The organism is Streptomyces sp. RPA4-2, assembly GCF_012273515.2.
Taxonomy (GTDB): Bacteria; Actinomycetota; Actinomycetes; order Streptomycetales; family Streptomycetaceae; genus Streptomyces; species Streptomyces kaempferi.
This window is the reverse complement of the sequence record NZ_CP050975.2, coordinates 1552855-1663472: the sequence shown is the minus strand read 5'-3', so window position 1 is coordinate 1663472 and position 110618 is coordinate 1552855. Positions and strand designations below refer to the sequence as shown.

The 110618-nt window shown below is 71.8% G+C and carries 115 protein-coding genes, 1 pseudogene and 1 riboswitch (2 of these 117 only partly in view); of the genes and pseudogenes, 51 read left to right on the top strand and 65 right to left on the bottom strand.

Annotated elements, in window-relative coordinates; genetic code table 11:
* Positions 1-648, bottom strand: the 5' portion of a protein-coding gene (locus HEP85_RS06915; RefSeq protein ID WP_168527008.1) for a sensor histidine kinase. It extends 501 nt beyond the left edge of the window; the window shows 648 of its 1149 coding nt (coding positions 1-648); the start codon lies at positions 646-648; the stop codon falls past the left edge of the window.
* Between the two features lie 108 nt (positions 649-756).
* On the opposite strand from HEP85_RS06915, the gene HEP85_RS06910 reads away from it, so the two are divergent.
* Both HEP85_RS06910 and HEP85_RS06905 read left to right on the top strand, forming a co-directional pair.
* On the top strand, positions 757-1692 hold the full coding sequence (locus tag HEP85_RS06910; protein ID WP_168527007.1) for an ABC transporter ATP-binding protein: 936 nt from the start codon (positions 757-759) through the stop codon (positions 1690-1692).
* Between the two features lie 2 nt (positions 1693-1694).
* Positions 1695-2420, top strand: a complete 726-nt coding sequence (locus HEP85_RS06905) for an ABC transporter permease subunit (protein ID WP_168527006.1) — start codon at positions 1695-1697, stop codon at positions 2418-2420.
* 55 nt (positions 2421-2475) lie between these two features.
* On the opposite strand, the gene mug is transcribed toward HEP85_RS06905, so the two are convergent.
* The 9 genes from mug to HEP85_RS06860 all read right to left on the bottom strand — a co-directional run bounded on the left by mug (position 2476) and on the right by HEP85_RS06860 (position 13282).
* Entirely contained in the window at positions 2476-3033 is a 558-nt protein-coding gene (gene mug, locus HEP85_RS06900) for a G/U mismatch-specific DNA glycosylase (RefSeq protein ID WP_168533397.1), read from the bottom strand.
* Entirely contained in the window at positions 3030-4472 is a 1443-nt protein-coding gene (gene purB, locus HEP85_RS06895; protein ID WP_168527005.1) for an adenylosuccinate lyase, read from the bottom strand. The genes mug and purB overlap by 4 nt, the downstream gene beginning before the upstream one ends.
* Positions 4473-4650: 178 nt before the next feature.
* Positions 4651-5433, bottom strand: coding sequence for an SGNH/GDSL hydrolase family protein (locus tag HEP85_RS06890; RefSeq protein WP_168527004.1), 783 nt, complete (start codon positions 5431-5433; stop codon positions 4651-4653).
* A gap of 165 nt (positions 5434-5598) precedes the next feature.
* The gene (locus HEP85_RS06885; protein WP_168527003.1) at positions 5599-6612 is read right to left on the bottom strand and encodes a hemolysin family protein; all 1014 of its coding nucleotides are present in this window, start codon (positions 6610-6612) and stop codon (positions 5599-5601) included.
* Complete coding sequence (locus HEP85_RS06880) at positions 6609-7937, bottom strand: hemolysin family protein (protein ID WP_168527002.1); 1329 nt, start codon at positions 7935-7937, stop codon at positions 6609-6611. Before HEP85_RS06880 ends, HEP85_RS06885 begins: the two co-directional genes overlap by 4 nt.
* A 205-nt stretch (positions 7938-8142) precedes the next feature.
* The gene (locus tag HEP85_RS06875; RefSeq protein ID WP_168527001.1) at positions 8143-8568 is read right to left on the bottom strand and encodes a GNAT family N-acetyltransferase; all 426 of its coding nucleotides are present in this window, start codon (positions 8566-8568) and stop codon (positions 8143-8145) included.
* A 208-nt stretch (positions 8569-8776) separates the two neighbouring features.
* A complete protein-coding gene (locus HEP85_RS06870; protein ID WP_168527000.1) occupies positions 8777-9667 on the bottom strand; it encodes an LLM class F420-dependent oxidoreductase in 891 nt (296 codons plus the stop codon).
* A 59-nt stretch (positions 9668-9726) separates the two neighbouring features.
* Positions 9727-12294: an ABC transporter permease gene (locus HEP85_RS06865; protein ID WP_168526999.1), complete on the bottom strand. Its 2568-nt coding sequence runs from the start codon at positions 12292-12294 to the stop codon at positions 9727-9729.
* Positions 12295-12301: 7 nt separating this feature from the next.
* Positions 12302-13282 (bottom strand): ABC transporter ATP-binding protein, encoded by a 981-nt coding sequence (locus HEP85_RS06860; RefSeq protein ID WP_248001859.1) that lies wholly within the window; start codon positions 13280-13282, stop codon positions 12302-12304.
* A 148-nt stretch (positions 13283-13430) separates the two neighbouring features.
* Between HEP85_RS06860 and HEP85_RS06855 the strand changes: the two genes are divergently transcribed.
* Both HEP85_RS06855 and HEP85_RS06850 read left to right on the top strand, forming a co-directional pair.
* Positions 13431-13694 (top strand): toxin-antitoxin system HicB family antitoxin, encoded by a 264-nt coding sequence (locus HEP85_RS06855; protein WP_168526998.1) that lies wholly within the window; start codon positions 13431-13433, stop codon positions 13692-13694.
* A gap of 4 nt (positions 13695-13698) precedes the next feature.
* Positions 13699-14073, top strand: a complete 375-nt coding sequence (locus HEP85_RS06850; protein ID WP_168526997.1) for a fic family toxin-antitoxin system, toxin component — start codon at positions 13699-13701, stop codon at positions 14071-14073.
* A gap of 44 nt (positions 14074-14117) precedes the next feature.
* On the opposite strand, the gene HEP85_RS06845 is transcribed toward HEP85_RS06850, so the two are convergent.
* The 4 genes from HEP85_RS06845 to bioB all read right to left on the bottom strand — a co-directional run bounded on the left by HEP85_RS06845 (position 14118) and on the right by bioB (position 18093).
* Positions 14118-14816 (bottom strand): class I SAM-dependent methyltransferase, encoded by a 699-nt coding sequence (locus HEP85_RS06845; protein WP_168526996.1) that lies wholly within the window; start codon positions 14814-14816, stop codon positions 14118-14120.
* A gap of 74 nt (positions 14817-14890) precedes the next feature.
* The gene (gene bioD, locus HEP85_RS06840) at positions 14891-15601 is read right to left on the bottom strand and encodes a dethiobiotin synthase (protein WP_365768233.1); all 711 of its coding nucleotides are present in this window, start codon (positions 15599-15601) and stop codon (positions 14891-14893) included.
* A 1-nt stretch (position 15602) separates the two neighbouring features.
* Positions 15603-16883, bottom strand: coding sequence for an adenosylmethionine--8-amino-7-oxononanoate transaminase (locus HEP85_RS06835; RefSeq protein WP_168526994.1), 1281 nt, complete (start codon positions 16881-16883; stop codon positions 15603-15605).
* Complete coding sequence (gene bioB / locus HEP85_RS06830) at positions 16876-18093, bottom strand: biotin synthase BioB (protein WP_168526993.1); 1218 nt, start codon at positions 18091-18093, stop codon at positions 16876-16878. Before bioB ends, HEP85_RS06835 begins: the two co-directional genes overlap by 8 nt.
* A gap of 163 nt (positions 18094-18256) precedes the next feature.
* On the opposite strand from bioB, the gene HEP85_RS06825 reads away from it, so the two are divergent.
* Positions 18257-19390 (top strand): 8-amino-7-oxononanoate synthase, encoded by a 1134-nt coding sequence (locus HEP85_RS06825; protein ID WP_329286020.1) that lies wholly within the window; start codon positions 18257-18259, stop codon positions 19388-19390.
* 12 nt (positions 19391-19402) lie between these two features.
* Here HEP85_RS06825 and HEP85_RS06820 read toward each other — a convergent pair whose 3' ends face one another.
* Both HEP85_RS06820 and HEP85_RS06815 read right to left on the bottom strand, forming a co-directional pair.
* Positions 19403-19627, bottom strand: coding sequence for a DUF397 domain-containing protein (locus tag HEP85_RS06820; RefSeq protein WP_168526992.1), 225 nt, complete (start codon positions 19625-19627; stop codon positions 19403-19405).
* A gap of 12 nt (positions 19628-19639) precedes the next feature.
* Positions 19640-20497 (bottom strand): helix-turn-helix transcriptional regulator, encoded by an 858-nt coding sequence (locus HEP85_RS06815; RefSeq protein ID WP_168526991.1) that lies wholly within the window; start codon positions 20495-20497, stop codon positions 19640-19642.
* 212 nt (positions 20498-20709) lie between these two features.
* On the opposite strand from HEP85_RS06815, the gene HEP85_RS06810 reads away from it, so the two are divergent.
* Entirely contained in the window at positions 20710-21168 is a 459-nt protein-coding gene (locus HEP85_RS06810; protein WP_329286014.1) for an ATP-binding protein, read from the top strand.
* Positions 21169-21203: 35 nt separating this feature from the next.
* Here HEP85_RS06810 and HEP85_RS06805 read toward each other — a convergent pair whose 3' ends face one another.
* Entirely contained in the window at positions 21204-22115 is a 912-nt protein-coding gene (locus tag HEP85_RS06805) for a LysR family transcriptional regulator (protein WP_168526989.1), read from the bottom strand.
* Positions 22116-22233: 118 nt separating this feature from the next.
* Between HEP85_RS06805 and HEP85_RS06800 the strand changes: the two genes are divergently transcribed.
* Complete coding sequence (locus HEP85_RS06800; protein WP_168526988.1) at positions 22234-22905, top strand: LysE family translocator; 672 nt, start codon at positions 22234-22236, stop codon at positions 22903-22905.
* Between the two features lie 60 nt (positions 22906-22965).
* Here the strand turns inward: HEP85_RS06800 and HEP85_RS06795 are convergent, their stop codons facing one another.
* The 3 genes from HEP85_RS06795 to HEP85_RS06785 form a co-directional block, all read right to left on the bottom strand.
* Entirely contained in the window at positions 22966-23439 is a 474-nt protein-coding gene (locus HEP85_RS06795; protein WP_168526987.1) for a C40 family peptidase, read from the bottom strand.
* Positions 23440-23442: 3 nt separating this feature from the next.
* Positions 23443-23606, bottom strand: a riboswitch (cyclic di-AMP (ydaO/yuaA leader).
* A 367-nt stretch (positions 23607-23973) separates the two neighbouring features.
* The gene (locus tag HEP85_RS06790; RefSeq protein WP_168526986.1) at positions 23974-24279 is read right to left on the bottom strand and encodes a hypothetical protein; all 306 of its coding nucleotides are present in this window, start codon (positions 24277-24279) and stop codon (positions 23974-23976) included.
* 7 nt (positions 24280-24286) lie between these two features.
* Positions 24287-24943: an ATP-dependent Clp protease proteolytic subunit gene (locus HEP85_RS06785; RefSeq protein WP_168526985.1), complete on the bottom strand. Its 657-nt coding sequence runs from the start codon at positions 24941-24943 to the stop codon at positions 24287-24289.
* 295 nt (positions 24944-25238) lie between these two features.
* Here HEP85_RS06785 and HEP85_RS06780 point away from each other — a divergent pair, with 295 nt between their 5' ends.
* The 8 genes from HEP85_RS06780 (at position 25239) to HEP85_RS06745 (ending at position 32360) form a co-directional block, all read left to right on the top strand.
* Positions 25239-25517: a type II toxin-antitoxin system Phd/YefM family antitoxin gene (locus tag HEP85_RS06780; protein WP_168526984.1), complete on the top strand. Its 279-nt coding sequence runs from the start codon at positions 25239-25241 to the stop codon at positions 25515-25517.
* A 451-nt stretch (positions 25518-25968) separates the two neighbouring features.
* On the top strand, positions 25969-26271 hold the full coding sequence (locus HEP85_RS06775; RefSeq protein WP_101408483.1) for an urease subunit gamma: 303 nt from the start codon (positions 25969-25971) through the stop codon (positions 26269-26271).
* Positions 26272-26287: 16 nt separating this feature from the next.
* Positions 26288-26599, top strand: coding sequence for an urease subunit beta (locus HEP85_RS06770; RefSeq protein ID WP_168526983.1), 312 nt, complete (start codon positions 26288-26290; stop codon positions 26597-26599).
* Positions 26592-28313, top strand: a complete 1722-nt coding sequence (locus HEP85_RS06765; RefSeq protein WP_168526982.1) for an urease subunit alpha — start codon at positions 26592-26594, stop codon at positions 28311-28313. The genes HEP85_RS06770 and HEP85_RS06765 overlap by 8 nt, the downstream gene beginning before the upstream one ends.
* The gene (locus HEP85_RS06760) at positions 28313-28987 is read left to right on the top strand and encodes an urease accessory UreF family protein (protein WP_329285998.1); all 675 of its coding nucleotides are present in this window, start codon (positions 28313-28315) and stop codon (positions 28985-28987) included. Before HEP85_RS06765 ends, HEP85_RS06760 begins: the two co-directional genes overlap by 1 nt.
* Positions 28988-29192: 205 nt before the next feature.
* Positions 29193-29876 carry an urease accessory protein UreG gene (gene ureG / locus HEP85_RS06755; RefSeq protein ID WP_168526981.1) on the top strand — a complete coding sequence of 228 codons (684 nt, stop codon included), beginning with the start codon at positions 29193-29195 and terminating at the stop codon, positions 29874-29876.
* A complete protein-coding gene (locus HEP85_RS06750) occupies positions 29873-30631 on the top strand; it encodes an urease accessory protein UreD (RefSeq protein ID WP_168526980.1) in 759 nt (252 codons plus the stop codon). Before ureG ends, HEP85_RS06750 begins: the two co-directional genes overlap by 4 nt.
* Positions 30632-30761: 130 nt before the next feature.
* Complete coding sequence (locus HEP85_RS06745) at positions 30762-32360, top strand: alpha/beta hydrolase (protein ID WP_168526979.1); 1599 nt, start codon at positions 30762-30764, stop codon at positions 32358-32360.
* Positions 32361-32458: 98 nt separating this feature from the next.
* On the opposite strand, the gene HEP85_RS06740 is transcribed toward HEP85_RS06745, so the two are convergent.
* The 4 genes from HEP85_RS06740 to HEP85_RS06725 form a co-directional block, all read right to left on the bottom strand.
* Positions 32459-33184, bottom strand: coding sequence for a 1-acyl-sn-glycerol-3-phosphate acyltransferase (locus tag HEP85_RS06740; protein ID WP_168526978.1), 726 nt, complete (start codon positions 33182-33184; stop codon positions 32459-32461).
* A 112-nt stretch (positions 33185-33296) separates the two neighbouring features.
* Complete coding sequence (rocD, locus tag HEP85_RS06735) at positions 33297-34523, bottom strand: ornithine--oxo-acid transaminase (RefSeq protein WP_168526977.1); 1227 nt, start codon at positions 34521-34523, stop codon at positions 33297-33299.
* Complete coding sequence (ddaH, locus tag HEP85_RS06730; protein ID WP_168526976.1) at positions 34520-35341, bottom strand: dimethylargininase; 822 nt, start codon at positions 35339-35341, stop codon at positions 34520-34522. Before ddaH ends, rocD begins: the two co-directional genes overlap by 4 nt.
* Positions 35342-35463: 122 nt before the next feature.
* Positions 35464-35976, bottom strand: a complete 513-nt coding sequence (locus HEP85_RS06725) for an Lrp/AsnC family transcriptional regulator (protein ID WP_168526975.1) — start codon at positions 35974-35976, stop codon at positions 35464-35466.
* A gap of 77 nt (positions 35977-36053) precedes the next feature.
* Here HEP85_RS06725 and HEP85_RS06720 point away from each other — a divergent pair, with 77 nt between their 5' ends.
* From HEP85_RS06720 to HEP85_RS06705, 4 genes are all read left to right on the top strand, one after another.
* Positions 36054-36809, top strand: coding sequence for a LytTR family DNA-binding domain-containing protein (locus HEP85_RS06720; RefSeq protein WP_168526974.1), 756 nt, complete (start codon positions 36054-36056; stop codon positions 36807-36809).
* An 11-nt stretch (positions 36810-36820) separates the two neighbouring features.
* Positions 36821-37180: a hypothetical protein gene (locus tag HEP85_RS06715; protein ID WP_168526973.1), complete on the top strand. Its 360-nt coding sequence runs from the start codon at positions 36821-36823 to the stop codon at positions 37178-37180.
* A gap of 96 nt (positions 37181-37276) precedes the next feature.
* Positions 37277-39019, top strand: coding sequence for a cation acetate symporter (locus tag HEP85_RS06710; RefSeq protein WP_329285988.1), 1743 nt, complete (start codon positions 37277-37279; stop codon positions 39017-39019).
* Positions 39016-40230, top strand: coding sequence for a sensor histidine kinase (locus HEP85_RS06705; RefSeq protein ID WP_168526971.1), 1215 nt, complete (start codon positions 39016-39018; stop codon positions 40228-40230). Before HEP85_RS06710 ends, HEP85_RS06705 begins: the two co-directional genes overlap by 4 nt.
* Positions 40231-40242: 12 nt before the next feature.
* On the opposite strand, the gene HEP85_RS06700 is transcribed toward HEP85_RS06705, so the two are convergent.
* The 5 genes from HEP85_RS06700 to HEP85_RS06680 form a co-directional block, all read right to left on the bottom strand.
* Positions 40243-40401, bottom strand: a complete 159-nt coding sequence (locus HEP85_RS06700; RefSeq protein WP_153291893.1) for a hypothetical protein — start codon at positions 40399-40401, stop codon at positions 40243-40245.
* A gap of 109 nt (positions 40402-40510) precedes the next feature.
* Entirely contained in the window at positions 40511-41464 is a 954-nt protein-coding gene (locus tag HEP85_RS06695) for a cytochrome c oxidase assembly protein (RefSeq protein WP_168526970.1), read from the bottom strand.
* Between the two features lie 165 nt (positions 41465-41629).
* Entirely contained in the window at positions 41630-42655 is a 1026-nt protein-coding gene (locus HEP85_RS06690) for a 6-phosphofructokinase (protein ID WP_168526969.1), read from the bottom strand.
* Positions 42656-42964: 309 nt separating this feature from the next.
* Entirely contained in the window at positions 42965-43693 is a 729-nt protein-coding gene (locus tag HEP85_RS06685) for a type 1 glutamine amidotransferase (RefSeq protein WP_168526968.1), read from the bottom strand.
* 19 nt (positions 43694-43712) lie between these two features.
* Positions 43713-44951, bottom strand: a complete 1239-nt coding sequence (locus HEP85_RS06680) for a MurT ligase domain-containing protein (RefSeq protein WP_168526967.1) — start codon at positions 44949-44951, stop codon at positions 43713-43715.
* A 154-nt stretch (positions 44952-45105) separates the two neighbouring features.
* Between HEP85_RS06680 and def the strand changes: the two genes are divergently transcribed.
* A complete protein-coding gene (def, locus tag HEP85_RS06675) occupies positions 45106-45645 on the top strand; it encodes a peptide deformylase (RefSeq protein ID WP_168526966.1) in 540 nt (179 codons plus the stop codon).
* A gap of 16 nt (positions 45646-45661) precedes the next feature.
* On the opposite strand, the gene HEP85_RS06670 is transcribed toward def, so the two are convergent.
* The gene (locus HEP85_RS06670; protein WP_148008033.1) at positions 45662-46306 is read right to left on the bottom strand and encodes a TetR family transcriptional regulator; all 645 of its coding nucleotides are present in this window, start codon (positions 46304-46306) and stop codon (positions 45662-45664) included.
* 169 nt (positions 46307-46475) lie between these two features.
* Between HEP85_RS06670 and HEP85_RS06665 the strand changes: the two genes are divergently transcribed.
* Positions 46476-47705 carry an acyl-CoA dehydrogenase family protein gene (locus tag HEP85_RS06665; RefSeq protein WP_168526965.1) on the top strand — a complete coding sequence of 410 codons (1230 nt, stop codon included), beginning with the start codon at positions 46476-46478 and terminating at the stop codon, positions 47703-47705.
* A gap of 15 nt (positions 47706-47720) precedes the next feature.
* Here HEP85_RS06665 and HEP85_RS06660 read toward each other — a convergent pair whose 3' ends face one another.
* The 3 genes from HEP85_RS06660 to HEP85_RS06650 are packed head-to-tail and all read right to left on the bottom strand — an operon-like array spanning position 47721 to position 50591.
* Positions 47721-48242, bottom strand: a complete 522-nt coding sequence (locus HEP85_RS06660) for a cupin domain-containing protein (protein ID WP_168526964.1) — start codon at positions 48240-48242, stop codon at positions 47721-47723.
* A gap of 7 nt (positions 48243-48249) precedes the next feature.
* Positions 48250-49464, bottom strand: coding sequence for a cytochrome P450 (locus HEP85_RS06655; RefSeq protein ID WP_168533395.1), 1215 nt, complete (start codon positions 49462-49464; stop codon positions 48250-48252).
* A gap of 5 nt (positions 49465-49469) precedes the next feature.
* Positions 49470-50591: a type III polyketide synthase gene (locus HEP85_RS06650; protein ID WP_282189906.1), complete on the bottom strand. Its 1122-nt coding sequence runs from the start codon at positions 50589-50591 to the stop codon at positions 49470-49472.
* Between the two features lie 144 nt (positions 50592-50735).
* Between HEP85_RS06650 and HEP85_RS06645 the strand changes: the two genes are divergently transcribed.
* Positions 50736-51410 (top strand): transcriptional regulator, encoded by a 675-nt coding sequence (locus HEP85_RS06645; protein WP_168526962.1) that lies wholly within the window; start codon positions 50736-50738, stop codon positions 51408-51410.
* Positions 51411-51717: 307 nt separating this feature from the next.
* Here HEP85_RS06645 and HEP85_RS06640 read toward each other — a convergent pair whose 3' ends face one another.
* The 5 genes from HEP85_RS06640 to HEP85_RS06620 all read right to left on the bottom strand — a co-directional run bounded on the left by HEP85_RS06640 (position 51718) and on the right by HEP85_RS06620 (position 56433).
* A complete protein-coding gene (locus HEP85_RS06640; protein ID WP_148008039.1) occupies positions 51718-51957 on the bottom strand; it encodes a DUF6213 family protein in 240 nt (79 codons plus the stop codon).
* A 25-nt stretch (positions 51958-51982) separates the two neighbouring features.
* Complete coding sequence (locus HEP85_RS06635; RefSeq protein WP_168526961.1) at positions 51983-53377, bottom strand: NADP-dependent succinic semialdehyde dehydrogenase; 1395 nt, start codon at positions 53375-53377, stop codon at positions 51983-51985.
* A 74-nt stretch (positions 53378-53451) separates the two neighbouring features.
* Entirely contained in the window at positions 53452-53916 is a 465-nt protein-coding gene (locus tag HEP85_RS06630) for an NUDIX domain-containing protein (RefSeq protein WP_168526960.1), read from the bottom strand.
* Positions 53913-55451: an ATP-dependent DNA ligase gene (locus HEP85_RS06625; RefSeq protein ID WP_168526959.1), complete on the bottom strand. Its 1539-nt coding sequence runs from the start codon at positions 55449-55451 to the stop codon at positions 53913-53915. The genes HEP85_RS06630 and HEP85_RS06625 overlap by 4 nt, the downstream gene beginning before the upstream one ends.
* Before the next feature lie 43 nt (positions 55452-55494).
* Positions 55495-56433, bottom strand: a complete 939-nt coding sequence (locus HEP85_RS06620) for an NAD(P)/FAD-dependent oxidoreductase (RefSeq protein WP_369657631.1) — start codon at positions 56431-56433, stop codon at positions 55495-55497.
* A gap of 77 nt (positions 56434-56510) precedes the next feature.
* Between HEP85_RS06620 and HEP85_RS06615 the strand changes: the two genes are divergently transcribed.
* The 6 genes from HEP85_RS06615 (at position 56511) to HEP85_RS06590 (ending at position 61836) form a co-directional block, all read left to right on the top strand.
* A complete protein-coding gene (locus HEP85_RS06615) occupies positions 56511-57083 on the top strand; it encodes a helix-turn-helix domain-containing protein (RefSeq protein WP_168526958.1) in 573 nt (190 codons plus the stop codon).
* Positions 57084-57192: 109 nt separating this feature from the next.
* Positions 57193-58170, top strand: coding sequence for an NADPH:quinone oxidoreductase family protein (locus tag HEP85_RS06610; RefSeq protein WP_168526957.1), 978 nt, complete (start codon positions 57193-57195; stop codon positions 58168-58170).
* Entirely contained in the window at positions 58167-59375 is a 1209-nt protein-coding gene (locus HEP85_RS06605; protein WP_168526956.1) for an acyl-CoA dehydrogenase family protein, read from the top strand. Before HEP85_RS06610 ends, HEP85_RS06605 begins: the two co-directional genes overlap by 4 nt.
* Positions 59372-60475 (top strand): acyl-CoA dehydrogenase family protein, encoded by a 1104-nt coding sequence (locus HEP85_RS06600; RefSeq protein WP_168526955.1) that lies wholly within the window; start codon positions 59372-59374, stop codon positions 60473-60475. Before HEP85_RS06605 ends, HEP85_RS06600 begins: the two co-directional genes overlap by 4 nt.
* A 175-nt stretch (positions 60476-60650) precedes the next feature.
* On the top strand, positions 60651-61538 hold the full coding sequence (locus tag HEP85_RS06595; RefSeq protein ID WP_168526954.1) for a phosphatidylinositol-specific phospholipase C/glycerophosphodiester phosphodiesterase family protein: 888 nt from the start codon (positions 60651-60653) through the stop codon (positions 61536-61538).
* A 103-nt stretch (positions 61539-61641) separates the two neighbouring features.
* A complete protein-coding gene (locus HEP85_RS06590) occupies positions 61642-61836 on the top strand; it encodes a hypothetical protein (RefSeq protein ID WP_148008049.1) in 195 nt (64 codons plus the stop codon).
* 231 nt (positions 61837-62067) lie between these two features.
* On the opposite strand, the gene HEP85_RS06585 is transcribed toward HEP85_RS06590, so the two are convergent.
* Positions 62068-62421, bottom strand: coding sequence for a DUF779 domain-containing protein (locus tag HEP85_RS06585; protein WP_168526953.1), 354 nt, complete (start codon positions 62419-62421; stop codon positions 62068-62070).
* A 389-nt stretch (positions 62422-62810) separates the two neighbouring features.
* Between HEP85_RS06585 and HEP85_RS06580 the strand changes: the two genes are divergently transcribed.
* Together HEP85_RS06580 and HEP85_RS06575 are read left to right on the top strand one after the other, a co-directional pair.
* Positions 62811-65528 (top strand): LuxR C-terminal-related transcriptional regulator, encoded by a 2718-nt coding sequence (locus HEP85_RS06580; RefSeq protein ID WP_369657630.1) that lies wholly within the window; start codon positions 62811-62813, stop codon positions 65526-65528.
* Between the two features lie 201 nt (positions 65529-65729).
* Positions 65730-65927 (top strand): hypothetical protein, encoded by a 198-nt coding sequence (locus tag HEP85_RS06575; RefSeq protein WP_168526951.1) that lies wholly within the window; start codon positions 65730-65732, stop codon positions 65925-65927.
* A gap of 205 nt (positions 65928-66132) precedes the next feature.
* Here HEP85_RS06575 and HEP85_RS06570 read toward each other — a convergent pair.
* Positions 66133-66705 (bottom strand): annotated as a pseudogene (locus tag HEP85_RS06570) (potassium channel family protein); the annotation flags it as partial.
* Between the two features lie 201 nt (positions 66706-66906).
* Here HEP85_RS06570 and HEP85_RS06565 point away from each other — a divergent pair.
* The 4 genes from HEP85_RS06565 (at position 66907) to HEP85_RS06550 (ending at position 69301) form a co-directional block, all read left to right on the top strand.
* On the top strand, positions 66907-67569 hold the full coding sequence (locus HEP85_RS06565) for an HdeD family acid-resistance protein (RefSeq protein ID WP_168526950.1): 663 nt from the start codon (positions 66907-66909) through the stop codon (positions 67567-67569).
* Between the two features lie 256 nt (positions 67570-67825).
* Positions 67826-68263 carry an SHOCT domain-containing protein gene (locus HEP85_RS06560; RefSeq protein ID WP_168526949.1) on the top strand — a complete coding sequence of 146 codons (438 nt, stop codon included), beginning with the start codon at positions 67826-67828 and terminating at the stop codon, positions 68261-68263.
* 88 nt (positions 68264-68351) lie between these two features.
* Positions 68352-68795 (top strand): hypothetical protein, encoded by a 444-nt coding sequence (locus HEP85_RS06555; protein ID WP_168526948.1) that lies wholly within the window; start codon positions 68352-68354, stop codon positions 68793-68795.
* Between the two features lie 41 nt (positions 68796-68836).
* A complete protein-coding gene (locus tag HEP85_RS06550) occupies positions 68837-69301 on the top strand; it encodes an OsmC family protein (RefSeq protein WP_168526947.1) in 465 nt (154 codons plus the stop codon).
* Positions 69302-69342: 41 nt separating this feature from the next.
* Here the strand turns inward: HEP85_RS06550 and HEP85_RS06545 are convergent, their stop codons facing one another.
* Positions 69343-69846 carry a MarR family transcriptional regulator gene (locus HEP85_RS06545; protein ID WP_168526946.1) on the bottom strand — a complete coding sequence of 168 codons (504 nt, stop codon included), beginning with the start codon at positions 69844-69846 and terminating at the stop codon, positions 69343-69345.
* A gap of 104 nt (positions 69847-69950) precedes the next feature.
* Here HEP85_RS06545 and HEP85_RS06540 point away from each other — a divergent pair, with 104 nt between their 5' ends.
* Positions 69951-70328 carry an HGxxPAAW family protein gene (locus HEP85_RS06540; protein ID WP_369657629.1) on the top strand — a complete coding sequence of 126 codons (378 nt, stop codon included), beginning with the start codon at positions 69951-69953 and terminating at the stop codon, positions 70326-70328.
* Between the two features lie 135 nt (positions 70329-70463).
* Here the strand turns inward: HEP85_RS06540 and HEP85_RS06535 are convergent, their stop codons facing one another.
* Positions 70464-71027, bottom strand: coding sequence for a hypothetical protein (locus HEP85_RS06535; protein ID WP_168526944.1), 564 nt, complete (start codon positions 71025-71027; stop codon positions 70464-70466).
* Between the two features lie 572 nt (positions 71028-71599).
* On the opposite strand from HEP85_RS06535, the gene HEP85_RS06530 reads away from it, so the two are divergent.
* Positions 71600-72172, top strand: coding sequence for a TetR/AcrR family transcriptional regulator (locus tag HEP85_RS06530; protein ID WP_168526943.1), 573 nt, complete (start codon positions 71600-71602; stop codon positions 72170-72172).
* Positions 72173-72241: 69 nt separating this feature from the next.
* Here the strand turns inward: HEP85_RS06530 and HEP85_RS06525 are convergent, their stop codons facing one another.
* Positions 72242-72880, bottom strand: coding sequence for a DsbA family protein (locus HEP85_RS06525; protein WP_168526942.1), 639 nt, complete (start codon positions 72878-72880; stop codon positions 72242-72244).
* 157 nt (positions 72881-73037) lie between these two features.
* Positions 73038-74069: a nitronate monooxygenase gene (locus HEP85_RS06520; RefSeq protein ID WP_329285946.1), complete on the bottom strand. Its 1032-nt coding sequence runs from the start codon at positions 74067-74069 to the stop codon at positions 73038-73040.
* 427 nt (positions 74070-74496) lie between these two features.
* On the opposite strand from HEP85_RS06520, the gene HEP85_RS06515 reads away from it, so the two are divergent.
* From HEP85_RS06515 to HEP85_RS06505, 3 genes are all read left to right on the top strand, one after another.
* Positions 74497-75327 (top strand): MBL fold metallo-hydrolase, encoded by an 831-nt coding sequence (locus HEP85_RS06515; protein ID WP_369657628.1) that lies wholly within the window; start codon positions 74497-74499, stop codon positions 75325-75327.
* Between the two features lie 125 nt (positions 75328-75452).
* Positions 75453-75755, top strand: coding sequence for a muconolactone Delta-isomerase family protein (locus HEP85_RS06510; RefSeq protein ID WP_168526937.1), 303 nt, complete (start codon positions 75453-75455; stop codon positions 75753-75755).
* A 50-nt stretch (positions 75756-75805) separates the two neighbouring features.
* Complete coding sequence (locus HEP85_RS06505) at positions 75806-77065, top strand: YbfB/YjiJ family MFS transporter (protein WP_248001858.1); 1260 nt, start codon at positions 75806-75808, stop codon at positions 77063-77065.
* A 76-nt stretch (positions 77066-77141) separates the two neighbouring features.
* Here the strand turns inward: HEP85_RS06505 and HEP85_RS06500 are convergent, their stop codons facing one another.
* The 10 genes from HEP85_RS06500 to HEP85_RS06455 form a co-directional block, all read right to left on the bottom strand.
* Positions 77142-77585 (bottom strand): VOC family protein, encoded by a 444-nt coding sequence (locus HEP85_RS06500; protein ID WP_168526936.1) that lies wholly within the window; start codon positions 77583-77585, stop codon positions 77142-77144.
* A 300-nt stretch (positions 77586-77885) separates the two neighbouring features.
* Positions 77886-78905, bottom strand: a complete 1020-nt coding sequence (locus HEP85_RS06495) for an alcohol dehydrogenase catalytic domain-containing protein (protein ID WP_168526935.1) — start codon at positions 78903-78905, stop codon at positions 77886-77888.
* Between the two features lie 237 nt (positions 78906-79142).
* Complete coding sequence (locus HEP85_RS06490) at positions 79143-80147, bottom strand: D-cysteine desulfhydrase family protein (RefSeq protein ID WP_168526934.1); 1005 nt, start codon at positions 80145-80147, stop codon at positions 79143-79145.
* A 161-nt stretch (positions 80148-80308) separates the two neighbouring features.
* Positions 80309-81664 carry a mycothione reductase gene (locus HEP85_RS06485; RefSeq protein WP_168526933.1) on the bottom strand — a complete coding sequence of 452 codons (1356 nt, stop codon included), beginning with the start codon at positions 81662-81664 and terminating at the stop codon, positions 80309-80311.
* 125 nt (positions 81665-81789) lie between these two features.
* On the bottom strand, positions 81790-83877 hold the full coding sequence (locus tag HEP85_RS06480; RefSeq protein WP_369658111.1) for a SpoIIE family protein phosphatase: 2088 nt from the start codon (positions 83875-83877) through the stop codon (positions 81790-81792).
* A 44-nt stretch (positions 83878-83921) separates the two neighbouring features.
* Entirely contained in the window at positions 83922-84101 is a 180-nt protein-coding gene (locus HEP85_RS06475) for a PAS domain S-box protein (protein WP_369657627.1), read from the bottom strand.
* A 247-nt stretch (positions 84102-84348) separates the two neighbouring features.
* Positions 84349-84537 carry a bleomycin resistance protein gene (locus HEP85_RS06470; RefSeq protein WP_168526931.1) on the bottom strand — a complete coding sequence of 63 codons (189 nt, stop codon included), beginning with the start codon at positions 84535-84537 and terminating at the stop codon, positions 84349-84351.
* Positions 84538-84875: 338 nt separating this feature from the next.
* Positions 84876-86666, bottom strand: coding sequence for a protein kinase (locus tag HEP85_RS06465; RefSeq protein WP_369657626.1), 1791 nt, complete (start codon positions 86664-86666; stop codon positions 84876-84878).
* A 469-nt stretch (positions 86667-87135) separates the two neighbouring features.
* Positions 87136-87828 (bottom strand): FMN-binding negative transcriptional regulator, encoded by a 693-nt coding sequence (locus tag HEP85_RS06460; RefSeq protein WP_168526930.1) that lies wholly within the window; start codon positions 87826-87828, stop codon positions 87136-87138.
* A 325-nt stretch (positions 87829-88153) separates the two neighbouring features.
* Positions 88154-88573: a spore-associated protein A gene (locus HEP85_RS06455; protein ID WP_168526929.1), complete on the bottom strand. Its 420-nt coding sequence runs from the start codon at positions 88571-88573 to the stop codon at positions 88154-88156.
* Positions 88574-88949: 376 nt separating this feature from the next.
* Here HEP85_RS06455 and HEP85_RS06450 point away from each other — a divergent pair, with 376 nt between their 5' ends.
* A complete protein-coding gene (locus HEP85_RS06450; RefSeq protein ID WP_168526928.1) occupies positions 88950-89333 on the top strand; it encodes a BlaI/MecI/CopY family transcriptional regulator in 384 nt (127 codons plus the stop codon).
* Positions 89330-90277, top strand: a complete 948-nt coding sequence (locus HEP85_RS06445; RefSeq protein WP_365768192.1) for a M56 family metallopeptidase — start codon at positions 89330-89332, stop codon at positions 90275-90277. The genes HEP85_RS06450 and HEP85_RS06445 overlap by 4 nt, the downstream gene beginning before the upstream one ends.
* Positions 90278-90503: 226 nt before the next feature.
* Here HEP85_RS06445 and HEP85_RS06440 read toward each other — a convergent pair whose 3' ends face one another.
* Positions 90504-91301 carry a hypothetical protein gene (locus HEP85_RS06440; RefSeq protein WP_168526927.1) on the bottom strand — a complete coding sequence of 266 codons (798 nt, stop codon included), beginning with the start codon at positions 91299-91301 and terminating at the stop codon, positions 90504-90506.
* 174 nt (positions 91302-91475) lie between these two features.
* Here HEP85_RS06440 and HEP85_RS06435 point away from each other — a divergent pair, with 174 nt between their 5' ends.
* Positions 91476-92192: a response regulator transcription factor gene (locus tag HEP85_RS06435; RefSeq protein WP_168526926.1), complete on the top strand. Its 717-nt coding sequence runs from the start codon at positions 91476-91478 to the stop codon at positions 92190-92192.
* Positions 92193-92369: 177 nt separating this feature from the next.
* Here HEP85_RS06435 and HEP85_RS06430 read toward each other — a convergent pair whose 3' ends face one another.
* From HEP85_RS06430 to HEP85_RS06420, 3 genes are read right to left on the bottom strand one after another with little or no spacing between them, the layout of a single operon-like run.
* Positions 92370-92981, bottom strand: a complete 612-nt coding sequence (locus HEP85_RS06430) for a hypothetical protein (RefSeq protein WP_168526925.1) — start codon at positions 92979-92981, stop codon at positions 92370-92372.
* A gap of 52 nt (positions 92982-93033) precedes the next feature.
* Positions 93034-93846 carry a polysaccharide deacetylase family protein gene (locus HEP85_RS06425; RefSeq protein ID WP_168526924.1) on the bottom strand — a complete coding sequence of 271 codons (813 nt, stop codon included), beginning with the start codon at positions 93844-93846 and terminating at the stop codon, positions 93034-93036.
* A complete protein-coding gene (locus HEP85_RS06420) occupies positions 93843-95336 on the bottom strand; it encodes a glycosyltransferase (RefSeq protein ID WP_168526923.1) in 1494 nt (497 codons plus the stop codon). Before HEP85_RS06420 ends, HEP85_RS06425 begins: the two co-directional genes overlap by 4 nt.
* 224 nt (positions 95337-95560) lie before the next feature.
* Here HEP85_RS06420 and HEP85_RS06415 point away from each other — a divergent pair, with 224 nt between their 5' ends.
* Positions 95561-95986 carry a BlaI/MecI/CopY family transcriptional regulator gene (locus HEP85_RS06415; RefSeq protein WP_248001857.1) on the top strand — a complete coding sequence of 142 codons (426 nt, stop codon included), beginning with the start codon at positions 95561-95563 and terminating at the stop codon, positions 95984-95986.
* Between the two features lie 4 nt (positions 95987-95990).
* Complete coding sequence (locus tag HEP85_RS06410; RefSeq protein ID WP_168526921.1) at positions 95991-97013, top strand: M56 family metallopeptidase; 1023 nt, start codon at positions 95991-95993, stop codon at positions 97011-97013.
* Positions 97014-97242: 229 nt separating this feature from the next.
* Here HEP85_RS06410 and HEP85_RS06405 read toward each other — a convergent pair whose 3' ends face one another.
* Both HEP85_RS06405 and HEP85_RS06400 read right to left on the bottom strand, forming a co-directional pair.
* Positions 97243-97902 carry a response regulator transcription factor gene (locus tag HEP85_RS06405; protein WP_168526920.1) on the bottom strand — a complete coding sequence of 220 codons (660 nt, stop codon included), beginning with the start codon at positions 97900-97902 and terminating at the stop codon, positions 97243-97245.
* Entirely contained in the window at positions 97899-99113 is a 1215-nt protein-coding gene (locus HEP85_RS06400) for a sensor histidine kinase (RefSeq protein WP_248001856.1), read from the bottom strand. Before HEP85_RS06400 ends, HEP85_RS06405 begins: the two co-directional genes overlap by 4 nt.
* 131 nt (positions 99114-99244) lie before the next feature.
* Here HEP85_RS06400 and HEP85_RS06395 point away from each other — a divergent pair, with 131 nt between their 5' ends.
* On the top strand, positions 99245-99979 hold the full coding sequence (locus HEP85_RS06395) for a class I SAM-dependent methyltransferase (RefSeq protein ID WP_168526919.1): 735 nt from the start codon (positions 99245-99247) through the stop codon (positions 99977-99979).
* Between the two features lie 79 nt (positions 99980-100058).
* Here HEP85_RS06395 and HEP85_RS06390 read toward each other — a convergent pair whose 3' ends face one another.
* Positions 100059-100328: a hypothetical protein gene (locus tag HEP85_RS06390; RefSeq protein ID WP_168524941.1), complete on the bottom strand. Its 270-nt coding sequence runs from the start codon at positions 100326-100328 to the stop codon at positions 100059-100061.
* 86 nt (positions 100329-100414) lie between these two features.
* Between HEP85_RS06390 and HEP85_RS06385 the strand changes: the two genes are divergently transcribed.
* From HEP85_RS06385 to HEP85_RS06375, 3 genes are all read left to right on the top strand, one after another.
* Positions 100415-100954, top strand: a complete 540-nt coding sequence (locus HEP85_RS06385) for a MarR family winged helix-turn-helix transcriptional regulator (RefSeq protein WP_168526918.1) — start codon at positions 100415-100417, stop codon at positions 100952-100954.
* A 67-nt stretch (positions 100955-101021) separates the two neighbouring features.
* On the top strand, positions 101022-101927 hold the full coding sequence (locus tag HEP85_RS06380) for a sugar phosphate isomerase/epimerase (RefSeq protein ID WP_168526917.1): 906 nt from the start codon (positions 101022-101024) through the stop codon (positions 101925-101927).
* Entirely contained in the window at positions 101924-102694 is a 771-nt protein-coding gene (locus HEP85_RS06375; RefSeq protein ID WP_168526916.1) for an IclR family transcriptional regulator, read from the top strand. Before HEP85_RS06380 ends, HEP85_RS06375 begins: the two co-directional genes overlap by 4 nt.
* Before the next feature lie 191 nt (positions 102695-102885).
* Here HEP85_RS06375 and HEP85_RS06370 read toward each other — a convergent pair whose 3' ends face one another.
* A complete protein-coding gene (locus tag HEP85_RS06370; RefSeq protein ID WP_248001855.1) occupies positions 102886-104424 on the bottom strand; it encodes a carboxylesterase/lipase family protein in 1539 nt (512 codons plus the stop codon).
* A 118-nt stretch (positions 104425-104542) separates the two neighbouring features.
* Between HEP85_RS06370 and HEP85_RS06365 the strand changes: the two genes are divergently transcribed.
* The 3 genes from HEP85_RS06365 to HEP85_RS06355 are packed head-to-tail and all read left to right on the top strand — an operon-like array spanning position 104543 to position 107047.
* Complete coding sequence (locus HEP85_RS06365) at positions 104543-105850, top strand: Rieske 2Fe-2S domain-containing protein (RefSeq protein WP_168526914.1); 1308 nt, start codon at positions 104543-104545, stop codon at positions 105848-105850.
* On the top strand, positions 105847-106800 hold the full coding sequence (locus HEP85_RS06360; protein ID WP_168526913.1) for a PDR/VanB family oxidoreductase: 954 nt from the start codon (positions 105847-105849) through the stop codon (positions 106798-106800). Before HEP85_RS06365 ends, HEP85_RS06360 begins: the two co-directional genes overlap by 4 nt.
* A gap of 13 nt (positions 106801-106813) precedes the next feature.
* On the top strand, positions 106814-107047 hold the full coding sequence (locus HEP85_RS06355) for a hypothetical protein (protein ID WP_168526912.1): 234 nt from the start codon (positions 106814-106816) through the stop codon (positions 107045-107047).
* 141 nt (positions 107048-107188) lie between these two features.
* Here the strand turns inward: HEP85_RS06355 and HEP85_RS06350 are convergent, their stop codons facing one another.
* The 3 genes in view from HEP85_RS06350 to HEP85_RS06340 are tightly spaced (at most 60 nt apart) and all read right to left on the bottom strand, a layout consistent with a single transcriptional unit that may run on beyond the window.
* Positions 107189-108688: a methyltransferase domain-containing protein gene (locus HEP85_RS06350; protein WP_248001854.1), complete on the bottom strand. Its 1500-nt coding sequence runs from the start codon at positions 108686-108688 to the stop codon at positions 107189-107191.
* 60 nt (positions 108689-108748) lie between these two features.
* Positions 108749-109030, bottom strand: coding sequence for a hypothetical protein (locus tag HEP85_RS06345; RefSeq protein WP_168526911.1), 282 nt, complete (start codon positions 109028-109030; stop codon positions 108749-108751).
* Between the two features lie 23 nt (positions 109031-109053).
* Positions 109054-110618, bottom strand: partial view of an ABC transporter ATP-binding protein gene (locus tag HEP85_RS06340; RefSeq protein WP_168526910.1) — the 3' portion only. It continues 424 nt past the right edge of the window; the window shows 1565 of its 1989 coding nt (coding positions 425-1989); its start codon lies beyond the right edge, outside the window; its stop codon occupies positions 109054-109056.

The window sequence follows — 110618 nt, the reverse complement described above, 5'->3', positions numbered from 1 at the left end:
CCGCGCGGCGCCCGCCTGCACCACCGCCACCGTCAGCGCGTGACCGATCGAGTCGTGCAGTTCACGGGCGATGCGCGTGCGCTCCAGAAGCTGCTCGGTGCGCTCCTCCAGGGCGGAGAGCCGCTCGGCGGGGGACGGACCGAGAAGACGGCGCGCGACGGCCGTGGTCAGCTCGCCGAGGCCGACCACCCCTCCGTAGAGGGCGAGCAGCGGGAACGGGACGAGGAGCGCGTAGGCCCAGTGCGGATGGGACACCGACACGACCGGGCCGTCGACCGGGCTCCACGTCGCCCTGAGCGCGTCGACGGCGGTCGCCGGCAGCCAGACGGTGAGCACGCAGGCCGCCGCGCCCAACACCATCCGCGACTCCAGCCAGAGCACGGTCCGCCATCTGTCCCGCCACGTGGCCGAGGGCGTGACCGAGAGCGCCGCGTCCTCGCTGTCGCGCGCCAGCATGTGGCGCGCCTGCACCCCCTCGCCGCGCCGTACGGCCGGGATCAGCCCCAGCGGGATCAGCAGCGCCGCGGGCACCCAGGGCTTCGACATGTCGATGAACAGCCACACGCTGACGAACAGCATGGGCACCCACAGATGCAGCAGGCGTGTGTACGTCGTCCCCCGGCACAGCGGGCGCAGAAGGCGGGCCATCGCGCCATCGTGTCAGGCGGCACCGGCGGTCGGCCTCCCCCGGGCGGGGGAGACGATCTCCACCCGCGGGGGAGGTGACGACCGGTCGGCGACGGCCACGCTGAGCACATGACCAGCATCGACGTCCAAGACCTGACCAAGGAGTACGGCGGCAGGCGCGCCGTGGACCACCTCACCTTCCGTGTTCTCCCGGGCCGCGTCACCGGATTCCTCGGCCCCAACGGCGCCGGGAAGTCGACCACCATGCGGCTCGTCCTGGGCCTGGACCGGCCCACGTCCGGCAGCGCCCGCATCGGGGGCCGCGCCTACGCCGGCCTCCACGAGCCGCTGCGGCGCGTGGGTGCCCTGCTCGACGCGGGGGCCGCGCACGGATCGCGGACCGCCCGCGACCATCTGCGCGCGCTCGCCGCGAGCAACCGCGTACCCGAACGGCGTGTGGACGAGGTCCTCGAGGAGGCGGGACTCGCGTCGGTCGCGCGGCGCCGGGTGAAGACGTACTCACTGGGCATGCGCCAGCGTCTGGGCATCGCCGCCGCGCTCCTCGGCGACCCGCCCGTGGTGCTGCTGGACGAGCCGTCGAACGGGCTCGACCCCGAAGGCATCATCTGGATCCGGGAGTTGATGCGCGGGCTGGCCCGGGAGGGCCGCACGGTCCTCGTCTCCAGCCACCTCATGAACGAGACCGCGTCCTTCGCCGACCACCTCGTCGTCCTCGGCCGGGGCAGACTCCTCGCCGACACGCCCATGCGCGAGTTCATCGACGCGCGCGTACAGCCCCGGGTGCGGGTGCGCACCACGGAAGGGGCCGCGCTGGGCGACCTGCTAGCCCGGCACGGCATCGACGCGGTCCAGGGGGAGGACGGACGCTGGACCGCCCTCGACGCGCGCGTGGACGACATCGGGCGCCTCGCGGCGGCCGCGAACCTGCCCGTCCTCGAACTCGCGGCGGAGGAGGCGACGTTGGAACAGGCCTACCTGGATCTGACGACGAACGAGACCGAGTTCGCCGGCACGCCTGCCCCGACGCGGCCTCAGGAGGCCTGACCATGATGTTCGTCCCCGCACTCCACGCCGAGTGGATCAAGATCCGTACGCTGCGGTCGCTCGTCGGGGGACTGGTCGCCGTCCTCCTGGCCACCACGGCCTTCTCCGCGCTCGCGGGCCTCGACGACTCGGGGGACCAGGACTTCGACCCGCTGTTCTCGGTGTTCTTCGGCGTCAGCTTCGGGCAGATCGCGGCGATCACCTTCGGCGCGCAGGCGGTCTCGGCCGAGTTCCAGAGCGGCGCCCTGCGCGTCTCGCTCACCGCGGTCCCCGACCGTGTGCGATGGTTCCTCGCCAAGGCGGTGGCGATCGCCGGACCGGCGCTGGTGACCGGTCTGGTCACGGGAGGTGCGAGCCTGGCCGTGGGCACCTCGGTGCTGGGAGACAGGGCGAGCGGGCTGAGCGCGGGGGAGGAACTGCGCGGCGTCGTCGGCTGTGCCGTCTATCTGACGCTGATGGCCCTGTTCGCCGCGGGCCTCGCGGCCGTTCTGCGCAGCGGTGTCGCCACCCTGAGCATCCTCGTCCCGTTCCTCCTGATCGTGTCCTTCGTCGTCGGGGGAGCCTCGGGCACCGTGGCCGACTTCCTGCCCGACAAGGCGGGACAGGCGGTACTGCACGAATCGGCGGACGGCGGCCTCGGACCCTGGGCCGGGCTCGGGGTGACCGCGCTGTGGGCCGCCGGCGCACTGCTCGCGGGCGTGTGGAGCGTGCGCCGCCGGGACGCGTGACCCGGGGGCGCGTGACGCGGCGGGCTGACGCCGCCGGGACGCGTGATCCGGCGAGCTAACCGCGCCGGTCCCCGGCGGCGGCCGACCGCAGGCGTCCGAACTCCTCCGCCATCGTCGCGGCCGTCCAGTGCGCGTTGAGCCCACTGGGATTCGGCAGCACCCACACCCGGCTGGACCCGATCACGCGCTCCTGCGGGCCGATCGCCGCCCGGCGTTCGCCGAACGCCGACCTGTACGCGGTCACCCCCACCACCGCGAGCCGGCGCGGCCGCAGCCGCTCCACCTTCGCGACGAGCAGCCGGCCGCCCTCCCGGTACTCGTCCGGGGTCAGCTCGTCGGCCCGCGCCGTCGCCCGCGCCACCACGTTGGTGATGCCGAGCCCGTACGACAGCAGTTCGTCCTGTTCCGAGGGCTTCAACAGGCGGGGTGTGAAGCCCGACAGGTGGAGCACCGGCCAGAACCGGTTGCCGGGTCGCGCGAAATGATGGCCCGTGGCGGCCGTCATCAGACCGGGGTTGATACCGCAGAACAGAACGTCGAGGCCGTCCGCGACGACATCCGGCACGAGCCGGTCGCGGGCGGCCTCCAGGTCCGCGGGGGTCAGCCGCGTCAGAGGATCGCCCTCGGCGTGTAGCCCGCGGCCTCCGGGTGCTGCTTCACGATCTCCTCGACACGGGCGACGACGGCGGCGACCTGGTCGGCGGCGGCGCCCGTGAAGGACAGCTTGTCGGCCATCAGGTCGCCGAGCTGCGCGCGGTCGAGCGGGATGCGTTCGTCCGCGGCGAGTTTGTCCAGCAGCTCGTTGCGTTCGGCGCCCTGCTCGCGCATCGCGAGTGCGGAGGCGACCGCGTTCTCCTTGATCGCCTCGTGTGCGACCTCGCGGCCGACGCCGGCCCGCACCGCCCCCATCAGGACCTTGGTGGTGGCGAGGAACGGCAGGTAGCGGTCGAGCTCGCGGGCGACGACGGCGGGGAACGCGCCGAACTCGTCGAGAACGGTGAGGAAGGTCTCCAGCAGACCGTCGAGCGCGAAGAACGCGTCGGGCAGCGCGACCCGGCGCACCACCGAGCAGGAGACGTCGCCCTCGTTCCACTGGTCGCCCGCCAGCTCGCCGGTCATCGAGGCGTAGCCGCGCAGGATGACCATCAGACCGTTGACGCGCTCGCAGGAGCGGGTGTTCATCTTGTGCGGCATGGCGGACGAGCCGACCTGGCCCGGCTTGAAGCCCTCGGTGACCAGCTCGTGCCCGGCCATCAGCCGGATCGTCTTGGCCAGCGACGACGGGGCGGCCGCCAGTTGCACCAGCGCGGTGACGACCTCGTAGTCCAGCGACCGCGGATAGACCTGGCCGACGGAGGTGAAGGCCTGTGAGAAACCGAGGTGTCCGGCGACGCGCTGCTCCAGGTCCGCGAGCTTCGCCGCGTCCCCGTCCAGCAGGTCCAGCATGTCCTGCGCCGTGCCGACCGGGCCCTTGATGCCGCGCAGCGGGTAGCGGCCGAGCAGCTCCTCGACCCGGCCGTACGCGACGAGCAGCTCGTCGGCGGCGGTCGCGAAACGCTTGCCGAGGGTGGTCGCCTGCGCCGCGACGTTGTGCGAGCGGCCCGCCATGACCAGCTCGGCGTACTCGCCCGCGAGCTTGCCGAGCCGCGCCAGTACGGACACCGTGCGGTCGCGCATCAGCTCGAGCGAGAGCCGGATCTGCAGCTGCTCGACGTTCTCGGTGAGGTCCCGGGACGTCATGCCCTTGTGCACCTGCTCGTGCCCGGCGAGGTCGTTGAACTCCTCGATCCGCGCCTTCACGTCGTGCCGGGTGACCTTCTCGCGCTCGGCGATCGAGGCCAGGTCGACCTGGTCGAGGACCCGCTCGTAGTCGGCGATGGCGGCGTCCGGCACCTCGATCCCGAGGTCCTTCTGCGCCCGCAGCACGGCGAGCCAGAGCTGACGCTCCAGCCTCACCTTCTGCTCGGGGGACCAGAGCGTGGCGAGCTCGGCGGAGGCGTAGCGTCCGGCGAGGACGTTGGGGATACGGGGCTTTGCGGGCGCGGCAGTCACGTGTACGGATTCTACTGGCGATTCCTGCAGGCCAGCGCCGGGGGGTTTGTCGGAGGAAGCTACGAAAGCGCCCCGGGCCGCGCGGACCGCGTGCTGTCGCCGGCGTCGGCCGGCTCCGCGAGGCCGGCACGGGTACCGCTGCGCCGGCGGACCTCCGTACGGCGACGGAACGGAACGCCTACCCCAGCGGACCCTCGTACGGCAGCAGCTCCGGCCGTTTGGCCGGGCGTCCGTCGCCCGACGAGCGGCCCGTGAGCCGTCGGCCTATCCACGGCAGCAGGTGCTGCCTGGCGAAGCGGACGTCGGCGGTGCGGCGGGCCGTCCAGCCGGGCGGCGCCGTGGGCGGCACCGGCGCGTGCCAGTCGGGGTCCTCCGCCGCGAGGCCGAGTGTCTGCCAGACGGCCTCGGCGACCCTGCGGTGCCCGTCGGCCGTCAGGTGCAGCCGGTCCACGTCCCACATCCGGGGATCGGAGAGCGACGGCGCCCCGTACAGGTCGACGACGAGCGCACCGTGCCGCTTCGCCAGGTCGTCGACGAAGCCGAAGAGCTCCTCCATGCGCGGCCGGAACCGTTCGAGCACCGGGCCGTTGCGGCCCGGGCTGCGCATCAGGACGAGCTGCTCGCAGGCGGGGGCGAGCCGCTCCACGGCCTCCTCCAGCAGTCCGCGGACCCGCCCCATGTCGACCTTGGGGCGCAGGGTGTCGTTGAGGCCGCCGACCAGGGTGATCACGTCGGGCCGCATCGCGACCGCCACGTCCACCTGCTCGGCGACGATCTGCCCGATGAGCTTGCCGCGCACCGCGAGGTTGGCATAGCGGAAGCCGGGGGTCAGCGCGGCCATCCGGCCGGCCAGGATGTCCGCCCAGCCGCGGTACGTGCCGTCGGGCAACAGGTCCGACATGCCCTCGGTGAAGGAGTCGCCGACCGCGACAAGACTGGTGTAGGTGGCATTCGTCTGCATGGCGGAAAAGATGTTAACCCGCGCGCATACTCGTCGGTCGGTCGGGCCTCCGCGGTGCGGGGCCCGGCGTGAGAGCCCGCCGTGCAGCGGCCGGCGTCCGTCGCGCGGCGCCCGGCGTACGACGTGCCCCCCGCCTCGGCCGCCCCGCACCGACCGGCCGATGCGTCACACCGCCTGACCGAACAGCTCCCGCAGCACGTCCTCCATCGTCACCAGCCCCGAGAGACGTCCGTCGCCGCCCATGACCGCCGCGAGATGCGTCCGGCTGCGCCGCATCGCGGTGAGCACGTCGTCCAGCGGGGTGCTCTCCCGGACCCGCGCGATGGGCCGCATGTCCCGCACCTGGAACGGCACGTCGCGCGGTACCGCGTCCAGCGCGTCCTTGACGTGCAGATAGCCGACGATGTGGCGCCCCTCGTCCACCACCGGGAAGCGCGAGAACCCGGACTCGGCGGACAGCCGCTCCAGCCCCTCGGGGGTGACGCCCACACTCGCGTACACGACGCCCTCCAGCGGGAGGACGACGTCGCGCACGGGCCGGCGCCCGAGCTCCAGGACGTCGTGCAGCCGCTCCTGGGCACGGTCGTCGATGAGCCCGGCCGCTCCGGAGTCCTTGACCAGCCGGGCCAGTTCGTCGTCGGAGAAGGCCGCCGCGACCTCGTCCCTCGTCTCGACCCGCAGCAGTGCCAGCAGGCCGTTGGCGAAGGCGTTGACGGTGAAGATCACCGGGCGCAGGGCGCGGGAGAGCCCGACCAGGGGCGGCCCGAGCACCAGCGCGGTGCGCACCGGCTCCGCGAGCGCGATGTTCTTCGGGACCATCTCGCCGAACAGCATGTGCAGATACGTCGCCAGGGTGAGCGCGATCACGAACGAGACCGCGTGACCCGCGCCCTGCGACACACCCGCGGCGTGGAACACCGGCTCAAGCAGGTGCGCGATCGCGGGCTCGGCCACGATACCGAGGACCAGCGTGCACAGGGTGATGCCCAGCTGCGCGGCCGCCAGCAGCGCGGACACGTGCTCCAGACCCCACAGCACACTGCTCGCCCTGCGGTCGCCCCGCTCGGCATGGGGCTCGATCTGGCTGCGGCGCACCGAGATCAGCGCGAACTCGGCGCCCACGAAGAAGGCGTTCACGACCAGTGTCGCCAGGCCGATCAGCAGTTGTACGGCGGTCATCGCGTCCCTTCCTCGTGCTGGTCGAGCGGTGCGTGCAGCAGCACCCGTGCGGCCCGCCGCCCCGAGGCGTCCACCACCTGGAGCTGCCACCCGGCGACCTCGACGCTGTCCCCGACGGCCGGGATGCGGCCGAGTTCGGTCGCGAGGAAGCCGGCCAGCGTCTCGTACGGGCCGTCCGGGACACGCAGCCCGAGGCGGGCCAGCTGGTCCGTGCGGGCCGCCCCGTCGGCCGAGTACAGGCTGCGCCCCTCGCTGTCGGCGTCGGCCGGGGCCAGGCCGGGGGTCTCGTGGGGGTCGTGCTCGTCGCGGACCTCGCCGACGACCTCCTCGACGATGTCCTCCAGGGTGGCGACCCCGGCCGTGCCGCCGTACTCGTCGATGACGACGGCCATGGTGCGCTTGCCGGAGAGCCGGTCGAGCAGCCGGTCGACGGTCAGCGACTCCGGTACGAACAGCGGCTCGCGCATGATCTGGGAGACGGGGGTGCGGACCCTGCGCTCGGCGGGCAGTGCCAGGACGTCCTTGATGTGCGCGATGCCGACGACGGCGTCGAGACTGCCGCGGTGCACCGGGAAGCGGGACAGGCCGGTCGCCCGCGTCGCGTTCGCCACGTCCTCGCAGGTCGCCTGGATGTCCAGCGCGATGACCTGGACGCGCGGGGTCATCACGTTCTCCGCGGACAGGTCGGCGAGGTTCAGTGTGCGCACGAACAGCTCCGCGGTGTCCGCCTCCAGGGCGCCCTGCTTGGCGGAGTGCCGGGCGAGGGCCACCAGCTCCTGGGGCCCGCGCGCGGAGGCCAGCTCCTCGGCGGGTTCGAGGCCGAAACGGCGTACGACACGGTTCGCGGTGTTGTTGAGGTGCGTGATGAACGGACGGAACGCGGCGCTGAACCAGCGCTGTGGCGTCGCCACCCGCCTGGCCATGGCGAGCGGCGCGGAGATCGCCCAGTTCTTGGGCACCAGTTCGCCGACGACCATCAGGAAGAGGGTCGACAGCGCCGTACCGATGACCAGGGCCACCGACATCGACGCGGAGGGGGAGATCCCGGCCGACTTCAGAGGCCCGGCGAGGAGCTTGGCGATCGACGACTCGGAGAGCATGCCGACGACCAGATTGGTGACGGTGATGCCGAGCTGGGCGCCGGAGAGCTGGAAGGTGAGGTTCCGCACGGCCTTGAGGGCGCCCGCGGCGCCGCGCTCGCCGCGTTCGACGGCACGCTCCAGCTCGCTGCGCTCGACCGTGGTCAGCGAGAACTCCGCCGCGACGAAGGCGCCGCAGGCCAGCGAGAGCAGTACCGCCACCAGCAGGAGGAGTACTTCGGTCATCGGGTCACCTCCGTCCCATGATCGGCCAGGGTCGGGGGGATCGCGCGATGTCGGGTACCGGGAGGTTCGCCCATGGGCGGACGCTCACACCTTTCACTGAACCGACCGGGTCGGCCGAGCCGACGCAGCCATTGGAGGAAGTGGTGATCTGACGATCCTCCAATGGTAAAGGATGGGCAAAGAGCCGTCTCCGGCGGGGCGGGGCCTAGCCGGTGAGCGGTTTCACCCACCGTCGCCATGCCTCCTCCGGCGCGTACCCGGCCGCCCGCCACGCATGCTGCGCGGTCTCGTTCCGGCGCAGCACCATCGCGTCCCCGCGCCGCCCCCCGAGCCGTACGAACCGTTCCTCGGCCGCGGCGAGCAGCGCCGAGCCGATCCCGAGCCGCCGCCGCCCGGGATGGACCGCCAGCCGGTACAGATGGCAGCGCCAGCCGTCGAAGCCCGCGATCACCGTCCCCACGAGTTCTCCCTCCCGCTCGGCGAGGATCAGCGCCTCGGGGTCACGGGCGACCAGCCGCTCCACGCCGTCCCGGTCGTCACTGATGCTCGTGCCCTCGGCGGCGGCCTTCCAGAAGGCCAGCACGGTGTCGAGGTCCTCGGGCGTCGCGGGCCGGATGATCAGGTCGGTCATGCGCCGATCCCATCACGCGCCCCCAGGGGCGACCCGGAATTCCACGATCTGGGATGCCATGATCCGGACGGCCCCGGGGGCAGGTCGCTGCACACGCCTCGAGGACAGGTCGCGGGACATGCCTGAGGACAGGTCACAGGACACGCCTGAGGGCGGATCGCAGGAACACGGCCGCGGGCACGCCCCGGCCGCGCGCCGATCGCCCGCGTCACGTTCCGCGCAACGCCTCCACGACGGGCGCGAACACCTCCATGTTCGGCTCCAGCACCGTCAGGTAGGAGAACCCGTACCGCTCCCGCAGCCTCCGCACCCGCTCCACCACCTGCCCCGACGTGCCCACCAGGACGATCGGCAGCTCCAGGACCCGGTCCTCGGTCAGCCCCGGTAGGCGGGGGAGCCAGGGCCGGACCGCGGCGCGGGGGTCGTCGGTGACGGCGACGATCTGGATCAGCAGGTTGAACTCGGCGGGTGCCTCGCGTCCCGCGGCGTGTTCCCGGTACACGGCGACGCGTTCGTCGAGTTCCTCGGCGGTGAGCGGTTGCAGCGTTCCGCCCGGTGTGGTGCGCGCTCCGGTGAACGCGACGATGTCCGCGTGCTCGGCGGCCAGCCGCAGCATCCGGTCGCCGTTCGCGCCGATCAGCAGAGGCACGCGGGGCTGCTGCACGGCCCGCGGCTGGTGTTCGTCCGGACCGAGGAGCCGGTCGAGCTCCTCCACCGTGCGCAGGAGACGGTCGACACGCTCTCCCGCCGAGCCCCAGGGGAGGCCCGCCGCGTCGTGTTCCGCCCGGATGTACCCGGTACCGAGCCCGAGTTCGAGACGGCCGCCCGTGAGGGCGTCCGTGCCGGCCACCTCGCGCGCCAGCAGCGTGGGGTTCCAGAAGCCGGAGTTGAGCACGAAGGTGCCCAGGCGCGGGCGTGCGGTGGCCGCCGCCGCGGCCACCAGGGACGGGAACGGGGCGGGCATGCCCAGATGGTCGGGGACCAGGATCACGTCGTAGCCGAGTTCCTCGGCCCGGCGGCACTTCGCGCGCCACGCGTCGGCGGGCGCGGGGGAGAGCAGGTTGACACCGAAACGGAAGGGGCGCGCGGACGACGGCACGAACTCTCCTCACTCACGGGCGACTTGTCCTCAAGGGGGCGCGGAGCGGACCGCGCATCTCACTCGTGCGCGATCGCCGCCAGCACGTTCATGCGCGACGCCCGCAGCGCCGGCAGCAGTGCCGCGACGACGCCCACGACGGCCGAACCCACCACCACCGCGACGACGGTGGCCCAGGGAACGGCGAACGCCGTCAGGCCCTGGAGCGCGAGCACCTGCTGTACACAGACGCCCCAGACCAGCCCCAGCACGAGACCGAGGACCGCGCCGAACACGGCGATCACCACCGACTCCAGGCGGATCATCCGGCGCAACTGGCGGCGGCCGAGGCCGATGGCGCGCAGCAGTCCGATCTCCCGGGTGCGCTCGACGACCGACAGGGCCAGGGTGTTGACCACACCGAGCACCGCGATGACGATCGCGAGTCCGAGCAGCGCGTACACGAGGTAGAGCAGTACCGCGATCTGGTCGTGGACCAGCTTCTTGTAGTCGGCCTGGTCGCGCACCTGTACCTGCGGATACGGCTCGAGCGTCTTCTCCAGCAGGGGGCGCAGCCGGTCGGCGCCCGTGCCCGCAGCCGCGTTCACGTACAGCGTGGAGTCCTGTCCGCCCGGCACGTACTTCTCGATCGTGCCGAAACCGGCGTACAGCCCGCCCTGCATGCCGAACCCCTCGGCGGACTCCTGGTCGGTGAGCGCGGCCACCGTCAGCTCGGCGTGCCGCCCGGCGGGGAACTCGACGGGGACGGTGCTGCCCACCCGAACGCCGTGCTCGCGCGCGAACTTCGCGTCCATGGCGAGATGCCCCGCGCCCAGCGCCGCCGCGGTGTCCCCCTGGGCATAGGTGAGATGGGCGACGTCGTCGAGCTGTGGATCGTAGCCCGCGGCGGTCGTCTCGATCCGCTTGCCGTCCGGCAGCCGCACCGCGACCGGGGTGAACCGCTGGCGGACGACGAGAGCGACGCCGTCCGTGCCCCGCACCCTGTCGGTGACCTCCGGCGAGAACGGCACGAAGTTGCTGTTCTGGATGACGAAGTCGGCGCCCAGCGTCTTGTCGATCTGCTGGTCGAAGGACTTGCTCATGGAGGCGCTCGCCACGGACATCCCGCCGACCAGGGCCAGGCCCACCATCAGGGCGGACGCGGTGGCACCGGTGCGCCGGGGATTGCGCAGCGCGTTGCGCTGGCTCATCCGGCCGACCGACCCGAACAGCGCCGGGAAGGCCCCGCCCAGAACCTTGATCACCGGTCGGACCAGGAGCGGGCCCGCGATCACCGTCGCCACGAGGGTCAGTACGACCCCGAGTCCCAGCAGCGAGCCGGCCGTCGAGGTCTTCGACGCCGCGACGCACCCGCCGAGCGCGGCGACGCCCGCCAGCCCCACGACCGAGCCCGCGACCCCCCGCACGCGCAACGGCCTTCCCAGTCCCGCGACCTCGGCGTCCGCGAGGGCCGCCATCGGGGAGACCCCGGCCGCGCGGCGGGCGGGGAGGTACGCCGCCACGAAGGTGACGCCCACCCCGACGACGTACGACGCGACGGGGGTCCCCCAACCGATCACCATCTCGGTCGACTTCAGGTTCATCCCGAACGCGGTCATCAGTTTGATCAGCCCGAGGGCGAGCCCGATCCCCGCGGCCAGACCGAGCGTCGAGCCGACCAGTCCGAGCAGCAGCGCCTCGGTCAGCACGGACCGCCGCACCTGCCGCCGGTCGGCGCCCAGCGCACGCAACAGGCCCAGCTCGCGCGTGCGTTGGGCGATGAGCATCGAGAAGGTGTTGACGATGAGGAAGACACCGACGAGCACGGCGATCCCGGCGAAGCCGAGCATCACGTACTTGATGACGTCCAGGAAGCCGCCGAGTTGTGCGGCGGCGTCCTTGGCCTGTTCGTCGGCCGTCTTCAAGTCGTACGTCTTCGTGCCGAGTTCGGCCGCGACGTGCTGCTTGAGCACGGCGTCGTCGACGCCGGGCGCCGCGTCCAGCGAGATGCTCGTGGCGGCGGCGGTGCTGCCCAGCAGCCTGGTCTGCGCGGTCGGGGTGTCGAGGAACAGCAGCGCGGCACCGGGGTTGGTGGTGGTGAAGGTGGCGATGCCGACGATCCGCACCTCGAACGTGCCGGGTTGCGCCTGCACCGTCAGGGTGTCGCCCATGCGGACGTGCTTGCGGTCGGCGGTGTCCGCGTCGAGCAGCGCCTCGTCGGCGCCGTGCGGAGCGTGGCCGGAGGTCAGCTTCACCGGACTGCGTTCGCTGGGCTGCCAGTTGGTGGCGATGGTCGGTGCGCCGGAGGTCGGCCCGACCGACTCGTTCCCGCGGTCGACGATGGTGAGGTTCTCGACGGCCGCGTCGACATGGGCGGCCGCGACGCCGTCGACCTTCGCCAGCCGGTCCGCGAGCGAGGCGGGCAGGGTCGGGGTGGCGCCGGTCGGGATCTGTGAGTCGAGGTCGTTCCTGGGCGACACGGTCACATCCGCCGAGGTGGAGGCGAAGAGCCGGTCGAAGGTACGGGTGACCGTGTCCGAGAAGATCAGGCTGCCGGCGACGAACGCCACGGACAGCACGACGGCCAGCGCGGAGAGGAGCAGCCGCCCCTTGTGGGCGAGGAAGCTGCGCAGAGTCGCCTTGAGCACGGCCGCCTCAGTCCTTGTCGTGGGATACGTGGCCGGTGCCGCCGTCGGCCGTCACCCCGCCGGAGTCCGCCGCGGAGTCCGTCCCGGAGTCCGCCCCGGAGTCCGTCTTGGGGGGTGCCGCGCGGTCGGCGCCCGCCTGGGGAGGTACGACCCCCGCGTCCCCCTTCCGGGGGTGGGCGTCCGCGTCGCCGGGTGCGGGGCCCGCGGAGCCCGCCCGGACCGTGTCGAAGCGTTTCATGCGCTCCAGCACCGCTTCCGCCGTCGGCCGCGCCATCTCGTCCACGATCCGTCCGTCCGCGAGGAAGAGCACCAGGTCGGAGTGGGCCGCCGCGCCGGGATCGTGTGTGACCATGACGACGGTCTGGCCGAGATCGTCGACCGCCTCACGCAGGAAGCCGAGGACCTCCAGACCCGCGCGGGAGTCGAGATTGCCGGTCGGCTCGTCCGCGAAGATCAGCTCGGGGCGCGAGGCGAGCGCCCGCGCGCAGGCGACGCGCTGCTGCTGGCCACCGGAGAGCTGTGCGGGACGGTGCTTGAGCCGGTCGCGCAGCCCGAGTGTGTCGATGACCTGGTCGAGCCACTTCCGGTCGGGCCGCTGACCCGCGATGTCCATCGGCAGCGTGATGTTCTCGGCCGCGCTGAGCGTCGGGATCAGGTTGAACGACTGGAACATGAACCCGATCCGGTCCCGGCGCAACCGGGTCAGCTCGCGGTCCTTGAGCCCCGTGATCTCGGTGTCGCCGAGCCACACCTGTCCGGCGGAAACGGTGTCGAGCCCCGCCAGACAGTGCATCAGCGTCGACTTCCCGGAGCCCGAGGGGCCCATGACCGCGGTGAAGCGGCCGCGCGCGATGGCCACGTCGACCGAGTCGAGGGCGAGGACGGTCGTCTCACCCGAGCCGTACGCCTTCGTCAGGCCGCGCGCGCGGGCCGCGATCCCGTCGGCGTCCCCTTGGCCGACGGCGTGCTCCGCAGCTGATGTGGGCAAGGCCGCCTCCTGGGTGGTCGATGTCCCGGCATCCGTGTCCCGGCCGAGCGTAATGTGATCCCGCCCACAGGGGGTGTCCCTCCGGATTATTGGGCCGTCCGTCCTCCGGCCCTTGCGGGTGCTAGCACTTCGGCGCTAGCTTCGAAGTATGGCGAAGACCCAACTGAACGTGCGGGTGGACGAGGGCACGGCCCGGGCCGCCCGCGAGCGGGCCCTGGCGCGCGGCATGAGCGTGAACCGCTACATCGAGGAGCTGGTCAGACAGGACACCGGGGAGGTGGGTCACACCTTCGTCGACGCCGCCTCCGACTTCATGAAGCAGTACGAATCCGTCTTCGCCGAGGAATTCGGCGCGGACCGCGAAGGCGCCCGTGAAGGCACCCGCCAAGGCTCCCGCGAAGGTCGTCGTTGATCCCTTGAGCAGTCTCAGAGTCGACCTTGCCTGGCTTCTCATGATCGCCGAACAGAAGACGCCCGGAGACCCCCAGGTCACCGACTGGGGAGCCCTCGTCGCCGCCGTCAGCCGGCACGAGGCGGAGATATTCGGCATTCCCGTCTACGACAGTCCGCACGCCCGCGCCGCCGCGCTGCTCCAGCTCCTGCTGCACGTCCCGGCGCTCGAACGCTCCAACGCGATGTTCGCCTCCGCCGTCGCGTACGCCTATCTCGTCGCCAGCGGCCTCAAGGTCGTCACCTCCCCCGAGCAGGTGCGCGAACTCGCCCGCCTGGTGAAGGGCGGCGAGGCGACCGTGCACGACATCGCACAGGAACTGCGCCAGTGGAGCCTGTGACGTGCCGGCCGATGTGACACGCCTGCCTCTGTACACGCCGGTCTCTATGACGTCCCGGTCTCCAGGACGTCGGGCCGGCGCGCGGAGCCCAGCACACAGTACGAGGTGGGCAGCCGCGGCCCCTTCTCGGGCATCAGCAGCCGCCGGTACGGGCCGAGTTCGAACCCGGCGGCCCGCAGCGCGGCGACCGGGTCACGGGCCAGATGGCAGCCGCCGTTGAGCCGCGGCCACACCGTACGGTCCAGGCCGCGCTGGGCGGCCGCCATCACGCGTCCGCCACCCGTGCCGTGCTCGAAGAACCGCAGGGTGCCACCGGGCCGCAGCACGCGCCGAAGCTCCGCCAGGGCCCGCGGCACATCGCGCACGCTGCACAGCACCAGCGAGACCACCGCCGCGTCGAAGGCCTCGCTCTTGACCGGCAGCGCCTCCGCCACGCCCGGCGCCACGTCGACCGGGACCTCCGCGCGCAGCGCCGCCTGAACGGCCGACTGCCGCAGCCGCCGCTCCGGTTCGATCGCGACGACCTCCGAGACGGCACCCGGATAGTGCGCGAAGTTCAGACCGTTGCCCGCGCCGATCTCGATGACCCGGCCGGAGAGACCCGAGAGCAGCCGGTCGCGCACGCCGCCCATGCCCATCCGGGTCTCGGCGGCCACGCTGACGCGGGCGTAGTAGCGGGCGAACAGCGGGTGGTGCACCGGATCCCGTGGCACCTTGCCGGAGTCGGCCGACCTGAACGCCATGACGGACCTCCCAGGAGGACGGGACCTACCGTGATTGTCCCCCGAGGAGGTCCGTCACACCCTTCGGCGACCTCTCAACAGGACCCGGCGAAGGTGTCCGCGTCCCAGGTGCCGCCCAGTGCCGGTGCCAGCCAACCCGGCGCCCCGGCGCGGAACTCGGCGGGCGGCCGGGCGCCGGCCCCCGCGGGCAGCGCGCCCAGCAGCGGCGCTTCGGCCACCACCGGCAGGTCCGCGAGGTTGCAACGGGACGCCAGGTCCGCGGAGTCGGGCCAGCTGCCGATGACGAGCCCGGCCAGGTCCAGTCCCCGGCGCCGGATCTCACGCGCGGTCAGCTCGGTCGTGTTGAGTGTGCCGAGCCCCGCCGCCACGACGAGCAGCACCGGCGCGTCCAGCAGCGTCGCCACGTCCGCCAGCGTGCCGCCCTCGTCGTCGAAGCGGACGAGCAGACCGCCCGCCCCCTCGATCAGCACGAGGTCGTGCTCGGTGGCCAGCTTGGCCGCCGCCTCCGCCACCTCCCGGGGCCGCACCGGAGCCAGCCGGGCCCGCCGCGCGGCCGTGGCGGGGGCCAGGGGCTCGGGGTAACGGCCGAGTTCGAGCGTGGTCACGGTCCCGGCGAGCCGGGCCACCTCGTCGGCGTCCCCGCACTCGTGCGGACCCACCCCCGTCTGCGCGGGCTTGAGGACGGCCACGGACCGTCCGGCGGCGACGGCGGCGGCGGCGACGGCGGCCGTCGTGACCGTCTTGCCCACCTCCGTGCCCGTCCCCGTGATCACCAGGATCGTCATGTCATCCTTCCCGCGCCGCCGCGCGGACCGCGCGGGCGATCCGTGTCACGTCCTCGTCACCGGTGACGTACGGCGGCATCGTGTAGACGAGGTCGCGGAACGGCCGCAGCCACACGCCCTCGCGCACGGCGGCGGCCGTCGCCGCCGACATGTCCACCTCGTGGTCGAGCTGGACGACACCGATCGCGCCCAGCACGCGTACGTCCCGGACCCCCGGCATCGAGGAGGCCTCCGCCAGCCCCTCCCGCAGTCCCGCCTCGATCCGCTTGACCTCGGTCTGCCAGTCCTGCCCGAGCAGCAGGTCGATCGAGGCGCAGGCCACCGCGGCGGCGAGCGGATTGCCCATGAACGTCGGGCCGTGCGCGAGCACCGGGACCTCGCCGCGCGAGATGCCCTCGGCCACCCGGGCCGTGCACAGTGTCGCCGCCATGGTCAGGTAACCGCCGGTCAGCGCCTTGCCCACACACATCACGTCCGGCGTCACGCCCGCGTGTTCCGCCGCGAAGAGCGTGCCCGTACGGCCGAAGCCGGTCGCGATCTCGTCGAACACCAGCAACACGTCGTGCGCGTCGCACGCCTCCCGGAGCACCCGCAGATACGCGGGGGAGTGGAAGCGCATGCCGCCCGCTCCCTGCACCACCGGCTCCACGATCACCGCCGCCAGCTCGTCTGCGTGGCGCCCGATCAGCTCGCGCAGGTGCGCGGCGTACGACTCCTCGTATCCGGCCGGCGGGGCGTCGGCGAACACCTGGCGGTGCAGCACGCCCTGCCACAGCTCGTGCATCCCGCCCTCGGGGTCGCACACCGACATCGGCTGCCAGGTGTCCCCGTGGTAGCCACCCCGCCAGGTGAGCAGCCGCCGCTTGGCCGGGCGGCCGAGCGAACGCCAGTGCTGGAGGCACATCTTGACGGCGACCTCGACCGAGACCGAACCGGAGTCGGCGAGGAACACGTGCTCCAGTCCCTCGGGGGTGATGTCGACCAGACGCTTGGCCAGCCGCACGGCGGGCTCGTGCGTGAGCCCGCCGAACATCACATGGCTCATCCGCTCCAACTGGCCGCGCGCCGCGTCGTTCAGCACCGGGTGGTTGTAGCCGTGGATGGCCGACCACCAGGACGACATCCCGTCGACCAGATCGCCGGAGCCGTCCGCCATCCGCAGCCGCACCCCGCTCGCCGACTCCACGACGAGCGGTTCCTGCCGGCCCGGCATCGGCCCGTACGGATGCCAGACGTGGCGCCGGTCCAGATCGAGCAGTTCCCGCAGGGACAGGTCAGGCATTGGGCGCGAGATCCGTTCCGGCACCTCGGCGGCGCACGGCGACCAGATCCGTACGCGCCTCGGCGGGCACCTCGACCGGAGCCGAACCGCACACACCGCCCCCCGCGTGCGACCCGCACCCACCGCCCTCGTGGGACCCACAGCCACCGCCCTCGTGGGACCCGCAGCCGGAGTCCGCGTGCGCGCCGCAGCCCGCGCCCGCCGTCGCCCGGTGCTCCGGCAGCGTCACCTCGCCCGCGCCCTCCACCTCGAACCCGGCGTCCGCGATCATCTCCAGGTCGGCCTTGCCCGCCTGGCCCTCGCTCGTCAGGTAGTCGCCGAGGAAGATCGAGTTGGCCAGGTTGAGGGCGAGCGGCTGCATCGTGCGCAGATGGACCTCACGGCCGCCCGCGATACGGACCTCGGCGTCCGGGCAGACGAAGCGGACCATCGCCAGGATGCGCAGACACCGCTGGGGTGTCAGGTTCCACTCCTTGGCGAGCGGGGTTCCCTCGAAGGGGATCAGGAAGTTCACCGGAACGGAGTCGGGATCGAGCTCGCGCAGCGCGTAGACGACGTCCACGAGGTCCTCGTCGCTCTCGCCCATGCCCGCGATCAGACCGGAACAGGCGGACAGACCGGCCGCGTGCGCCTTCTGCACGGTGTCCACCCGGTCGGCGTACGTGTGCGTGGTCGTGATGTCCCCGTACGTCCCCTCGGACGTGTTGAGGTTGTGGTTGTAGGCGTCCGCGCCCGCCTCGCGCAGCCGCTCGGCCTGACCGTCGGAGAGCAGGCCCAGGCAGGCGCACACCTCGACGTTCTCGTGCTGGTCCTTGATCGCCTTGATGGTGTCGGAGACCCGGTCCACGTCGCGGTCGGACGGACCGCGGCCGCTGGCCACCAGACAGACCCGCTTGGCGCCCCCGGCCAGCCCCGCCGCCGCGGCCTGCGAGGCCTGGTCGGGCTTGAGCCAGCTGTACTTGAGGATCTCGGCCTTGGAGCCGAGCCGCTGCGAGCAGTACGAGCAGTCCTCGGGACACAGCCCGGACTTCAGGTTGACCAGATAATTGAGTTTCACTCGACGGCCGAACCAGTGCCGGCGGACTTTGCCGGCCGCGGCCACCACGTCGAGCACGTCGTCGTCGGACGTGGCCAGCACGGCCAGCGCCTCGTCACGGGTCGGCAGCTCGCGCCGAAGCCCCTTGTCCACCAGCGTGTTCAGCAGGTCCATGAGATCCGATCCTGACGTATCCGAGCGGGTGCGGCCAAGGAGAGATCGCACAACAGAGTCGGTTCGACGTGTGGGTATTGCCACATCCTGGGTGGCGGGCCGTCCCGCTAGGGTCTGTGCACTGCCTACAAAACCACCACCCTCAGGGCCCGGAGGCGCCAGCATGGCCGGATCGCCGTTCGCATGGATCGACGAGCAGGCGCACCAGCGCCGACAGGCCGGACTCGTCCGCACCCTGCGCCCGCGCCCCGCCGACTCGGCCCTGCTCGATCTGGCGAGCAACGACTATCTCGGACTCGCCCGCCACCCCGAGATCACGGCCGCCGCCGCGGCCGCGGCCCACCGCTGGGGAGCGGGTGCCACCGGATCGCGGCTCGTGTCCGGCACTACCGGACTTCACGCCGAACTCGAACGCGAACTCGCCGACTTCTGTGGTTTCGAGGCCGCGCTCGTCTTCTCCTCCGGGTACGCGGCCAATCTCGCCGCGGTCACCGCGCTCGCGCCGCACGGCTCGCTCGTCGTCTCGGACGCGGGCAACCACGCCTCGCTCATCGACGGCTGCCGGCTCGCCCGGGGCGCCACGCAGGTCGTCGCCCACGCCGACCCCGACGCCGTGGGCAAGGCGCTCGGGACGCACGAGGGCCCCGCCGTCGTCGTCTCCGACACGGTCTTCTCGGTGGACGGCGACGCGGCACCGCTGGCCGGGCTGGCCACGGTCTGCCGCGCACACGGGGCGGCGCTGCTCGTCGACGACGCGCACGGCCTCGGGGTGCTGGGCAGGGGCGGCCGGGGCGCTCCGCACGCCGCGGGGCTCGCCGGCGCTCCGGACGTCGTCGTGACCGTCACCCTCTCCAAGTCGTTCGGCAGCCAGGGCGGCGCCGTCCTGGGGCCCGCACCGGTCATCGACCACCTGGTCAACGCGGCGCGCACCTTCATCTTCGACACCGGTCTGGCGCCGGCCGCGGCGGGCGCGGCCCTCGCGGCGCTCGGACTGCTGCGCCGCGAGCCGGCGCGCGCCGACCGGGCCCGCGCGGTGGCGACGGCGCTGCACACCCGGCTGACCGCCGAGGGCCTGGAGGCCGTACGGCCGGACGCCGCCGTGGTCTCCGTGCGCGCGCCGTCCCCCGAGCGGGCCGTGAGGTGGGCGGCGGACTGCCGGGAGGCGGGGCTCGCCGTCGGCTGCTTCCGCCCCCCGTCCGTGCCCGACGGCATCTCCCGGCTGCGGCTGACCGCCCGCGCGGATCTCACCGACGCCCAGATCGAGCAGGCCGTACGGGTGGTCTCGGAGAACCGGTGAACGAGGCGGCGGTCAGTCCAGTCCGGCGATGAACCCCTCCCAGCTGGCAGGGGTGAACAGCAGGGCGGGGCCCGCCTCGTTCTTGGAGTCGCGCACCGCGACGAGTCCGGCCCAGGGGCCCGGGCCCGGTCGGGCGGTCTCGACGCAGTTGTTCATTCCTGTACTGCGACTGCTGCGCAGCCAGCGGACATCAGGGAGTGAAGTACTGAGAGGTACGTACCGAGGCAGTGCGGTCATGGGGGTGCCTCCTTACGCGCCGTCACCTGTCGCGGCGATGTAGTCCAACGAGTCCTCGGGTGAAAGGGCGTGGAACCGAAGGGTGTTGAAGACCTCGGTGTAGGCCTGAAGGTCTTCTTTCCGCTCGAGGTAGAGGCTACTCGTCAAGTGGTCGAGAACAACCACGTCCAGATCAGTTGTGTTCGGAAATGAGAAAATAACGAAAGGTCCGGTCACTCCGGCGTGCGCGCCGGCGCCGAACGGCAGCACTTGAAGGCGTACTTGGGGGAGAGCCGCAGCCTCCCGCAGCCGGGCCAGCTGCCGGGCCATGACCTCGGGTCCGCCGACCTCGCGACGCAGCACGGCCTCGTCAAGGACCGCGGTCAGCTCCAGCGGCGGATCCGAACGCAGGACGTCCTGCCGGGCGAGGCGCACCTCGACGAGCGCGTCCAGTTTGTCGTCCTCGAGTCCGCCCACGGCCGCCCGCGTCACCGCGCGGGCGTACTCCGGCGTCTGGAGCAGCCCCGGCACCACGGACGTCTCCAGCGTGCGCATACCGCTGGCCTGGGACTCCAGACTGATGAAGTCCCGGTAGGCGGGCGGCAGGACCCCCCGATAGGCGTGCCACCAGTGGTGACGCCCATTGCCCTCGGATCCGGCCAGTCCGAGCAGGAGCTCCCGTAACCCGGGTTCCCCCACCCCGTACGCGTCCAGGAGGCGCTCCACGTCGGCCGGTTTCACCCCGCTGATCCCCGTCTCGATCCGGCTCACCTTCGACTGATGCCAGCCGACGAGACGGGCCGCCTCACCACTGGTGAGGCCCGCACCGGCGCGCAGCGCGCGCAGTTCGGCACCGAGTTTGCGGCGGCGTACCGCGGGACCGTGCTGCATGGCCGTACTCCTTACTCCTTCCGAGCCGCCCAAATACGGTCTGCCGTCGCAGAGTTCACCGCTTCGAGCGACAGATATATGCATATCTCGGTGGATCGTGCCCGTGACCGGCCCAGTGATGGCAGTCTGGCGCGAAGCACCAGTCCGGGACCGTACTCGAACCATCCGCTCCGTGTCGGACTCCGGTCCCGTGGGAAAGGGACGACGTCGTCATGGCAGATCACCAGGAAGCATCCGTCACTCTGCCGAGCGATCCCGCCTCGGTCTCCGCGGCCCGGAATTTCGTCATCGACGTGCTGGCCGAATGGGGCCTGCCGTGCGACGCCGAAGTCGCGGACTCCGTACGCCTGATCGTGTCCGAACTAGCCACCAACGCCGTCCAGCACACCTTCGGTCAGTCGCCCACCTTCACCGTGGACGTCCGGCTCGACCGGGACGAACAACTGCGCATCGGCGTCACCGACAGCCATCCGCGCTTCCCGAAACGTCTGCCCGCCGCCGTCCAACAGGACAACGGCCGCGGGATGGTGATCATCCGTTGGCTGACCGCCGAGTGCGGCGGCAGGGTTCTCGTACGCCCCACCCGGGAGGGCGGCAAGACGGTCTCCATCGAGTTGCCGTGGACGGTGCCGGCCCGGCCGGTGGTGGCCGGCGGCCCGCAAGAGCCCTGAGGAAACGATCAGTTGCCGCACCCCGCCGCGCGTCGCTACCGCGTGGCACGCCCGAACACACCGCGCAGCAGGGCCCGGAAGGCCTCGGCCGCGGGTGCCTGCCGGTCGGTCCGGTGGACGACGGAGATCGTACGGCGCAGATCTCCCGGTTCCAGCAGCCGCAGCCCCACCGGGGTCGCCGCCGTCCTGGCCACCATCTCCGGCACCACCGCGACCCCGAGCCCCGCACTGACCAGCGCGCACACCAGGGCGTACCCGGGGCTCTCGACCCGCACGGCCGGGGTGGCCCCGACCCGGGCCAGCGCGGCCTCCACACCCTGCCGGGGCGGATGGTCCGGAGCCATGCTGATCAGCGGCTGTCCGGCAAGTCCGGAAAGCGGCAGCCGGGCCGCACCGTCCGCGAGGACATGTCCTGGAGCGGTCACGAGCACCAGCTCCTCGACCAGCACCGGCTCCGCGTGTACCGACGAGGGGAGGGGCACCGGGTCCGCGGGCTCGTAGGTGTGCGTCAGCGCGAGATCCACCTCGCCCGCCGCGACCGCCGAGACACCGTCCGGGGGCTCGTAGTTCGCGACCGTGAGTTCCACGTCGGGGTGGGCCCGGCGGAAGGCGCTGAGCACCGGCGGCAGCAGATGGATGCCCGCCGTCTGGAAGGTGCCGAGCCGCAGGGTACCGCCCGACAGGCCGGTCAGGCGGGCCAGTTCGTGCCGGGCCCGCTCCATCTCGTCGAGCACCCGGCGGGCCCGTGCCACGAGCAGCTCGCCCGCGTCCGTGAGCCGCGCCCCGCGGTGGGACCGCACCAGCAGGGACGCGCCCGCCTCCCGTTCCAGCTTGGCGAGCTGCTGGGAGAGGGCGGGTGGGCTGTAACCGAGGCGTTCGGCCGCCCGGGTGATGGATCCCGCCTCGGCCACCGCCACCAGGGCCGCCAGCCGTGTCGGGTCGTACATCGAACGGCTCCCCAGGTCCGGGGCGCCGCGGGGGAGCCCAGGTCTAAACGATTGCTTAAGGCAGACCCAGGATATTCGACATACCTGCTGAAGGCCTGACCCGGGCACCCTGGTGGGCATGGACGCACAGCTCATCGCCTTCACCGGAGTGGCCGCGGGAATGGTCGCCATGCCCGGCGCGGACTTCACCGTCGTCGTGCGCAACGCGCTCGTCTCCCGCCGGGCCGGGGTGGCGTGCGCGCTCGGGGTCGCGGGCGGGCTTCTCCTGCACACGACGCTGGCCGTCGCCGGTGTGGCCGCCGTCCTCGCGGCCGTGCCCGCGCTGTTCCGGACGCTGCAGCTCCTCGGCGGCGCCTACGTGCTGTACCTGGGGGTACGGACGCTGGACGGTCTGCGACGGCAGCGGGACCCGGAGCCGGGCCGGGAGCGCCCGGTGGTGTCCGGCGGGACGCTGTCCGGCGAGGCCGTGGCCGCCGGCCCTGGGGACGGGAGCCGTCCGCTGCGGCAGGGCTTCGTCACCAACGCGCTCAACCCGAAGGCGCCGATCACCTTCCTGAGCCTGCTGCCGCAGTTCGTGCCCGCGGGCAGCCCCGCGATGCCCCGCACCCTGGTGCTGGCCCTGATCGTGGTGGCCGTCGCCCTGGTGTGGTTCCCGGCGGTCGCCCTGCTGGTCGACCGGCTCGGCCGGTGGCTGCGCAGGCCGCGTGCCGCCCGCGCCGTGGAGGCGGTCACCGGGAGCGCGCTCACGGTGCTCGGCCTGGTGCTCCTCCTGGAGCCCCTGACGGCCTGAGAGCCTCCAGGGTTCGTGCCGCGAGGGGCGGCGGCCCGGCGCCGCCGCCCCTCGGTCGGGTCAGCTCACCCGGCCGTACCAGACGCTCTTCGTCCAGATCTTCTGGAGCTTCACGACCTCCCCGCTCTTCGGGGAGTGCCAGATCTTTCCCTTCCCGGCGTAGATGCCGACGTGGTACACGTTCCGGCCCGAGTGGAAGAACACGAGGTCACCGGCCTTGCGGTGCGAGGCGGAGATGTGGTGGCTCTTGTTGTACTGCCCCGCGGCCGTACGAGGCAGCTTCTTGCCCGCCTTCTTGTACGAGTACAGCGTGAGCCCGGAGCAGTCGAAGCGGCGCGGTCCGGTGGCACCGTAACTGTACGGAGCGCCCTTCTTGGATGCCGCGACCTGGAGTGCCCTCGTCGCCGGTGTGGCCGCCTCGGCGTCGGCTGCGACGCCCGGGACCACCAGGCTGCCGCCCACGGCGGCGATGGTCAGAGCCGAGGCCGTACCGGCCCGGGTCAGCAGCGACGGGACACGATTGAGCGCAGTCATGCGCAACCCTTCGTCAACCGCCTGTGAAGGATGACCTGTCGGATTCGGGCTGGCGAAGTAGCCCGGCCGCTTGCGCGGCTTCACCCCAAGGACCGCCCGGATCTCTCCGGCGGCCCGTCTTGCTGGGTCCTCCACTCCTGCCGATGCACATCTGTCGACCGGTCATCCGGGCGGCGGCAGGACTCGGCGTCCGCCCGGACCGCCCCGCCGGTGTGGCGGGGGCTTGTCGTCGGAAGGGATCTTCACGCATGGATGTCGGAAAATCCGAGCGGAACCGATGATTTGTGGGGTTACTCACCACTCACCCGTTCGGGTGGACACTCCTCTGTTCGAGGGGTGTTGGGGACGCCGGCAACGCTCTTACCAGCACCGGAAGGTTTCATTCCGCCTTTTGGCTACGCGTGTTGCGCAACTTTCGGGGCCACCCGAAAGGACGCGCGTCTACGCCGTTGGGGGGTACGTCGACTGGTCCGTTTGAAACCCGGGCCGAGCGCTCCGCGGATCGCCGTGAGCGGCGGCCCGGCCCTGGATGCCTCAACTGCGCGAGTCGGGCGGCAGGGTGACGCGGGCGGCCCGCCGCTCGCCGTCGAGGACGCGCAGGGCCTGCGCCAGGGTCGGCGCGTGCACCTCGCTCTCGCCCCGCTGGTGCATCAGGGCCAGGGCGTCGCGCAGTGCGGTCGCCTTGCCCACGAGTGCCTGGGCGGCGCGCAGCCCGCGATAGGTGTCTCCCGGCCGGGCCGGGTTGATGCGGCCGACCAGGTCGACCACGTCGAGGTAGCGGTCTATCAGCTCGGCCTCGGCGTGCGTCAGTGCGGGCAGTGGAGGCAGTTCGGGCACCATCGGCGGATCACCTCGCGTCGGGTGTGGCGTTCCTCGCACCGGGCGCGGTGCGCGAGTTCTTGCGGCTCGGGATGATCCCGTCCACCAGCCCGTAAGCCAGCGCGGCCTGCGCGTCCAGAATCGTGTCCCGCTCGATGTCGGCGGCGACTTGTTCGGGATTTTGCCCCGTGTGCCGTACGAGCATGTCCTCCAGCAGCTTCCGAGTGCGGGTCAACTCCGCTGCCTGGAGGGCCAGATCGCTCGCCTGGCCCTGAACCGGTCCGGGCAGCGAGGGCTGACGGATCAACACCCGTGCGCCCGGCAGGGCGAACCGCTTGCCCGGAGTGCCGCCGGCCAGCAGGACGGCGGCGACCGACGTGGCTTGCCCCAGGCATACGGTCTCCACGTCGCAGGCGACGAACCGCATCGTGTCGTAGATCGCCGTCATCGCGGTGAACGAGCCGCCCGGGGAGTTGACGTAGAGCGAGATGTCCCGCTCCGGCGCCGCGTGTTCGAGGTGCATGAACTGGGCCATCACGTCGTTCGCCGACGTGTCGTCGATCGCTGTCCCGAGGAACACGATGCGCTCGTCGAGCAGTTTGGAGTACGGGTCGAGGGTCCGGTGTCCGGTGGTCGAGCGTTCGGTGAACTCGGGCAGGACGTGGTGGGCGGACGGTTCGTACATGCCTGGCGCCTCCTCCGGGCGACTCCGCTGTGTGTCGCTCTCTGTAAAAAATGTACAGGACGTACAGATCATGTCGAGGGAATCGGCCGACAGCGAAAAACCCGGCGGAGAACAGGGGAGAAGAGGAGGGAGATGCTCCGTGGGTACGACGCCGGCGATCCCGACCGGACGCGGAACCGGCGATCCGGGCCGGACGCGGGATGGGGCGTGGCGGTGCGGGACGTCGCTTTCGGCGGAACCGGTGGACATCGTCCGTTTCGGGGGAGTGTCAGGGGTCCGGTCTAAGCTGGTGGGCATGGCCTACGAGATTCCGGTGACGCAAGCCAGGGCTGAGCTCGCCGACCTGATCAACCGGGTGGTGTACGGGGGCGAGCGTGTCGTCGTGACGCGTCACGGGAAGCCTCTCGTCGCCCTCGTCTCCGCCGCCGACCTGGAGCGGCTCGAAGAGCTCCGGGAGCCCGCCGGGGAGCAGGTGGTCAGCTCCCTCTCCCGCGTCCGCGAGGCCACGTCCGCGCCGCGGGAGCGCCAGCGCTTCGGTATCGCCGCGGAGCACCAGGGACCCAACCTCTCGTAGAGGAAGGGCGATCGGCGGCGCACGCCGGCCGACAGCCGTACACCGTGCGCCGTACGCGGTGTCGATCCGTGCGGGCCGAGGGGCGCGCCGTATACGGTCCCGGCTCCGGAGGATGTCCGCGGCGGGCCGGGCGGGCCCCCGAGGCGGCCGTCCGCTCGTCGAGGGGCGGGCCGGAACCCGGAATACCGAGCGGCCCGGCGCCGGCCGTGACCCGGCGCGCCGCTCCGCCGAGGTGCGCGCGCTTCGAGTGAAGATCGTCGGGGTCCACCGGTCACCGGACCCCGGGAGGGTCCGGGGGTCGCCCCACGCGTCGGCGGATGTGGACCACAGGCCGGTTAACGTCCACGAAACGACGGCCAACTAGCGTGCGCATCCATGCCACCAGGGGTTTTGGTGGCTGCGGCCACCGGACCCCGCACGGTCCGGAGCGAGGACTGTGAGGTGGGACGCCGTGCAACTGACCCCGCACGAGCAAGAGAGGCTGCTGATCCACGTGGCCGCCGACGTGGCCGAGAAGCGCCGGGCCCGCGGACTGAGACTGAACCACCCCGAGGCCGTCGCCCTCATCACGTCGCACATCCTCGAAGGCGCCCGGGACGGCCGCACCGTGGCCGAGCTGATGTCCTCCGGACGCAAGATCCTCACCCGCGACGACGTCATGGAGGGCATCCCCGAAATGATCCACGACGTCCAGGTCGAGGCGACCTTCCCGGACGGCACCAAACTCGTCACCGTCCACGACCCGATCGTCTGACGGGGGAGCGAACACCGTGATTCCCGGAGAGATCCTCTTCGCCGAGGGACCCGTCACTTTCAACGAAGGCCGCGAAGTCACCCGGCTGACCGTCCTCAACGCCGCCGACCGGCCCGTCCAGGTCGGCTCCCACTACCACTTCGCCGAGGCCAACCCCGGCCTGGAGTTCGACCGCGCCGCCGCGCGCGGCAAGCGGCTCAACGTCGCCGCCGGGACCGCCGTGCGCTTCGAGCCGGGGATCCCCGTCGACGTCGAACTCGTACCGCTCGCCGGTGCCCGTGTCGTACCCGGCCTGCGCGGCGAGACCGGAGGTGCCCTCGATGCCTGATCTCTCCCGCGGCGCGTACGCCGATCTGTTCGGCCCCACCACCGGCGACCGTATCCGCCTCGCCGACACCGACCTGCTCGTCGAGATCGAGGAGGACCGCTCCGGCGGCCCGGGGCGCGCCGGTGACGAGGCCGTGTTCGGCGGTGGCAAGGTCATCCGGGAGTCCATGGGCCAGTCGCGCGCCACGCGCGCGGAGGGCACTCCGGACACCGTCATCACGGGCGCGGTGATCATCGACCACTGGGGGATCGTCAAGGCCGACCTGGGCATCCGCGACGGCCGGATCACCGGCATCGGCAAGGCCGGCAACCCCGACACCATGGACGGCGTCCACCCCGACCTCGTCATCGGCCCTGAGACCGAGATCATCGCGGGCAACGGACGGATCGTCACCGCGGGCGCCATCGACGCGCACGTCCACCTGATCTGCCCCCAGATCGCCGACGAGGCACTCGCCTCCGGCATCACGACCCTGGTGGGCGGCGGCACCGGTCCCGCCGAGGGTTCCAAGGCCACCACCGTCACTCCCGGCCCCTGGCATCTGGCCCGGATGCTGGAGTCGATGGAGGGGTATCCGCTCAACTTCGGACTGCTCGGCAAGGGCAACACCGTCTCGCACGACGCGATGCTCTCGCAGATCCGCGGCGGCGCACTCGGACTGAAGCTGCACGAGGACTGGGGCTCCACGCCCGCCGTCATCGACGCCGCGCTGACCGTGGCCGACCGCACCGGCATCCAGGTCGCCATCCACACCGACACGCTGAACGAGGCGGGGTTCGTCGGTGACACGCTCGCCGCGATCGGTGGGCGCGGCATCCACGCGTACCACACCGAGGGTGCCGGCGGCGGGCACGCGCCGGACATCATGACGGTGGTCTCCGAGCCGCACGTGCTGCCCAGCTCCACCAACCCGACCCGGCCGTACACCGTCAACACCGCCGAGGAACACCTCGACATGCTGATGGTCTGCCACCACCTCAACGCGGCCGTTCCCGAGGACCTGGCCTTCGCCGAGTCACGTATCCGGCCGTCCACCATCGGAGCCGAGGACATCCTGCACGATCTCGGCGCGATCTCGATCATCTCCTCCGACTCGCAGGCGATGGGCCGGGTCGGCGAGGTCATCCTGCGGACCTGGCAGACGGCCCATGTGATGAAGCGGCGGCGCGGGGCCCTGCCGGGCGACGGACACGCGGACAACCACCGTGTACGTCGCTATGTCGCCAAATACACGATCAACCCGGCGCTCGCGCAGGGACTCGCCCGCGAGATCGGCTCCGTCGAGACCGGCAAGCTCGCCGACCTCGTGCTGTGGGAGCCCGCGTTCTTCGGCGTCAAGCCGCACCTCGTCATCAAGGGCGGACAGATCGCGTACGCGCAGATGGGCGACGCCAACGCGTCCATTCCGACGCCGCAGCCGATTCTGCCCCGGCCGATGTTCGGGGCGATCGGACGGGCGCCCGCCGCGAACTCGTTCAACTTCGTGGCACCGCTCGCGATCGAGGACGGGCTGCCGGAGCGGCTCTCGCTGAGCAAGAGGTTCATGGCCATCGACTCGACCCGGGGGGTGACCAAGGCCGACATGCGGGAGAACGACGCCCGGCCGCGCGTACGGGTCGATCCCGACAGTTTCGCCGTGCACATCGACGGAGAGCTGGTCGAGGCGACACCGGCCGCGGAACTGCCCATGGCCCAGCGTTACTTCCTCTTCTGATGTCCCGCGCGGCACTTCTCGTCCTGGCGGACGGCCGCTTCCCCGCCGGAGGGCACGCCCACTCCGGCGGGGCCGAGGCGGCCGTCAAGGCCGGGCGGATCAGCGGGGCGGCGAGCCTGGAGGACTTCTGCCGCGGGCGGTTGCACACGACGGGGCTGGTGTCGGCCGCCCTCGCCGCGGCGGCGGCGCTCGGCGTCGACCCGGTGGCGCTGGACGCGGCAGCGGACGCCCGGACGCCGTCGCCCGCCCTGCGCGGGGCCGCGCGACGGCTCGGACGGCAGTTGATGCGGGCGGCGCGAGCGGCCTGGCCGTCCGAGGAACTCGACGCGCTGGCAAGGGAGTTCCCCAAGGGAGCGCACCAGCCCGTGGTGCTCGGGGTGGCTGCCAGAGGCGCCGGACTGGGGCCAGAGGACGCCGCGTACTGCTCCGCGTACGAGAGTGTCAGCGGGCCGGCGACGGCGACCGTGCGGCTGCTCAGCCTGGACCCCTTCGACGCCACGGCGGTACTGGCCCGGCTGGCGCCGGAGTTGGACCGGGTCGCTCAGCGGGCGGCCGAGGCGGCGCGGCGCGTGGTGGCCGACGGCGTCGACGCGTTGCCCGCGGGGGGTGCTCCGTTGCTGGAGATCAGTGCGGAGGCGCATGCCGCTTGGGCTGTGCGGTTGTTCGCGTCGTAGGGGGTTCGGGGTGGGCGTTGGTGGTCTGGCCCCGGGGGCTCCGCCCCCGGACCCCCGTTCGCCCCAAGGGCTCGTCCTCAAACGCCGGACGGGCTGGATGCGGCTTACCGGAGCCGGAAGGCCGGGCACAGGGGACGGCCGAGGGCGTCGGAAGGTTCGAAATCGTCGGAGAATCCGGTCTCGGCCGGGGAACGGAGCCGCAATCATGCATCTCGACCATCTTCACGGTCACGACGGGACGTCCGCCGTGAGTGCCGACGCGCGGCGTCCCGACGGCTCGCGCCGGGCCCTGCGGATCGGGCTCGGCGGGCCCGTGGGATCCGGCAAGACCGCGACCGTCGCCGCGCTCTGCCGGGCCCTGCGCGACGAGTGGTCGCTCGCGGTCGTCACGAACGACATCTACACGCGCGAGGACGCCGAGTTCCTGCTGCGGGAGGCGGTGCTGCCGCCCGAGCGGATCACCGCCGTCGAGACGGGGGCCTGTCCGCACACCGCGATCCGGGACGACATCTCGGCGAACCTCGAAGCGGTGGAGGACCTGGAGGACGAGGTCGGGCCGCTGGACCTGATCCTGGTCGAGTCCGGGGGCGACAACCTCACGGCCACCTTCTCCAAGGGGCTGGTCGACGCGCAGATCTTCGTGATCGACGTCGCGGGCGGGGACGACATCCCGCGCAAGGGTGGACCGGGGGTCACCACCGCCGATCTTCTCGTCGTCAACAAGACCGACCTCGCGCCCTACGTGGGATCCGACCTGGCGCGGATGGCCGCCGACGCCAAGGCCCAACGGGCCGAACTGCCCGTCGTCCTCCAGTCGTTGAGGAGCGAGGGCGGCGTCACGGCCGTCGCGGACTGGGTGCGGGAACGGCTCGCCGCGTGGACGGCGTGACGACAGCGGGCGTGCGGGCCACCGCACGGATCGAGGCACGCGCCGACGGCCGGGGCGGCACCTCGCTGCCGGTGCTGGACGGCGAGGGCCCGATCGCGCCGCGCCGCACCCGGGCACACGGCGACGAGGCACGGGTGATGCTGGTCGGTGCCATGAGCGGCCCGCTCGGCAACGACCGATTCGCCGTGGAGGCGACCGTCGCGGAAGGGGCGCGACTGCACGTCGGTTCGGCCGCCGCGACCATCGCCCTGCCGGGGCAGGCCAAGGGAGAGGCCCGCTACGACGTACGGCTGCGCGTCGCCACCGGAGGCGAACTGCACTGGCTGCCGGAGCAGTTGATCTCCGCGAACGGGAGTGATCTTCACGTCACCTCGGGAATCGGGCTGGAGCCGGGCGCGCGGCTGGTGTTCCGCGAGGAGCAGGTACTCGGTCGCGTCGGTGAGCAACCGGGGCGGCTCACCAGCCGACTTACCCTGCGACTCGGCGGACGGACGCTGCTGGACCAGGAGTTGTCGTGCGGCCCCGGCGCGCCCGGCGGATGGGACGGCCCCGCCGTCCTCGGGGGACACCGTGCCCTCGGACAACTGCTCATCGTGCGACCGGAGTTCGAGAAGGACATGCCGCGAGCACGGCTGCTGGGGGAGTGCGCGGCCGTCAATCCCCTGGCCGGACCGGCTGTTCTGGTGAGCGCGCTGGCACCTGACGCGCTGCGGCTGCGGCGGGTTCTGGACGAGGCGTTGAGGTCCTTCGGCTGAGTATCCGCTCAACGGGGTGCCGTACACCGCTTATCGGATTAGTAAAGAAGCCCTGTCCCCCCTGTTCTCAGGGACCTCACAGCCGAAAGGATCCCCGTACCAATCGCAACGATGTACGGGGAGGTCCCACTTGAGGGCTTTGAGACCGACGAGACGAGTGACAGCGCTCGGCTCGGCCGGAGCGCTCGTCACGGCGACCCTGATAGCCGGAGCCATGGCGGCGCCGTCGGCCACCGCCGCCTCGCGCCACGGCCAGGACCGCGAGGCCCGTGGTGCGGCGATCGCCGCCGCCCGGGCCGAGAAGGCCGGTATCAACTGGCAGGACTGCCCGGCGGACTGGGGCTTCGTGAAGCCCATCCAGTGCGGCTGGGTCAGCGTGCCGCTGGACTACGCGCACCCGAACGGCAAGCAGATCAAGCTCGCCGTCGACCGCATCGGGAACACCGGGACGAAGGAGGAGCGCCAGGGCGCCCTCGTCTACAACCCGGGCGGCCCGGGCGGCTCCGGCATGCGCTTCCCCACTCGTGTCACCGGCAAGAACCCGATCTGGGCGAACACCGCGAAGGCCTACGACTTCGTGGGCTTCGACCCGCGCGGTGTCGGCCACTCGGCGCCCATCTCCTGCATCGACCCGCAGGAGTTCGTGAAGGCGCCCAAGGCCGACCCGGTCCCGGACTCCCAGGCCGACAAGCGCGCCCAGCGCAAGCTCGCGGCCGAGTACGCGGACGGCTGCGCCGAGCGCAGCGGCAAGGCCGTGCTGGCGCAGATGACCACGCCGAACACCGCGCGCGACCTGGACGTCATCCGCGCCGGGCTCGGTGAGAAGAAGCTCAACTACCTGGGCGTCTCGTACGGCACCTACCTCGGCGCCGTCTACGGCACGCTCTTCCCGGGACACGTCCGCCGCATGCTCGTGGACAGCGTCGTCAACCCGTCTCGGGACAACATCTGGTACCAGGCCAACCTGGAGCAGGACGTCGCCTTCGAGGGCCGCTGGAAGGACTGGGAGGACTGGGTCGCCAAGAACGACGCGGCCTTCCACCTCGGCGACACCCGCGCGAAGGTGCAGAACCAGTGGCTGAAGCTGCGCGCCGCCGCGAAGAAGAGCCCGCTGGGCGGGGTCGTCGGACCCGCCGAGCTGATCTCCTTCTTCCAGAGCGCTCCGTACTACGACTCCTCGTGGGTACCGGTCGCGACGGTGTTCAGCAAGTACGTCGCCGGTGACACCCAGGCGATGGTGGACGCCGCCGCTCCGGACCTGTCCGACACGGCGGGCAACATCAGCTCGGAGAACGGCAACGCCGTCTACACCGCCGTCGAGTGCACCGACGCCAAGTGGCCCACCAGCTGGAACAAGTGGGACAGGGACAACACGCGGCTCAACAAGGACTACCCGTTCATGACGTGGGCCAACGCGTGGTTGAACCTGCCGTGCGCCACCTGGCCGGTCAAGCAGCAGACCCCGGTCGAAGTCAGGACCGGCAAGGGGCTGCCGTCCGTCCTGATCGTGCAGTCCACGCGTGACGCCGCGACCCCGTACCCGGGCGCGGTCGAACTGCACAAGCGCTTCAAGGGCTCCCGCCTCATCACCGAGCAGGGCGCGGGCTCGCACGGTGTGACCGGCCTGGTCAATCCGTGCATCAACACGCGGGTGGACACCTACCTGCTCACCGGCAGGACGGACGCGGCCGATGTGACGTGCACGCCGCACGCCACGCCGGCGCCGTAGCACACCGCACACGAAGGGGCGGCCGGTCCTCCGGCCGCCCCTTTCGCGTCGGTGCCCCTGCCGCCCCGCCCCGCCCCGCCACCGGTCCCACCGGACGGTCAGCTCAATGGCATCCGCGGGAACCTGCGCGCTCTCTCCGCGCTCTCGGCGGCCGCCTCGGCCTTGACGTCGGCCGCGTACCGGTCGACGTACTCCTGCCCGGAGAGGGTGAGGATGGCGTACATGATCTCGTCGGTGACGGCACGCAGGATGGCCTTCTCGTTCTCCATACCGGCGTAGCGGGAGAAGTCGAGGGGCTCGCCGAAGCGGATCACCACGGGGTGGAGGTTCGGGATCTTCTGACCCGGCGGCTGCGCCTCGAAGGTGCCGATCATCGCGCAGGGGACGACCGGCACCCGGGCCTTCAGGGCCATGGCCGCGACGCCGACCTTGCCCTTGTAGAGGCGCCCGTCGTGCGAGCGGGTGCCCTCCGGGTAGATGCCGAGCAGCTCGCCCTGGCGCAGCACGCCGAGCCCCTCCCGGATCGCGGCCTGTCCCGCCTCCTTGCCTGAGCGGTCCACCGGGATCTGCCCCGCGCTGCGGAAGAACGCGGCCGTCAGACGGCCCTTGACACCCGGCCCGGTGAAGTACTCCGCCTTCGCGAGGAAGGTGATCCGCCGCTTGAGGATCGCGGGCATCAGGAAGTGGTCCGAGAAGGACAGGTGGTTGCCCGCCACGATGGCGCCCCCCGACGACGGTATGTGCTCAAGGCCCTCGATCCGAGGCCGGAACACCAGCCTCAACAGCGGACCCAGAAGCACATGTTTGAGCACGTAATAAAACACCTGAGGCGCTCCTCTGTTCCTCCGGGTCCTCCCCGGGGAGCGATCAGTTTAGGCGTGCCCGTCGCCGGGGGTAACCGTTCGGGGGTCACTCTCTGTGGTCCCGTGGCCGGTATCAGACCCCTTGCGTCAGAACCTTCTCGAGGGCCGCGAGAGCTGACCGGAGTTCGTCGGCGGTGATGGTCAGCGGCGGGGCCAGCCGGATGGTCGAACCGTGGGTGTCCTTGACCAGGATCCCCTCGCGCATGAGGCCCTCGCTGATCTCGCGGCCGGTGCCGATGGACGGGTCGATGTCGACGCCCGCCCACAGCCCGCGCGAGCGGAAGCCCTCCACTCCCCGGCCCACGAGCGCCTTGAGGCCGCCTCGCAGGACCACGCCCAGCTCGGCCGCCCGGCGCTGGAACTCCCCCGTCTCCAGCAGCTCGACGACCGCCGAGCCGACCGCCGCGGCGAGCGGGTTGCCGCCGAACGTGGAGCCGTGCTCGCCGGGCCGCAGTACGTCGAGAACGTCACGGCGCGCCACCACCGCCGAGACCGGCACGATGCCGCCGCCGAGCGCCTTGCCGAGCAGCAGCATGTCCGGGACGACGCCCTCGTGGTCGACGGCGAGGGTGGTGCCGGTCCGCCCCAGACCCGACTGGATCTCGTCCGCGACGAACAGGCAGTTCGCCCGGCTGGTCAGCTCGCGCACACCGGCCAGATAGCCGTCGTCGGGGATGACGACGCCCGCCTCGCCCTGGATGGGCTCGATCAGCACGGCCGCGGTCGTCTCGTCGACGGCGGCTTCGAGCGCCGCGAGATCGTTGTACGGAACGATCCGGAAGCCCGGGGTGAAGGGGCCGAAGCCGCTGCGGGCCGTCTCGTCCGTGGAGAAGCTGACGATCGTCGTCGTACGGCCGTGGAAGTTGTCCGCGGCCACGACGATCGTGGCCTGGTCCGGGGCGACGCCCTTCACCTCGTACGCCCACTTGCGGGCAACCTTGACGGCGCTCTCCACCGCCTCGGCGCCGGTGTTCATCGGCAGGACCATGTCCAGGCCCGTCAGCCGGGCCAGGGACGCGGCGAAGTGGGCCAGCTGGTCGTTGTGGAAGGCGCGGGAGGTCAGGGTGAGCCGGTCGAGCTGGCGGTGCGCCGCCTCGATCAGCACGGGGTTGCGGTGGCCGAAATTGAGGGCCGAATAGCCCGCCAGCATGTCGAGGTAACGGCGGCCCTCGACGTCCTCGACCCAGGTGCCCTCGGCGCGGGCGACGACGACGGGGAGCGGGTGGTAGTTGTGCGCGAGGACGGGGCCCTCCGCGCGGATCAGGTCGGCGGACGTGCGCGTACGGGCGGGAGCGGTCATGAGCGGATCTCCTGGGTGCAGCACTTGATGCCGCCGCCGGCCTTGTGGAACTCGGAGAGGTCGACGGGGACGGGGACGTATCCGTGCCGGGCGAGCCGGCCGGTGAGGGCCTCGGCACGCGGCGAGATGAAGACGTGACGGCCGTCGGAGACGGAGTTCAGACCGAAGGTCATCGCGTCCTCGCGGGTCGCGACCACCGCGTCCGGGAAGAGCCGTGCCAGCACCTCGCGGCTGCCGGGCGAGAACGCCTCCGGGTAGTAGGCGATGTTCGCCCCCGGCCCCTCCTCCAGGACGAACAGGGCCGTGTCCAGATGGTAGAAGCGCGCGTCCACCAGCTGGAGGCTGATCACCGGGACACCGAAGAACTCCTGGACCTCGCGGTGCGCCTCCGGGGTCGTACGGAAGCCGGTGCCCGCCAGGAGGTAGCGGCCCACCGGGACGAGGTCGCCCTCGCCCTCGCACACGGACTCGGGACGGTAGACGTCGAAGCCGGCGGCCTTGAACCAGGTCTCGTAGGCGCTGGACTCCGGACGGCGCTGGGGCGCGTGGAAGAGCGAACCGAAGACACGGCCCGCGAGGACGAGCGCGGAGTTCGCCGCGAACACCATGTCCGGGAGATCCGCCACGGGCTCCACGATGTCCACGGTGTGCCCATGGGCACGATAGGCGCTGATCAGCGCCTTCCACTGGCCATGGGCCAGATCGACGTCCACCTGGGTGTCGGGGTGCATCCAGGGGTTGATCGCGTACTGCACGGCGAAGTGTCTGGGTTCGCAGACGAGAAAGCGCCGGGGGCGCGGCACACGGCTGTCAGGCACAGAGAGGTTCCTCCGCTTCCTGCGGTGTTGACGGGGGTGCCTCAAAGGTAGGAAACGGGGGATACGGGCGACAAGCGAGGAGAGCTGCGCATGTACGCAGTATCGCTGCGCAATCATGGTGGTCAGCGCACGTTTGCTGCGTCCTGAGCCTCTTCCGGGGCGGCATGGGTCGCGCCCGCCTCGGGCGCCTCCGGCAGCAGATGGGACAGCACCATGTAACTGATCGTCTTCCGGATGAAGGGCTCGGTGCGGATCCGCTCCAGGACCTCCTCGAAGTGGTCCACATCGGTGGCACGCACATGCAGCAGCGCGTCCGCGCCCCCGGTCACGGTCATGGCGGCGGTGATCTCCGGATGGTTGCGGACCACCTCCGCGAGCCGCCGGGGCGGTGCCGCGCCCTCGCAGTACACCTCGACGTACGCCTCCGTGCGCCAGCCGAGCGCCGTCGGCTTCACCGTGGCCGTGAACCCGGTGATCACGCCGGTCTCCCGGAGCCGGTCCACCCGCCGCTTGACGGCGGTCGCCGACAGCCCGATCGCCGCGCCGATCTCGGCGAAGCTCGTCCGGGCATTGGCCATCAGGGCTGTGATGATCTTACGGTCGAGTTCGTCGAACATCCCGGACTTGCTGTTCATGGCGGCACTGTATCCAGCGAGAACGTCCATGCCCCGCACATGTCCAGACGTACGAATCGCTCTTACACTCCACTTCCATGCTGCGCGTGCTCGCCGTCGACGACGAACAACCGTCCCTGGAGGAGCTTCTCTATCTCCTCAACGCCGATCCCCGGGTCGCCGCCGCCGAGGGCGCGAGCGACGCGACCGAGGCGCTGCGCCGGATCAACCGGGCCCTCGCCTCAGGACCCGACGGGCCCGAGGCGATCGACGTCGTCTTCCTCGACATCCACATGCCCGGACTCGACGGACTCGACCTGGCCCGGCTGCTCACCGGTTTCGCCCACCCGCCGCTCGTCGTCTTCGTCACGGCGCACGAGGGATTCGCCGTCCAGGCCTTCGACCTCAAGGCCGTCGACTACGTACTGAAGCCGGTGCGCAGGGAGCGCCTCGCCGAGGCCGTCCGCCGGGCCGACCAACTCCGGCGCACCGCACCGCTGATCCCCGTGCACGAACCCGACCCGGACCACATCTCCGTCGAACTCGGCGGCGTGACCCGCTTCGTGGCCGTGGAGGACATCACCCACGTCGAGGCGCACGGCGACTACGCGCGCCTGCACACCGCGCAGGGCAGCCATCTGGTCCGCATACCGCTGTCCACCCTGGAGGAACGCTGGCGGACCCGCGGCTTCGTCCGCATCCACCGGCGCCACCTGGTCGCCCTGCGCCACATAGGCGAACTCCGCCTGGACGCGGGTACGGTGAGCGTTCTCGTGGACTCCGTCGAACTCCAGGTCAGCCGTCGGCACACGCGCGAACTGCGTGACCTGCTGATGCGCCGGACCACCAGCTGAGGGGGAACGGCGTGCCGCAGGATCCGACCGAACGCCGCGTGGTCGTCACCGGAGCGCCCCGGCGCACCCGCAGGACGTCCGGCTACTACCGGCCCAGGACCGAGATCGACGAACAGACCACGCTCGGCCACACCTATGTGCGCTCGCTGATGCGCAGTCAACTCCGCGCCGCCCTCGTGGGGTTCGCCGTCCTGGGACTCCTGGTCGGACCGCTGCCCCTGGTCTTCGCGGCGATCCCGGACGGCGCGGGCCTGGAGTGGGCCGTGCTCGGATTCTGCGTCTACCCGCCCCTGGTCCTGCTGGCCCGCTGGTACGTGCGCCGCGCGGAGCGCAACGAGAGGGACTTCGTGCGTCTGGTCGAGGACCGTTGACCGGCCGCCGACGACCGGCGAGGGGCGAGGCGTGAGGGGATTCGCGGGACGCGGGAGAGCGGCTCCCGGCGGTCCTGGCGCGGGGGGCCCCGCCCGGTGAACCAGAACTACGCCGTCCCCGCCGTCGCCCTCGTCGTCGTCGCGACCGTCCTGGTCGGGGCGTTCGGCCTGCGCATATCCCGGACCACCTCCGACTTCTACGTCGCCTCCCGCACCGTGGGCCCCCGGCTGAACGCGGCGGCGATCAGCGGAGAGTACCTCTCCGCGGCCTCCTTCCTCGGCATCGCGGGCCTGGTGCTCGTCCAGGGTCCCGACATGCTCTGGTACCCCGTCGGTTACACCGCGGGCTACCTGGTACTGCTCCTGTTCGTCGCCGCCCCGCTGCGCCGCTCCGGCGCCTACACGCTGCCCGACTTCGCCGAGGCGCGGCTCGGCTCGCAGGCGGTCCGACGGCTCGCCGGTGCCTTCGTCGTCGGCGTGGGCTGGCTCTACCTGCTGCCCCAGCTCCAGGGCGCGGGACTCACCCTGGCGGTACTGACCGACGCGCCCGACTGGTTCGGCGGCGTGCTCGTCGCCGTCGTCGTGGTCGCCACGGTCGCCGCCGGCGGCATGCGCAGCATCACCTTCGTCCAGGCCTTCCAGTACTGGCTGAAGCTCACCGCCCTGCTGGTCCCGGCGATCTTCCTGGTCCTCGCCTGGCAGAGTGAAGGCGCTCCACGCGACGCCTTCGACGAACCGGCGACCTTCCGCGCGCAGCGGGTCGTCCGCATCGACGACACCCTCGACCTGAGACTGCCGGACCCGCTCGCCGTCACGGCGACGGGAACCGTGGACGGCCACCGCTACGAGAGCGAGCGGGTCCGGCTCCCGGCCGGCGTCCACCGCATCGCGCGCGGCACCCGGCTGACCTTCGAGAAGGGGGACCCGGTACCGGCCGCCGACCGCGCCCGCGACGGCGGCATGTCGACCTCGCTCGCGGCCGGCCGCGAGGAACGCCCCCTCTACGCCACCTACGGACTGATCCTCGCCACCTTCCTCGGCACCATGGGACTCCCGCACGTGGTCGTCCGCTTCTACACCAGCCCGCATGGTGTCGCCGCCCGCCGCACCACCGTCGCCGTCCTCGGCCTGATCGGCGCCTTCTACCTCCTGCCGCCCGTCTACGGGGCGCTGGGCCGGCTGTACGCCCCCGAACTCAGCCTCACCGGGAACGCGGACGCCGCCGTCCTGCTGCTCCCGGACCGGGTGATCGGCGGACTCGGCGCGGACCTCCTGGGCGCGCTGGTGGCGGGCGGCGCCTTCGCGGCGTTCCTGTCCACCGCGTCCGGACTGACCATGGCGGTGGCCGGGGTCCTCACCCAGGACGTGCTGCCCTCCCGCGGGGTGCGCCACTTCAGGCTCGGCACGGTGCTCGCCATGGTGGTGCCGCTCGTCGCCAGCGTGATCGTGGGCGGGCTGCCCGTCGCCGACGCCGTAGGACTCGCCTTCGCCGTGTCCGCCTCCTCCTTCTGCCCCCTGCTCGTCCTCGGCATCTGGTGGCGGCGGCTGACACCGCCCGGCGCGGCCGCGGGCATGCTGACCGGCGGCGGCGCGGCCTTCGTGGCGGTCGCCGCGACCATGGCGGGCTACCCGCGCTCCGGCACGCTGCACGCACTGCTCGCCTGGCCCGCGCTCTGGTCGGTACCCCTCGGCTTCCTCACCATGATCCTGGTGTCGCTGGCGACGCCGGGCCGGGTACCACAGGGCACGGCGGCGATCCTGGCCCGGTTCCACCTCCCCGAGGAACTGTCCGACGGCCAGGTGCGCGCGGCCGCGCACAGCAAGGAGGCCGAGGCGTGAGCGGATTCCTGGCCGGGCTGTGCGTGGCCGTGCTCCCGCTGCTCGCCGCCGGGTTCTGGCTCGGCAGGCGGACCGCGCGGCCCGAGAACCTCGGCGGGCTCGGCACCGCCGTCGAGCACGCCACCTTCGAGACCCTGCACACCGCCTCGCTCGCCGCACCCCCGCTGCGCGCGGGCCTCACCGGCGAGACCGCCCGCAGGTCCGCGCGCCGGCTGCGCACCCTGCTCGGCACCGACGCGCTCTGCCTCACCGACCAGGACACCGTCCTGGCCTGGGAAGGCGTCGGGGAGCACCACCGCACCGAGATCATGGACCGGCTCGGCGGCCCGCTGGAGACCGGCCGCGGTGAGGCCTTCCGGCTCCGGTGCGAGGAGCCGGACTGCGTACTGCGCTGGGCCGTGGTCGCACCGCTCACCGTCGACGACCGGGTGCACGGAGCGCTCGTGGCCTGCGCGCCCCGCGAGTCCGCCGTGCTCGTCCGGGCCGCCGGCGAGGTCGCCCGCTGGGTCTCCGTGCAGCTGGAACTCGCCGACCTCGACCGGTCCCGTACCCGCCTGATCGAGGCCGAGATCAAGGCCCTGCGCGCCCAGATCTCCCCGCACTTCATCTTCAACTCGCTCGCGGTGATCGCCTCGTTCGTCCGCACCGACCCGGAGCGCGCCCGCGAACTGCTCCTGGAGTTCGCCGACTTCACCCGCTACTCGTTCCGCAGGCACGGCGACTTCACCACCCTCGCCGACGAACTGCACGCCATCGACCACTACCTGGCACTCGTGCGGGCCCGCTTCGGGGACCGGCTCTCGGTCACCCTGCAGATCGCGCCCGAGGTGCTGCCGGTCGCGCTGCCCTTCCTCTGTCTCCAGCCCCTGGTGGAGAACGCCGTCAAACACGGCCTGGAGGGCAAGGCGGACAAGTCGAACAAGAGCCACATCAGCATCACCGCGCAGGACGCGGGCGCCGAGGCGCTGGTCGTCATCGAGGACAACGGCACCGGAATGGACCCCGAACGACTGCGCCGCATCCTCACCGGCGAGGTCAGCCCCTCGGACGGCATCGGTCTGTCCAACGTCGACGACCGGCTGCGCCAGGTCTACGGGGACGACTACGGCCTCGTCATCGAGACCGCCGTCGGGGCCGGTATGAAGATCACCGCACGGCTGCCCAAGTACCAGCCGGGCGTCCACTCGGCGGGCCGGCGCCCCCGGCAGTGAGCGCGACGCCCGTCACGCTCCGCGCGCGGCGACCATCGCGATGGTGATCAGGCCGAGCACCACCCAGCCGAACCACAGCCAGCCGTTGCTGCCGAGCGCGACCGTATAGGCCGTCACGACAACCAGCCCACCGACGGTGAGCACCCCCATGGTCTTCGTCGAACCGGGCATCGCGGCACACCCTTCTCCTGACGGGTCCGCTGCGCGGGCCGTGGCCTGCGGCCATTTTCACCCGGCGGGAGAAGGTTCGCCAGGGCTGGTTCAGCTGTCGAGAGGTGATTCAGTTGCTGCGGGCGTTGAGTGACGCCAGATAGGCGTTGTACGCCTCGAGTTCCTTGTCGCCGTCGCGGTCCGCCGCCCGGTCCGTGCGGCGGGCCTGCCGCTGCTCGGAGCCGTACCACTGGAAGAGCAGCGCGAGCAGCACGAGGACGGAGGGGATCTCGCTGAAGGCCCAGGCGATGCCGCCCGCCGCGTTCTGGTCGGTGAGCGCGTCGATGGCGAGCGAGGCGGGCGGGTTCTTGTACGTGTCGACCATCGGCGTGGACGCCATCATCAGGGCGATACCGAAGAACGCGTGGAACGGCATACCGGCGAACAGCTCCAGCATCCGCATCAGGTAGCCCGGCCGGTGCGGTCCGGGGTCCACGCCCATGATCGGCCAGAAGAAGACCAGGCCGACGGCGAGGAAGTGGCACATCATCACGGTGTGCCCCGTCCGCGACCCCATCAGGAAGTCGAAGATGGGGGAGAAGTACAGGGCGTAGAGGCTCGCGATGAACAGCGGGATCGTGAACGCGGGGTGCGTGATGATCCGCATGTATCGGCTGTGCAGGAACATCAGCAGCAGTTCACGCGGCCCCTTGGTGCCCCGCCTGGCCGCCACCGGGAGGGCCCGCAGCGCGAGCGTGATCGGTGCCCCGAGCAGGATCAGGATGGGCGTCAGCATGCTGATCACCATGTGCTGCACCATGTGCACGCTGAACATGACCATGCCGTAGTCGTTCAGCCTCGTGCACATCATCAGCAGCACGGTCAGCACACCGACGACGAAGGAGACGGTCCGTCCCGCCGACCACTTGTCGCCGCGGCGGACGAGGCGCACGACCCCCCAGCCGTACAGCCCGAGCCCCACCAGACAGGCCACGAGGAAGAAGGGGTCCGCGGACCACCCGAGCCCCCTCCCCAGCGTGAACGGCGGCAGATCCATGGTCATGCCGTGCCCGCTGTGTTCCATCCGCCGGCTCCTGATTAGTACGGGTTGTGCTGTCTGTCCGCACCAGAGTAGAACCGGCCCCGGTCACCGCTCCGGCCGGGGTCGGCATCCGTGCCCCGGCGGGGGGCGCGGGGAACCCGCGGACAAGGCACCACGAACCCGCGGCCGGACGGCCGCCTCAGGGCCTCAGAGCACGCACTCCGCTTCGGCGTACCGCTCCTCGGGCACCGTCTTCAGCGTCTCCACCGCCTCCGCGAGGGACACCATCACGATGTCGGTCCCGCGCAGCGCGGTCATCATGCCGAACTCACCCCGGTGCGCCGCCTCCACGGCGTGCCAGCCGAACCGTGTCGCGAGCACACGGTCGTACGCGGTCGGCGTGCCGCCGCGCTGAACGTGCCCGAGGATCACCGGACGGGCCTCCTTGCCGAGGCGCTCCTCCAGTTCGAGGGAGAGCTGGCGGGCGATGCCGGCGAACCGCTCGTGCCCGTAGACGTCCTTCACGCCCTCGTCGAACGCCATCGTGCCCGTACGCGGCTTGGCGCCCTCGGCGGCCACGACGATGGCGAACCGCTTGCCCGCCTCGAAGCGCTCGCCCACCTTGGCCGCCAGCTCCTCGATGTCGAACGGGCGCTCCGGTACGACGATGGCGTGGGCGCCGGCCGCCATGCCGGAGTGCAGCGCGATCCAGCCGGTGTGGCGGCCCATGACCTCCACGATCAGCACCCGCTGGTGGGACTCGGCGGTGGTCTTCAGCCGGTCCAGGGCCTCGGTCGCGACGCCGACGGCCGTGTCGAAGCCGAAGGTCACGTCCGTGACGGCGATGTCGTTGTCGATGGTCTTCGGTACGCCGACGATCGGCAGGCCGCTGTCCGAGAGCAGCCGGGCCGCCTTGAGGGTGCCCTCGCCGCCGATCGGGATGATCGCGTCGAGGCCGAGCTCCTCGACATGCCCCTTGGCCCGCTCCACGCCGTCACGCAGATGCGCGGGCTGGACCCGGGAGGAGCCGAGCATCGTGCCGCCGCGGGCCAGGATGCCGCTCACCGCGTCGAGGTCGAGCTTCAGGTAGTCGCACTCCAGAAGACCCTTCCAGCCGTCCCGGAAGCCGATGACCTCGTCGCCGTGGTCGACGACGGCGCGGTGCACGACGGACCGGATGACGGCGTTCAGGCCGGGGCAGTCGCCGCCGGACGTGAGGACACCAATGCGCATAGCCCGAAATACCTTCTCAACGTGGGCCGGGGACCGGACCACGTTGTCCGGCTGGAATCCCGATCACCCTACCGGCGGGACGGGGTCGTGCCGTAGCGGGCGTCCGCCTGGTGGACTCGGCCGCACAAGTGAGCGGACCAGCTGTCAGGCGGGCTCTTGCGCACACCGTGCCGTACACACCTTGGGCGCGCTTGAGGTTTCCCTCGAGCGCGCCCTGTGGACGTCGTGCCCGGACTGCCGGACTGCCGGACTGCCGGACTGCCGGTGCACCGGTTCACGCGGGGCGCGTCCCGGTGGTGGCGTGTCGGCTCAGGCCGGCTGCTGGGCAGAGGCGATGCGCTCGCCCCGGAGCGCCTCGTACCAGCGGTCGTCGATCGGCGGCAGCGCGTTCACGTCGAGCGCCAGCTTCAGCAGCAGGTCGGCGATCTGCGGGTTACGGGCGAGCACGGGCCCGTGCATGTACGTACCGAAGACCGTGTCGTTGTACGCGCCCTCGGTGCCGTCGCCCGTGCCGTTGCCCTTGCCGAGCCGCACCTGCGCGAACGGGCGCGCGGTGGGGCCGAGGTGGGTGACACCCTGGTGGTTCTCGAAACCGGTCAGCTGCGGCAGGTTCAGGCGCGGGTCGATGTCCCCGAGCACGTCACCGACGCAGCGCTCTCCCTCGCCGCGCGTCGAGACCACGTCGAGCAGGCCGAGGCCCGGCTCGCGCTGCCCGAGGTCGTTGATGAACTCGTGGCCGAGGATCTGGTAGCCGGCGCACACCGAGAAGACGATCGCGCCGTTGCCGACCGCGCGGTGCAGGCCCCCGTCGCGGCGCAGCCGCTCCGCGGCGAGCCGCTGCGGCCGGTCCTCGCCGCCGCCGATCAGATAGATGTCACCGGAGGTGGGGATCGGCTGGTCGCTGCGCACGTCGAGGCGGGCGACGTCGAGTCCGCGCTGGCGGGCCCGGCGCTCCACGACGAGCGCGTTGCCCTGGTCACCGTAGGTGCTCAGCAGGTCCGGGTAGATCCACACCAGACGCAGGCTGTTGTCACTCATTCTCTTCGTCCTCCGTGGCTCAGTTGCCGACACGACGCCTCAAATCCTGGAACGCGGTGTAGTTCGCGATGACCTCGATGCGACCGGGCGGTGCGAGCTGCACGGCCTGGTCGAGGGTCTCGCAGACCTGGAAGGACTGGTTGGCGACCTCGAGGCGCACCGCGAGGTCGAGCTTTCGATCACCGAGGACGAAGATCGGGTGCCCGGTCAGCCGGGTGTAGTCGACGTCCCACAGCCAGGAGGTGTCGGTGCCGTCGGCGCCCCGCGCGTTCACGGACAGGATGACCGGGGTGGGCGGCGGGTCGATCAGGGAGAACGTCTCCAGCCAGCCCGCGGGGTTCTTGGCGAGCAGCAGACGCAGGTCGCGCTGCATGAACTGCACCACGTCGTAGCGTCCGGCCACCGCCTGCACCTGGTACATGCGCTCCAGGGCGACCTGCGGGGGCACTCCGAAGACGGCGGCGACGGCGGCCGACGAGGCGGCGTTCGCCTTGTTGGCGCGGCCGGGCAGCTGGAGGTGGATCGGCCAGGCGGAGCCGTGCGGGTCGAGGACGTGGTCGCCGGAGAGCGCCCAGGTCGGCGTCGGACGGCGGAACCCGCAGTCGCCGCAGAACCAGTCGTCGCCGGGGCGCTGCATCACACCGCCGCAGGACGGGCAGGACCAGGCGTCGTCCTTCCACATCTGACCGGCCGCCACCCACATGACGTTCGGCGAGGAGGACGCAGCCCACACGACCAGGGGGTCGTCGGCGTTGGCGACCACGACGGCCTTGGAACCGGCAAGACCCTCACGCCAGTGCTCGGCCATCATCCGGGTCTCGGCGGCCCGGTCGAGCTGGTCGCGGGAGAGGTTGAGCAGCGCGATGCACTTCGGGTCGGTGTCGCGCGCCACACCGGAGAGGTACTTCTCGTCGACCTCGATGACCGCGAACTTGGCGTCCGAGCCGCCGGCCAGCGCCGAGGTGATGCCCGCGGGCATGTTGGCGCCGAGCGCGTTGGACACGACCGGGCCCGCGGCGCCCAGCGCCTCCGCGATCAGCCGGGTGGTCGTGGTCTTGCCGTTGGTCGCCGACACCAGGATCACGTCCAGGTGTGTGGCGAGCCTGGCCAGCAGGTCGGGGTCGAGCTTGAGTGCCACCCGGCCGCCGATCACCGATCCGCTGCCGCGTCCGGCGGCCCGCGAGACGGCCGCCGCCGCCTTGCCCGCCGTCACGGCCAGCTTGGCCCGCGGCGTCAGCGGGTCCGAGTTGCCTGACATCGTTTCTCGATCCTCCTTGCGTACGCGCCGCGCCTCTGCCCCCGGCACCGTGTGGGCCTCAGCCTATCGAGATCCACTCACGTGCCCGAATCGCGGCACCACGACGGTGCCCGCGCGACGTTCGCGCGCCAGTAAGGACCGTACCCTTGCCGCCATGCGACACGGCTCCATCCCCGGCTCCCGAGGGCGCGTCCGCCCGGTGACCCTGCTCGGCGACCCCGTCCTGCACGCGGCGTGCGAGGAGGTCACCGACTTCGGTCCCGAACTGGCCCGGCTCGTCGAGGACATGTTCGCGACGATGTACGCGGCGCGGGGCGTCGGCCTCGCCGCCAACCAGGTCGGTGTGGCCCTGCGGGTGTTCGTGTACGACTGCCCGGACGACGACGAGGTCCGTCATCTGGGACATGTGGTGAACCCGCGTCTTGTCGAGGCGGATGGTGTGGTCCTGCGTGGTCCTGAGGGCTGTCTCTCGCTGCCGGGCCTGGAGGCGGGAACGGAACGGTACGACCACGCCGTCGTCGAGGGTTTCAATGCGGACGGGGAGCCGGTGCGGGTGCACGGCACGGGATGGTTCGCCCGGTGCCTGCAGCACGAGTACGACCACCTGGAGGGTGGCCTGTACGTGGACCGGCTGAGCGGGTGGCGCCGGCACCGGGTGATGCGGCAGGCGGCGCGGGCGCCTTGGGGAGGATGAGCCTCGCCGGCCGGCCTCAGAACCCGGGACCTCCGACACGGTCTCCCGCCGCGGCCAGCCGGCCCCACAGCAGATCGGCCAGGCTCCGCACCAACTCGGCGCGTGTGCACGGCCGCTCGCCCAGCCACCAGTCCCCGGCGGCATGCATCATGCCGACGATCCCGTGGCCCCACACGCGCGCCAGCTGCTGACTGCCCGGCCCGAGATCCACCCGTTCCTCGATGACCTCGGCCAGTTCCTCGCCCATGCGCCGCAGCAGCGGCGCGGAGTGCTTGCCCACGTCGAAGCCGGGGTCACCCGGCTGTCCGCCCTCGGAGGGATGCATCAGGAAGCGGTACACCTGGGGGCGGGCCTCGATGGCCGCCAGATAGGTGTCGAGGGTCGCCTCCACCCGCTCCCGGCGCTCGGCGGGCGCGTCCAGCGCGGCCCGCAGCGCCCCGAGGAGGGCGTCGGTGTGCCGCTTGGCGAGCGCCGCGTAGAGACCACCCTTGTCGCCGAAGTGCCGGTACAGGATGGGCTTGGTGATGCCCGCCTCGGCGGCGATGGCGTTCATCGAGGCGCCGGGGCCGTCGCGGAGCACCACTCTGTCCGCGGCCTCGAGCAGCTCTCGCCGGCGGCGGTCGGCGGACCTCTGCTGATCGGTCCGCTGTGTGGTGTCCATGATCTCTCCCCACCCATGGTGATTCGGTGACGCCTGCGCAAACTAACACTCATCAGCCCATGCACATCGAACGGGCTGCCGAGCGGGCTTCGGGAGTTGACTTTCTCTACTGGTCAGTAACAGACTCCAGTTACCGCAAGTAACATTTTAGTGCACCGCTGGAGGGGACATGGCCGAGTTCACCATGGAGCTCAACGACGAACAGAAGGAGGTCCGCGACTGGCTCCACGGGTTCGCCGCCGATGTGATCCGCCCCGCGGCCGCCGAGTGGGACGAGCGTGAGGAGACTCCCTGGCCGGTCATCCAGGAAGCCGCGAAGGTCGGTATCTATTCCCTGGACTTCTACGCCCAGCAGTACTTCGACGCCACCGGCCTCGGAATACCGATGGCCATGGAGGAACTGTTCTGGGGCGACGCGGGCATAGCGCTCTCCATCGTCGGCACCGGTCTCGCCGCCGTGGGCGTCCTCGCCAACGGCACCGAGGAGCAGATCGGTACCTGGATTCCCCAGATGTACGGGGATGCCAACGATGTCAAGGTCGCGGCCTTCTGCTCCTCCGAGCCCGACGCCGGCTCCGACGTCGCCTCCATGCGCACCCGGGCCGTGTACGACGAGGCCAAGGACGAATGGGTCCTCAACGGCACCAAGACCTGGGCGACCAACGGCGGTATCGCCAACGTCCACGTCGTCGTCGCGGTCGTCGACGCGGACCTCGGCTCCAAGGGTCACGCCTCCTTCATCGTGCCGCCGAACACCCCCGGTCTCTCGCAGGGCCAGAAGTTCAAGAAGCACGGTATCCGCGCCTCGCACACCGCCGAGGTCGTCCTGGAGGACGTCCGTGTCCCCGGGTCCTGCCTGCTGGGCGGCAAGGAGAAGCTGGACGAGCGCCTCGCCCGCGCCCGTGAGCGGGCCAGGGCGGGTGGCGGTGAGCGCGTGAAGAACGCCGCGATGGCCACGTTCGAGGCGTCCCGTCCGGCCGTCGGCGCGATGGCGGTGGGCACCGCCCGCGCCGCGTACGAGGTCGCCCTCGACTATGCGATGACCCGCGAGCAGTTCGGGCGGCCGATCATCGACAACCAGGGTGTCGCGTTCCAGCTCGCCGATATGCGTACCTCCATCGACGCGGCGCGTCTGCTGGTGTGGCGTGCTTCGTGGATGGCGGTCAACGGCAGGCCGTTCACGGCGGCCGAGGGATCGATGTCCAAGCTGTTCGCGAGTGAGACGGCGAAGAAGGTCACCGGACAGGCGATCCAGATCCTGGGCGGCAACGGCTACACCCGCGAGTACCCGGTGGAGCGGATGCACCGGGACGCCGCCATCTACACCATCTTCGAGGGCACGAGCGAGATCCAGCGGCTGGTGATCGCCCGGACGCTTTCCGGGATGCCGATCCGGTAGCGAAGGACGCTGCCCTCACCGGTGCTTCAGAGGGGTGAGCTGCTCGATGTCGTACCGCTTGCGCAGCGCCTCGATCGCCGCGTGGTCCGGTGGGCCCCCGTTGCCCAGGATCTCCAGCAGTTCCTCGAAGTAGCGCTCGTGGTCCGGCGGCGGTGACGCCTGGAAGAACATCTTCGCCGGCGTCTCGGTGGGGTTGGAGAAGGCGTGCGGGCAGCCCGGCGGGACGACGATGACCGTGCCGGGTGCCGCCCGGACCACCCGGCTGCCCGAACTCGACTCCCACTTCTGCCAGTTGTCGGGTGTGCGGATCCGGGGTTCGAAGGCGAGCACGTCCAGCTCGCCTTCGAGCACGTAGAACAGTTCCTCGCTGCGCGTGTGCACATGAGCGCCCACGTCGAACCCGGGCGGCACCAGCACCTCGAAGGTGGACGCCATGCGGGAGTGCGAGCCGGTGACCTTGAACGTCACGTGCTGGGCGGGCGTCCGCACGACCCGGCCGTGACCCGGCGGTACGAGGAGCCCTTCGGGCGCGGTCATCGTCCGCTCACCACCTGACGGGCAGGGCCTCGGGGCCGCGGATCAGCGCTCCCTTTCTGAACGGGACCTGTTCCGGGGCCACGGCGAGCCGCAGGCCCGGCATCCGGTCGAGGAACGCGTCGACCAGGAGCTCCGACTCCAGCCTCGCCAGCATGCCGCCCGGGCAGTAGTGCGGGCCGAAGCCGAACGCCACATGCGGGTTGGGACTGCGGGAGAAGTCGATGGTCTCCGGGTCGGAGAAGACCTCCGGGTCGCGGTTCGCGGCCAGGTACGACACGTAGATCGCCTCGCCCGCCCGGATCCGTACGCCCTTGATGTCGACGTCCTCGGTCGCGATGCGGGAGAGGCCCACCGCGCTGCGGTGCGGGATGTAGCGCAGCAGTTCGTCGATGGCCCGGGGGCGGATGTCCGGCTCGGCCCGCAGCCGTTCGGTCAGGTCCGGGCGGGTCAGGAGGAGGAAGAACAACTGCCCGCAGTTGTTGGTGACCGCCTCGCCGCCGATCTGGAGGAGGACGGCGAGTCCGACGGCCTCCTCCAGGGTGATCTCGCCCTGGCCCACGGCCGCGCCGAGCAGCGAGGTGACGTCCTCGTCGGTACTGCCCCGGCGGTCGCCGATGAGCTTCGCGAAGTAGGACCCCATCTCGTTCTTGGCCTTCTCGCTGACGTCGGCGCCGTGCGAGGAGGACAGGATGAACTGGGTCCAGCTGTGCATGGTGTGCCGGTCGATGGCCGGCACACCCATCAGCTCGCAGATGACCGCGATGGGGAAGGGGCCGAGGACCGTCTCGGTGAGATCGGTGGGCGGACCGTCCTGGAGCAGCTCGTCGATCAGCTCGTCGAGCACCCGCCGGGACTTCTCGCGGACCCGCTCCACCCCGTGCGCCGTGAAGGCGGCGGCCACCGAGCGGCGCAGCCGGGTGTGGTCGGGCGGGTCCAGGAAACCCACCGCTCCCCGGGCGGGGATGAAGTGCGGGGCGAGCCGGGTGACCGGATGGTCCATGACCGCCTCACGGCTGAACCGGGGGTCATTGGCGACCATGCGCACGTCGTCGTGGCGGGTCACCAGCCAGGCCCAGCCCTCGCCGTTGGGCAGCTTGACCCGGGTGACCGGGCCCTCGCGCATCAGCTCGGCCAGCACGGGGTCGAACTCCACGCCGGTCAGGTCGAGGGCGGGCCAGTCGTGGACGGCCGGGGCCGCCTCGGTGATCGTCTCTTCGGTCATGCCGCTCATGCCGGCTCCCCGTCGTTGTTCTGCCAGCGGCCCAGAGACATCTCCGCGGTGATGCCGGGACCGAAGCCCGCGAGGAGTCCGCGCGAGGCGTGCTCGGCGCCGCCCTCCTCGAACAGCCGGCGCGCGGCGTCCAGGACGACGGCGCTGGCGATGTTGCCGTACTCGGTGAGCGTGGCCCGGCTGAACCGGAAGGCGTCCGGCGGGACCTCGAGGAACTTGCTGAGGTCGTCGAGGATCCGCGGGCCGCCCGCGTGGATGATGTAGAAGTCCAGGTCGGAGGCGTCCCAGCCGTGCTGTCGGGCGAGCGAGTGGAGGGCGGGAGCGAGCGGCTCCATCGTTCCCGGCACCCGCTTGTCCAGCAGGAAGTGGAAACCGGTGGCCCGGACGTCGTACATGATCCACTCTTCGGTCTTGGGGATCAGGTACGAGCCGTTGCGTTCGAGCTTGATCCCGGTGCCGCCGCGGCCCCGGACGACGGCCGCGGCGATGCCGTCGCCGAACAGTCCGTTGGACAGCAGGGAGCCGACGCCGAGGTCGGTCGGCTGGTAGCAGAGCGAGCAGAACTCGCAGGCCACGATGAGGGCGTTGCCCTCGGGGTAGGCGGTGCAGAAGTCGTGCGCCCGGTTGATCGCGGCGCCGCCGGCGGCGCAGCCCAGCTGGGCTATGGGCATCTGCCGGGTGTCGCTGCTGAAGTCCATCGTGTTGATCAGCCAGGCCGTGAGCGAGGGCATCATGAACCCGGTGCACGACACGTAGATGATCATGTCGATGTCGGTGGTGAGGAGTTCGGCGTCGTCCAGCGCACGCTGCACGACCGCGGGGACGCGGGCCTTCGCCTCACTCTCGTAGACCTTGTTGCGGTCCTCGAAGCCGGGGTGCTTGAGCGTCTCTTCGATGGGCTGCACGATGTGCCGGGTCTTGACGCCGGTGTTCTCGATCAGTCGCAGTGCCAGCGGCAGTTGGGGGTGGTCCGGGTGGCGGGAGCTCGCCAGCTCCAGCGTCTCCTCCATCGTGATCACGTGTTCCGGGACGGAGACCGAGGGTTTGCACAAAGTCGCCATTGAGCGCGCCTTCTTTCGCCTTCCGGGGAACTCGCGTCCCCCGGCGGAAGGATGGATCACCCACGTTGCGAAGGGTGGTCCACCCACGATCACCCGGAAGCGTGGGGATATCGCGTCGGACTACTCCATTGCGGGGAATTTCGGGACGAAGTGGGATGCTGGTGGAAGGTCCCCCGGACAGGCGAATCGAAGGAGTACGTCATGGCGCGCACGGCCAGGGAGCTGCTGGAACGCACGGCCGGGAAACTCGCCCCGGACCCCCATGCCAACCGGCTGCTGCCGCTGATCGCCCGGGGCGCGGCGCAGCGCTCCACGCTCACCGCCCTCGCCCTGGAACAGGGCCATGTGATTCCCGCGGACCGCCGGGCGTTCCTGCATCTGGCCGAACGGCCGGACACCGGACCCGACGGCGCGGCCTTCTTCACCGAGCTCGCGGAGGGTGAGGCCGTCGCCCTGGACCGGCTGGCCGCCTACGCCGACGCCTGCGGGGCGGACGAGGGGAGAAGGGCGGCGTACGAGCCGCTCGCGGGCTGTCAGAGCTATCCCGCGTACGTCGCCTGGCTCGCCATGAACGGTTCACCCGCCGACGTGGTCCTGGCCCTGACCGCCAACTTCGCTGCCTGGGGCGCCTATTGCGGGACGATCGCCGAGGCCCTGCGCCACCACTACGGCTTCGACGACGAGGCCTGCGGCTTCTTCGACCACTTCGCCGAGCCCGCGCCGGAACTGCGGCAGCGGGCGCTCGCCGCCGTGCAGGAGGGGCTGGGGGCCGACCGGATCGACGAGGACCGGGCACACCACCACGGCCGTCTGCTCCAGGCCTACGAGACCGCCTTCTGGCACGCCCTGTGGGAACAGGACCAACGCGTCGCGTGACACGCCCTCCGGGCCCGGCTCAGCTCTTTCGGGGCGCGGGGCGGGCCCTGGGTCTTCGGGGCGTGGGGGTCGGGCTCCGGCCTTTGGGGGTGCGGGGTCGAGTCGCGGGTTCCGGGGGGCGAAGCCCCCGGCTTTCAGGGGCGGGGCTTTCGGGGCGCGGGGCCGGGCAAGGCTTTTGGGGGCGCGGGGAACTGCGCACCCGGCCACGACGGACCCGCACCCGAAGAAGACACCCTGCGCACCCGGCCACGACGGACCCGCACCCGAAGAAGACACCCCTGTCACCACAACGCCACCCCCTCCCACCCTAGCCGGAGGCGCCCCCGCTGCTGTGGGCGATGCACGCCACATCGATCCGGTCGGCGAGCTTGGCGAGTTCGATGGTCAGCGCCGCCACCGTGTCCTCGTCGAGCCCGCCCTCGCCGGCCTCCACCAGATGCAGCCACCGGCCGCCCAGCGTGCGCAGCAGTTTGCTGACGTCGGCGGCCGCCACCTGCAACGTGCCGCGGTCGTCGACGATCAGAGGCAGGGTAACTTCGCGGTTCACACAGGGGATCGTAGCCGCGGAACGCTCACGCTCCGTGCCATACCGTGGTGATGTTGCAGAACTCGCGGATCCCGTGCTCCGCCAGCTCACGACCGTAGCCGGACCGCTTGACCCCGCCGAACGGGAACGCCGCGTGCGAGGCCGTCATCCCGTTGACGTACACGGCCCCCGCCTCCAGATCCCGTACGAACCGGTCGATCTCGCTCTCGTCGCGCGTCCATACGTTCGAACTCAGCCCGAACGGCGAGTCGTTGGCGAGAGTCACCGCCTCGTCCAGGTCGGCGGCGCGGTACAGCGTGGCGACGGGACCGAAGGTCTCCTCCTGGTGGACGCGCATCTCGGGGGTGATGTCGGCGAGGACGGTCGGCGCGTAGTACCAGCCGCGCTCGCCGAACCCCTCGGGGCGTTCACCGCCGCACAGGACGCTCGCACCGTTCTCCACCGCGTCGTCGACGAGTTCCTCCAGATCGCGACGGCCCTGCTCGCTGGAGAGCGGACCGACGTCCGTGTCCTCGTCCAGCGGGTCGCCGACCTTCAAAGCCGCCATGCCCGCCGTGAAGCGCTCGGCGAAGGCGTCGAACACGTCCGTGTGGACGATGAACCGCTTGGCGGCGATGCACGACTGCCCGTTGTTCTGCACCCGGGCGGTCACGGCGGTCCGTGCCGCCCGGTCGACGTCGGCGGACGGCATCACGACGTACGGGTCGCTGCCGCCGAGCTCAAGGACCGTCTTCTTGATCTCGTCCCCGGCGACCGACGCCACGGCGCGCCCGGCAGGTTCGCTCCCGGTGAGCGTCGCCGCCCTGACCCGTGGGTCGCGCAGGATGTCCTCGACGGCCCCCGAGCCGATCAGCAGCGTCTGGAAACAGCCCTCCGGGAAGCCCGCCCGGCGGAACAGGTCCTCCAGGTAGAGGGCGGTCTGCGGCACGTTGGAGGCGTGCTTGAGCAGGCCGACGTTGCCCGCCATCAACGCGGGCGCGGCGAACCGGATCACCTGCCAGAGCGGGAAGTTCCACGGCATGACGGCCAGGACCGGGCCCAGCGGGCGGTAGCGCACCAGCACACGGGAGGCGCCGGAGTCCTTCACGTCGGAGTCGGCGGGCAGTTCGTCGGCGAGCAGTCCGGCCGCGTGGTCGGCGTACCAGCGCATCGACTTCGCGCACTTGGCGGCCTCCGCGCGGGCCTGCTTGACCGGCTTGCCCATCTCCGTGGTCATCACCCGGCCGATGGCGTCCTGGTCGGCGTCGAGCAGGTCGGCGGCCCGGTGCATCAGGCGGGCCCGTTCGGCGAAGGACGTGGTGCGATAGGTACGGAACGTGTCCTCGGCCGTCGCGAGCTTGCGCTCGATCTCCTCGGCGCCGAGCGCGTCGTACGTCATGAGCGTCTCACCGTTCGCCGGGTTCACCGTCGCGATGGGCATGGCCGACCTCCTGGAGCGGGCTGTTCCTCGACCCTCCCGCGCGCCGGGACGCGGCGCAACGCGAAGGGGGCTGCTCAGTCCTGGTGCTCCGCCAGCCGGTCCACAAACGCCACCTGCGCCGTAACCACGACGGCCCGCGCCCGGTCCAGGCCGAACCACTCCACCCGGTCCAGCTCGGGGAACTCCTGGCGGCGCCCCGACCTCGGCGGCCACTCCATCTCGAAGGTGCCCGGGACCACGGTCGCCGGGTCGAGGTCCGCCTCGATCGCCCAGGCCGTGACGACCTTGCCGCCCGCCTGCCGGACCTCGCCGAGCGGCACCGCCTCCCCGTCGGGCGGGGGCAGTCCCAGTTCCTCCCGGAACTCGCGGCGCGCGGCGTCCCAGGCGGTCTCGTCGGGCTCGTACTCACCCTTGGGCACGGTCCACGCCCCGGCGTCGCGGCGGGCGAAGAACGGGCCGCCCATGTGGCCGAGCAGTACCTCCAGGCCGTCCTCGGCGCGTCGGTACAGCAGCAGTCCCGCGCTGCGCTTCCCCGTCACGGGGCCACCTCCGGATGTGCGGCGAGCAGTGCCGCGACGGTATCCGCCTCGGCGGGGGTCTTGTCCTCGCGATAGCGCACCACGCGGGCGAAGCGGAGCGTGACACCGGCCGGGTACCGGGTCGACCTCTGGAGGCCGTCGTACGCGATCTCGACGACGAGTTCGGGGCGTACGGTCACGACATGGCCGTCGTCCCCCACGGCCAGCTCCTGGAGCCGCCCGGTCTGCCAGGCCAGCATCGCGTCCGTCATGCCCTTGAAGGTCTTGCCGAGCATCACGAACGCCCCGTCCCCGGCACGCGCGCCGAGGTGCAGGTTGGAGAGCTTTCCGGTGCGCCGCCCATGGCCCCACTCGGCGGCCAGGACCACCAGGTCGAGGGTGTGCACGGGTTTGACCTTCAGCCAGGAGGCGCCGCGGCGGCCCGCGCTGTACGTCGCGTCCAGGGCCTTGACGACGACTCCCTCGTGGCCGCGGCGCAGGGTGTCGGCGAGGAACTCCTTTGCCGCGGCGAGGTCCGCGGGGCCCTCGACGAGCGCGCGCCGCACCCGCATCGGCTCGGGTACCAGACGCGCGAGCGCCGCGTGCCGTGCCGCGAAGGGCAGGTCCAGCAGATCCTGTCCGTCCGCCAAGAGGGCGTCGAAGAAGACGGGCGAGACGGGTACGCTCCGCGCGGCCGTGGCCACATCCACCCGTGAGCCCACGCGCCCGGCGGTCTCCTGGAAGGAACGCGGTCGCCCGTCCTCGTCCAGCGCGATGACCTCGCCGTCAAGGATGAACCGGATGTCCTTCAACTCCAGCGCGGCTGAGGTGAGTTCGGGGAGCCGGTCGGTGATGTCGTCGAGTGTGCGGGTGTAGATCCGTACGTCGTCGCCGTCGCGGTGGACCTGTACCCGGATGCCGTCGAGCTTCTCCTCGACGGCACACGCCCCCAGCTTGTCGACGGCCTCGGACACGGACGAGGCGCTGTGCGCGAGCATCGGCAGCACCGGACGGCCGACGGTGAGCCGGAACCCGTCCAGCGCCCCGGGGCCCTCGGCGAGCAGTGCCCGCGCCACCGTTCGCAGCGACCCGGCGAGCATCACCGCCCGGCGTACGTCGGCGGCGGGCGCGCCGGTCGCCACGGCGAGCCCCTCCACCGCGAGCGCGTCCAGCGCGCCCTGCCGCACCTCGCCGGTGAGCAGCCCGAACAGGAAGCGCTGCTCGCTCTCGGTGGCCGCCGCCCGCAACGCGTCCACCAGACGTCCGCGGGCGGCCTGCGAGCCGGTGCCCGTCACCGCGCCGATCTCCGTCAGCCGGGCGTCCACGTCCCGCACGGTGAGCGTGGCCTCGGCGGCGGGCGGGACCGGGCGGCTCAGCAGCTTCCACCCGATGCCGAGCCGCCCCTGCGGGAGGCGCCCCGCGAGATAGGGGATCACGATCGGCACGTCGTCCGCGTCGGCGTCCCGGAACAGCTCGGCGAGCAGAGCGATCTTCCGGGACCGCGCGGAGGTGGCGGCGACCTCCTGGGACACATGGGCGAGCCTGCTCAGCAGCATGCAGCCATGGTGCAACGCGGTCGGGCGGTCCACACCCCGGCGTTCAGTCCCGTCGCGGGACGGCGTCGAGGTCGGCGAAGAGCAGCTCTCCGTTGAGGGTGGCGGCCGCGCGATAACCGGCGCTCGCGGCGTTCACCACCTGCTCGGCGAAGCCGGCCGCGTTGCCCGCCGCCCAGACACCGGGCACGCTCGTCAGCCCGGTCTCGTCGACCACGGGATACGTACCGAACGGGGTCTCGCGCGTTTCGGCTCCCAGGCGCTCGAAGAGGTCGTTGCGGGGGACGGCGCGCGGAGCCACGAACAGCGCCGAACGGGCGTGCGCCGAGCCGTCCGTGAGCCGGACCCCGGTGAGCCGGTCCTCCTCGACGACGAGCGCGGCGACCTCGCCCGGCACCACGGCGACCCCGGCGGCGGCGAGCCGGCGCCGGTCGTCGCGCGACAGCTCCTCCTCGGCGACCTCGTGCAGGAAGAGGGTGACGTCCTTCGACCACTGGGAGACCATCAGCGCCTGGTGGACACCCATCGCCGTACTGGCCAGCACCCCGAAGGCCTCGTCGCGGACCTCCCAGCCGTGGCAGTACGGGCAGTGCAGCACGTCCCGCCCGAAGCGCTCGGCGACCCCCGGCACCGTCGGCAGCTCGTCGGCAAGCCCGGTGGCGAGGACCAGCCGTCGCGCGTCCGCCGTCCGTCCGGACGCGAGCGTCACCCGGAACTCCCCGGAGCCGATCCGGGTCACGTCGACGGCCCGGTCCCGGACCAGTTCGACCCCGTAGCGCGCGACCTCCTCGCGCCCCAGGGCGAGGAACTCGGCGGGCGGCACGCCGTCCCGGGTCAGATAGCCCTGCAGGTGCGCGGCGGGCGCGTTGCGCGGCTCGCCCGCGTCGACGACGAGCGTCCGGCGCCGTGCCCGTCCCAGCACCAGAGCCGCGGACAGCCCGGCCGCGCCGCCTCCGACCACGACGGCCTCGTACTTGTGGGTCATGGTGACCACCTCCGAGGAGACCGTCGCCCGACCGTCCACGGATTGACAAACGGCTTTGCCGAAACTGCAATACCCGTATGACCACGGATGAAGTCCTCGCCGACGTCGGACCCCGGCTGCGCCGGATCAGGAAGGAGCGCGGTGCCACGCTGGCCGGGCTCTCGGAGGCGACGGGGATCTCCGTCAGTACCCTCTCCCGTCTGGAGTCCGGGCTGCGCAAGCCCAGTCTGGAGCTGCTGCTGCCGATCGCCCGCGCCCACCAGGTGGCGCTCGACGAGCTGGTCGGCGCGCCGCCGGTCGGCGACCCGCGCGTCCGCTCCGAACCGATCGTCCGCAACGGCCGCACGCACTGGCCCCTGACGCGGCAGCCCGGCGGGCTCCAGGCCTACAAGGTGCTCGAACCGCAGCGCGAGCTCGACCCGGACCCGCGGACGCATGAGGGCTACGAGTGGCTGTACGTGCTCTCCGGGCGGCTGCGGCTCGTGCTGGCCGAGCACGACGTGGTGCTGGGGGCCGGAGAGGCCGCCGAGTTCGACACGCGTGTTCCGCACTGGTTCGGGTCGACGGGGGAGGGGCCGGTGGAGTTCCTGAGCCTGTTCGGGCCACAGGGGGAGCGGATGCACGTACGGGCCCGGCCGACCCGCCGGTGAGACGGGCCCTTTCGCGTGCGTGACGCACGAGACTGTTCCCTGATCGGCAAGCGACCGCTTAGTATGCGGTCGACCCCGGTCAGACGAAGCAGTCCCGTGGAGGCCCCGCATGCAGGCATGGCAAGTGCACCAGCTCGGCGAACCGAGCGAGGTGATGCGGCTCCAGGACGTGGAGCGGCCGGTCCCCGGTGACGGACAGGTCCTGCTCAAGGTGCGCGCGGCGAACATCAACTTCCCGGACGCGCTGATGTGCCGCGGGCACTACCAGGTCAGGCCGCCGCTGCCGTTCACACCCGGTGTCGAGATCTGCGGCGAGACCGAGGACGGGCGCCGCGTGCTCGCGAACCCCGCACTGCCGTACGGCGGATTCGCCGAGTACGCCGTCGCGGACGCCGCCGCCCTGCTGCCCGCCCCCGACGCCCTGGACGACGCCGAGGCGGCCGCCCTGCACATCGGATACCAGACGGGGTGGTTCGGGCTGCACCGGCGGGCCGGCCTCGAAGCGGGCGAGACCCTGCTCGTGCACGCGGCCGCGGGCGGCGTCGGCAGCGCCGCCGTACAGCTCGGCAAGGCGGCCGGGGCCACCGTCATCGGTGTCGTCGGCGGAGCCGGCAAGGTCCCCGTCGCCCGGGAACTGGGCTGCGACGTGGTCATCGACCGGCGCGGCCAGGACGTCATCGCCGCCGTGAAGGAGGCCACCGGCGGCCGGGGCGCCGACGTGATCTACGACCCCGTCGGCGGCGAGGCCTTCACCCAGTCCACCAAGGTCGTCGCCTTCGAGGGCCGGATCGTCGTCGTCGGCTTCGCCAGCGGGTCCATCCCCAGCCCGGCGCTGAACCACGCCCTCGTGAAGAACTACTCGATCCTCGGTCTGCACTGGGGCCTGTACGGCACCAAGAACCCCAAGCTGATCCAGCACTGCCACGAGCGGCTCACTGAACTCGCCGCGCGGGGTTCGATCAAACCCCTGGTCAGCGAGCGGGTGCCGCTGGCCGGTGCCGCCGCGGCCGTGCAACGCGTCGCCGACGGTGTCACCACGGGCCGGGTCGCCGTGCTGCCCTCACTCGAGAACGGAGCCTCGGCATGACCGACGCCGCACACCGGGGCGGTGCGCCCGACGCCACCGAACTGCGCCGCCGCACCAGGGAGTTGCTGGCCGCCCACCCGCCCCTGGAGACCGGGCGGACGGCCTTCCTGGAGGCCCGCTTCGACGCCGGACTCGCCTGGGTGCACTACCCCGAGGGCCTCGGCGGCCTCGGCGCCCCGCGCACCCTCCAGGCCGTCGTGGACGCCGAACTGGAGGCCGCGGGCGCACCCGACAACGACCCCCGGCGCATCGGCATCGGCCTCGGCATGGCCGCGCCGACGATCCTCGGCTTCGGCACGCAGGAACAGAAGGAGCGCTTCCTGCGGCCCCTGTGGGTCGGCGAGGAGGTCTGGTGCCAGCTCTTCAGCGAGCCCGGCGCCGGATCGGACCTGGCCGCGCTGGGCACGCGCGCGGTCAGGGAGGGCGACGACTGGGTGGTCGACGGCCAGAAGGTCTGGACGTCCAGCGCCCATCTGGCCCGCTGGGCCATCCTCATCGCCCGCACCGACCCGGACGTCCCCAAGCACCGCGGCATCACCTACTTCGTCTGCGACATGACCGACCCGGGCGTCGAGGTACGGCCGCTGCGTCAGATCACCGGCGAGGCCGAGTTCAACGAGGTCTTCCTCACCGGTGTACGCATCCCCGACAGCCACCGCCTCGGCGAGGTCGGCGACGGCTGGCGGGTCGCGCAGACCACGCTCATGAACGAGCGCGTGTCCATCGGCGGCATGCGCATCCCGCGCGAGGGCGGCATGATCGGCCCGGTCGCGAAAACCTGGCGCGAGCGGCCCGAACTGCGCACCCACGACCTGCACCAGCGGCTGCTGAAGCTCTGGGTCGAGGCCGAGGTCGGCCGGCTCACCGGCGAGCGGCTGCGCCAGCAGCTCGTCGCGGGACAGCCCGGCCCCGAGGGCTCAGGCCTGAAGCTCGGCTTCGCCCGGCTCAATCAGGAGATCAGCGGCCTGGAGGTCGAACTCCTCGGCGAGGAAGGCCTGTTGTACGAGGACTGGACGATGCGCCGCCCCGAGCTGGTCGACTTCACCGGCCGCGACGCGGGCTACCGCTACCTCCGTTCCAAGGGCAACAGCATCGAGGGCGGGACCAGCGAGGTCCTGCTGAACATCGTCGCCGAACGCGTGCTGGGACTGCCGTCCGAGCCGCGCACCGACAAGGACGTCGCGTGGAAGGACCTCGCCCGATGACAACGCAGGGCACGCAACCCGATCTGCTGTACTCGGAGGAGGAAGAGGCGCTGCGGGCCGCCGTGCGCGACCTCCTCGCCGACCACTGCGACGCCGGCCGTGTCATCACCCGCACGGAGTCGGACACGCCCTACGACCCCGCGCTGTGGAAGGCGCTCTCGGACGGGATGGGCCTGGCGGGTCTGCTGGTGCCCGAGGAGCAGGGTGGCCAGGGCGCCACCCACCGTGAAGTCGCCGTGGTACTCGAGGAGTTGGGCCGAGCCGTCGCTCCCGTGCCCTATCTCACGAGCGCCGTCGTGGCGACCGAGGCGCTGCTGGCCTGCACGGGGGAGGACGCCGATGCCCTGCTGACGGAGCTGGCGTCCGGACGGACCGTCGGCGCGCTCGCCGTCGCCCTCTCCGCGGCACCGGACGGTGCCCACCGGACCGTACGCGACGAAGGCGGCCTGCTGTACGGCGAGTTGACGGGGATCGCGGACGCGACGGCGGTCCACGTGCTGCTGGTCCCGGCGGCGGACGGCGGCCTGTACGCGGTGGACGCGAGCGCCGTCACGGTCACACCGCAGATCTCTCTCGACCTCACCCGGCCGCTCGCCACGGTCACCCTCGACGGGGTGCGGGGCCGCCGGCTGGGCGACGCCGGACCCGCCGTACGACGGGGCCTGCGGGCCGGCGCCGGACTGCTCGCCTCCGAGCAGCTCGGCCTCGCCGACTGGTGCCTGACGGAGACGGTCCGCCACCTCAAGGAACGCAAGCAGTTCAACCGGCCCGTCGGTGGCTTCCAGGCCCTCAAGCACCGGCTCGCGCAGCTGTGGCTCGAGGTCGTCAACACGCGGGCCGCCGCCCGCAACGCCGCCGACGCGCTCGCGGCAGGCAGCGCGGACACCGACGTGGCGGTCGCCGTCGCCCAGGCGTACGCCGCCCCGGTCGCCGTCCACGCCGCCGAGGAGGCACTCCAGCTGCACGGTGGCATCGGCATGACCTGGGAGCACCCGGTCCACCTGTACCTGAAGCGCGCGAAGGCGGACTCGATCGCCTACGGCACGGCGGGCGCGCACCGTGAGGCACTGGCGCGGCTGGTCGACCTCCAGGCGCCCTGACCGCCCGGCTCATGTGAAGCCCGTCCCACCTGGGGCGGGCTTCCCGGTGTGCGCCGCCGCGAAGAAGTGAACCCATGACGGCAGTCCGGCCAACTCCCCACGCCCCACCGCACCTTGGCTTTCGCGCGCCTCATACTCGCCGGTATCCGGTACGGGACTTCCAGGGAGGCAGAGCATGGCCCACACCACCCGTCGCAGAGCCCTCACCACCCTCGGCGCCGCCCTCGCGGGCGCCGTCGCACTGCCCGCCGTGCACGCGCGAGCCGACGAGCAGGGGCACGGTGGGCGCCCGCTGTGGCGCGCCCACGCCCACAACGACTACGACCACCAGCGCCCCCTGTTCGACGCCCTCGCCCACCGCTTCGGGAGTGTCGAGGCCGACATCTACCTCGTCGGCAACCAGCTCCTCGTCGCCCACGACCCCGTCGATCTCGACCCGACCCGCACCCTCGAAGCGCTCTACCTCGACCCGCTCGTCTCCCGGGTGAGGGCCAACCACGGCTCCGTGTACCGGGGTTACCGCCGGCCGCTGCAACTCCTGATCGACATCAAGACCGAGGGCGCCTCGACGTACCTCGAGCTCGACCGTCACCTGCGCCGCTACCCGCACCTGTTCACGACCTACGCGCACGGCCGGGTGCACCCCGGTCCGGTCACGGCCGTCATCTCCGGCGACCGCGCCGCCCGCACCCCCATGGAGGCGCAGAGCCTGCGGCGTGCCTTCTACGACGGCCGGCTCACCGACCTCGGCAGCGCGGCGACCGCGTCCTTCGTCCCGCTCATCAGCGACAACTGGACACTCAACTTCACCTGGCTGGGGGACGGCCCGTTCCCCGAGGCGGAGCGTGCGAAGCTGCGAGAGATCATCGCGGCGGCGCACGCGCGCCGGCAGAAGGTGCGGTTCTGGGCCACACCCGACCTCGCGGGACCGGCCAGGGACGCGCTGTGGGGCGAACTGCTGGCCGCCGACGTCGACTACTTCAACACCGACGACCTCGCCGGACTCGAGACGTTCCTCGACACGCACGAACGGACACGCGAACAGCCGCGCGAGCGGGCGTAGACACCACACGTTCGGAGGACACGTCAGCCGCCCGGACGAACCCTCCGCTACGCGACACTTGCCGCCGAAAGCCGCGGTGTCGACGTGGCGGAGGAGGTTGACGATGGCCATTTCCATCTCTGTGGTGGTACTGCTGCTGATCCTCGCGGTGGTGTTCCTGCGCAACGGCGCGCTGAAGCCCTCGCACGCGGTGGTGTGCGTCCTGCTCGGCTTCTTCCTGTCGGGCAGCAGCATGGCGCCGACGATCCAGAACGGGCTCACGGCCACGGCGGACATCGTGAGCAGTCTCCATCCCTGACCTCGGGTCCGTGAGAGGACGCCGACGCCGTCGGGCAGATGGCCCGAGCTCCGCCGGCCGGTGCCGCCTCCCGCCAGGGCGGGCACCGGCCGGCGGAGCTCGTCGCCGTGAGAACCGCCGGTACGGTTCTGAACCGTCCGACACGACGTGTGGCAGCAACCCCTGATGTCTCGTCAACTGCGCCGCGATCAAGGGGCGTCAACCGGAGGGCGATGCCCGGCGAGGCGGCCCTCAGCCGACGACGCGGGAGCGAATGAGGAAGCGCACTCCCTCGGGAGCCTCCAGCGAGAAGCCGCTGCCCCGGCCCGGGACGACATCGACGGTCAGCCGTGTGTGACTCCACAGCTCGTACTGGCTCTTCGACATCCAGAACGGCACCGGTTCGTCGACCCCCTCCACCTCCAGCTCCGCGAGCAGGATGTCGGAGCCGCCGGTGCGGAACTCACCCGCCGGGAAGCACATGGGCGCACTGCCGTCGCAGCAGCCGCCGGACTGGTGGAACATCAGCGGGCCGTGGACCGCCCGCAACCGCCGCACCAGGTCGGCGGCCGCCGGAGTGAGCGTTACGCGCGGGACGACGTCCATCGGGGTTCTCCGTCGGGTCGGGGACGAACGGTGACAGGGGCGGGAGCCGGCCGTGGCGGAGAGCGGGGCAGGCCACCGTGCATCCGACCATCCCGCAGGTTGCGAGAGGGTTGCACGCATCGACGGCAGGGAGGCGGGGAGGCGGGGAGGCGGGGAGGGCTTACCCCACGAGGAGACCACCGGGCCGGACCCGTCCGGCTCCGCGCAAGGGCCGCCGGGCCGGCCTCACGGAGGGGGCATCGGCCTCACGGACGGGTCATCGGCCTCGCGAAGGGGCCGTCGGGCGTGCCTCACGAAGGGACCGCCGGACCACGTCCGATCCGCGTACCTGCGGAAAAGCTGGGATCGTGAGGGAGGGAACGCTGCCCATGACCTGACCGAAAGCGGTGGTGCGCGCCGTGGCTGCCCTCGACGAGAACGGTACGGGTCCGGCCCCGGCGCAGGTCGATCCCCTGGGCGACCCCTTTCTGCGGACGCGGTTCGCCCTGCCCACCAGACCCGCCACCTTCCTGCGCCGGGAGCGGCTCACCGCACACCTCGACGAGGCTCTCCTGACACCCCTGACGATGGTCAACGGGGCGGCCGGGGCCGGCAAGACCCTGCTGGTCGCCGACTGGGCGGCCGGCCTGGGGCAGCCGGTCACCTGGCTCACCACCGACGCGGCGGGTCAGGGCCCCGGGATGTTCTGGGCGTACCTCCTCCGGGCCCTGGACGCCTCCGGAGTGCCGGTGCCCCGCGAGATCCCCCGCCCCGCGGACGCGAGCGGGGTCGACCACGAACTGCCGGCCCGTCTCGCCGCCGAACTGAGCGGCCGCGACCGGCCCGCGATCCTCGTGCTCGACGAGTACGACCGGGTGACCGCCCCAGAGATCGCCGAGCAACTGGAGTTCGTGCTCCACCACGCCGGGCCGGGCCTGCGCCTGGTCCTCGTCACACGCACCGAACCGCTGCTGCCGCTGCACCGCTACCGCGCGGCCGGGGACCTGACGGAGATACGCGACGCCGAGCTGGCCTTCACCCCCGAGGAGGCGTCCGCCCTCCTGGACACGCACGGTCTGCACCTGTCCGCGGCCGGCGTACGCGCACTCGTGGACCGCACCCGGGGCTGGGCCGCCGGCCTGCGTCTGTGCGCCCTGGCCGCACGGGAGGCCCCGGATCCGGAGACCTACCTCAAGGAGTTCGAGGCAGGACAGAGCACGATCGCCGACTACCTCCTGGCCGAAGTGCTGAAGCGGCGCACGGCAGAGACCCAGGACCTCCTGCTGCGCGTCAGCGTCCTGGAACGCTTCTGCCCGGAACTGGCGAACGCGCTGACGGAGCGCGCCGACGCCGAGCCCATCCTCGCCGGGCTGCACCGCGAGAACGCGTTCGTCGAGAGCCTCGGACACTCCTGGTACCGCCTCCACCCGTTGTTCGGGGAGATCCTCCGCGCCCATCTCAGGGTCCGCTCTCCCGGACTCGAACCCGAACTCCACCGGCGCGCCGCGTGCTGGCTGCGGCGGTCCGGATCGCTCCCGGAGACACTCGCGCACGGGGCCGCGGCGGGCGACTGGGAATTCACCGCCGGTGCCCTGGTCGACGACCTGGCCATCGGGCAGCTCTTCACCGGCCTGCGCTCCGAGGACCTGACCGAGCTGTTCTCCCGTATGGGGCCCGAGGCCACGGGCCCCGCGACCGACCTCGTGCGGGCTGCCCGCGACCTCGCCCACCACGACCTCGACCGAGGCCTGGCCCACCTGCGTCACGCCCAGGAGGGCCTGGCAGCGGAGGGCGCGGCCCAGGAGGGTCCGGCCGGGAACGGGCCCGACCTCGGCCCGGCTCGGCTCAGTTGCGCCCTGCTCGAGGCGCTGGCGGCCCGGCTGGCCGGTTCCCCCGCGAACGCGGAGACGGCGGCGGTGGCTGCCGAGGAGCTGCGGCAGGCGGTCCCCGCCCACCTCCTGGAGCGGCATCCCGAGCTCTCCGCCCTGCTCCTGACGCATCTGGGTTCGACGCTGCTGTGGGCGGGGCGCTTCGAGGAGGCGCGCGCCGCCCTGTCCACGGCGGCCGACTCGTGCGGCGCGGCCTCGGCCGGGCTGCCCCGGGAGGAGTCCCTGGCGCACCTCGCCCTCATGGACTACCTGGACGGCTGGCTCGGCCGGGCGGAGAGCAAGGCCCTCGCGGCCACGACCGGGACGGAGCGCCTCGGCCCGCGCCGGTCGTCAGGCTCCGACCTCGGGCGGCTGGTGCTGGCGGCCGTGGCCGTCGACCGCGACGAGCTGGACCGGGCCCAAGCCCTGCTCGACGAGACGGCCGACGCCGGGCGCGGGCCGCGGGACCCGGTGACGGCGGCGGGCCGGTCCCTCGCGGCGGCCGGGCTGCTGCTCGCCCGCGGCAGGGCGGGAGCCGCGCTGACGGCAGCCTCCGCGGCGATCCCCGCCGCCGTGGTCTCACCGTGGGCGGCCGGCCACGCGGCGCTGGTCGCCGCCGCCGTCCACCTGGCCGAGGGACGTACGGAGAGAGCCGCCGAGGCGCTGCGCCGGGTACCGGACGGCCAGACGGCCTGCGCGGTGCAGGCCGCGCGCGTCCGGCTCGCGGCGGGCCACCCCGGCGAGGCGATCGGGATCCTCGACCGTATTCACCTGGAGGGCCGGACGGGCCGGACGGGTCCCGCCCTGACCGTGCGGGCCACGCTGGTACGGGCCCAGGCCGCGGAAGAGGCGGGGGACACCGTGACCGCCCGCGGGCTCGTCGCCCGGGCGCTCGTCGAGGCCCGCCGCGAGCGGCTGCGGCGTCCCTTTCTCGACGCCAGACCCTGGATCGGGCGACCGCTGGGCGAGGCGCCGCTCCAGGCACTGGCCGAGGGCTGGCTCCAGGCCGGTCCGACCCGCGGAGGCGATCCGTCCCGGCTTCCGTCCCTTCCTCCGGCGCTCGTCGTGGAGGAGCTGAGCGGACGCGAACTCGACGTTCTGCGGCGGCTGGCCGAGATGATGTCCACGCAGGAGATCGCGGCCGACCTCTACGTGTCCGTGAACACGGTGAAGACCCACCTCAAGAGCGTCTACCGGAAGCTCGCGGTGAACCGGCGCAACGAGGCGGTGCGCCGCGCGCGCGAACTGGGACTGCTGTGACCCGCGGCGATGCGCGTGCGAGGCCGGTGCGCCCGGTGCGACGACACCGGTCCGGTGCGAAGGCCGGTGCGATGACACCGGTGGACGGCCGGCCGGGCGCCGGGTCACCTGCTGAGGGTGAGGGCGGCCCGCGCGCCGAGGCGGAGGATCACGGGTAGGGCGTCGTCCGTCCGCCCCGGGCCGCCCGCGGGAGAGCAGCTGATGCGCTACGAGATCCGTGTCGACGGACAAATGTCGGAGACGCTGGCCCAGGCCTTCCCGGACATGGAGCACGTGGTGATGTCCGGTCAGACCGTCCTGTTCGGGCCCGTCCTCGACGAGGCCCATCTGTACGGTCTGCTGGCGCGCTGCCAGTCGCTGGGACTGCGCGTCCTGGAGATGCGTCAGCTGCCCGAGTGAACGCCGGCGGCAGGGCTGTGGCCGTCCGCGCCGGTCCGGTGCCCAGGCTGCCCGGTCTGCGGGTCTGCGGGTCTGCGGGTCGGCGCTCGGTTCCGGCCTCATCGACGGATCGCCTACGTCTCTGTCTCCGGCTCAGCTTCGGAGTCCTCGGCGCCCCGGCGTCCCCGGTGTCCCCGGCGTCCGCCCCGGTCTCCTGCCCGACGGGCCCCCTGTGCCGCAACCCCGCCTGGACCGCGCTCGCCAGCACGCGCGCGGCGAAGCCCACCAGGACCAGCCCTCCGGCCATCTGCAGCATCGTCATCACCCGGCCCGTCTCGGAGCGGGCGGCGATGTCGCCGAAACCGACAGTGCTGAACGTGGTCAGCGTGAAGTACAGGGCGTCCGTCCTGGACAGCGGCTCGGTGAACGAGCCCGGGGCGGAGCGGTCCAGCAGGTAGTAGGCGCTGGCGAAGAGCACCAGGAACAGCACCAGCGTGGCGGCCAGGGCCTCGACGGCCTTCAGCCGGGGGTGGGGCGAGCGGATGATGGTCCGCAGCTCCCACACGAAGACCAGGACCACCGCCAGCAGACCGGACAGCAGCAGCACCGAGGTGCCGCGGGCGCTGTACCCGTCCAGGGGCAGCAGGTAGTAGGCGGTGACGAGTCCGGCCGCGATCAGGAAGGCACGGGCCACCACCACGACCTTCGTCCACCGGGTGCGGCGCTTCGGCCGGCCCCGCCGGTACGGGCCCTTCCGCGGCCGGAGGCGTTCGGTTCGGCCAGCCGCTGGATCGCTCATCGCGTGTCTCTTCTTCGGTTCGCCGGGAGTGGGCGGTCGGCCCGTCCAGCCCCCACCTCATCGCCCTGGCGGCCGGAAGGGATCACCCGCCGCGGGTGACCCGGGGGACGCCGGCGCGGGGCACGCTGGCCCGGTGAGGTTCCCGCGCGCCTGCCTGCCGGCGGTCCGGCGGTGACCTGCAAGATCGTGCGAGGAGGAGCCATGACCGTACCGCGTGGTTCGGCGCCGCCGACCGGACCGGAACACCGGCCCGACGGACCGGCGCCCACTCCGGCGGGTGACCCCGCGGAGCTGCTGGCGGCACTGGGCGGCTCGTGGACCTGGATCCTGGGCTCGGCGGTGGCGACGCTGGTGCCGGGCGTCCTGGTGCTGGTCTGGCCGAACGAGAGCCTGCATGTCCTGGCGGTTCTCATCGGTCTGTATCTGCTCGTGATCGGGGTCTTCCGCTTCGTCGCGGCGTTCTCCCGGCGCGAACAGGGTGAACGGCTTCCCGGACTGCTTCTAGCCCTGCTGTTCGTCCTGGCCGGCGTGCTCTGTCTGCGGAACCCGATGCAGACGATCGCCGCGCTCTCATTGATCGTCGGGGTCGTCTGGCTGGTGTCCGGCATGCTGACCGCCTACACGGCCCTCGCCACCCGGGACCTGCCGCACCGCGGCGTCGTCCTCGCCGCCGCCGCGCTCGGCATCGTCGCGGGTGTCGTGGTGCTGGCGCTGCCGACCGAGTCGGCCCGGGCCCTCACCCGGCTGCTCGGCCTGTGGCTCGTGCTGCTCGGTCTGGTCGAACTCGGCGTCGCCTTCGCGTGGCGGGCCGCACTGCGCAGGGCGGCCGCCGCGCACCAGGGCGGCATCGCCGCACCGTTGTGAGCACGGCCGTCGCGCGGCGGCCCGCGATTCGCCGGTCCACGTGTTCGCCGGTCCACGTGTTCGCCGGTCCACGCGTCGCCGGTCCGCGCGTCGCGGGTCCGCGCGTCGTCGGTCCGGTGCCCGACGGCGGGCGCGCCCGCGGCGCCCCGCTCACCCGCCTGATCACCCGCCTCGGGTGAGGCCGCCCGGTCCGGGCCGTGCGCATGCTGAGGACGGCAACGACTGCCGGGCACCCGCCCCGGGAGGGAGAAGAGACATGAGCGAGCCGATGTACCTCGCGTACGACTATCCGCTGCTGAGCATCTTCTGGACCATGCTCTGGTTCTTCTTGTGGATCATGTGGTTCGTCCTGCTCTTCCGGGTCATCGTGGACATCTTCCGCGACGACACACTGAGCGGGTGGGCCAAGGCCGGCTGGCTGGTGTTCGTCATCGTGCTGCCCTTCCTGGGCGTCCTCGTCTACGTGATCGCCCGTGGCAGGAACATGGGCACGCGGGAGATGAAGCAGGCACGCGCGCAGCAGGAGGCCGTCGACTCCTACATCCGGGAGACCGCGGCCGGTGCGTCCCGGTCCGGCAGCGTCGACGAACTCGCCAGGCTGTCCGAGATCCGCGCCCGCGGGGACATCACGGACGAGGAGTTCCGCAGGGCGAAGGAACTGGTCCTGAGCGGCCACGGCCCGTCGGACCGTTGAGACGCCGACGCCACATCCACCGGGACGCCAGACGCCACATCCACCGGAGGACACGGAACGCCCCGGCGACAGGAGACGAGGGAGCACGATGGCCGCGACACACACCGGGCACGGACACACACGCTCGACGAGGCAGCAATGGGCCGGGGGCCTGACGGTCTTCGCGGGCGTGATGCTGATGCTCGCAGGGCTGCTCGACCTCTTCCGCGGCGTCATGGCGATCGCCGACGACGACGTCTTCGTCTCGACCCCGAGCTACGTCTTCCGGTTCGACCTCGCCGGCTGGGGCTGGATCCACCTCGTCCTGGGGGCGGTCGCCGTGGTCGTCAGCCTCGGACTGTTCCAGGCGGCGTTCTGGGCGCGTGTCCTCGGCGTGGTCATCGCCGGACTCATCATCGTCGCCAACTTCCTGTCCCTGCCGTACTACCCGGTCTGGTCCGTCGTGATGATGGCCTTCTCCGCGCTGATCATCTGGGCGCTGTGCGTGGCGCGGCCCGAGACGTCCTACGACGTACCCGGGGACGACGGGTGAAGGACGGCTGAAGGACGGGACCCGCCACTACTGTCGACGGCATGACCGACAACAGCCTGCGTTCCGTCAGCATCGAGCGGACCCGTACCGGCCATTTCACCGCGACGAACGCCCGCGGCGGCACGATCGGCTTCGGCACCGGTTCCGGCACCGGTTCCGGCACCGGTTCCGGCACCGAGGACGGCACCGGCTTCACCCCGGTCGAGTTGCTGCTCGCCGCGATCGGGGGATGCACCGCGGCCGATGCCGACGTCGCCACCGCCCGCCACGAGGAGCCCACCGAGTTCACCGTCACGGTGAGCGGCGACAAGATCAGTGACGAGCTGGGCAACCGGATGACCGACCTCACGGTCACCTTCACCGTCCGTTTCCCCGACGGCGCGCCCGGCGACCGCGCGCGAGCCATTCTGCCGAGGGCGGTCACCGCCTCCCACGAGCGGCTCTGCACGGTCAGCCGCACGGTCGAGATCGGCACCCCGGTCACCGCGACGGTCGCGGACGTCTGACCGCGTCGAGCCGGGCGCTCAGCGGCCGGGGGCAAGAAGGACTACTGCTGGGACGACTCCTGGGACGGCTCCCGGCCGATCTCGTCCAGGGAGTCGCCGAGCAGGGCCTTGGCACGGGTGAGCCAGTCCGCCAGTACGGCGATCTCGTCCGGGGTGTAGTCGGCGAACAGGGCGCCGAGACGCTCGTAGAACGGGCCGTAGACCTGGAGGATGCGCTCCTGCGCGGATTCCTCCATGACCACATGGACCCGGCGCCGGTCCTGGGGGTCGGCCTGGCGGCGGATGTAGCCGGCCTTCTCCAGCCGGTTGAGGACGCCGGTCATCGCTCCGGTGGTCAGGCGGGCCTGCTCGGCGAGGTCGCCCGCTGCCGGTGTCCGGCCCGCGGTGGCGGCCTCGATGATGAAGCCCAGGCAAGTGAGGTCGGTGACGTTGAGGCCGAGCCGCCGTGCGATGTCCTGCTGGCCGAACTGCGCGGTCGCGATCATCCGGTCCATCGCGTAGAGCGCCTGGCCGGCCGTCGCCGCCGGGCGCTGCTTGCCCTTCACCACGCATCCCCTTAGTGTCTAAGTTACTTACCTCGCGAGCTAAGATAGTTCGCGTCGGGTGTCCGCCGAGCTGTTCACCCGACCCGCCTTCCCGAGGAGTAGAAGTGGGCATGCACGGAGACCATGATCTGGGTCACACGGTCGCGGGCTGGGCCGGGACCACCATAGCCGTCACCGGTTGCGCGGTGACGGCGGTGGCCCTCGCGGCCGGATCCTCCACCGGGCTCTGGCTGGGCGGTGCCGTCGTCGTCCTGGCCGCCCTCACCACCTGGCTTCTCCACCTGGCGGGCTGGGGAAAGGCCACCGGACCGCGCCCCGTGGCGGAACAGCACTGGCGTGTCCGTGACACCCCTACCCGGCGCGGCCACCCCGACTGCCTCGGCTGCCGCATGGCCGGCCGCGGCCCGGCCGGCGCGCCGAGCGCCACCCCGGCCGGCTCGCGCGCTCCGGCCGAGCCCACCTTCTTGGGGCAACCGTCGTGACCATGCTCTTGGGGCAACCGTCGTGACCGTGACCGAAGGTCCAGGTCGCCCTGGACATGCCCTGGCTTCCGGGCGGTCACCGCGACGGTGGCGGCGCGGACCCGGCCCTGCGCGGCCGGATCGGTGAAGCGCGGATCACGCCTCGGTCAGGCGCACCTTGTAGCCGTCCTCCTCCATGAGGACGACGGTCACGCCGAACGGGTTGGGATGGTCCATCTCCATCGGGACGAAGGAGAACTCGACCGCGGCCCGGATCGGGGGCACGAGCTCGCCGCCGGGCTGCGGCGCGGGCGCGTCCCGCCAGTCGGGATCGATCGAGGCGACGCCCTCGGGGTCGCGGGCCAGGACCCGTTCCTCGTAGGGGAACCGGTGCAGTACATGGCCGTCCCGCGTGGCGTGGACCATGTTCAGGCACGGGGCAGGGCCGCTGAGGGGCAGCTCGCACGCGGTGGCCACGTCATGACTCTCCCAGGCGAGGACGACCTCGTCCGCGCCTGCCGCCGCCGCGATGTTCGACAGCTGCGCGATGCCGGTGAGCGCGTCCTCGCCGGACTTGAGCGGGCGCACCCAGATCAGCCCGACCAGCCGGCCCCGCACCAGGGGCATGATGACCGGCCGTGGCACGGCGCCTTCGGCCAGCCCCGCCGCGTAGGCCCCCTTCATCGAGTCGGCCAGCGCGTTCCACATCTGGGTCTCCACGAATTTCCCTTCACCCTCGTCCTCGGACTGTCCACGATCACCACTGACCCTGTCACGCTTGGTCGCGGCCGTGCCAGGGCCACCGGTCGGTCGGGTGCCGGACGCTTGTAGGGGCTCCGTGCGCGCGTACGAGGCTCCCGCCCGATCGGAGGGGTCCAGGGTCGCGGGGCGGAGTCGGTCGTCGCCCTGCTGCGTCAAGATCGCGCGGCCCGCGCCGTGGTCGCGCCGAACCATGTGCGTCACCACCTTGACAGGTGACGAGGTGGGCGGCGAGCATCGTCACCAGGCGAACCGGTGATGGTCGCGAGACGGGGAGCCCCGGGCAGCCGGGGTGTGGACCAAGTGGAGGGGAATCCCATGAAGGCATCGAGGATGCTCAAGGGCCTGACGGCGATCGCGGCCGTGGTCGTCATTTCGGTCGGGTGTTTCGCGCAGATCTTCTGACGCGGTGCGGCTGCCGCGGCGCCGGGAGCGGCACCTCGCCCGAGGTGTATTGTCCAGGTAAAGTGTCCGGTCATATTGACTGCCTGGGCGTCCCTGGGGAGTCCACCGGACAGAGGAGGTGTCGCGCCGTGCCCAAGCCGTCCAAGCGTGACGACCTGCTGGCGTCCGCGCTGGAGACGTTCCACGCGCGCGGTTTCCACGGCACCGGCATCAAGGAGATCGCCGACGCCGCCGGAGCGCCCAAGGGGTCGTTCTACAACCACTTCTCCAGCAAAGAGGAGTGTGCCATCGAGGCCCTGCGGCTCTACGGAGCCGAGCGCCGCCTGGACATGCTCGCCGACACCACCTCGCCCCCGCTGGAGAGGATTCGCCGCCACTTCGAGTTCCTGCGGGACGAGGTCGTCGACCGGGACTTCACGCGAGGCTGCATGTTCGGCAACTTCGCCACGGACGTGATCGACCACAGCGAGGAGATCCGCACGGCCGTCGCGGACAGCCTGCGGACGTGGAACAGCGCGATCGCGGCGGCCCTGACGGAGGCCCGCCGCGACGGTGCCGTACGGGCGGACCTCGACCCTGACGCCACGGCTCGCTTCCTCGTCAACGCCTGGGAGGGAACCCTGATCGAGGCTCGCGCCACCAAGTCGGCCGCCGCTTTCGACACGTTCTTCCGCATGGCCTTCGAGGCGGTCCAGCGCTGACGTGCGTGGGCCGTGGCCGGGTGAGGTCCGCTCGGGCGTGGGTGGCCCGGGCATGGGTGGCCCGGCTGCCTAATCGAACAGCGGGCCGACCGTCCTGGTCCGCTTGATCTCGTAGAAGCCGGGTGTGGAGGCGACGGTCAGTGTGGCGTCCCACAGGCGGACGGCTTCCTCGCCCCGAGGAGCCGGGGTGACAACGGGACCGAAGAAGGCGACCTTGCCCGTGCCGGGTCCGGGCACCGCGATGACCGGGCTGCCCACGTCGGACCCGACGAGGGTGATGCCCTCGCGGTGGGAGGCGCGCAGCTCCGGGTCGTAGGCGTCGGTGTCACCCGCGTCGGCGAGGCTCGTGGGCAGTCCCGCGTCGCGCAGCGCGGCCTCGATGGTCGGGCGCGTCCTGGGCTCCTCCCGCAGATGGAAGCGAGTACCGAGCGCGGTGTAGAGGGGCTCCAGTACGGCGGGGCCGTGAGCCCGGGCGGCGGCGATCAGGACGCGCACCGGTGCCCATGCCTGGCCCATCAGCACGCGGTGGTGCTCGGGCAGTTCGTCGAGGCGGCCCTCGTTGAGGACGGCCAGGCTCATGACGTGCCAGCTGATGGTGAGGGGCCGGGCCTTGCCGACCTCCAGCAGCCAGCGGGAGGTCAGCCAGGTCCACGGGCACACCGGGTCGAACCAGAAGTCGACGGGAGTGCGGGGGAGGGAGTCGTTCATGAGAGGTTCCAAACGCGGTGGTGGGGGCGGGCCGAGGGCTTGGTCGGCGGTCGGCGGGGAAAGGGCTGCGGGAAAGACGGTGGAGTAACTCCTGAGCGGGCGACGGACCAGCGGTGGCGCCGCCCCCGAGCGGGCGACGGCACAGAGAGCGACCGGGTCATAGAGCCGCGGCCAGGCGCGCCAAGGTCTGGCCGGCACCCTCGCGGCGTGCCTGCCGGTGACCGGTGCCCGCCCACAGGTGCAGAGCGTCGGCGTCCCCCGCTTCGGCCGCCAGTTTGCGGAGCCGGCCCGTGAGGTGATGCAGCGCCGGATACCCGTACGGGGCGTGGTCGCCGTACAGATCGGTGAAACGGTTGCGCAGCGCGCGGGCGGGGCGGCCGGTGAAGGCCCGGGTCAGCACGGTGCCTCGGCCCTCGGGGTCGGCGAGAGCCGCCTGATGGACGGGGGAGGCCCCGCTTTCCCCGGTGCGCAGGAGCACGGTGCCGACCATGGCGGCCTGCGCGCCGGCCGCCATGACCTGGGCGACGTCGTCGGGCGTGGCGAGTCCGCCCGCCGCGATCAACGGCAGGCCGACAGCCTGGCGGATCAAGGCGATCAGGTCGTCGACCGGTACCTCGGGCGGCGGCAGCCGCGGTGTCAGGGTGCCGGAGTGACCGCCCGCGGCGGCGGCCTGCACCACGAGGACGTCCACGCCCGCTTCGGCCCCGGCGCGCGCCTCGTCCACCCCCGTGACCGTCTGGGCCACCAGGCTTCCCGCCGTACGCAGCCTGGCCACCACGGCCCGTTCGGGGATCCCGAACGTGAAGCTGACCACTGGTACGGGGTCCTCGGCGAGCAGGTCGATCTTCTCCGCGAACGCGTCGTCGTCCTCGACCGGGACGTGCCCGCTCAGGTCGATGTGGTGGCGGTCGGCCGTTCCCTGGACGAGCGCGGCGTAGCGGTCGAAGGCCGCACGGTCCACCGGCAGCGGATTGGGTGCGAACACATTGACGCCGAACGGGATCCGCTCGGCACGCGCCGCGGCGACACGCTCGGCCAGCGTCCGCGCGGTGGCGTAACCGGCCGGGACGAAGCCGAGACCACCGCTGCGGGCCGCGGCCACCAGCAGCGCGGTGGTCGTGGCACCACCCGCCATGGGCGCGGCCAGAACCGGCGTGGTGACGCCGAGAGCCGCGAGCAGGCTGTTCATGGTGCTGTGCCCTTCTTCCTGACGTTGACGTAGACGGTCGCGGTGACGTCGACGGTCGCGGTGACACCGTCGGTGACGCTTCCGGTCGGTCGGCCGGCCGGTCGTGGTCGGCCCGTCGTGACCGGCCACGGGTCGGCGGCGACATAGGGGGAGCGCCCGGCACCGACGCGCCGTACTCGCGGCCGGGACGGCGGCGTACCTCCACGTCTCCACGGTGCGGCCTCCGACACGGTCGACGCCACGACCACCTTCCTCCCTGCTGATAGGTGCGGCCTCGCAGTGGCCGGGGCGTCGGCGGCCGTGCCGTCCGCGTCACGTCCGCACGGTCGCCGAGGAGCCCCTCGCACCGTCGTTGGGAGGCCGCGCCTTCCACCGGGGAGGAAGCCGGTCGTGGCGTCCGCCCCGGCCGTAGCCACACGATGGGGACATGGACACCCGACAGCACGCCCCCGGAGCGGCGGCCGCCGCCGACGTGCGGCAACCGGTCACGGTGCGGCTGCTCGGCGGACCGACCGCGCTCATCGAGATCGGGGGGCTGCGGCTGCTCACCGACCCCGCCTTCGGGTCACCCGGTCCGGCCGCCGACGGCACCCGCACGGCGGGCGGGCCCCACTGCTCCGTGGCGGCGGTCGAGGCGCTGGGCCCGCTGCACGCCGTACTCCTGTCACGCGGCGGGTCCGCCGACAGCCTCGGCGTCGCCGGCGAGCGGCTGCTCGCGACGGTCCCGGTGACGTTCACCACGACCGGGGCCGCGGACCGCCTGGGCGGCACCGCCGTCGGCCTGCGGCCCTGGTACCACCTGACCCTGGCCCGGCCGGACGGCGGCTGCCTCAAGGTCACCGCGACCGCGTCGCGGAGCGATGGCCGTGACGGCCGCGAGGAGGGAAAGACGGAGGGCGGCATCGGCGCCGTCATCGGCTTCGTACTGACCGGACCGGACGTGCCCACGATCTACGTCGGTGGTGACGCCGCCCCCTCACTGGACATCGCGAGCGAAGTCGCGGACCGCTTCGGGCCCGTCGAGCTGGCCGTGCTGGGGGACGCCTGCCCCGTCCCGCCGGACCGGCCGCCGATGCCCACCGCCCTGCGTACGGCCCGAGCCGCCGAGATCCTCGGTGCGCGCACGGTCATTCCGGTCCACCCCGAAGCCTGGGAGCTCTGCGCTACGGCTCCCGGCACCCAGCGCGCCGCGCTCGCCCATCACGGTCTCGAGGACCGACTGCTCCTGCTGGTCCCCGGCACGCCGACGACCCTCTGAGCGGAGCGGCCGACCGCCACCCGCACCCGACCGAACCGACGGGACTCGACCCGCTCGGGCGGACCCGACCTAGCTCCGGCGCTCCGGTCCGCACCCGGCGCCACCCACCCTACGGAGAAGACATCATGCGAGAGTTCCTGGTCGAGCTGACCACCACCATTCCCGAGGGCACCGACCCCGCGGAGGTCGACCGACGTCGCGCCGCGGAAGCGGTACGGGCCGCTGAACTGGCCGCCGCCGGGCACCTGTTCAGGCTGTGGCGCCCGGTCGGTGAACCGCGCAGCATCGGTGTCTGGCTCGCCGCGGACGAGTACGAGCTGCACGAGAAGGTGATCGGCACACTGCCGCTGCGCGCGTGGATGACGGCCAGGGTCACCCCGCTCGTGTCCCACCCCAATGACCCGGCCGGACCCGACGCCCTCGCGTGACCGACGCGTCACCTCACAGGGACCGCGTACGCACCCACAAGGACTTCTTCATGAGCGCAACCATCCTGCGACGCCCGCCGGACGGGTCGGACGGCCTGCTCGGTTCCCCCTGGATCCACGTGGCGCAGGCGGCCGCGGCCCTGGCGGTCGGCATGGGCGTCGGGCGCTTCGTCTACACACCGATCCTTCCCCTGATGCACGCGCAGGCGGGGCTGTCCGCCGGGGCCGGCGCGCACCTCGCCACCGCCAACTACGTCGGCTACCTGATGGGCGCGCTCGTCGGCATCCTGCGTCCCGCGCTGGTCCGCTCGCCCGGAGTCCTGCGCGGCTCCCTCGTCGTGCTGACCGGCACGCTGGCGGCGATGCCCCTCACGCACAGCACCGCCGGGTGGATGGCGCTGAGGCTGACGGCCGGTGCGGCCAGCGCCCTGATCTTCGTCATCGCCGTCAGCTCGCTGCTCAGTCACCTGCACGACCACCCCGCGCACCTGCCCGGCTGGGCCTTCGGCGGAGTCGGCGCGGGGATCGCCCTGTCCGGCCTGCTGGTCCTCGCCCTGCGCTCGATCGCCGACTGGCAGGCCGCGTGGTGGAGCTCCGCGGGCCTCGCCGCGGTCTTCGCCGCCCTGTCGTGGAACCTGCGCGTCGAACTGCCGCGCGCCGAGGTCACGGGCCCCGGGGCCGTGGCTCCGACGCGGTCCGCGCGTACGCATCGATGGTTCACCGCGCTGTTCGTCGGATACACCCTGGAGGGCGTCGGCTACATCGTGGCCGGCACCTTCCTGGTCGCCGCGATCGACCAGGCGTCCCCGGGGTGGATCGGCAGCGGCGCCTGGGTGCTGGTCGGCCTGGCTGCCGTGCCGTCCTCGGCGCTGTGGGCCTGGCTGGGTCGCCGCTGGTCCCGCCCCGACCTGCTGTTCGCCGCGCTCGTGATCCAGGCCGTCGGCATCGCGCTGCCCGCTCTGGTCGGAGGAGTGGCGGCGGCCCTGATCTCCGCGTTCCTCTTCGGCGCGACGTTCCTCGGGATCGGGACCATCGCGCTGGCCACCGGGGCCCATCTGCGGTTCCCCCGCTCGGTGGCTCTGCTGACCGCGGGATACTCCGTCGGCCAGATCGTCGGACCCCTGGCCGTCGCGCCACTGCTCCACCACGGTTACCACCAGGCCCTGATCCTGGCCTCGGCCGTCGTCCTCGCCGCCGCCCTCACCGCGGTCGTCCTGCGGATCGGCTTCCCCCACGACATGCCCAACGAGATGCCCGCCGAGGTGCCCGCCGAGCTGCCCGCCGAGCGGGGCACCCGGCCGGCTTCGTAGGTCCGGATTGCGCGGAACCGGGCTCGCGGATGCCATGGGCCCCCGGCGGCCCGGACGGAGACCGCCGGGAGTTCGGTCAGCGGCCCGGGAGCCGTGTCGTGATCTCCTGCAGCACCCATCCGTTGCCGTCCGGATCGCTGAACGACAGGAACGAGGAGTAGCTCCGGCGTTCCGGGTCCGGGCCCGGGACCCGGCCCTCGGTTCCGGCGCGGTGGAAGACTCCGCCCGCGTCGTGGAACACCTCGCTCACCTCGACGCCCCGGTCCGCGAGCTCGGCGCGGGCCGCCTCGATGTCGGAGACGACGAGGTGCAGGCCCTCCGACGAGCCGGGCGAGGCCGCGCTGATCCCGGTGCCGAAGATGACCGAACAGGGTGAGCCGGGCGGGGTGACCTGCACCACCCGGAAGTCCTCCCCGTCGGTGACGTCGGCGTCGAGCCGCCATCCGAGCTTCTCGTAGAAGGCCTTGGCCCGGTCGACGTCGGCGACCGGCACCACCACGACCTCGAGTTTCATGTCCATGACGGCTTGCTCCTGTCCTTGGGCATACGTTGCTGTCGATCGACATCGACCGGCATCGGCCGACGTCAGCCGGTCCTCTCCACGTCCACCGTTGGGCCGGGGGTGGCCGCCCGCAACCCGTGCGGGGCGCGCCGGCCCGCGACGCGGACGGGCCCGGACGGCCGGGCCGGGCCGGGCCGGGCGGAACGGGGAGCCCGGGTGGTCGGCGAGCGACCCGGTCCGCTCCGACGGCCGCTTCGGCGAAGGCCTCGGGTACTTCCCGGCGCGCGACTTGGAGGCGGGGGCCGCGGTCAGGCCCGGTCAGGCCTGTACGGCGTCGAGCACGACACGGAAGCGCGCCTCGCCGGACATCATGCGCTCGTAGGCCTTCGGCGCCTCGGCCAGCGGCATCCGCTCGATCAGCGGAAGGACCCCGTGCCGCACGCTGAAGGCCAGGTTGTCCTCGTTCTCGATCGGGGTTCCCGTCAGGCTGCCGGTGATGGTCCGCGTGCTGAGCACGAGGTCCGGCGTGGACACCGATATCGGGTCGGTGCCGACCCCGACCACGATCATGCGGCCGCGTGGGGCGAGCCCGGTGAGCAGGGGGGTCATCGAGCTGCCGCTGGCCGCCGTCGCGACGATGCCGTCGGCGCCGCCCAGTCGCGCCAGCGCCTCCCCGGGGTGCTCGGCGGCGCTGTCGATGTAGTCGTCCGCGCCGAGTGAGGCCGCCAGTGACGCCTTCTCCGCCCCGCGGGCGATCGCCACGACCCGGTGGCCGAGCCTGGCCGCGTACTGCACCGCGAGATGTCCGAGACCCCCGATGCCCTGTACGGCCACGAGCGACCCGGGCCGGCTGTCCAGCTGACGCAGGGCACTGAGGCTGGTCAGACCGGCGCACAGCAGCGGGGCCGCCTCGGCCGACGAGATGCCCTCCGGAATCCGGGCCAGCGCGTTGGACCTGGCGTACATCACCTCGGCGTACCCGCCGTCGACGCTCGTGCCCGTCTGCTCCTGGTCGGCGCAGTTGACGAAGTCGCCGCGTCGGCACGGGTCGCACTCACCGCAGTGACCGGCCAGGAATCCGACGCCCACCCGCTCGCCGACCTGCCACGCCCGCACTCCCTCGCCGACGGCGTCGATGGTCCCGACGACCTCGTGACCCGGGACGACGGGCCGCGACGGATCGGGCCTGAGGCCTTCGACGGCGAGCACGTCGGAGTGGCACACCCCGCAGCTCTCCACCCTGATCCGTACGTGGCCCGCGCGGGGCGGGACGAGCTCACGGGTGGTCCATGCGAACTGCCGTGATCCGGTGACTTCGAATGCCTGGTACGTGGACACGTTTCTCCTGGGGGATGCGCGGCGCCCGGTCCGGGTCCCGCGTGGGGACCCCCATCGGCCTGCCGGTCCTCGCGGTTGCGGGCGGCGCGGCCGGGCCCGCGGACGATCCGCGGAGGCGCTACGAAGACAATATGACCGGTCGTCTTAGACGTCAACGCTTACCCCCTGATTCCGCGTATCCCCGATCACGCGTATCCCCCTGAACCCGGGGGAGCGTCACCGCTCGAACCAGTGACTCTACTCTTCCGTGCGGGGCGACGTCCCCTCGGGCTCGTAGGCGCGCAGGCCGTCGACGGCGCGGTGCACGGTCTCCGTATGCCCGAAAAGGCCCGGCAGCCCGCCGGTGTGCAGGAGGACGCTGCGCTGCCCCGGGCGGATGTCGCCGTCCCGGACCGCGGCGATCAGGCCGGCCATGGCGCGCCCGCTGTATACCGGGTCGAGGACGAGCCCCTCGGTGAGCGCGGCCGTTCGCATCGCCTCCAGGACCGGTTCGTGCAGCACCCCGTATCCCGGGCCCACCTGGTCGGTGCGGATCCGCAGGGCGTCGGGGGCGATGTCGCGGCCGGTCAGCGCGCCCGCGAGGCCGGCGACGGTGACGGCCGGCTCCGCCACCGCCCCGCAGTGAACGCCGAGGACACGCCGCTCCCCGAGTGCGCCGATCAGTCCCGCCATGGTGCCCCCGGAACCCAGGGCGACCACGACGTGCTCCACGTCGGGCAGTTGGGAGAGCAACTCCTCACCGCCATCCACATATCCCCGTGCTCCGAGGGGACTTGAACCGCCGAAGGGGATCGCAAAGGGGCGCGCCCCGTCGTCGCGCAGCTGACGGCACACCTCGTCGGTGACGTCGGCCATCGCGCTCGGGTCGCTGTCGCCGGCCCAGAAGATCCTGGCTCCGAAGAGACTGTCGAGAACGAGGTTGCCGGAGCCGTTCACGGCACTGTCGCGGGTGCCGGGGAACACGAGCACGACGTCGAGCCCGAGGCGAGCGCCGGCGGCCGCGGTGAGACGGGCGTGGTTGCTCTGCGCGGCACCGGTGGTGACCAGCGTGTCCGCGCCGGCCGCGAGGGCGGCGCCGACGGTCCACTCCAGCTTGCGGGCCTTGTTGCCGCCGCCTCCCAGGCCGATGAGGTCGTCCCGCTTGATCCAGAGGTCGGCCCCGCCCAGCCCCAGCGCCGCCGCCAGCCGCGGCGCACGCTCCAGGGGGGTGGGCCATGTCGACAGGGCGATCTTGTCATTCATGAGATCTCCAGCTCGAGTGGTACGCGCACCACCGGGGGCGGATGGGGAGAGGAACTGTTAGGGCGGAGCACGCGGTCACCGTACGTCGGGCCATTCCCGCTCCCGTCGCCCGCCCCCGGGCGGGGACGGGGACCGCGCGCCCGCCCCCTCCCCGGCGGGGACTACAGGGCCAGCAGGGCCTGTTCGACCACTTCGGTCAGTGCCGGGTGGATGTACAGCAGGTCTCGGGCGATCCGGTCCACCGTCAGACCCAGTTCCATGGCCTGGATCAACTGCTGAATGAGTGTCGCGGCCTGGGGGCCGATGATGTGCGCGCCGAGGATCGTCCGCTCGACAGGATCGGCCAGGATCTTCACGAAGCTGGTGGTGTCCTCCAACGCCCATCCGTACGCGGCGTCCCCGTAGTCGCGGACACTCACGAGGTGGTCGATGCCGCGACGGCGGGCCTCCTGCTCGGTCAGCCCGATGCCGGCGATCTGCGGGCTGGTGAAGACCGCGTGCGGGGCGACCTTGTGGGGCAGTGCGCGTACGTCCTCGGGGTGGAGCAGGTTGTGCCGCACGAGCCGGACCTCGGCATTCGCCATGTGCTTGAGCTGGAAGTGATTCGCCGTGTCGCCGAGGGCCCAGACCCCCGGTACCGACGTGCGGTAGGCGCTGTCGGTCACGATGTGGCCGTGCCGGTCGAGGTCCAGACCGCCGGCGGCGGCGTCCAGCCGGTCGGTGTTGGGCCGGCGGCCGACGCACACCAACAGCGCCGCGGCGCGCACGACATGGTCGCCGTCCGGGCAGGACACGGTGACCGTGACGCCGTCCTCACGCCCTTCGACGGAGGTGACGGCAGCGTCGAGGAGCACACGATGGCGCCGCGACGCCAGGTCGGTGAAGCGTGCCGACACCTGTTCGTCCTCCGCCATCAGCAGGCGCGGCCCCCGCTGCACGATCGTGATGTCGGAGCCGAACGCGCCGAAGACATGGCCGAACTCGGCTGCGATGAAACCGCCACCGATGACGACCATGGACGCGGGCACCTCGTCGATCCGCATGATGGTGTCCGAGGTGTGGTACCGGACGGTGTCGAGACCGGGGATGTCCGGCACCACGGGCCGCGATCCGACCGCGACGACGAACGTGTCGGCGGTGATCCGCTCGGCTCCCGCCTGCAACACCTTCGGCGCGACGAACCGTCCCTCCTCGGTGTACACGTCGATGCCGTTCTCCCTGCGGTAGTTCAGCGCGCTCGCGTGCAGCGGATCGATGCGGTGGAACACCCGGTCGCGGATGGCCTTCCAGTCGACGTGCTCGACGGTCGCGTGGACACCGAGACGCGCCGCCGCTCGCGCGTCCTCGACCGCGTCGGCGGCGACGACGAACATCTTGCTCGGAATGCAGCCTCGGTTCAGGCACGTGCCGCCGAAGAGGTCGGGTTCGACGATGGCGGTGCGGAGTTGAGCGAGTTCTTCGTCGGGCAGCATGTTGCCGCTGCCCGCTCCCAGAACCACGAGATCGTAATGACGCACGTCCGTTCACCTTCCGTCGACGAACCGTCCGGCCTGGCCTTGCGCGGCCCGGCGGTGAGGGCGTGGTCCGCGCCACCCTGCTTCCCTGTCGCGCGGGCACTTCGACTCGCTGGGGGCGATCCGGTTCATCCGGAGGACCCCGCGTCCGGCAGGGGCTGCTCCGCCCAGACGGTCTTTCCGTGCTGGTGATGGCGGGCGCCCCACTGGCCGGCGAGGCTGGCGACGATGAACAGTCCCCGGCCCGTCTCGTCGACCGTGCGGGCGTGTTTGACGTGGGGGGCGCTGCTCGCGCCGTCGCTGACCTCGCAGGTCAGCATCCGGTCGAGGATCAGACGTAGGCGCAGGGGCGGCGCGCCGTGACGGATCGCGTTGCCGACCAGTTCGCTGACGATGAGTTCGGTGGTGAAGGCCGTCTCCTCGTCCACCCCCCAGACCTCCAACTGGTGGCGCGCCGCCCGACGGGCGATGGGCGCGGCCTCGGTGTCGTCCGGCAGGGGGACCGTCCGTACCCGGTCCGCGGGCAGCGCATGCGTACGAGCGAGCAGTATCAGTGTGTCACCGGTGGGCCGGTCATCCGCGAGCGCGGCCGCGAGGTCGTCGCAGAGTTCCGGCAGGGGCCTGGCGCCGACGGAGTCCAGGAGCGGGCGCAGGGGACCGGAGGGTGCCAGGACCCTGCCCGCCGCGGTGGCCGTACCGATCGCCAGGGTGCTGCCTTCGGGGAGGTCGACGGTGGTCGAGGGGAAGGGGGCGCTGCTCGTTTCGGCGAGAAGGGGGCCCGGTGGGACGGGCAGTTCGCTGGAGGTGCCGTCGGGGAGGACGGCGACGGGCTGCGGGAGACCGGCTCGGGCGAGGGTGCAGGTGAGCTCGACCGGGTCGTAGACCGCGACGGCGCAGCCGGCGGTGAGCGACTCGCGGCACATGGGATCCCCGGGCGGCAGGGAGGCGCAGGCCTTGGCGAGACGGCCGGCGGTGTCGCTCAGGCGTGCCAGCAGATCGTCGGGCTCCAGGTCCAGGGCGGCGAGGGTGTGGACGGCCGTGCGCAGGATTCCCACCGTGACGGCTGCGCCGATGCCCTGCTTCGCCACGTCACCGACGACCAGCGCGGTCCGTGCGCCGGGCAGCGCGATCGTGTCGGACCAGGCCCCGCCGCCGTCCGGATCGGGAAGGAACAACCGGGCGATCTCCAGGGTGTTCGGTGTGCCCGAATGCTGGGGCAGAAGCCTGCGTTGGACCGTGGCGGCGATGATCCACTCACGCATGTACCGACGGGCGGTCTCGACGCAGAGCGAAGCGTGCGCGCACACGGCCGAGGCCACCGCGACGTCGTCCTGTGTGAAGGGGTCCTCCTGCCGGTGGCGGTAGAAGCTGACCACGCCCAGAGCCTGACCGCGCACCGCCAGTGGGGCCACGATCAGGGAGTGGGCGCCGGATCGCTCGATGGCCTCGGCGCGGGGCGGGTCGGCGGTGAGCCAGTCGGTGTCCTCCCCGATGGAGAGAAGGCGTGGCCGCAGGTCGGACAGCACACGCGCGAACGGGGTGTCCCTCGGCAGCGGGCGCACGTCTCCGACCGGGTAGGCCGAGAACGGACCGCGGAAGGCAGCCCGCCGCAGCACGGTGTCCTCGTGGACGGGCGCCTGCGGAGGCTCCTCTCCGTGGACCACGTCCTCGATCACCTCGACCACGGTGATGCCCGCGAACCCGGGTACGACCGCCTCCACCAGCTCCTCGCACACGGCGCCCACGTTCAGCCCCTGCCCGACGTGGGTGCGTACGGCCTCCAGCAGCGCCAGCCGGTGATGCGCGTTCTCGCGCTCGGTGACGTCGAGCGCGGAGGCCACCAGGCCGAGCACGTCGCCGTGGGAGTTCTCGAGGCGGACGTAGGAGACGGAGTAGATACGTCGTCCGAACCCACCCGGCGCGTCGACGACGGCCCGTACGAGCCGGCTGACCACCGGCTCACCGCCGTCCAGGACCTGTTGCGCCACCGCGGCCTCTTTTTCGGGGTCTTCCAGGTCGTAGGCCTGGGCGAAGTGCGTGCCGGTCAGGTCTTCCACCGGCGTGCCGGGCGGACCGTGGGTGGCGCCGGGCACGCGGGCCACCCGCAGCTGATGGTCGAGGACGTGCAGTCGCGCCGGGGAGTGGGCGAACATGGCCTCCAGGATCGCCACGTCCTGCCCCGACACCACGTCCGGCGCCGCGAGGACCTGCCACATCACGGAAGTGCCCCGCAGCACCGGCTTGACCAGTACCGGAGTGCTTAAGCCGCGAACCCTTCCCGCCGCCCTCCCCCGTCAGCCGTCGCCTCGCGCACGAGCGCGGTCACCGCCCGACCGACGGCCTCCTCGGCGGACCAGCCGAACAGCTGCTCGGCCTGGCGTCGCCACTCGACGATCCGGCCGTTCTCATCGATGAGCACGAGCACGTCACCGCTGGACATTCGACAGCACCTCCGCTTCCCTCGGTTCCTGCCCGCCCCGCCCGTGCGACTGAACGGGCGTGTGCCCTGGTGACTTGGGCGTCCGGGTCGGCGAAGTGGACGACGGCGGGCCGCACCGGGACGGTGGCACGGACGGGGGCCGGGGACCGGGCGGGAACACCGCGTCGGGGAAGTGCCACCGTGCCTTCGACCGGGGGACACCGTCCCGGTCAGGACAAGAGGGAGGAACTGCCGCGTCATGGCCGGTCTACCGCCGCAGCGCGTCCATGTGGAGCGCGGCGTCGGCGGCCGCCTCGTCGGGAGCCCGGCCGTGCTCACGGGCGGTCATGTAGGCGGCGTACCAGTCCCACCAGTCGTGCTCCGGAGCGGTCGCCTCATAGAATCCGTGGTGCTCCGCGGTCTCCTTCAGGAGTGCCGCCAACGCGGTGACGTCCATGACGAAACCTCCTCGGTCGTACGGGATCCCGTCACCGTCCGGGAAGGCGTACGTCGTGGAACACCTCACTCACGTCTCACCGTCGGCGTCCCCGGACCTCGCGGAACCGCGGGGCACGGTCGACGTCGGACGGGCCGGCTGACGTCACAATTGTCGCTTACTGGACAAGGTCCGGCGAGGCGAGTCGTCGTACCCGGCGCCGCGACCGGTTCGGCGACGCACCTGACTACCGTCCGCGTCGGTCGAGTTACGCTCGGGAACGGGATCCGCGCGGCGAGGTGGTGGTGACGGGCGCCGAGTTCGAGCCCCCAGGGTCGACGCGGCGCCGAAGCCGCCCGTCAGTGGGCGGTGCCGGTCTGCCAGGCGATCCGGTCGTCGATCGCGATGACCATGTTCCCGTCCTCCAGCACCTTGAGCGTCGCGCCATCGGCGCCTTGGGTGTTGCTGGCCCACAACGGCTTGGCCTGGGCGCCGTAGACGACCAGGTTGCCGTCCGCCTGGAACACGGCGGTGTTCCCCGGGCCCTGGGTCCGGCTCGCCCAACGGGCCTTTCCGGACTGGTCGTAGAGCACCAGGTTGCCGTCCGTCTGCATGATCAGCCGCGAGCGCACGGTCTTCACGAACTTCCCGACCTCGAACGTGAAGGGGGGCTTCAGCACCAGGGCGTCGGGCAGGTTGCTCCCGTCCGCGGAACCGTCGGCGCCTGTGCCCGTGTCCGAGCCGGAGGTCGCGTCCGTGCCCGCCCCGGTGGTCGCGTCCGTGCCCGCGCCCGCGGCGGACGGGGATGCCTTCGCCCCGCTTTGCGAGGGGCCGGCCGACCTGTCGGCGGCACGGTCGGCACTGACGGACGGTGTGGCGCGCGCGGACCCGGAGCCTTCGTCGCCGAAGGCGTGGAACAGGAGCAGCGCGGCGGCGGCGACGGCGACCAGCGCGCCCGCGCCGATGGCGGCAGCCCGCCCGCGCCGTCCGTTCTGGCGTCCTGCGCCGTCCGGCCGCGCAGTCGGAGCGGTCACCGGGTACGCGTCGTCCGGGTAGGCGCCGTAGGTGTCCGCCGCGTGAGGGCGCGCGAGGGGGCCGGGGCCCGCTCCCGGCGCGAGGAGGGTGAAGGCGTCGGCTTCCCGGGTGCCGACCGCGGTGGCCGTCGTCATCGGCGGGGCGAGCGGCGCCGTCGCGTCCGAGAGGCCGACTGACATACCGCCGCTCCCCGTAGGGCCCCCCATACCGCTCCCCGTGCCGCTTCCCTGGCCGGCGACGGTCGCGGCACGTTCCCGTTCCGGCGCGGGACCCATGGCGAGTGCCCGCTGGTAGGCGGGATGCTGGACCAGATCGGTCTCGGCCTGGCAGAGTTCCACGATGCGCTGCAGGTGGGGGCGCCGGGCCGGATCACTGTGCACGCAGGCCGAGATGAGCTCGACGACGCCGGGGTCCACGCCCCGCAGGTCGATCTCCCCGTGCACCGAACGGTAGGACACGGCGGCGAACGGCCCGTCCCCGTAGGGCGGTCGGCCGGTGACGGCGAACGCCAGAGTGGCGCCCAGGGCGAAGACGTCGGCTCCCGGACCGGTCTCGCTGCCCGTGATCGTCTCCGGTGCGATGTACCCGGGACTGCCCATCGCGCCGCCGACCTGGGTCAGGTCGGACGGACCGCTGTTCCGGGCGATGCCGAAGTCGATCAGCTGAGGGCCGGTGGCGGAGAGGATGACGTTGTGCGGCTTGAGGTCCCGATGCCACACACCGCGGACGTGGATGGCGTCCAGACCCTCGGCCAGTGCGGCCAGCATGATCCGCGCCAGGTCGGCGGGGAGGGGTCCGTGGGTCATGACCGCGGCGTGGAGCGTGGGCCCCGGCACGTACTCGGTGGCCAGCCAGTACGGGGGTGTCTCCAGCTCCGCGTCGATGAGTGACGCCGTGTACGCGCTGCGGACCGTGCCCAAGGTCTCCACCTCGCGCCGAAACCTGCTGAGGGCGTGCTCGTCGTGGCGGAGGTGGTCGTTGATCACTTTGACGGCGACCGGACGGCCACCCGGCGAACGCGCGAGATACACCCTCCCCATGCCGCCCTCACCGAGTCTGCCGACCAGCCGGTAGCGGCCTATGTGTGACGGATCGGAGCCATCGAGCGAATGCACTGGACCTGTCCTCCTGAAGTGGAACCCACAGTCACCGGATCCGCCGTGAGGTCGGCTCGGCCGGGCTCCAACTCCGTTGCCCAGTGGGGTGCGAGTACCAGTCCGTCGACTCCACGTCTGGACCGGACACCGACATAGTAGAGGGAGACGACACCCTCGCCTCACCCGATGCGGTGGTGCCACCCCGGCTGTGCGGTCAGCCCTTCACCGAAGAAGCCGAGAGGCTGCGCCGGGCTTCAACTCGCCTACTCAGCAAGGAAGTTATCGGACGAGTCCGCGGGAACGCGCGGCGGGGACGAGGCCCGTCCGGGTACGAGGGCGCAGCTGTCGACCGGGGGAGGGGGGAGGCGGCGCCCAACGGCATGGGGAGCACGGGGCCTTGGGGGCCCACCGGTCCGGGTGCGCCCTGCCACCGCACGGCCCCCGTCCTGGGTGACGTCACCACCGTATGGGCTCCGCGCGCGTCGGCCTACGGCTTCCTGCCGGAGCCGTCCTGGACGGGGAGGCCGCCCTCGCCGGTGTCGCCCGGCCGGCGGGGGCGGTGGGCGTGGACGGCGTCGGCCACGGCGCCGTCCTGGCCTTGGCCACGGCTCCGGAGCCCGTGGACGACACCGCTGATGTCGGTGTCGGAGCGGTTCTGGCTGAGTTTGAACTTGGCTTCGATACGGGTGATGGAGAGTTCGACGCCGACGATCGCTCGCAGTTGGCCTTGGATGTAGGGGGCCGGAGCGTCGTCGACGGACCAGGGGACGGCGGCGGCGGCTTCGTGTTTGTCGGTCAGCCGGCGTACCTGGTCCTCGACCCACGCGGGGTCGTCGTGGACGAGCAGGTTCCCGTGGACGTGCGCGGTGATGTAGTTCCAGGTCGGAACCTGTCGGTGGTGCTCGGCCTTGGAGGGGTACCAGGTGGGTGTGACGTAGGCGTCGGGGCCGCGCACGATGACCATGGCCTGGCCGACCGTGGGCAGCTTCCACTGGTCGTTGTTGCGGGCCATGTGCCCGATGAGCGAGCCGTGCTCACCGGCCGCGGGGTCGTGGACGAAGGGCAGCAGGGTGGCCTGGAGGCCGTCCTCGGTCACCGTGACCAGGTCGGCGGCGCCATGGCGGTTCAGCAACTGCCGGACGTCCTCGTCAGTGGGGGAGAAGTGTCGCGGAACGTACACGGTCGGCCTTTCGCGGACGGGGCGGGTGGGCCGCCCTGTCCCTGGGGAGCGATATTTCACCGCTATTGCACTAGTGCAATATGTCATTTGAATTAGCGTAAACGTAGCAAACGGTCGTCTCTCGCGAAAGGGACGCAGGGTGGCGGTGGCGGTGGCGGTGGCGGTGGCGGTGGCGGTGGCGGGATCGCCCGTGGGAAGGCGGTGGCTGACGCCCCGCGCGGGGACCGGGCTTGGCCGAAGCCCGGCCCGACCGGGCCCGCGACCCGCCGCGGCCGCGGGTGGGTGCGCGTCCGCGGCGGGACCGAGGCGGGTCGGTGCCGCGGCGTCAGCCGCAGTTGGTGCCGTACTTCTGGAACGACGTTCCGTCCATCGCGCCCCACCAGTCCACGCAGGAGCCGGCGGCGGCGACGTAGACCGGGCCGACGTAGGAACGGAAGGCGCCGCCGTCCTGGTCGGCGTAGATCTCACCGCCGCCGCGCCGGATGTACAACTCCATGGCGACCGGGTCACCCGCGACGTTCCGGATGGCCACCGCGCAGTTCTTGCCGGTGGCGGAGTTGTAGGTGAGGTAGGCCGTGCCGATGCCGCCGATCGGCGTGGAGTTGACGGTCCTGTAGCCGGTGCCACAGGCCCCGTTGTAGGCGGCGGTCGCGGCGGCGGGTGCCGCCGACGCCACCGGTGCCAGAGCCGTGAGGGCGACGGCGCTCACGGCCGCCGCCACCGCGCCCTGCACCACACGCGTCATCCGTGACATGTCGTTCCCCGTTCGTTTCATCGGTCGAGTGGGCGTCGGGGGCCCGGTTCTCACTGGCCGCCCGATGCTTTTCCGTACGCCGAGTACGACCGGCCGACGCCCCCACCCGTTGTGGCCGTCACGGCAACGACTCCGTGCCACACGTCATGGGCACGCACCAGTTCGGTGAACTCCCCGCGGTGGGGGTTGCGGTGGCGCCCGCGAGGCCCCGGGACCCGGGTGGGCCACGCCGTCGGCCGGGACGCGTCTCACACCGCGACCAGTAGATTGGGCGATCCTTGGAAACGCGCAGGCTCAGGTTCAGGTGGACGCGGCGGGGCGGGTGCGCGAGGCGCACCGGTCGAGGATGCCGGAGAACGGGAGAGGGATGTCGGACAAGCGCCGGGACGGGGGACGTCCGCACGGCGGGCTCGTCGCGGATGCGCCGGCCCCGCTGTGGGAGGCCGGCGAGCCGATGACAGCGCGGCAGGTCGACGCGGCGCTCGACAGGGGGCCGGCGAGGCCGACGATGGCCACCATCCTGACCCGGCTCCACGAGAAGGGCACGTTGCGCCGGATCCCGTCGGGCCGTGGCTTCGCCCACGAGCCGGCTCAGGACGCGGCCGGGCTCGTCGCCGGGCGCATGCGTCGCGAGCTGGAGAGTGAGCCCCGTCGTGACCTGGCGCTGAGGCGCTTCGTGTCCCCCCTGTCCGAGAGCGACGAGGACACGTTGCGGTGCCTGCTCCTCGAAGCCGAGGACGGCTCCGAGTGACCTACGTACTGGCCCTGGTCGTGCTGGGCCTCGCTTTTCCGTGGGGCGCCTCCGTGGCGGCCCGCCGTCTGGCCGGTGTTCTCCCGCCCCGGGAGGCGTGCTGGACGCTGACGGCCGCGGCGGTCCTCATGGCCTGCGGCACGATCGCGGCACTGACCGGCCTGTTCCACGTGCCCTTCCTCGCGGCACTTGAGCAGGTGCCGCTCGCGCGTGTGCTGGAGGTGTGGCCGGCCGCGGTGCCGATGGCCTGCGTGGCCGGCGCGGTCATGCTCGTCCAGCTGGTGCTGCTGGTGCGGCGGTGGTTCCAGCACCGTTCGCTGCTCAGGCGCGCCTGGCGATCGGCCGCCGAGGGGACGGGCGCCGGGGACCTGCTGGTGGTGCCGGGCAGCGAGGTGGACGCCTTCGCGCTGCCCGGCTACCAAGGCCGCGGCGGCCGGATCGTGGTGACCTCCGGCATGATGCGGGCCCTGAGGGCCACGGAGCGCGAGGTACTGCTGGCCCACGAGCGCGCCCACCTGTCCGGCCGCCATCACCTGCTGTCCGCCGTGGTCGACCTGTCCACGACCGTTCACCCCGCGGCGCGGAGCCTGCGGGAGTCGCTGGGGTTCCACCTCGAGCGATGGGCGGACGAATCGGCGGCGGCCGCCGTCGGTGACCGGAAGGTGGCGGCGGCGGCCATCGCCCGGGCGGCCCTGGCCGGAGCGTCGCAGAAGCGGCGTACCGGTGGCGGGTATCCGCTGCTGTCGGTGACGACCGGGCCGGTGCCCCGGCGGGTCGAAGCGCTGCTCAGGCCGGCGCCCGCGGCACCGCAGGGGGGAGCCCGGCAGGCGGGTGCCCTGGGTCTGGCGACGACTGCGGCCGCTCTGGCGCTGGCGGCACTCGCGCCGGCCTACGGGCTGCACGAGTACGTGGAGTACGCGGCCGTCGCCGTTCGAGGAGGCTGACTCGCGACCGGTCGAGGCAGCCGAGCCCCCAACCATCGGCCGGGCGAAGGGACTTGTCGCTTCCCGGCCGGGGGAGCGACCCGGCCGGACCGGCGTGATGCCGGCCGGTGGCGGGGCGACGGGGTTCAGCTGCGGATCAGTCCCTGCCCGACGAATGGGCCTGCCTACGGCCCTACGCAGGCAACACCGAACGCACCGCCGGCTTGCTGCCGGACCGCTCCGGCCGTCAGGCCGGCAACGCCGTGCGGCGTTCCTGGACCTGGGCGTAGGCCATGAGGCCGAACAGGGCGGCGAGCAGCACGGCGGACGAGCCCGCGGTGCCGAGGTCGAGGCCGCCCTTGGCGTGCGGCTTGGTGAGGAAGTCACCGGCGGTGGCGCCGAGCGGCCGTGTGAGGACGAAGGCGATCCAGAACAGCAGGACGTTCGGCACCACCGGGACCTTCATCAGCGCGACGAGGACCGCCAGCACCCCGGAGACGAGCAGCGCCCCGCCGAGGTAGCCGAGGCCGGAACTGTCGGAGAGGAAGTCGCCCATGGACGTACCGAGCGTGTTCGAGACGAGGATCGCCGACCAGAACAGGGCCTCGGCGCGGAAGGTCACGATGTCGCGGATCTGGAACGTCATCCCGCTCAGTTTCCAGGCGAGGAAGATCGCGAGAAGGATCGAGACCAGGATGGCGGCGCCTTCGGGGTAGCCCAGCCCGAGGCCCTGCGGGCCCCAGCCGAGCGACGTCGCCCCGTCCGAGAGGTACTTGGCGCTGGCGTCGCGGTTCATGAAGTCGGACATGGTGGTGCCGGCCATGCTGGTCGAGAGAATCACGGTCCAGTAGAAGAACGGGTTGTAGCGACGGGACCTGAGCTGGACGACCAGTGTCACCACGAACATCAGGAACAGGGCGATCGTGGTCACGAAGTAGCCGAGTTTGAGAGTCTGGGCGAACAGGTCGCCCGCCGTCTCGCCCAGGGTCGTCGCGGCGATCTTCATGATCCAGAACGCCAGAGTGACCTCAGGCAGCTTCTTCATCACCGAATTCGTCGAAGTCAAGAGAGTGCTCCCGTCGTGCCTGGGGGAGTCGGCGTCCGCCCGACCCCGACAAGGTCCGGCTGAACTCGTCCCACCACCCCTTCATGGCGGACAGCGCACACCGCCGCCGGTTCAAAGGTCCCCGTCGGAAGGTGCTCGATCCCGCTCGGCCCCGTGAATCCACCCGACAGGGCGACGGCGAGGTGTCTCCCCGTCGTCGAGGACGACGAGACCATCGGCCGGAACCTCGACACCGGCCTGCGCGGCAACGGCTACGCGCCCACCCGGAGCAGGACGGGGTCGGGCGCGCTGGCCGAGGCCGCGCGATCCGTCCACGACGTGCTCCTGCTGGACCTCGGGCTGCCGGACATGGACGGGCTCGACGTGGCCCGTACGCTGCGAGCCCGCTTCCCGGACCTGCTGATCGTGATCCTCACCGCCCGCACGGACGACATCGACGTCATCGTGGGGCTCGACGCGGGGGCCGACGACCACCTGGTCAAGCCCTTCAGCCTGACCGTGCTGCTGGCGCGGCTCCGCGCCCACATGCGGCGCCGGACGATCACCTCGCCGCCGCGGGAGCCGATCCGGCTCGGCGACCTGGTCGTCGACGTCACGGCACGCCGTTGCACGCTCCACGAGCACGAAGTAAGGCTGCGTCCGAAGGAGTTCGAGCTGCCGGCGGTGCTCGCCCGGCACGCGGGCGAGGCCGTGTCCAGGGAAACCCTGATGGCCGAGGTCTGGGACGAGAACTGGTTCGGGTCGACCAAGACGCTCGACGTCACCATGGCGGCGCTGCGACGCCGGCTCACGGGCCCGGTGGCCCAGCCGTACCGCGTTCCACGCGTCACCACCCTGCGAGGGCACGGCTACCGGCTGGAACTGCCCTGAGGGCAGGGGGACATGCACGGGCGGTGATGGGACCGACGCCACCCGGGTCATCTTCCGATCGCCGTGACGGCGGATACCACCGGCCCGGCCGTGCCCCCTTCCGCTCAGGGGCCGGCGCCCCGTCCGTGGAGCGCGACGGGGGAAGCGGCTCGCGCACAAGTGGCCGCGGGAGCGGGCTCAGTCGGCCCTTGGTGTGTCCGGTGGCGCCTGGGGGTCGTCGCGCCGCACGAGGCGGTAGCTCTTGCGGTCGGCGGAAGCCGGCCACAGCCGGCGGTGTGCGGGGGCGGCGAGGTGCTTCGACTTCCGCGGCCGTACGCTGCGTGCGGCGTTCACCAGGGCGACCATGGCCGGCGAGGCGGCCCACAGCTTGCGGTACTGGTGCGTCGAGATGCCGGCGAGCCGGGCGGCCACCAGCCAGGTCTCACCCCGGCTGATGGCGATCAGCATCACCCTGAGCTGCGCGGCCGTCACCTTGCCGTGGAGGTGCGGTCCGTGGGCGGCCGCCAGTTCACCGGCCGACTTCACGGCCGCGGCGAAGACGGAGTCCTTCTCCAGCCAGCCGTGAAGGACCCGGTCGGGCACTCCCGCCCATATCGCGGCCGCGTCGGGGCCGAGTCCCAGTGCCGTGGCCTGCAGCACGCCGGCCATCCGCGACGCCGTCTCGTCCTGCTGGCTCGGCAGGCCGCCGAGAGGCTCGCGCAACACGTTCTCGACCTCTTCGCGTGCGCTGAGCCATGCCACGACGTGGGCCGCGCGCCGACCGCTCGCCGGCTCCTCCGGTTCGTACACCGCCCGCCCCTGCTCCGCGACCTGAAGTGAGTGAGTGACCGACAACGAGCGACTACGAGCGAGTAGACGGTCTACCGAACTGTAGACGATCGGCGGGTCCCGGGTGTTCCCGAGTGCGCGGAAGGCGGGAAGCGTTGTGCCGCCATCCGTGGTCGCGCAGTCGGCCCACCTGGAAGCCCCGACTCGCGCAGGTGTCGAGTATCCGGGGGAGGGCCCCCAGGGTCGCGCGCCAGGCCTCGGGTGCCGAGGTGCGGTCGGAGTCGTGGAGCAGGATGGTGCCGCCGCCGTCCAGGTCGGCGGTGACGACGCGGTGGACGGACTCGGGGGTGGCGTGCGCCGTCCAGTCCTCTCCCCAGCAGGTCCACAGCACCGGGGTGAGGCCGAGGCGGTGTGCCGCGAGATGGGCCGCGGTCGACATGACACCGTACGGCGGCCGGAAGAGGGTGGGCGGTTGCCCGGTGAGGGCGGCGACGGTGTCGCGGGCTCGGGCGAAGTCGTCGTACGTGGCGCGCGGGCCACGGAGGAGGAGCGGGCGGTGCAGCCAGCCGTGGACACCGATCTCGTGGCCGGCGGCGGCGATCTCCCGTACGACGTCCGGAAAGCGCTGGGCCTCTGTGCCGAGCAGGAAGAAGGTGGCACGGACCTCGCGTTCCGCGAGCAGCCGCAGGAAGCGCGGGGTGGACCGCGGGTCGGGTCCGTCGTCGAAGGTCAGGGCGACGTGGTCGGGGCGGCCGCGGCCCGAGAGGCGGGGCATGGCGCGGTTGCGCAGCGGTCCGAAGGTGGAGACCACCGGTGCGGCGTGGGCGGCGACGAGAGCCGGCAGGGCGGCCAGTGCGGCCGTGCGGAGTGTGCGGCGGGCGGTCATGAGTGGTGGCCTCCGGATCCGGCGCCGTGGCCGTCCCCTTGGTGGAGGTCGTCCAGGTCGAGGCTGTGGCCGATGGTCCGCACCAGGCTGGGCCCGTCGAGCGCCGTGGCGCCTCCCGTGACCACGGCGCACGCCCATACGGCGCAGGCGACCGCGGCCGTGGCGGCGAGCCGACGGGGTGCGGGGCGTGTCCGACCGGCCGGGACCGAGTCTTTCCGCGCCGGTGCCGCGGCAGGCCGCGTTCGCCCGTCAGGGAGCGGTGTTCGGTGCGTGCTCTCCGCGTGCCGGCCGGAAGTCCTCGCGCTGGGTGTACCCGGGCTTTCGGCCGGTGCGGCGAGAGGGCGTGCCGGGCGTCGCGACGGGGCGGACATCGCCTGCCGCGGCACTGGGGCGCGCCGGTGCCGCCGCGCGATCTCAGCCGCCGGGCCCTGGCCGGGAGTTCGGGTGAAGAGGGCGAAGGCGGCCTCGCGCTGCCGGAGTCCGAGTGTGCCGTCCGTCAGATCGGTGAGCACGGCCTTCAGATCCGCCGGGTCCCGGATCCACACGGCCACCCCGGCCTCGTGGAGCGCTGCGGCGTTGGTCAGGCCGTGGCCCGGTATGCAGCGGTAGCTCGCGACCGGTAGCCCCGCCGCGAACGCCTCCAGCGAGGTCAGACCGCCCGCGTTCTGCACCAGGACGTCGGCGGCGTTCATCAGGGCGGGCATGTCGTCGACCCACCCGTAGGCGTACTCGATGCCTTCCGCGCGCAACCGCGCGGCCAGCGCCTCGTTGCGTCCGCAGACGACCACCGGTACGACCGCGCCCGAGTCACGCAGTTCCAGGGCCACCTGCCGGACAGGCCCGACGCCCCACGATCCGGCGACCAGCAGTGCCAGCGGGGCCTTCTGAGGCAGGCCGAACCTGTCCCGTGCCCGATCGCGTTCCGCCCCGGTGCAGGGCCGGAAACGCGGATCGGTGACCGGCCCGCACACCCGCACGGTCCGGGCGCCGGCGGCACGCGCCTGGGCAGCGGTCACCGGGTGGGCGGCCAGATGCACGTCCACACCGTCCGCCACCCACAGTGGATGTACGGAGAAGTCGGTCAGGTAGGTCAGGACGGGAACGGCCAGCCTGCCGTCCCGGCGCAGACTGCCCAGCACCTGGCTGGCCCCGGGGTAGGTGGAGACGACGGCGCCGGTACCCGGGTGCAGGGCGTGCAGCACCCGGCGTTCGGCCGCGCGCAGCAGCGCCCGTGCGGCCGGGCCGCCGCCTCCGGCGCGCTCGCTGCTGGAGTAGATCCGCTGGTAGGCCCACGGGGCGCGGACGAGCATCCGGTGGTAGCCCGTCCGGACCGCCCGGCCGAGTCCGGCGGGCAGCAGGTCCAGCAGGTCGTGGCGGTCCACGGTGAACCCGTCCGCCGTGAGGCGGCGGGCCAGTTCGGCCGCCGCGCCGTCGTGGCCGGCGCCGACGCTCGCGGAGAAGACCGCGATCCGGCCCGCATGCGGCGTCATGGCCGTGCGAGGGCCCGGTAGGGCATTCGCGACCTCGGGCCCGGGAGGCACGGGTCCGGGGAGCATGCGTTCGGCGTGGGGCATGGGCTGTTCCTCCACCGTCAGAGGGCATGCGGGATCTACAACATGTAGTAGTTCACGCTTTGAAGCCCGGAGCATACCTCCTACGTTTAGTAGGAGATCGCCGGGTAGTCTGTCCGGAACGCGGGAGCGGGAGGTGGACCGTGAGCGAACAGAGGGGACAGGAACCCCCTGGCGGATCCGGCAGACGGGCCCGCGGCGAGCTGGAGAGCGACGTACTCGCCGCGCTCTGGTCCGCGGACGGCCCGATGACCGCTCGTCAGGTACGGGAGCGTCTGGCCGCCGGCCTGGCCTACACCACGGTTCTGACGATCCTGACCCGTCTCCACGGCAAGGGCATGCTGGTCCGGCACCGAGAGGGACGGGGATACGCGTACACGCCGGCTCGGGACGAGGCCTCGCACACCGCCCGGCGCATGCGGTCGCTCCTGGAGGGCGGACCGGACCGCGAGGCGGTGCTGACCCGCTTCGTCTCCGAACTGTCCGAACAGGACGAGGAATTGCTGCACAGCCTGCTGTCCGAGCACGAGGCGCGCGGCGGCGACGAGACGTCCGACGGAAGGCCCTGAGCCGGTGCGGATCAGCGTCTACGTTCCGTTCCTCGTATCCGCCCTGCTCACGGTGCCGGCGCCGCGTCTGGCGCGGCGGCTGGCCCCGCGCCCCGCAGCATGGGCCCTGGCCTGCGCCGCGCTCGTCACGGCGGCCGGATGGACGGGATCGCTGGCGCTCCTGGCCTTCACCGGCATCGCGCAGATACCCCAGGTCGCCGCCGAGGGCCACTGGTCGGTTCGGGCGCTGCGGGCGGAGGATCCGGTGCACCTCACCGTCGCGGCGGGCGGTGCGCTGCTCCTGGCCGTGAGCCTCGTACGGTTGGCCGCGGCCGCCCTCCGGCACGTCCGCCAGGTCGCCCGGGCCCGGCGGGAGTGCGCCCGGCTGCCCGGGGACACCGAGCTGGCCGTCCTCGACGACGACGCACCGCTGGCGTTCGCGCTGGAGGGTACGCCCGGACGGATCGTGGTGTCCCGAGGCATGCTGCGGTGCCTCGACGACCACGAACGCAGCGCCCTACTGGCGCACGAGCGGGCGCATTTGAACGCCGGGCACCACCGCTTCCTGACCCTCTGGCGGCTCACGGCGGCGGTGAACCCGCTGCTGCGGCCCCTGGCCGACGCCGGCGCGTTCGTGCTGGAACGCTGGGCGGACGAGGAGGCCGCCGCGCAGGTCGGCGACCGCGCGGTCGTCGCCCGCGCCGTCGGGCGAGCCGCCCTGGCGTCCGCCGGCGTGTCACGCCCCAGCGTCCTGGCGGCGACCGGCGGGGTCGTTCCCCAGCGGGTACGGGCCCTGCTGGCCCCGCCTCCCCCGCGCCGGACGCTGCCCTTCGTGGCGGGCGCACTGCTGCTGACCCTGTGCTTCGTGAGTCTGGCCGACGCCGCGTCCGACAGCGACGAGATGGTCGACGGCGCCAAGCGTGTGCTGTGTGCCGCGCACCGCGCTCCAGCCGGCACGACAGCCGCCACGACGGACCACCGGCGCCAGCGGCACGTCCTCTGTTGCGGTTACCGGGACCGTGCCGAGATCCGGGGACACCGCGTATAGCCGAGCGGTCGTGCGTCCCGAGGGCCGGAGCCGTACGTGCGTCCCGAGGGCCGCAGCGGTACGCGCACCCCTATGGCCGGAGCGGGTGCCTGCATCCTCGACCCCATCCTGGCCCCCTGCGCGCGGCGCGACACCCCGGCGTGATCCGGGCGTCGGTGGCGAACCCGTACCCGTCACGGTCGCCGGTCACGGCGTCTCCCGGGGACGGCCTCCGCCCACGAAGAATCGGTCAAGCGTGGCCGCCGCCCAGCCCTGCGTCGCGGGCCAGCAGGGCGGCCTGGACGCGGTTACCCGCTCCCAGAGCGCCGAGGATCCGGCTGACGTGTGCCTTGACGGTACTCTCGCGCATTCCCAGCGCCCCCGCGATCTCCGCGTTGGAATCACCGTGTGCGAGCCGTGCGAGGACATCCCTCTCACGAGGCGTCAGGCCCCCGACGCGGGTGCGTGCTTCGAGCACTTCCGGGCGGCCGGCGTGGTGGAAGCGGTCGATCAGGCGACGGGCGGCGGCCGGATGCAGGATGCCCTGGCCGGCCGCCACCACGTGTACCGCGCGGATGATGTCGCGCGGTGCGGTGTCCTTGAGCAGAAAGCCGTCCGCGCCGGCGGCGAGCGCGTCGTAGACGTACTCGTCGAGGTCGAAGGTGGTCAGGGTGATCACTCGTGGTGGGTCGGGGAGCGCGCGCAGCCGGCGGGTCGCGGTGATGCCGTCCATACGGGGCATGCGCACGTCGACCAGGGCGATGTCGACCCGGTGGAGGCCTGCCTGTTCGACGGCGGCCAGGCCGTCCGGCGCCTCGGCGACGACGTTCAGTTCCGCGTCGGTGGAGAGCAGGTCGACGAGACCGAGCCGGACCAGGGCGTCGTCGTCGGCCACCAGGACATTGATCATGAGCGGAACGCCGGAGGAGGGGTGGAGGTGGACGTGGGCAGACGCGCGGAGAGCCGCCAGCCGTCGCCGTAGGCACCGGTGTGCAGGTGACCGCCGAGCGCCGTGACCCGCTCCGCCAGGCCGATCAGGCCGTAGCCGCCGGGAGGCGGGGAACCTTGGGGAGACGCGGACGCGGCACCTTCGGTGGTCCTGGCCCGCCCGGCGCGCCCGTTGACCACTTCCACCGTGGTGACCGGTGGCCCGTAGTGCACGCTCACCGCGACGGGCGCGTCATGGGCATGCTTGCGCGCATTGGTCAGGGCCTCCCGTACGAGCCGGTGCACGGCCAGCCGGTGACTGGTGGACGCGTCCCGCGTATCACCGGAGACCACTGACTCGATGACCTGACCGGCGGCCCGGGCCTCGGCGAGCAGCTCGTCCAGGTCCTGCAGAGCCGGCACCGCGACAGGTGTCGCCCCGTCGGCCCCGGCGGGCCGGTCGGAGCGCAGCGCGCCCAGCACCTCGCGCAGATCGTCCAGCGCCTGCCCGGCCGTGTCGCGCAACAGGGCCAGGCGGTCGCGGCCGACCGCCGACATCCCCTCCTCGCGCAACTGAAGCACTCCGGAGTGCAGCATCAGCAGGCTCAGCCGGTGGGCGAGCACGTCGTGCATCTCGCGGGCGATGCGGGCCCGCTCCGCCGATCGTGCCTGCTCGGCGCGCAGTTCGTGCTCCACGCGCAGCTGTTCCACCTGGTCCCGCAGCGCGCCCAGCAGTCTGCGCCGGCTGCCCGCCCACATGCCGAGGGCCAGGGCCAGGGCCACCAGTACGGCGTTGCCGACGCCGGAGCCCGCCCAGGTGGTCAGCCGTATCCAGGAGAGCGGGCGGCCCAGCGCCAGCGCGACGGCCAGCCAGGGCAGTCCGGCGCCCAACGCGATCCCCAGACACACCCACACCGCCCGCAACCGGCCCCGCGAGGCGAAGTGATACAGCGTCACCAGCAAGGGGGCCACCGGGCCCAGGGAGACCGACACCAGCGCCAGGCCCGCGACCGCTCTCGGGAACCGATGGCGACCGAGCGCTCCGAACGACGCGGCGGCCCCCACCCACGGGGCGGGATCGGCCAGGGTGTCACCGGCCGAACGGAAGCCCTCCAGCGTGGATATCAGGGCGAGCAGCACCGCCGCCGGTGTCTCCACCCACAGCGGTACACCACGTTCCGGTCCGGATCTCACCTCGTCATCCTAGGGACGGCCCTGCCCCCGTACCCCCGACGAAGGGACATCGCGACCCCCGACTTTCGTCGGGTGCCGGCGCCGCACATCGGCCGATTCCATGGCACCCGGAGCTGCCTAGCGTCCATGCCATGAGTTTCCTCCCGAGGCGCACCTCTTCCGTCCGGCGGACCCCGGCCCGGCGCCTCGCCGACCGCCGGCTGTTCTTCGCCGAGACCCTCCGGACCTTCCGTACCACCGGGGCCGTGACCCCCAGCGGCCGTCACCTCGCCGAGGCGCTGGCCGCGCCGCTGGCGCACCGCACGGGGCAGCCGCGTGCCGTGCTGGAGGTGGGCGCCGGAACCGGTGCGGTCTCCCGGGTCCTGGCGGGCCTGCTCGGCCCCGAGGACACTCTGGACCTGGTCGAGGCCAACCCCCGCTTCGCCCGTCTGCTCGCGGCCGACCTGCGTGCCGATCCGCGTCTTGCGGTCCTCGGGGAACGCGTTTCGCTGATCGCCGGCCCGGTCGCGGAGCTCGACCCCGGGGCGCGCTACGACGTGATCGTCTCCGGGCTGCCGTTCGCCAACTTCCCTCCCGACGAAGTGTCCGGGCTGCTCACGCGCTACCTGTCCGCGCTCAAGCCCGGCGGCCATCTGACCTACTTCGGATACCGCGGCACGGGCCGCCTGCGCGCGTTGCTGGGCACCTCCCGGAGTCTGGCCCGGCACAGCGGCGTCATCCATGTGCTCGACACGTTCCAACAGGCCCATGGCGCCGACTTCCGCACCGTGTGGGGCAACATTCCACCGGCCCGCGTATGGCACCTGCGCGCCCCGGCGGTGTCACCTCGTCCGCTCCCCGTGGTGTCCGCCCGGACGGCACCGTGACCACGCCGGACCCATCGGCCCGGCTCTCCCCATCGGTATGACCTCCGCGTCGGGCCGAAGACGGGCGGCTCGCCTCGCTTCATCGCCCTGGCCCGACGCCCTGTGCCGCGGCGAGCGGGCTCAGGTGCCGCTCGGCGCTGTCCAGCAGCCCCAGGTCCGCCTTGGTGTGCGCGATGGCCGCGTCGATCAGCAGGGCGACCAGTGGCTCGCCGGCGACCGTTCGTACGCGGCGGCCGGTGTCCGCTGAGCCCGGCGCGCGGCCACGGCAGTAAGCCGACCTGCTGGGGCGAGCGGTCGGCTGGGGCGGGGGACCGGCTGGGGCGGGCGACCGGGCGACCGGTTGACACACGGAGACTCCCCGGATTAACTTCCATGGAAGTCTACTTCCGAGGAAGGTATCACCTCGCGGAGTCCGGTCGACGGAGAGTGGTTCTCGTGGCGTTGCAGGCGGACAGGCATTCCCCGGCCGAGGTGTCGGAACCGAGCGGGATCGCCGAGGCCTGGGCGCGAGAGCTGCCCGGTCTCGATCTCATGCCCTTCCTGGTGAGTGGCGGAATCCTGCGCCTGGCGCAGCAGGTCGAGCGCGCCTTTACCGCGGTCGCGAGAAGCAGCGGAATCGGACCAGGTGATCTGCGCGTGCTTCTGGCGCTTCGCAGGTCCGCGCCGGATTACGCCATGAGCCCGACGGCCCTGTTCAAGCGACTGATGATCACCTCGGGAGCGGTCAGCAAACAGGTCGACCGCCTCGCTGAACTGGGGCTGGTGGAACGCGTATCGGACCCCGACGTCCTGCGCGGGGTGCTGATCGGCCTGAAGCCGGCCGGGAGCACGATCGCGGAGGACGCGATGCGGCGGATTTCGACGTCCTTCTGCGGCCTGGAGAACCTGAGTGCCGCCGAGGCGGGTCGCGCGCTCGACCTGCTCGGCCTCTTGCAGCGGACGATGGACACGGCCGAAACCGCGGAGCGGGCGTGACCGGCGTGCGGCGGCGGCGCGGTGAACGGCCGGTTCGCCCGCGGACAGCTGTGAACCCAGGAGGTTCATGATGGCGCCGTCCGTTCCCTACGCCGTCAACGCGACCTCGATGCCGCATTCGAGCGTCTGGGAGGACATCGAGAACGCCGCCATGACCGGCACGCGGGGCCTGGGGCTCTGGGAGCGCAAACTGACCGGCGTCCCGGACGCGGAGGTCGCCCTGCGGATGCGTGACGCCGGACTGACCGCGACCTTCTGCGTGCCGACCGTGAACTGCGTCCTTCCCTCCCAGATCGACCCTCCCGGGGCACCCCAGGACATCCTGGACCGACGCGATCTCATCTGCGCGAGCGTCGAGCGGCTCGCCGCGTTCGACCCGGCGGTGATCACGATCGCACCCGGCGCGTCCGGAGACCCGGCCAATCCTGCGGGTCCGCTGGACGCCGTCCTCGAAGTCCTGCCCGCCATCGCCGACGCCGCAGCCGACCGCGGCGTCCGCATAGGACTGGAACTGCTGGCACGGCGGCGGGGCTCGGCGGTGCCCTCGATACGCGAATTGGTCGACGTCGTCGACGCCGTGGGCCGGGACAACGTGGGCATCATGTTCAGCGTCTTCCACAGCTGGTCGGATCCCGGGCTGCACGAAGACCTGCGCCGGTACGCCTCACGGATCAACAGCGTCCAGGTGTGCGACATCCGCGACCCGGAACGCTGCGCGTTCGACCGTGAGCTGCCGGGAAAGGGACGAGGAGTCGCGCCGGAGATCATGGCCACGCTCATGGAAGCCGGGTATCGCGGATGGTGGGAGCTCGAGATCTTCTCCGACGACGGAACCTACGGCACGGTCCTCCCGGACTCCTACTGGGCCATTCCGCCGGAACGCTTTCTGCGCGAGGGGAGAGAAGCCTTCGAACTGGCTCACGCGGCGGCACTCGAGATCCTGGCGGACCGGGAAGGCCTCAGGGCGCGATGACCGCGACCGGGGACACGCACGCACGTTCGCTGCCACGACGCATCTTCGGCTTGCTCGACATCGTCGGAGCGTCCCCGCGACCCCTGACGTTGAGCGAGATCGCCCGCGGCGCGGGTCTCCCGGTCTCCACGGCACACCGCTTGCTGAGCGAGCTGCTTCACTGCGGTGTGCTGGTCCGCACCGCGACCGGTCGTTACGAACTCGGGGAGCGCATCTGGCGCCTCGGGGTCGCCGCACCCTGGGAGCGGGAGCTCCGCCGAGCCGCGGCGGCGCACCTGCACGACCTGGCGCGCCGCACCGGCTCGGCGGTGGCCCTGGCCACGCTCAGTGGCGAGCGCCTGGTATGCCTCGACACCGTTGCCGCGCCCGGTGACGGCCTCGCGCTCGCCGGTGCCGGCGAGGAACTCCCCGTGACGGCCACGAGCGCCGGAAAGCTGCTCCTGGCCACCACGGCACGGGATCGGCTGGGTGCCGTGCTGAACAAGCGGCTGCCGCGCCTGACCCCGCACACCCTCGTGGCACCGAGACTGCTGATGACGCAGCTCGAACGCGCTCGTCGGCATGGATACGCGACCGCGCACGAGGAAGCCGTCATCGGGCAGGCCTCCCTTTCGGTCGGGGTTCCTACCGGGCCGCACCGCCTGCCCATGGCCCTGACCGTGCTGACGCCCGCACCCCACCACGACCTCACGCGGATGCTGCCCCCACTGCGCGCGGTCGCCGCCGCCATGTCGGCTGCCGTGACGGTCCCGCGCCCGCAGGAGTGACACGGATGTGTCACTCAACGGACGTGTCACTCAACGGGCGTGCCGCTCAACGGACGTGTGACTGAACGGACGTGTCGCCGGGTCTGTGCTGATGCGAAGCCGGCTGTCCAGGCTTCGGCGGGACCGCTCGCCGCACCGTCGTCCGGCAGGCCGGTCCCGCAACTGCAGCCTCTCACCAAGGCGTTCACCTCTCACAGGAACCGCCGAAGACAGGAGTCGTCGGGGGACCAGGGACGCCACGGGTATCCGGCGGTCGCGGGGGAGCCGGTGTGGAGGAAGCGGGACCACGCTCGCCGCACCGTGGACGACAGTTCCGGTGCCCGCACATCGGACTCGTAGAGCACCGCGAACTCCGGCGCGGCGAAAGTACCGAACAGCAAAGGGACGTCGACGGTATGCGTCGCGCCGAGCCGACCTTCCCAGGCCGGGCTGGGATGGGCGTACTCGGCGCGGAACACCGTCGAACCGGCCGTTGCCGCACGGTCGGCCCACCGGTCGGCCGGCTCGGTGTACAGGCGCTCGGTGATGGCCGCCGCGGCGGTGCTCAGCGGCCTCGCGGGCTGAGCCGCCTCCGCGTACCGCTTCGCGGCGTCCGGTCCCAGCATGGCGGTGACCACGGAGAGCGCCTTGTCGCGGCTGACGTCTTCGGGCCATTCGTCGTCGATGAAGAAGAAGGTTCCTTCGTCGGCCGTGGTGGAGATCAGGGTCGGGCGTGCGGGGGCGGCGGACTGCAGACCGGCGAGCGGACTTGCCAGCCACCCGGTCGCGGTCGGCCAGAAACGATGATCCGGGGCGATGTCCCGGGTCGCGGTGAGGATGTGCGCGCCCGGCACGGACCGCAGTGCGGACACCCTGACGCCGAGTCGGGTCGCCAGCGCCTCGACTGCTCGCTCCGAAGCCGCCGGTGACTGCAGGGACGGGACGCCGCTGTGCAGCGCCACCTGGGCGAAGAGGTGCCGGTACGCGGGCGACAAGGACAGCAGGGCGACGCACATCGAGCCCGCGGATTCGCCGGCCAGCGTGACGCGGCCGGGGTCACCGCCGAACACGGCGACGTTCTCGTGCACCCACTCGAGCGCGGCCACGAGATCGCGCAGTCCGAGGTTGGCCGTACCGGCGCCCAGCGAATCGTGACAGGCGAACCCCAGAGCTCCCAAACGGTAGTTGACGGTGACGACCACGGCCGTCGCCGCTTCGGAGAGCAACCGGCCGTGCAACGCGGGCACGGAACCCGCTCCGTTCGTGAACGCCCCGCCGTGCACCCAGACCAGTACCGGAAGATCCGGCGGCGCGTCCGCCGGTGTCCACACATTGAGGCTCAGACAGTCCTCTCCGGTGACTCCGGGATCCCCCTGGAGCACCCGAGCGCGGGCACTCCCGGGCTGCGGGGAAGCCGCACCGAACCGGGTGGCATCGCGGACGCCGACCCAGGCGGGGGCGGGCTCCGGAGGACGAAGCCGCCGCGGCCCGACTGGCGCCGCCGCGTACGGGACTCCCAGGAACTCGTCGACGGCTCCCGTGCGACGGCCTCGAAGCCGACCGGCGCGCACGTCGATTTCGACGGACTCCGCAACCGGACCTCTCGTGTCTTGGCCCCGACCAGTCACCGTGCCTCCTCGATCGGACCTTCCGGCGCTCGGCCCGTCAGTCAACGTCCCCGCCCCCGGACTCGGCAAGCAATGGTTTCCGCCACGTGGAAAACGAGGCCCGCTCACTGCGGCCGTTGACATCCGCAGGATCCCCCATTTAACTTCCATGGAAGGTCGCTTCTGTGGAAGTTAATTTCTGTGGAAGTAGCTGCTGTGTGAGCGACACGGCCGGGACGATCAACGACGAGAGGGCCCGAGCATGCTGACTGCCGAGGAAAACGAGATCCTGACCCGCGTCGGACCGCAGACGCCGATGGGGCGGATGATGCGCCGGTTCTGGCTTCCGATCTGTACCTCCGCGCAACTACCGGAAGCCGACGGCGACCCCCTGCGCATGAGCCTGCTCGGTGAGCCGTTCGTGGTGTTCCGCGACACGGACGGCCAGGTGGGCGTGCTCGAGGAGCTGTGCATGCACCGTGGTGTGTCGCTCGCCCTGGGCAGGGTGGAACAGGGCGGTATCCGCTGCCTCTACCACGGCTGGAAATTCGGTGCGGACGGTACGATCCTGGACACCCCGAACCACTGCAACGCGCGCTTCCGGGAGCGCATGAAGGCCCCGGCCTTCCTCGTGCGCGAGGCCGGCGGACTGGTCTGGGCGTACATCGGCCCCAAAGGCCGGCAGCCGGAGTTCCCGCACTACGCGTTCATGGACGGGCCCTCCGAGCATGGGGCCGTGATCCGGCTGAACACCCCCGTCAACTACCTCCAGCTGTTCGAGGGCGGCGTCGACAGCTCACACGTCGGCATCCTGCACAGCAACCAGGCCAACCCGGCGTGGATGAACGACGAGTTCACCGCTCGCGAGGACGAGGACTTCAACCCGGGCGCCCTGGCCAGCGGGGACAACGCCCCCACGCTGGACATCGAAGACACCGCGTTCGGTTTTCACTACGTCGCAAAAAGGCAGGGGCCGCCCGCCGCGGACGGCAGACCGGCCACCAGCATCCGCGTCACCCCGGCGATCCTGCCGGTCACCCGCATCATCCCCGCTCCGGCCTTCCAGTTCTTCGTGTTCGAAGTCCCGCAGAGCGACACGGTCACCAGCACGTACATCATCGCGCACGGCCCGAAGCCCATCGACCGAGCGGAGATCATCCGGATCATGGGACTCAAGGAACCGTTCTGGAACGACGAGGACTGCGACTTCCGCGCCGACTGGGCGAACCGGCTCGGGCAGGACCGGTCCCGGATGAAGGACAACTGGACCGGCTTCGACGGCATCGAACAGGAGGACGCCGTCCTCGCGATGAGCATGGGCCCGATCCTCGACCGCACCAGGGAACACATGGTGGCCGCCGACCGGGCGGTGATCCACCTCCGCGCCCGCCTGCTCGAATCGGTCCGCCGCCACGAGGAAGGCGAGGCTCCGATCGCCCACGGCCTCGACCTCGCCGACGTACGGTCGCTGCCGGACACCGTGATCGCCCAGGACGACCGCTGGCAGGACCTGGTGCCGGGCAACCTGCGGACCGGCCGAACCGCTATGACGGACAAGGCGCGCCCATGATCGAGACCTTCGTCCGGAACACGGTCCGGGCAGCCGAATCAGTGCGCTTGCTCGAACTCGGCCCCGCCGACGGCATCCCGCTGCCGGGGTTCGGCGCGGGCGACCACATCGACGTCACGCTGGCCCCTGGACTGACGCGCAGTTACTCACTGGTCGGCACCCCCGAACGGGACCCGTCGTCCTATCGCATCGCGGTGGCACTCGACCCGGAAAGCAGAGGAGGGTCCCGTGCTGTCCACGAGTCCGTCCACACCGGCTCCCGCCTCGTGATCAGCGAACCGGCCGGCGGTTTCAGGCTCATGGAATCCGCCCCGCACAGCGTTCTGATCGCCGGCGGTATCGGCATCACGCCGATCCTGAGCATGGCACGCCGGCTGACACAGCTCGAGGCGCCGTGGGAGGTCCACTACGCGGCACGTTCACGCCACGCCGCCGCGTTCCTCCCCGAGTTGTCCGCTCTCGCCGACTCGGGTGCCGGCGGCTTGCGGACGTATTTCGCCGACGAGGACGGGCCACGCTCGCTCAAGATCGCCTCCTTGGTGGCCGACACCTCCGGCGAACCCCACCTCTACTGCTGCGGACCGGCTTCGATGCTGGCCGACTTCGAGGAGGCGACCCGCGGGCTCGGCCCGGATCGCGTGCACCTGGAACGGTTCCGTGGAGACCTGCCACCGGCCGTCGACGGGGGCTTCACGGTCGAACTCGCGCGATCAGGGAAAGCCCTGGGAATCGCCCCTGGCGCAACGATTCTTGACGCGGTGCTCGACGCCGGCGTCGACGTCGACTTCTCCTGCATGGAGGGAATCTGTGGCTCCTGCCGCACCCGTGTGCTCGCGGGCGAACCGGAGCACCGCGACACGGTGCTGTCAGCGGAGGAACGGGCCGCCGGAGACACCATGATGATCTGCTGTTCCGGCACGAAAGGCACGCGTCTTGTCCTCGACCTTTGACCAAGGCGGCCGGATGAACACGGACGGATGGATCTGCTCGGTACTCGACAATGCCGGTGCCAGGCTGCTCGCGCTCGAGGAAGTCGGCCTGTTTCCCACCGAACTCCGGGTCGGCAGCGGCGTCTACGACAGCTTCGTGCGCCTGCGGCATCGCGAGTTGTCCGACGGCGTTCCCCTACTGGTGCTGGGCACGGCGGTGACCGAGGACCCCCAGCTGACGGCCGACCAATTCCTGCTCCGGCCATGAACGGCTCCGCGTTCTTGACGGCGGACGGACGAGGGGCGCCGGACGGGCGGCTGCGGTGACGCGCGCGTCGTGACGGCCGAGGCTCGGCTGTTGATGTCGTCGACGGGCACGGGCGTCTCCTCGGGACGCGGCGTGACGGGGTCAGGTGTGCGTGACGAGGTAGGCGGGGCCTTCGCCGAGCCGGGTCCGTTCGACGGCGTCGAGACGGGCGAAGGCCCCTGGTGCCATCAACTGCCGCCACCCCGCGAGGTCGTGGACGGCCCACATGTCGTGCTCCGCGGGATCGAGACGAATGCGGCGGAGCCGGTCGGAGGTGAGGCGCCCTCCGTCGAAGACGAACCCGACCTTGTTCAGCGCCGGCGGTGGCCCGGCGTGCAGGAAATGTGTCAGGAGCAGCCTCGGGGCTTCCAAGCCGAGTTCGAGTCCCGTTTCCTCGACGGCTTCGCGGCGGGCGGTCTGCAGAGGTTCTTCCCCTCGCGTGTCGAGATTGCCGCCCGGGAAATGCCAGAGCCGGGACCCGTGGACGGAGCGCAGTTGTACGGGTCGGTCGTGCTCGTCGCGGACGTACAGGCAGGCGTACACCGTGTGGTGGGGCACGGTCTGTACGTACTCCGACGCCGTCATCGGCATGGAGCGGCCGGGGAGCGCCGGGCGGTGGTCGAACTCGAAGGCCAGCGGGCCGAGCGCTTCCTTGCCCGGCGGGTAGATGCCGCGGAGCCTGATGAGCAGTTCTCCGCGAGGCGTGTCCGGGTCGATGCGTGACGGGTCCTCCGTTTCGAGGAGTTCCTCGAAGGAGGTGTACGGGGTGGCCCGCTTCACCACGATGTCGAGTTCCCGACCGCTGTCCTCGTCGTGGAAGATGATCGCGTCCCCGGCTTCGACGGCTGCCTTGTCAGGGGTGGCGACGCGCACCTCGACCGTCTTCCGACCGGACTCGACCTGGCGGTAGTAGCGCCCCAGGAGAGGGAAGCGATGCTGCCGCGGGGAGGCGGCCGCCGTGTGTTCGACGCTCCCCGTGCCTGATGGCGTGCCCTGTGTTCCGGCCGCCCTGGGAATGTCCCGCGGCGTGGTCGTGCCGGTCCGGCACGGGTCACGCAGGATCACGAAGGCCAGGCCTCCGGCGTCGTGCAGCGTCGTGCTCGCCCAGTCGGTCCGCAGCTCGGCGAGTTCGTCCTCGTCGAGCGCGAGGCGACGCCGCTCGGCCGGGGTGTCGGCGGCGTGCGGTGTGACGACCACGATGGCGCCTCCGGGGCGCAGGCGTCGGCCCAGGGCGTGCAGGGTCCGGGCGCGGGAGTTGAGTAACGGAACCACGAACCGGAGGGTGATGAGGTCGTAGCCGTCGGCGTGCAGTGGTGTCCCGTCGTCGCTCTCGATGTCGAGGCGTAGCCACCGGACGGCCGTGCCGTGTTCGGCGGCGGCTTCGGCCAGTGCGGTCTCGGACCAGTCGACGGCGTCCACGGCGTAGCCCAGCGTGGACAAGTGGGCCGCGAGTTCACCGACTCCGCAGCCGATGTCGAGGGCCCTGGCATCGGCCGGCGGAGGCGCGTGCGTGGCCAGCAGCGACCGCTCACGGTCACTGAGTGGGCTGAAACGGCGACCGTCGGCGTAGCTACGGTCCCATTCGTCTTGCGTGGCGAACATGTGCACGGCACGTCCTTCCCGGGAGACGGCAGGCTTGAGGGGACAGCGGACGGAGCGGTGTCAGGTCCAGCCCATTGCGGTGCAGCGCGTGCCGAAAGGGATCGCCTCCAAGGCGACTCCGGTGTGACCCACGGTCGGTTCGGGCAGCGCGTCGAGCGGCCACCAGCGCCACTCGGTGCACCGGTCCGGTTCAGGGCGAGGGCGTCGAACGGTGCGGAAGGCGTGCTCGACGGCGACGGCGATGCCGATAGCGCGGATGTGACCGGCCGCGGTGAGCTGGTCGGTCAACTGGTGGCGCAGGGCGCTCGTTCCGGTGGTGTCGGCGGTGGGAGGCGTCGTCATGGCCGGTCCTTCGAACGGCCTGGTCACGCGTGATCCGCGACGGTGGGCGAGGTGGGGTTCGGGATGGCGGCGCTGGGTGCGTACTGGGCGGCTTGGGCGGCGAACATGGCGGCGTACCGCCCGCGGGAGGCGATGAGTTCGTCGTGGGTGCCGTGTTCGGCGAGATGTCCTTGGTTGAGGACATAGATGCGGTCCGCGTGGCGGACCCCGGACATGCGGTGGGTGACCAGGACGACGGCCCGGTTCGGAGCCGCGAGACGGCGGATCCGGTCGAAGGCTTCGATCTCGGCTTCCGGATCGAGGGCCGAGGTGGGTTCGTCGACGATGAGGATGCTGTCCGCAGAGCAGGTTGAACTGCGCCAGTGCGTACGGGCCAGGCCGATCTTCTGCCATTCGCCGCCGGACAGCTCGACGGCTCCCCGGAAGACGCGTGCCAGCAGGCTCTGGAGTCCGTTGGTGAGTTTGGTGATGACGGGGCCGGCTCCCGCGTAGTCGATGGAGGGCTGTAAGTCGTCCGGGCGCGCGTCGTGGTCCGGGCGGCCGATGCGGATGTTCATCGCCGCGGTCACAGGCCAGCGCTGGAAGTCCTGAGTGAGCAGCGAGACACGGTCGAAGACCTGGGTGCGTTGCAGGTCCGCGACATCGGCCTCGTCCCAGCGGACCGTCCCTTCCTGGGGCAGCAACAGCCCGGAAAGGACCTTCATCAGAGTGCTCTTGCCGGAGCCGTTCTCGCCCACCACGGCGGTGACCGACCCCATGGGGAGGGTCAGCGACACGCTGTCCAGCGCCGGGCTCTCGCGGTCGGGGTAACGGTAGGTGACCTGGTCCAGGACGATGCGCTCGACCTTTTCCGGGAGTGGCGCGCCGCCCGAGGGGATGGCCCGCTCGGCAGCCTCCTCCAGGAAGCGTCCGTGGTCGCGGACGTACAGGGATTCCTCGTGCAACTGGTTCACGTTCATCACCAGGGCGCCCAGGCTGGCGGAACCCGATCGGACGGCGATCACCGCGGTGCCGGCCACCGCGAGACTCATGTGTCCGCTCGCGATCAGCCAGATCATGACGCCGTAGGTGGCGGCCATCGCCAGCCCCGACAGTGCGGAGGCGGCCCACTCGGTGACGGCTTTGCCGGCGGCGAGCCGCTCCTGCTCGGCTTCGGCACTGTGGGCCATGCGCTCGTACCGGTCGAGCAGAAACGGCCCGACCGCGTGGATGCGGACCTCCTGCGCCGCCGTGCGCTCCGTGAGGAGACCGCCGATGAGGCGGCTGGCCCGCAGGTGCTCGATCCAGCTCATCATCGACACGTAGCGTTCCTGGGCCACCCGCATGGCGCCCCAGCCCCGGGGGGCCGCGATGGCCAGCAGCATGGGCAGCAGCGCAGGGTGCAGGACGGTGAGGACACCGGCGGTGGCGACGAGCGAGATGGTGCTGTTCAGGGCCGAGACACAGGCACCGATCATGCGGCGGGCGGAGGCCGGCCCGTACTGGGCGATGTCGATCAGGCGACGGAAGTCCGGGTCGTCGATGGCTTCGAGTTCGACGGCGGTCGCCGCTGCCAGGTACTGCGTGGTGGCGATCCGCTCGACCAGCG

Coding starts and splice junctions, on each gene's coding strand:
- HEP85_RS06910 (WP_168527007.1), top strand. CDS start 757: ATGACCAGCATCGACGTCCAAGACCTGACCAAGGAGTACGGCGGCAGG.
- HEP85_RS06905 (WP_168527006.1), top strand. CDS start 1,695: ATGATGTTCGTCCCCGCACTCCACGCCGAGTGGATCAAGATCCGTACG.
- HEP85_RS06890 (WP_168527004.1), bottom strand. CDS start 5,433: ATGCAGACGAATGCCACCTACACCAGTCTTGTCGCGGTCGGCGACTCC.
- HEP85_RS06885 (WP_168527003.1), bottom strand. CDS start 6,612: ATGACCGCCGTACAACTGCTGATCGGCCTGGCGACACTGGTCGTGAAC.
- HEP85_RS06880 (WP_168527002.1), bottom strand. CDS start 7,937: ATGACCGAAGTACTCCTCCTGCTGGTGGCGGTACTGCTCTCGCTGGCC.
- HEP85_RS06875 (WP_168527001.1), bottom strand. CDS start 8,568: ATGACCGACCTGATCATCCGGCCCGCGACGCCCGAGGACCTCGACACC.
- HEP85_RS06855 (WP_168526998.1), top strand. CDS start 13,431: ATGGCGAAGACCCAACTGAACGTGCGGGTGGACGAGGGCACGGCCCGG.
- HEP85_RS06845 (WP_168526996.1), bottom strand. CDS start 14,816: ATGGCGTTCAGGTCGGCCGACTCCGGCAAGGTGCCACGGGATCCGGTG.
- bioD (WP_365768233.1), bottom strand. CDS start 15,601: ATGACGATCCTGGTGATCACGGGGACGGGCACGGAGGTGGGCAAGACG.
- HEP85_RS06835 (WP_168526994.1), bottom strand. CDS start 16,883: ATGCCTGACCTGTCCCTGCGGGAACTGCTCGATCTGGACCGGCGCCAC.
- bioB (WP_168526993.1), bottom strand. CDS start 18,093: ATGGACCTGCTGAACACGCTGGTGGACAAGGGGCTTCGGCGCGAGCTG.
- HEP85_RS06825 (WP_329286020.1), top strand. CDS start 18,257: ATGGCCGGATCGCCGTTCGCATGGATCGACGAGCAGGCGCACCAGCGC.
- HEP85_RS06820 (WP_168526992.1), bottom strand. CDS start 19,627: ATGACCGCACTGCCTCGGTACGTACCTCTCAGTACTTCACTCCCTGAT.
- HEP85_RS06815 (WP_168526991.1), bottom strand. CDS start 20,497: ATGCAGCACGGTCCCGCGGTACGCCGCCGCAAACTCGGTGCCGAACTG.
- HEP85_RS06810 (WP_329286014.1), top strand. CDS start 20,710: ATGGCAGATCACCAGGAAGCATCCGTCACTCTGCCGAGCGATCCCGCC.
- HEP85_RS06805 (WP_168526989.1), bottom strand. CDS start 22,115: ATGTACGACCCGACACGGCTGGCGGCCCTGGTGGCGGTGGCCGAGGCG.
- HEP85_RS06800 (WP_168526988.1), top strand. CDS start 22,234: ATGGACGCACAGCTCATCGCCTTCACCGGAGTGGCCGCGGGAATGGTC.
- HEP85_RS06795 (WP_168526987.1), bottom strand. CDS start 23,439: ATGACTGCGCTCAATCGTGTCCCGTCGCTGCTGACCCGGGCCGGTACG.
- HEP85_RS06790 (WP_168526986.1), bottom strand. CDS start 24,279: ATGGTGCCCGAACTGCCTCCACTGCCCGCACTGACGCACGCCGAGGCC.
- HEP85_RS06785 (WP_168526985.1), bottom strand. CDS start 24,943: ATGTACGAACCGTCCGCCCACCACGTCCTGCCCGAGTTCACCGAACGC.
- HEP85_RS06780 (WP_168526984.1), top strand. CDS start 25,239: ATGGCCTACGAGATTCCGGTGACGCAAGCCAGGGCTGAGCTCGCCGAC.
- HEP85_RS06765 (WP_168526982.1), top strand. CDS start 26,592: ATGCCTGATCTCTCCCGCGGCGCGTACGCCGATCTGTTCGGCCCCACC.
- HEP85_RS06760 (WP_329285998.1), top strand. CDS start 28,313: ATGTCCCGCGCGGCACTTCTCGTCCTGGCGGACGGCCGCTTCCCCGCC.
- ureG (WP_168526981.1), top strand. CDS start 29,193: ATGCATCTCGACCATCTTCACGGTCACGACGGGACGTCCGCCGTGAGT.
- rocD (WP_168526977.1), bottom strand. CDS start 34,523: ATGACCGCTCCCGCCCGTACGCGCACGTCCGCCGACCTGATCCGCGCG.
- HEP85_RS06725 (WP_168526975.1), bottom strand. CDS start 35,976: ATGAACAGCAAGTCCGGGATGTTCGACGAACTCGACCGTAAGATCATC.
- HEP85_RS06720 (WP_168526974.1), top strand. CDS start 36,054: ATGCTGCGCGTGCTCGCCGTCGACGACGAACAACCGTCCCTGGAGGAG.
- HEP85_RS06700 (WP_153291893.1), bottom strand. CDS start 40,401: ATGCCCGGTTCGACGAAGACCATGGGGGTGCTCACCGTCGGTGGGCTG.
- HEP85_RS06695 (WP_168526970.1), bottom strand. CDS start 41,464: ATGGAACACAGCGGGCACGGCATGACCATGGATCTGCCGCCGTTCACG.
- HEP85_RS06690 (WP_168526969.1), bottom strand. CDS start 42,655: ATGCGCATTGGTGTCCTCACGTCCGGCGGCGACTGCCCCGGCCTGAAC.
- HEP85_RS06685 (WP_168526968.1), bottom strand. CDS start 43,693: ATGAGTGACAACAGCCTGCGTCTGGTGTGGATCTACCCGGACCTGCTG.
- HEP85_RS06680 (WP_168526967.1), bottom strand. CDS start 44,951: ATGTCAGGCAACTCGGACCCGCTGACGCCGCGGGCCAAGCTGGCCGTG.
- def (WP_168526966.1), top strand. CDS start 45,106: ATGCGACACGGCTCCATCCCCGGCTCCCGAGGGCGCGTCCGCCCGGTG.
- HEP85_RS06670 (WP_148008033.1), bottom strand. CDS start 46,306: ATGGACACCACACAGCGGACCGATCAGCAGAGGTCCGCCGACCGCCGC.
- HEP85_RS06665 (WP_168526965.1), top strand. CDS start 46,476: ATGGCCGAGTTCACCATGGAGCTCAACGACGAACAGAAGGAGGTCCGC.
- HEP85_RS06660 (WP_168526964.1), bottom strand. CDS start 48,242: ATGACCGCGCCCGAAGGGCTCCTCGTACCGCCGGGTCACGGCCGGGTC.
- HEP85_RS06655 (WP_168533395.1), bottom strand. CDS start 49,464: ATGACCGAAGAGACGATCACCGAGGCGGCCCCGGCCGTCCACGACTGG.
- HEP85_RS06645 (WP_168526962.1), top strand. CDS start 50,736: ATGGCGCGCACGGCCAGGGAGCTGCTGGAACGCACGGCCGGGAAACTC.
- HEP85_RS06635 (WP_168526961.1), bottom strand. CDS start 53,377: ATGCCCATCGCGACGGTGAACCCGGCGAACGGTGAGACGCTCATGACG.
- HEP85_RS06625 (WP_168526959.1), bottom strand. CDS start 55,451: ATGCTGCTGAGCAGGCTCGCCCATGTGTCCCAGGAGGTCGCCGCCACC.
- HEP85_RS06620 (WP_369657631.1), bottom strand. CDS start 56,433: ATGACCCACAAGTACGAGGCCGTCGTGGTCGGAGGCGGCGCGGCCGGG.
- HEP85_RS06615 (WP_168526958.1), top strand. CDS start 56,511: ATGACCACGGATGAAGTCCTCGCCGACGTCGGACCCCGGCTGCGCCGG.
- HEP85_RS06610 (WP_168526957.1), top strand. CDS start 57,193: ATGCAGGCATGGCAAGTGCACCAGCTCGGCGAACCGAGCGAGGTGATG.
- HEP85_RS06605 (WP_168526956.1), top strand. CDS start 58,167: ATGACCGACGCCGCACACCGGGGCGGTGCGCCCGACGCCACCGAACTG.
- HEP85_RS06600 (WP_168526955.1), top strand. CDS start 59,372: ATGACAACGCAGGGCACGCAACCCGATCTGCTGTACTCGGAGGAGGAA.
- HEP85_RS06595 (WP_168526954.1), top strand. CDS start 60,651: ATGGCCCACACCACCCGTCGCAGAGCCCTCACCACCCTCGGCGCCGCC.
- HEP85_RS06590 (WP_148008049.1), top strand. CDS start 61,642: ATGGCCATTTCCATCTCTGTGGTGGTACTGCTGCTGATCCTCGCGGTG.
- HEP85_RS06585 (WP_168526953.1), bottom strand. CDS start 62,421: ATGGACGTCGTCCCGCGCGTAACGCTCACTCCGGCGGCCGCCGACCTG.
- HEP85_RS06575 (WP_168526951.1), top strand. CDS start 65,730: ATGCGCTACGAGATCCGTGTCGACGGACAAATGTCGGAGACGCTGGCC.
- HEP85_RS06565 (WP_168526950.1), top strand. CDS start 66,907: ATGACCGTACCGCGTGGTTCGGCGCCGCCGACCGGACCGGAACACCGG.
- HEP85_RS06560 (WP_168526949.1), top strand. CDS start 67,826: ATGAGCGAGCCGATGTACCTCGCGTACGACTATCCGCTGCTGAGCATC.
- HEP85_RS06555 (WP_168526948.1), top strand. CDS start 68,352: ATGGCCGCGACACACACCGGGCACGGACACACACGCTCGACGAGGCAG.
- HEP85_RS06550 (WP_168526947.1), top strand. CDS start 68,837: ATGACCGACAACAGCCTGCGTTCCGTCAGCATCGAGCGGACCCGTACC.
- HEP85_RS06525 (WP_168526942.1), bottom strand. CDS start 72,880: ATGAACGACTCCCTCCCCCGCACTCCCGTCGACTTCTGGTTCGACCCG.
- HEP85_RS06520 (WP_329285946.1), bottom strand. CDS start 74,069: ATGAACAGCCTGCTCGCGGCTCTCGGCGTCACCACGCCGGTTCTGGCC.
- HEP85_RS06515 (WP_369657628.1), top strand. CDS start 74,497: ATGGACACCCGACAGCACGCCCCCGGAGCGGCGGCCGCCGCCGACGTG.
- HEP85_RS06510 (WP_168526937.1), top strand. CDS start 75,453: ATGCGAGAGTTCCTGGTCGAGCTGACCACCACCATTCCCGAGGGCACC.
- HEP85_RS06505 (WP_248001858.1), top strand. CDS start 75,806: ATGAGCGCAACCATCCTGCGACGCCCGCCGGACGGGTCGGACGGCCTG.
- HEP85_RS06500 (WP_168526936.1), bottom strand. CDS start 77,585: ATGGACATGAAACTCGAGGTCGTGGTGGTGCCGGTCGCCGACGTCGAC.
- HEP85_RS06490 (WP_168526934.1), bottom strand. CDS start 80,147: ATGAATGACAAGATCGCCCTGTCGACATGGCCCACCCCCCTGGAGCGT.
- HEP85_RS06480 (WP_369658111.1), bottom strand. CDS start 83,877: ATGTGGCAGGTCCTCGCGGCGCCGGACGTGGTGTCGGGGCAGGACGTG.
- HEP85_RS06475 (WP_369657627.1), bottom strand. CDS start 84,101: ATGTCCAGCGGTGACGTGCTCGTGCTCATCGATGAGAACGGCCGGATC.
- HEP85_RS06470 (WP_168526931.1), bottom strand. CDS start 84,537: ATGGACGTCACCGCGTTGGCGGCACTCCTGAAGGAGACCGCGGAGCAC.
- HEP85_RS06455 (WP_168526929.1), bottom strand. CDS start 88,573: ATGACGCGTGTGGTGCAGGGCGCGGTGGCGGCGGCCGTGAGCGCCGTC.
- HEP85_RS06450 (WP_168526928.1), top strand. CDS start 88,950: ATGTCGGACAAGCGCCGGGACGGGGGACGTCCGCACGGCGGGCTCGTC.
- HEP85_RS06440 (WP_168526927.1), bottom strand. CDS start 91,301: ATGAAGAAGCTGCCTGAGGTCACTCTGGCGTTCTGGATCATGAAGATC.
- HEP85_RS06425 (WP_168526924.1), bottom strand. CDS start 93,846: ATGACCGCCCGCCGCACACTCCGCACGGCCGCACTGGCCGCCCTGCCG.
- HEP85_RS06420 (WP_168526923.1), bottom strand. CDS start 95,336: ATGACGCCGCATGCGGGCCGGATCGCGGTCTTCTCCGCGAGCGTCGGC.
- HEP85_RS06405 (WP_168526920.1), bottom strand. CDS start 97,902: ATGATCAATGTCCTGGTGGCCGACGACGACGCCCTGGTCCGGCTCGGT.
- HEP85_RS06395 (WP_168526919.1), top strand. CDS start 99,245: ATGAGTTTCCTCCCGAGGCGCACCTCTTCCGTCCGGCGGACCCCGGCC.
- HEP85_RS06380 (WP_168526917.1), top strand. CDS start 101,022: ATGATGGCGCCGTCCGTTCCCTACGCCGTCAACGCGACCTCGATGCCG.
- HEP85_RS06375 (WP_168526916.1), top strand. CDS start 101,924: ATGACCGCGACCGGGGACACGCACGCACGTTCGCTGCCACGACGCATC.
- HEP85_RS06370 (WP_248001855.1), bottom strand. CDS start 104,424: ATGTCAACGGCCGCAGTGAGCGGGCCTCGTTTTCCACGTGGCGGAAAC.
- HEP85_RS06365 (WP_168526914.1), top strand. CDS start 104,543: ATGCTGACTGCCGAGGAAAACGAGATCCTGACCCGCGTCGGACCGCAG.
- HEP85_RS06360 (WP_168526913.1), top strand. CDS start 105,847: ATGATCGAGACCTTCGTCCGGAACACGGTCCGGGCAGCCGAATCAGTG.
- HEP85_RS06355 (WP_168526912.1), top strand. CDS start 106,814: ATGAACACGGACGGATGGATCTGCTCGGTACTCGACAATGCCGGTGCC.
- HEP85_RS06350 (WP_248001854.1), bottom strand. CDS start 108,688: ATGTTCGCCACGCAAGACGAATGGGACCGTAGCTACGCCGACGGTCGC.
- HEP85_RS06345 (WP_168526911.1), bottom strand. CDS start 109,030: ATGACGACGCCTCCCACCGCCGACACCACCGGAACGAGCGCCCTGCGC.